The organism is Streptomyces sp. NPDC015125 (genome assembly GCF_043080045.1).
Classification (GTDB): domain Bacteria; phylum Actinomycetota; class Actinomycetes; order Streptomycetales; family Streptomycetaceae; genus Streptomyces.
In genome coordinates, this window is the sequence record NZ_JBIBVF010000011.1 from 56,625 (window position 1) to 171,967 (window position 115,343).

Here is a 115,343-nt window from a genome sequence, read left to right on the forward strand (position 1 = left end):
CCTCCCGAATGACTGCCAGGCAGCCGCGGCGCAGCTCATCGGCAGGCCGGCGGACGGCGGCCTCAGCGTGCGACGCCCCGCACCCGCCGTGGGCGAGAACCACTTCATCGACCTGACCGGAGCGGCGCCGGACGGCTGGGCGAACCACTTCGCCTCCGTCATCCTGCGCGACGGCGACGACACCCTCACCTACGAGGCGGCCGCCGACCGCACCAGTGCACTGCAGCACGGCAAGTCCCTCGGCTACTTCGCGCTGTACGGCCGGGCCGGTACCGACCAGTCCTTCGACAACGCCATCCGTGCCCAGAACCTGGCCTACGCGGAGCGGTCGGCTTCCGCCACGTGACCTAACGGGCAGCGCGCTCTGCCCCCGACGGCGCCCGTTCGTCTCTACAGCCGGGCCCGCCCATCGGCCAGGGTCGAGAGAGTAGGGCGCAGAAATGGCATCAGTGGTGAGGGGGGAGGTACGTCATGCGGGCAGAGGACCGGCAGCCCGGCTCGGGAAGCGGCCGAGCGGGGACGCCGCGCGCCGCGCGCACCTCGCCCTCCCCCGCTTTTGACGCGGCCCGCCTGGCAGCGGCCGGCAAGGCGGGGCGCCTCGCTCCGGAGGCGGCCGCAGCCCTCCAACGGGCCGTGGGCAACGCGGTATTCTCGGCCGCCCTGGCCTCCCAGGAGCAGCACCGGCACGGCCCCGCCTGCGGCCACACCGCGCCCCCGCCCGTACAGCGCTCCACTGTCCAGGGCGTACTGCGCACCCCCGGACGCCCCCTCGACGATCCGGTCCGTACGGACATGGAATCCCGCCTCGGCGCCGACTTCTCCGACGTGCGCGTCCACACGGACACCGCCGCGCACGAGTCGGCCGAGGCGGTCAACGCCCATGCCTATACGTCGGGTTCGCACCTCGTCTTCCAGCGCGGCCGCTATGACGCCTCGTCCGCCGCGGGCCGTCACATGCTGGCCCATGAGCTCACCCACGTCATCCAGCAGCGGAGCGGCCCGGTCGCGGGGACGGACCGGGGCGACGGGACGAAGGTGAGCGACCCCTCCGACCGGTTCGAGCGGGAGGCGGAGGCGAAGGCGCACAGGGCGCTGGCAGACCCGGGTCCCGTGCAGCGCACGACCGGCACCGCGCCCACCCCGGGCCACGGAAACCCGGACGGGCGGCCCGTGCAGCGCACGTTCCATCTGGGGAACAAAGCCGTCAAGGTCGCTGACGATGTCCTCCCCCTCGCGGAACTCATCAAAAGGGGAAAGCGACGCCACGACCAGTGGGACGAGAAATTCAAGGAAAGGGTCCGGGAAGAAATCGTCAGCATGGCAGAAGCCGATCAGGACTTCGGCCGCAAGACGTACGAGCAACTCCTGGATACCGCCCAAATACGGATCCAAAAGGCATCGGCGGCCCACCTTCCTCCCGTGGTTCCCACGGCCATCAAGACCGGGTCCGGGTCGCCGGATCCGCACGACATGGAAGTGGAACTCCCCGAAGCCACCCAGCGCCGTCGCCTCGCCGAGGTGCGCAGACGACTGTCCCTGCGCGGCACGGAACAGAACCTTGATGCGTTCCGCAACCGTCAGAAGATGGTGAATCCGTTCAGGCACAAGCCGACCGGGAACTCCTACTCCATCAGCCATACCGGTAACTTCGTCCTGGGCGGCCCCCAGGAAGGAGAGTACGAGGCACTTTTCGAACGGGCCAGGAATGCCAGCGGCCTGTCGGACAAGGAACTCGCCAAGCACTTCATCCGGGCCCTCACCGAGTCGGGATACAACTTCGACGGGATGAGCGAGGACGGCCGTAAGTACTGCGCGAAGGTCGTCGCGATCATCCAGGGCGCCGAATTCCGCCGTGCCGCAGCCAATCCGACCGTGGCAATCGCCGCCTTCAACCAGGTGGTCACCGGCGCCGCCGGAACGCTGCACGAGGCCCTCAACACGTACGCCGTCTTCGCCAAGGCCAAGGGGAATTCCGCTACCGGCGGGTCAAAGGAATCTCAATTTCATCGCGATACGGATGTGGACCAGGACGACGAGGACTTCAAGAGGCGAGCGGTCAACGAGTACCAAGCGCTCGCCCAATTGGTCTCCGCCAACGGCTTCAACCCGAACGATGAGGAAGAGTTCTACGCGGGGTGCGACAAGATCGCAGCCACCTCGATGGGTTCGTTCGCCTCCACCTTCGAGTACGCGATGCCCTGATTCCCCGCACCCCGCACCCCCGCACCCCGCACCCCCGCACGGCACGATCTTGCGTTGCCGAGCCACCCCCGACGAAAAGGCCAACAGGCCGAGTACCACATCCAGGGAGTAACAGAACATGCCCACCTACCTGTCCCCCGGCGTATACGTCGAGGAAGTCGCCAGCGGATCGCGGCCCATTGAAGGGGTCGGGACGTCGGTGGCGGCCTTTGTCGGCCTGGCGCCCACCGGCCCGCTCAACGAGCCGACGCTGGTGACGAACTGGTCCCAGTACGTGGCCGCCTTCGGTGAGTTCACGGACGGGTACTACCTCGCGCACTCCGTGTACGGGTTCTTCAACAACGGCGGAACCGCCGCGTATGTGGTGCGGGTCGGCGGGTCCGGCGACCGAGAGCCGCAGGCCGCCGTGGCAGCCGAGGCGCCCAGGGCGCTGACGGCCGGGGAGCCGAGCATGCTCGGGGCCTTCAAGGTCGCGGCGATCGCGGCTGGTTCCGCGGGCGCCGGGGCGCTCACCGTCGAGGTGCAGGACGTCGAGGGCGAGGGCAGCGCCGACCGGTTCAAGCTGGTCGTCAGGGACGGTGACAAGGTCGTCGAGTCTTTCGACGTCAGCGCGAAGAAGAGCTCGCGGAACTATGTCGTCACGCAGGTGAAGCAGCGGTCCAAGGCGATTGTCGTCGAAGAGGCCGCTCCGGCCGGGCAGTTGGCGAAGCCGGACGCACAGAGCGTCACACTGGCCCCGCCCGCCCCGGCGCCCGTCGTCCCCGCCGCACCCGGTGCGGGCGAGCGGCTCGCCTCCGGCCAGTTCATCGGCGACTCCGCCGACCGCACCGGCTTCGGCGGCCTGGAGGCGCTCGACGAGATCAACATGGTGGCGGTCCCCGACCTGATGGCCGCCTACCAGCAGGGGCTGATCGACCTGGAGCAGGTCAAGGCCGTCCAGCTGGGCCTGGTCGCGCACTGCGAGCTGATGGGCGACCGGATGGCGGTCCTGGACCCGCCGCCGGCGCTCAACGCGCGCGACATCCGTAAGTGGCGCCAGGAGGTCGCGGGCTACGACTCCCGCTACGCCGCGCTCTACTACCCGTGGATCAAGGCCTTCGACCCGGCGACGGGCCAGACCCGCACCATTCCGCCGTCCGGTCACATGGCCGGCGTGTGGGCCCGTAACGACTCCGAGCGCGGCGTCCACAAGGCCCCGGCCAACGAAATCGTCCGTGGGGCGGTCGACTTGGAGCTGCAGATCACCCGCGGTGAGCAGGACCTGCTCAACCCGGTCGGCGTGAACTGCATCCGGGCCTTCCCCGGACGCGGAATCCGGGTGTGGGGCGCGCGGACCCTGGCCTCCGACCCGGCCTGGCGCTACCTGAACGTACGGCGCTACTTCAACTACCTGGAGGAGTCGATTCTGATCGGCACCCAGTGGGTGGTGTTCGAGCCGAACGACGAGGCGCTGTGGGCCCGTATCCGGCGCAATATCTCGGCGTTCCTGGTGAACGAGTGGCGCTCGGGCGCCCTGTTCGGGCAGCGGCCCGAGGACGCGTTCTATGTGAAGTGTGACGCGGAGACCAACCCTGTCGAGTCCGTCGACCTGGGCCGGGTCGTGTGCGAGATCGGCATCGCGCCGGTCAAGCCCGCCGAGTTCGTGGTCTTCCGGCTCGCCCAGTTCTCGGGCGGCGGCGGGGAGTTGGAGGAGTAACAACAGCCCGGGCCCGCGGCCTCCAGCCCTCTCCCCCCTCCGTCTCCCCCTCCGTCTCCCCCTCTCTCGTCCTTCCCCCGCCCGTACAGAATGTTTCTTCCCACAGGAGTGAACCACCTTGTCCCTTCAGCCCGGTGATGCCCTCACCTCACACAATTTCGGCCTGCAGATCGACGGCGTGATGGTCGAATATCTGCAGGAGGTCAGCGGTCTGACCATGGAGCAGGACGTCATCGAATACCAGCAGGTCTCGGCGGACGGAAAGCCCGTCGTAAAGAAGATGCCCGGCACAAAGAAGGCCGGCGAATGCACGGTGACGCGCGGTATGACGCAGAGCGGCGCGTTCAGCGAATGGATCAACAAGTCCATTGCGGGCGATATGGGTTCGGCCCGTAAGAACGCCACCATCATGATGATGGACTACCAGAACAACCCCGTGAAGCGTTACAACATGCGCAACGCCTGGTGCAGCAAGGTGGAGACCAGCGGGGTCAAGGCGGGCGACGCCGCCGCGCTGACCGAGCAGGTCACCATCGTCTTCGAAGAGCTGGTCATCGAGTAATGCGGCGCGACGGCCCGGCGGGGGCACCACAGCAGCGCGAGACCTTGCGTACGGAATTCGAGTTCGAGTTGCCGCGCGGGTTCGTGGACGAGTCCGGAACCGTCCACCGCAACGGCGCGATGCGGCTCGCGACGGCACGGGACGAGCTGATCCCGCTGCGGGATGTGCGCGTACGCGAGAACCCGGCGTATCTGTCGGTCGTCCTGCTGGGCCGGGTCATCACCCGGCTCGGGACGCTCGCCTCCGTGCACGACGGGACGGTGGAGAACATGTTCGCTTCCGACCTGGCCTTTCTGCAGGACTTCTACCGGCAGATCAATGCGGAGGGGCATACCCGCGCCGCGGTGTCCTGCCCGCACTGCGAGGAGCCCTTCGAAGTGGAGCTGGCCGGGAGCCGCCTGGGGGAATCGTGACGTACGCGACCGGGCGTATCGAGGAGGAAGTCGCCTATCTCGCCTACCACTTCCACTGGGGCATCGACGACATCCTCGACCTCGAACACGCCGACCGGCGCGCGTACGTGTCACAGATCGCCGCCCTGGTGGAGCGGGCTGAAGGGAAGCAGTGACGGAGGATGGGGTTGTTCAGGTGGCGGCGGGGTCCGCGGGGCGCGCAGGGTACGCAGCATACGCAGGGGCCTGAGGTCGGGGCGGCTGCGGATGATGCTTCTGCCGGGAGCGCGGAAGGTGGTGGCGAGGGCGGCTGGTCCGCCGTGCCCCCCATCCAGCGGGTCCTGGGCGCGCCCGGCACCATCGCGGAGGCCGGCTTCGCCGCGTCGCTGAGCGCGCACCGCAACCCCTCCTTCGGCGGGGAGCTGGGGCATGACGTACGTGCCTCGGCGCCCGGTGGTGTGTTGCGCGATGCGTTGGTTCCCGTCGTGGGCCGCCCCGTCGACCTCGGACTGCCGATGCAGCGGCTTCCGGTCGCGGGTCGGGTGGATGAGGACGAGGACGGGAGCACGGCGGCGGCCTCCTGGTTCACTGCCGCGCCGGGGGCGGGCTCGAGGCGAGGTGCGGGCTTGGGTCGAGGCGCGGGCTTGGGTCGAGGCGCGGGCTTGGGGCAGGGTGCTGGCTCGGGGCAGGGCGCTGGGGCCGGGCAGGGCGCTGGGGCCGGGCAGGGCGCTGGGGCCGGGCAGGGCGCTGGGGCCGGGCAGGGCGCTGGGGCCGGGCAGGGCGCTGGGGTACGTTCCGAGCCTCAAGCCGGGCGGTCCGGGGGTGCGGTACGTCCAGGCGCCCGGGGTGGGGCACCTCGGGAGAACCGGGGTGGGGCACGTACGGAAACGCCGAGTGGGGCACGTACGGAAACGCCGGGTGGGGGACGTACGGAAACGCCGGGTGCGGTAGGTCCCGAGACCCGGGGTGCGGTACGTCCGGAAGTCCGGGCTGCGGTACGTCCGGAAGTCCGGGGTACGGCAGGTACGGAAACCCGTGGTGCGGTACGCGCTGAGAGCCGGGATGCGGCACATACGGAGACCGGGAGCGCGGCACGTACCGAGCCCCGTGGTGCCGGTGCCGTACAGCGGACGGCGTCCTCGGGTGGCGCGCCGCGTACCCCGACGACTGGCTCGCGCGCTCCTCGTCAGCCGTCTTCGGGAGGCGAGGTGTCGGCCGCGACCCCGCGGAACGACGCGCCGGGCGCAGCATCGGTCATCTCGCCGAGCACGCCTCCGGTCGCTTCGGCGGCCGGACCGTCGGCCGTCACACCGTCTGCCCTGCCACCTGCCCTGCCGTCCGTCACACCGTCCAGCACGCCGTCCAGCACGCCGCCGGGCCCCCTGCGGGGTGGGCGGCCCCGGTCGGCGAGGGCCGAGTCGGCATCCGGGGGTGCGGGCAAGGCAGGTGGCGGCGGCACCGTCGTACCCGGTGCCGAGGTCGCGACCGGTGCGACGACCGTGCCCGGTGGCAAGGCCGTGCCCGGTGGCGAGGCGGTCACCGGTGGCGAGGCGGTCACCGGTGGCGGAGGTGAGGCCGCTCGCTCCGCTTCGCGTGGGGTGAGGTCGGCGGCCCTCCCCTCAGCCATGCCCGTAGCCATGCCCGTACGGAGGGCTGCCGGAGTGCGGTCCCCGCTCACCTCGGCGGGCAAGGTCGCAATGCCGCCGCGCAGGCTGCGGACAGCCACCTCGTCACGTACGGGGAGCAGCGGCATCAGCCCGTCCCCCTCCCCCGCCTCTTCGCCGGCCGACGCCCCTGTGCAACGCACCGAAGCAGCAACGCCAGCGCCGGCACCAACACCGGCACCGGCACCGGCACCGGCACCCACCACGAGGGCCGAAGCGGCGCCCCCTGTTTCTCCTCCTTCCCCCCGCGCCCCTGCCGCCGAACCGGCGGGCGGGGGTACGGAACCGGCCACCGCAGCTGTACGACCCGACGTCCCCCAACCGGTCATACAGCGGCGAGCTGTTGGCCCAGCCCGGCCGGTTGCCCCGAACCAGAGCAGCGCACCGGAGGACGTCCTGAGCAGGGACGCGGCACCTGGCGTCGCCCCGGCACCCAGCAGTGACTCGGTCCCGCCGGCTCCAGCCACACCACCAAGCCCGGGCCCTGCCCTGAACCCACGACCGGCCTCGCATACCTCCTCGTCCGAGCGCACGCGCCCCCGCGCGGACGCCGACACCAGCGATCATCCGGCCCCTAGGCCGTCCCCGAGGCCGTCCGCGGGCCCGTCCACGAGCTCCGGCGACCGGACGCGCCAGCCGGTCCAGCGAGCGGTGGGACAACCTGCCCACCGGCCCGCGCGGCGGTCCACAGGAATGCGAGGTCAGCGCCTGGGACTGGGTGCTCCGCTGCTCCCGATTGCAGAGTCCGGCAGCCCGGTCGAGGCCGCGCCCAGCACGGCCGACGCGCAGCCGGTGCGGTCTCCGGCCGACGAGGGCCGTACGCCCGGCCCTGGGCAGCCCTCGCAACCCGCGATCCAGCGCAAGCCATTGATCGGCGCACCCGTCGAGTCCGCCGCGATCCGACGCCAGGATGCTGCCCCGACGCCTACGCCTACGCCTACGCCTACGCCTACGCCTACGCCTACAGGGACAACGACGCCGACGACGGCTCAAACACCGACGCCTGTCCCTGCCCCGACAGCGGCCCAAACAGTGACCTCGAAACCGAACCCGGCACCGAACCCGGCACCGACTTCAGCCTCGACCCCAGCCCCAGCCCCCACCTCAGCCGCAACCCCGGCCCGGGCCCGGGCCCAGGCCCAGGCCCAGGTACAGCGTTCCGCGGCGCCCTCCGAACCTCCCGTACCCGCACGGCCGTTGACGACGACACGTACATCGGAGAGGCGTACATCGGAGAGGCGTACATCGGAGAGGCGTACGTCGGAGAGCCGCACGCCCGAGAGCCGCACGCCGGAATCCAGTACGGCGGAATCCCACCCTGCGGAATCCCACCCCGGCGAATCCCGTACGCCGACGAGCCGAGTGCTGACGAACGGCGCCCCCGCTCCTCTCGCCGCTCGACCCGCCGTCCGGCGAGCGCCGCTCGCGTCGGCACGTGCGCTGGACCCAGCCGCCCGGCAACGGCCCACCGGGCAGACCGCGCCGGAGCCCGCCGGCCCCGCAGCAGTGCAGCGGTCAAGCGTGCAGCCCGCACCGGCCGTCCCCCTCCGCCCCGCGACGCGCACAGTCGACACGGCGGGCACAGTCGGCATGGCAGGCACAGTCGGCATGCCGGGCACAGGGGGCGCAGCAGGCGCAGCAGGCGCGGTACGCACACTCGCCGCGGCAGGCACAGCCCACGCAAGAGGAGCGGCGCCCCTACGGGCGAGTGTCCCAGCCGTCCCCCTGCAGAAGCCGGGATCAGCACCGGCCCCGGCACGGACACCCGGCCAGTCGCTCACTCCGCCTCGTGCGGTCCGGACCGCACCGGCCGCCCCCGGCATGCCCGTGGTGCAGCGTGCACCAACCGCTCCCGGGGCTCCGGCCCCGGCTCCGGCCGCGACTCGGGCTCCGGCTCCTCAGCCCCTCGCGCCGACCGCCGTTCCCCGACCCGCGCCGTCAGCCACACCCCCCGGCCGCGCGCCGGCGGTGACCTCCCGGCCGATCCAGCGGGCCCCCGGCTCCGCCACAGCCACCACCACGACAGCAGCACCCGCAGAAGCCACCCCCACTGCCCCGGCCGCCCCCACCGATCCCACCGACCCCGCCACCCTGGACGCCCTCGCCCGCCGGCTCGTAGCGCCTCTCTCTCGGCTGCTCCGTGCCGAGTTGCGCGGCGACCGCGAGCGCATCGGCCGACTACGCGATCACGGCCGCTGACCCGAGCCCCTCCCGGCCCGTCCCCGGCCCACACCCGCCCCCGGCGAGCCTCGCCCCACCACGCCACCCCACCTGAAAGACCACCCACCATGCCCCAGGCCCAGGACCCCGGCTCCACCGTCTTCTTCAAGCTGACCATCGACGGCCAGGACCTCGGGCTGTTCAACGGCTGCGACGGCCTGGCCTCCGAGGTGGAGGTGGAGCAGCGGCAGGAGGGCGGCAACAACGGTTTCGTCTGGCAGTTGCCCACCCGCGTGACGTTCTCCACGATCCGCCTCACCCGTCCCCTCACCGCCGACACCTCCCGTGTGGCCGCCTGGATTTCGTCGCTCGCCACCGGCATCAGCAGGCCCACCGCCCAGATCGCCGCGCTCCGCGCCGACGGCTCGATCGTCGCGCAGTGGGGCCTGGTGGAGGTGCTGCCGGTGCGCTGGCAGGGGCCGAGTCTGGACCCGGCCAGCCCGGGTGTGGCGACCGAGACGCTGGAGATCGCACACCACGGGTTCACCGACGCGGGAGGTGCCTGAGGTGGCCGCACCGACCGGCGGGAAGGCGGGCGCCAGCCTCGTACGGGCCGCGCTGTCGATCCACCAGCCCCCCACCGACCTCGGCGGCTCCATCGGCGGCCGCATCGGCGAGGTGGAGTTCCAGTTCAATCCGACCCAGTTGCAACTCGGGCGGGAGGCGGAGTGGCACACCCAGCCCGCGGTTGCCTATATGCGGGGTGCACCGCCCAAGTTCACCGGCACCCGGCCCGCCACGCTCCAGCTGGAAGTGTTCCTGGACGCCTCCGGCACCCCGAATTCCGGGAAGGTGCAGAAGCAGATCGAACTGCTGCTGTCCTGCTGCGAGGTGACGGCACAGAGCGTCAATTCCAAGCGTCCTTCGCCGCCTTGGGTGCGGTTCTCCTGGGGGTCGTTCAACACGGTCCAGTTCGTGGCGTACGTGACGAGCGTCAGCGCCACGTACACCCTCTTCAACCCCACCGGGGAGCCGATCCGCGCCACCTGCACCCTGTCCCTCACCGAGGTGGCCATGCCCACCAAGGGGCAGAACCCCACCTCCGGCGCGCTCTCCGCCCGCCGTATCCACCGCACGGTCGCGGGTGACTCGCTCGCCTCGCTGGCCTGGCGGGAGTACGGGGACGCGACCCGCTGGCGGCTGATCGCGGAGGCGAACGGGATCGACGATCCGATGCGGCTTCGGCCGGGTACGGAGCTGTTGCTGCCCGCCGCCGACGAAGCCCCTCCCGAAGGCACTCCCGAAGGCCCTCCTCAAGGCCCTCCCGAAGGCCGGTTCGAAGCCCGCCCCGAAGGCCGCCCCCGAAGCCGTCCCGCGCACAGTCCCACCGGCCACCCCACCGGCCACCCCACAACCCCCGAGGCCGCCCGATGACCTGCGAGAACATCCGATGAGTGAGAAGACGTACACCAGCGTCCTGCACGTCGAGATCGGCGGCACGCCGCTGCCCGACAAGCTCGCCGCCCTCCTCACCGCAGGCTGGGTGGACTCGAGCGTCAATGTGCCGTCCGCCTTCCAGCTCACCTTCAGTGACACGGGTTCGGACATCCTCAAGACCTTCCCGCAGATCAAGATCGGCGCGAAGACGGTGCTGTCGCCCTTCACGGACGGGCAGCGCGGCACACCCATGCTGACCGGCGAGGTCACCGCTCTCGAAGTGGACGCGGACGCGAGCGGCAAGTCGCTGGTCGTCCGGGGATATGACCCCGGGCACCGGCTGCTGCGCAATCACCGCGTCGCGGGCTACCCCAACATGACCGCGAGCGACATCGTGCGCCGCCTCGCCGGCCTCAACAAGCTCTCGCTCGGCAAGGTGGAGGCCACCCGCACCGTTTACGAGCTGGCCACCCAGCCCAATATCACCGACTGGGACTTCCTGGCCCGCCTCGCCCAGGAGAACGACGTCCATCTCTCCTTCGACCCCAAGGGCAAGCTGCAGTTCGGCAGGCTCGCCCCGGCCGCGTCCGCGCCCGCCGACACCACGCCGGCCGCGCAGAGCCCGTACGTCCTGGAGTTCGGCCACAACGCCCTGCACAGCCGGATTGCGGTCACCGCCGCCGGGCAGGTCAACAAGGCGGGCGCGCGTGGCTGGGACATGCGGTCCAAGCGCGCGCTGTCCGCACAGTCCCCGGCCACGGCGAGCAAGGACATCGTCGCCGATATTGCGCCCGCGGCGCTCAGCAAACCCTTCGGAACGGCCGAACTGACCGCCACGGAAACGCCGTTCACCACCCAGGCCCAGGTCACCCATGCCGCCCGCGCGCTTGCCGACGATGTGGCGGGCTCCTTCGCGGAACTGGAGGTGGCGGTCACCGGGAATCCGCAGCTGAAGCCGGGCCTGCCCGTCGCGCTCAAGGGCGCCGGCTTCCCGTTCGAGGGCAAGTACACCGCGACCGGCGTCCGCCATGTCTTCGAGTCCGGGCGGCAGTTCACCACCTGGCTGACCGTCTCGGGGCGGCAGTTCCGGTCGCTGTACGGGCTCGCGTCCGGCGGCGCGGAGACGGCGCCGCCCATGCCGGGCGTGGCCATGGCGCTGGTGAGCAACGCCAAGGACCCGCTCAAGCTGGGCCGGGTCAGGCTGCGCTTCCCCTGGCTGTCGGACAGCTACGAGAGCGACTGGTGCCGGGTCGCGCAGCTGGGCGGCGTGCGGGGCGGCGGACTGATCCTGCCGGAGGTCGGCGACGAGGTGCTGTGCGCCTTCGACCGGGGCTCGCTGGAGCACCCGTATGTCCTCGCCGGGCTCTACAACGGCATCGACAAGCCGACCCCCGACCCGGACGGGCTGCCCGCGGTGGATCCGACCAGCGGCCGGGTCAACTGGCGCTCCCTCGCCTCGCGCAGCGGCCACACCGTCGAGCTCGTCGACGCCAAGTCCCGGATGAAGAGCGGCATCAGGCTGCAGACCGGCAACGGCAAGCTCACCGTCCACCTGGACGAGACGCGCACCCAGGTCACCATCCGCAGCGACGGTTCCGTCTCCATCACCGGGACCCGGAATGTGAGCATCAAGGCGGGCGGCAACCTGTCGCTGACCGCGGGCGGCTCGCTGACGATGAGCGCCGGGGGGGCGGTCGACATCAAGGCGGGCGCGAAGTTCGGCGTCGCGGCGGGGGCCGTGGCGGACATCAACGCGACCGGCGCCATCAGCCTCAAGTCGGCCGGCGCGGTGGCCGTCAACTCGGTCGGGGCGGTCTCCGTCTCCGCGGTCGGCGCGGTGGCCGTCAACGCGGGCGCCGCGGCAGCCATCAACTCGCCGGCCACGGTCACGCTGAACGCACCGGCCGTCCTGCGCAACGGCATTCCTTTCTAGGGGCTTGAGGAAGTTGAGGGACATGCATCTCAAGGGGGGCACCGGACATGAGTGAACAGTTCGTCGGCGCGGGCTGGACCTTCCCGCTGCGTACCGACGCGGGCGGCGGTATCGCACTGGCCCGCCGGGAGCGCGAGATCGAGGAGTCGATCCGGCTCGTCCTCGCCACCGCGCCCGGCGAGCGCCCGATGCGGCCGGAGTTCGGCTGTGCCGTCCACGACATGGTCTTCGCCCCCGTCAACGAGGCGACCGCCGGGCGCATCCGCTACGAGGTGCGGTCCTCGCTCGACCGCTGGGAGCCGCGGATCGAGGTCCAGGACGTCGAGGTCAGCCCGGCGCCCGACGATCCCTCCGTGCTGTTCATCGACGTGCGCTACAGCGTGCGCGGTACCAACAACCCGCGCAGCCTCGTCTTCCCCTTCTATGTGATCCCGTCCTCGGAATCGCCCTCCACCGCGTCCACCGAAAGCGAAGCCTGATGGCCCTGCCAGCACCCCATCTCGACGACCGTCGCTTTCAGCAGTTCGTCGACGACGCCAAGCGCTATATCCAGCAGCGCTGCCCCGAGTGGACCGACCACAATGTCTCGGACCCTGGAGTGACCCTCATCGAGGCCGTCGCGCACATGGCCGACCAGATCGTCTACCGGCTCAACCGGGTGCCGGAGAAGAACCATCTGGCCTTCCTCGACCTGCTGGGAGTCACCCTCTTCCCGCCCTCGGCCGCCCGCGCCGACGTCACCTTCTGGCTCTCCGCCCCGCAGCCCGAGCCGGTCGTGCTGCCCGCCGGGACCGAGGTGGCCACCGGCCGGACCGAGACCGAGGAGGCGGTGGCCTTCGCCACCGAGGACGATCTGACCGTCGTGCCCTGCGAACTGGAGGCCGTACTGCGGCAGGAGGCGGGGACCACCCCCGAGGACTGCGGCCAGGATGTCTTCGGCGGCCGCGATGTGGCCGTCTTCGCGGCCGCCCCGCAGCCGGGCGACACCCTCCTGTTCGGGCTGTCGGCGGCGGTGCCGCGGTGCGCGGCGGTCTTGCGGCTGGACAGCCGGGTGGACGGGGTCGGCGTCGACCCGCGCCAGCCGCCGCTGCGCTGGGAGGCGTGGACCACCGACGGATGGACGGAGTGCGAGGTCGCGGAGGACTCCACCGGCGGCCTCAACCGGCCCGGTGAGGTCGTGCTGCACATCCCGGCCGGGCACACCGTCTCACGCGTCGGCAGGACGGATGCCGCCTGGCTGCGCTGCCGGGTCGTCGAGGCCGCGCCCGGCCAGCCGTTCTACAGCGCCTCACCGACCGTGCGGGCCGCCTCCGCGTTCACCATCGGGGGCACCACGAGGGTCGCGCACGCCGAGGTGGTACGGGACGAACCGCTCGGCGAGTCGACGGGCGTGCCCGGCCAGCGGCTCCGCCTGGCGAACGCGCCCGTCGTCGCCGACCGCCCGCCACTGCGGCTGGAGATCTCGGACGGGGACGGCTGGCAGGAGTGGCAGGTCGTCACCGACTTCGCGTCCTCCGGCCCGCACGACCGGCACATCACGCTGGAGGAGGCGACCGGCGAGATCGCGTTCGGCCCTTCGGTGCGCCAACCGGACGGCTCGGTACAGCAGTTCGGGGCCGTACCGGTCAAGGGCTCGGTGATCCGGGCCCCGCACTACCGCACCGGCGGCGGGCGGTCGGGGAATGTGGCACGCGGCGCGATCCAGGTGCTGCGCAGCTCGATCCCGTACGTGGCGCGGGTGGAGAACCGGGAGGCGGCGCGCGGCGGCGTCGATGGCGAGACGGTGCAGGAGGCGAAGGTGCGCGCGCCGATCGCGCTGCGCGCGCAGGAACGGGCCGTGACGGCCCGCGACTACGAGGAACTGGCGCGGCGCGCGGCCCCCGAGGCCGCCCGTATCGCCTGTCTCGCGGTCGATCCCGCCGCGCGCTCGACGGGCGCCGCGAGCACCACAAGCGCGTCCGGCGCCGATGCCGGCCCGACCGGCCAGAACGGTCACCCCGGCCAGAACGGTCACCCCGGGCAGAGCGGCGCGACCGGCCAGACCGGCGAGAACGCCGTCCGGGTCCTGGTCGTCCCGCAGGCCGTCCCCGACCGCGGCGGCCGGCTCCGCTTCGAACAGCTGGTGCCCGGTGAGGAACTGCTGGGCCGGGTCACGCAGTTCCTCGACGAGCGGCGCCCCCTGGGCACCCGTCTCGCGGTCGGCCCGCCCTTCTACCAAGGCGTCACGGTGGTCGCCACGCTGCACTCCTTCCGGGCGGCACGGGCCGACCGCGTACGGGCCGAGGCCCTGGACGCGCTCTACGCCTACCTCGATCCGCTGACCGGCGGCGCCCATGGCGAAGGCTGGCCCTTCGGCCGCCCGCTGCGCTCCGGTGAGATCTTCGCGGCCCTGCAGCGGGTACCCGGCGTGGAACTCGTCGACGAGGTCCTCCTGCACCCCGCCGACCCGCTCACCGGCCGCCGCGGCGACGCCACCGACCGCATCGAGCTGGCCCCGTCCGCCCTCCTGTTCCCCTTCGATCACCGCGTCCGCGTCATCGAGGCCCGATGAGGGGCACACCCGCGGGGATGGCCTCCCCGCACCCCCTGGGCGGACAACTCCCCGCCGTCTACGCCGACGACGACTTCGCCCAGCGCTTCGTCGAGGGCCTCGATGTCGTACTCGCCCCCCTCTTCAACGTCCTGGACTGCCTGGAGAGCTACTTCACGCCGGCCCTCGCGCCCGAGGACTTCGTCGACTGGCTGACCACGTGGGTCGGCACCGAACTCGACGGGACGGAACCGCTGGCCACCCGCCGCCGCGCCGTGGCCGAGGCCGTCTCACTGCACCGCGTACGCGGCACCCGGCGCGGCCTGTCGGACGCCGTCCAACTGGCTTTCGGGGTACGCCCGGAGATCACCGAGAGCGGCGGCGCGACCTGGTCCGCGCGTCCCCTCGGTCCCTTTCCCGGCTCGCCGCACCCGGGTCTGCGGGTGATCCTGCGGGTCCACGATCCGTCCGCCATCGACCCGCACCGTCTGCGCGCCGTCGTCGGGGCGGCCCGCCCCGCCCACCTCCCCTTCGCGGCCGAGGTGACCCACCTGCTCACTCCTCAAGGAACCTGACCCATGCCCACCGACCACACCACCTGCCCCGACTGCGGCGCCCCCGCCCCCCAGTCGGACCAGTCCTTCTGCGACTCCTGTGGAGCCTTCCTGCGCTGGGACCGGCCGGCGCAATCTTCGCCCACCGCGGACCGGGGGCGTACGGGCGCTGCGGCGCAGCCGACCCCCACAGCCCCCGCCGCGGACGTCCCGGAACCGGCCCCCGGCCAGGGCGCCCCGAACCGCCCTGCACGCTCCGACGCCACCCCACCGGGATCGGGCCCCACGGCTCCCACGGCCACTCCCACGGCCACTCCCGCTTCCGCTCCGGCTCCCGCCACCGGCGACGGGCGCCACCCGGCCGCCGTCCCGCAGCAGGGCACCGGCGCAGACTCCACCGTCCCGCTCCCGTCGGCCCCCGCGAACGAAGGGGACGCGGGCCGGTCCCGGCGCGGCCCGGGCGGCCCGGACAGCACGGACGGCCGGGACGGCCGGGACAGCCCGGCCACCCCCCGCCCGGCCCGCGAGGGGGGCGTCTCCGACACCGGCATCCGCGCCCTCCTGGTCCCCGTACCGGACGCCTCCCCCACCCCGCCTCCGGAGGCACCCGGCAGCGTGCTGCCGGGCCGGCCCGATGCGGCGCGGCCCCGGGTGCGCACCCCGCAGGCGGCCCTCGAGCCCGAGCACGGCACACCGTGCCGGAGCTGTGGAACGCTCAACGCGCCGGGCCGGCACTTCTGCCGGAGCTGCGCCACCCTGCTCGCCGAGACCGCGCCGGAGACCGCCGAAGGCCCGTACGCGGGGCAGCGGCCACGGCTGCGCCACGACCGCACCCGGTGGATCACCCGGGCGGTGGTGGCGGCGGTGATCGCGGCCGCCGTGGTCGGGGGCATCATCGGGGGGCCGCCGGTCGCGCGGGCCGTACAGGACCACTTCGCCGAGCGCGTCCCCGTCCCCCCGGCCGCCTCCACCTGGAAGGCCTCGCACTCCGGCCCCGGGCACAACGTGAAGCTCGCGTTCGACGGCTACTCCAACACCTGGTGGGGGACGGGCTATTCGGGCAACTCCGACGGCCAGTACCTGGAGGCCGGATTCGGTCAGCCCACCGACCTCCTCAACATAGTGATCACGCCCGGAGCTTCGGCGCGCACCCCGCAGGCCGCCGACCCGGCCCGTCCGCGCGAGTTTGACCTGATCGTGACCGACTCCGCGGGCAAGCAGCACCTCTCGCAACACCGGCTCAATGACGGCGGCGCACAGCGGATCGATGTGGCGGTACGGGATGCGATGACCGTACGGCTGGTACTGCACACCGCATACGGCGCCACCGACGCAAAGCAAGTGGCCATCGCCGAGCTGGAGTTCTTCGGCCGGTCGGCGGGATAGCCGACATCACCCGTTCGACGGCTACTTCACGGCCTTGGGTAAGTGAGCGCACATCGACAAGGGAACGTCCGCCGCCGGTATGCCGAAAGCGGACGTTCCCTTGTTCAGTGATTGGTTCAGGAATCACCTGTGCAGCGATGCAGGTCTGCGCGAACGCATGGGCTCAGTAGCGGTAATGATCCGGCTTGAAGGGCCCGTCCACGTCGACGCCGACGTATTCGGCCTGCACCTTGGTGAGCACCGTGAGCTTGGCGCCCAGAGCGGGGAGGTGGAAGCGCGCGACCTTCTCGTCAAGATGCTTGGGCAGCGTGTAGACCTTGGTCTCGTACTCTTCGCCCTTGGTGTGCAGTGCGACCTGCGCAAGCGTCTGGTTTGCGAACGAGCAGGACATCACGAAGCTCGGGTGTCCGGTCGCATTGCCCAGGTTGAGCAGCCTGCCCTCGCTCAGCACGATGATCGACTTACCCGTGGGGAATACCCACTCGTGCACCTGGGGCTTGATCTCGATCTTCTTGATGCCGGCGACCTTGGCAAGACCGGCCATATCGATCTCGTTGTCGAAGTGCCCGACGTTTCCGATGATCGCGTTGTGCTTCATCTTGGCCATGCTGTCGGCCATGATGATGTCGCGGTTACCCGTCGTGGTGATGAAGATGTCACCCGAGGAAATCACGTCGTCCAGTGTGACGACCTGCAGTCCGTCCATCGCGGCCTGCAGCGCGCAGATCGGGTCGGCCTCCGTGACGACCACGCGCGCGCCCTGGCCACGCAGCGAAGCGACGGCACCCTTGCCGACGTCGCCGTAGCCGCAGACCACCGTGAGCTTGCCGGCGATCATCACATCTGTGGCCCGGTTGATGCCGTCGACGAGGGAGTGCCGGATGCCGTACTTGTTGTCGAACTTGCTCTTGGTCACCGAGTCGTTGACGTTGATCCCGGTGAACAGCAGCTTGTGTTCCCGCGCCAGCTGGTACAGCCGGTTGACGCCGTTGGTGGTCTCCTCGGTGACACCGACGATGCTCTTGGCCATCTCCCGGTACTTCGTCGGGTTGTCGGCCAGCGAACGGCGCAGGGTGTCCAGCAGGAGCCGGTGGTCCTCCGGGTCGTTCTCGTCGGCGGAGGGCACCGCACCCGACGCCTCGTACTCGGCCCCGAGGTGCACCAGCAGGGTGGCGTCACCGCCGTCGTCGACGATGGAGTGCGGCCCCGAGCCGTCCGGCCAGGTCATCACCTGCTCCAGGCACCACCAGTACTCCTCCAGGGTCTCGCCCTTCCAGGCGAACACGGCGCTGCCCGCCGGCTTGTCCTCGGTGCCGTTCGGGCCGACCACCACCGCGGCGGCGGCCTGGTCCTGTGTGGAGAAGATGTTGCAGCTTGCCCAGCGGATATCGGCTCCGAGCGCGGCCAGCGTCTCGATGAGCACCGCTGTCTGGACGGTCATGTGCAGCGAGCCGGCGATCTTCTTGCCGGCCAGCGGCTGCTCATGGCCGAACTCCCGGCGCAGCGCCATCAGTCCGGGCATCTCATGCTCGGCGAGTTCGATCTCCTTGCGGCCGAGCGCCGCAAGGGAGAGATCGGCGACCTTGAAGTCGTTGACCGATCCGGCGCTGTCGGCGGTCAAGCTAGCCGTCACGTCATTCTCCTTGTCTCGTAACACAGGTGATGTCCCATCAATTCATCTGTCTGACAAGCACGTTGCACAGGCGAGCATGGCATAGGGCGCCGTCCGGCGACACTACGAGATCGGCAGTTAAAGATGGCCGAATTGAGCAAGGAGTTCGGCCAATGTGGCACCGTCGTTGATCTGATCTCGGATAGTGCTTTCCTTGGCGAGAAGCTGCTTTGTCGCCACTATCACGTCGTCGGTGAGCTGCGGCGGAACAACGCCCACGCCGTTCTCCTCGGCCACCAGGATGTCGCCGGGCTCGACGAGCTCGCCGCCGATGCGGACCGGCACATTGACCTGCACGGGCCCGTCGGCATCCGGCGGTGCCGCGGGAGGACAGCGACGCGGCATGGTGGCCCGGTACCAGATCGGGAAGTCGAGGTCCCGCAATTCGTCGACATCGCGGACGGCGCCGTCGACGACGGCACCGGCGATTCCGGCCATCTGCGAAAGGGTCGCCATCAGCCCGCCCCACATCGCCATCCGGGTGTTGCCGTGACAGGCGAGCACGATGATGTCGCCGGGCTTCGCCGTCGGCAGCACCGGCAGAATGTCGACCAAGCCGTCCTCCGGAAGGTCGATCGTCAGCGCGGGGCCGATGGCGCGGTGTTCCCGCTTGACCGACAGCAGTCCTCCGATCGCGCCGATCCGTGGCCCGGCATCGGCGACCAGACAGCTCGGGCTGTACTCGGGCAACAGCAGCGCCCGAAGCGCATCGATCTTCTCCTGGGGCGGTCGAACGAGCTCATGGTGAACGGTCTGCACCTGTACGTCCTCTCCGTTGTGCGTCCTCTCCGTTCGGTCCCGGATGTCCCGGATGTCCCGCTAGCGTGCGCACAGTGCCTCGCCCGCCGCCCGGTCGAGCACGCTCGCCAGTTTGCGCACTCCCTCGGTTATCTTCTCGTCGGGAACCCGGCTGTACGCCAACCTCAGCTGGTTCCGGCCACGGCCGTCCGGGTAGAACGCGGCGCCGGGGACATAGGTGACCTTCTCGGCGAGTGCCTGTTTCTGGAGCGCCACGGTGTCCAGGTGGGCGGGTGCCGTGATCCAGCTGAAGAAGCCGCCCATGGGGCGGGTGAAGGTCATGCTCTCGGGGAGATGCGTGCGCAAGGCGTCCACCATGATGTCGCGCCGTTCACGGTAGAACTTCCGCGAGAAGGCAATGCCCTGGTCGAACCTCCCCGAGCGTCCGTAGTCCTCCAGCAGCAACTGCCCCAACGCTCCGGTGCATTGGTCCGTGTTCTGTTTGGCGCGCAGCAGCTGGCCGACGAGCTCGGCCGGCGCGGCCACCCAGCCCATCCGGATGCCGGGAGCGAACGTCTTCGCGAAGGTGCCCACTTGGGCCACCACATCCGGCCCCAGGGCCCACAGACTGGGCCGCCGCTCCCCGTCGAATCCGAGTTCCCGGTAGGCGACGTCCTCGACGATCAGGATTCCGTGCCGCCGCGCCAGTGTGACCAGCGCATGCCGCCGCTCGACCGACATGCTCAGACCGCTCGGGTTCTGGAAGTCCGGAATGACATACACGATCTTCGGCACCGGACCGGACGACGCGGCCAGCAGCCGCTCCAACGCGGCGACGTCCAGACCGTCGTTGTCGACGGGCACGGCCTCCACCTGCGCCATGGTCCGCTGGAACCCGACGAGCGCACCGAAGAACGTCGGCCCTTCCACGACGACGCGGTCACCCGGGTCGAGCACACACCGGCTGATGAGCCCGATGCCCTCCATGCCGCCGCTGGTGATGCAGAGTTCGTTCTCCGCCGGGCGGACGCCCTCCTGCGCACCGAGCCGGCCGGAGAACCAGTCCCGCAGGCCGGGAAGTCCCGCGGTGGGGCTGTACTGCAGCGCGACGGACTGTTCCAGCACCCGCGGGAAACTCTCCGCGATGGCCTGGCCGGGAAATGTCTCCGGGTGCGGGAAGCCGCCGGACAGAGTGATCGCGTCCGTGCTGCCGGACTGATTGAGAATGGCGGTGATCTGGTCACCCGTGTCCCCCGCCACATGCCGGGCGAACAACTGGTCCCACGGGCGGACACCAAGGTCAACGGACATGAACGGGCCTTTCTGTCTGCTCCTCGGCGAGAAGGCCCCGCGCGCCGTGCAACGCCGGTATCTCGTCGTGATGAGGGGTGTCGAGCGTGTGCAGCTGCTTTCGGAAATGCACAAGGGGCGGCCCTGAACCGCACCAGAGCCCTTCGACCTCTCCGATGAACAGGGTGTGATCGCCCGCTCGGTGGGACTGCCGGACCGTGCAGGACAGGTGCACCAGTGCGCCGGCCAGCAGGGGAAGGCCGTCACGCCACACGAAGCGGACGAGTTCGGGCCGCTGGGTGCCGCCCGCGAAGTGGTGCGACAACGGGGCCTGTGCCTCACTCAGAATGGAAATCCCGTAGCGGCCGGTCCCGGCGATCCGCCGGTGCGTGGCGGTCCCGGCGGCGACCGAGATGAGCACGAGCGGGGGTTCCAGGGAGACCGAGGTGAAAGCGTTCGCGGTCATACCGTGTGCGTGCAGATCGCCCGGCTCGCCCGTCACGGTGGTGACCACGGTGACTCCGCTGGCGAATTGGCCGAGTGCCCGGCGTAAGCGCGCCGGGCTCGCGTCGTCGCAGGTGTCGGTGTCGGCGGCACCGTTGCTTGCCATCACGGGAACTCCTTGCTTGCCGGGGCCGGCACCGGCAGCGCGGTCGCGCGCCCGGGGCCGGCCGGGGGTCAGCGGCCGCGGACGAATGACAGCTCGTCCGGGTTGAACAGGTCCGGGCGCGTCCAGCCGTCGAGGTCGTACTCGTCCAGGCACTGGTCCACGAAGCCCTTCAGCACCTCGGCGTCCCCGGACTCCTGGTAGGCCCACAGGGTCTGGAACCGGACGGCTTCGTGATCTCCCCCGTAGTTGCGTTCGTAGAGCTCGTGGCGACCGCCGAACTCGGTGCCGACGGCGTCCCAGAGCAGCTTCAGCAGCTTGACCCGGTCGATCGCCTCGATCCCCTTCGAGCCCCGCAGGTACGTGTCCAGGTAGGGGCGCACCTCGGGGTTCTTCCAGTCGCTGGCATGCGAGTTGAGGTAGATGAGCCCGCTGCCGAGCGTCTGCTGCAGGATCTCCTTGATGCGTGGGTAGCCGATGCCCATGAAGGTCCGGTACGCCATGCCGTAGCGCACGTTCGGCTGCACGGCACCGCCCACCCAGGGGACCGGCGACTTGGCCATCGCGTCGGACAGGCCCCAGAACAGATCACGCCAGTTCAGGATCTCGCCGATCTGCGCCTGCACCCCGCGGAAGCCGGAGGTGCCGGTCATCTCCACCGCCTTCATGGCGCAGCCGGCGATGAAGTCGAGCTTCACCGCGAGGCGGGTGCACCCGTGGAACGTGAAGCGGTCGACGAAGCCCGAGCCGTTCGCGAAGGAGTTCGCCGCCTCCGCGTCGTACATGAACACGTTCTCCCAGGGGATGAGCACGCGGTCCATGACCATGATGGCGTCGTTCTCGTCCAGTCTGCTGGACAGCGGGAAGTCGAACGGGCTCCCCATGACCGTGGCCATCATTTCGTAGGAGGCCCGGCAGAACAGTTTCAGCCCCGGTGCGTCCATCGGCACCGTGAACACCACGCCGAACCGCTTGTCGCGCACCGGAAGACCGTAGTGGGCAACGAAGTTGTGGTTGGTCAGCGCGGAGCCGGTGGCGACCACCTTGGCGCCCGAGACGATGAGGCCGGCGTCGGTCTCCTCCTCGACGTGGACACAGACGTCCGCCGTCTCGTCGGCGGGCCTGTCCCGGTCGATCGGCGGGTGCACCAGCGCGTGGCTGAAGTACAGCACCCGTTCCTGGGCCTGCTTGTACCAGCGCAGCGCGTTGTCCTTGAAGGGCCCGTAGAAGTCCGAGTGGGCTCCCAAGGTGCCGAGGAAGGAGGCCTTGTAGTCCGGCGTACGGCCCATCCATCCGTAGACCATCCGCTGCCATGCGACGATCGCGTCACGGGAGGCGATCAAGTCGTCCGTGGAGCGGGCGGTCTTGAAGAAGGGGTGGGTGAACCCACCGTTCCCGGTCTCGGTCGGTACCCGGAGCACCCCTTCGGCCTCCGGCGCGTGCAGCGCGTCGTAGAGCCTGGCGATGGAGCGTGCGCTGTTGCGGAAACCGGGGTGGGTGGTGACGTCCTCGACGCGCTCGCCGTAGATATAGATCTCCCTGCCGTCGCGCAGCGAGTCCAGGTACTCGTCGCCCGTCATGGGACGGACATCGTTACGCGCGCCGGCCAGTTCCGGCAGCGGGACCGTTGAAGTCATGGCATTCCTCCGGGCGAGTGGTCAGGTGTTCTGCAGTACGTCGGCCCCGCACAGGGAGGAGGTTCTTCCCATGACGTCTGCGTGGATGGCGTCGGCGATGTCGTAGGCGCGGTCGACGATCGAGGGAAGACCGAAGGTGAAGAACAGGCTGCCCGAGGCGAGATCACCGAGTGCGTAGAGCCTGGGGTCGGCCGTGCCGTCCACCACGAACCGGCTGGTAGCCCGTTCCACCCTCACCCCGCCGCGCGGATGCCGCTGGGCGAGTTCGGCCGCGGTCAGGGAAGCGATCAGGTCCTCGGCCTTGAGCGGCAGGCTGCGGGAGGACGGGCTCACCGCGTTGACCAGGCGGTCGGCGCGGTATGCCGGCTGCTCGTCGTCGGTGCGCAGGGTGAAGCCTCCGCCGCCCGACCGCTCGATGTGCCGGATACCGGAAATGATCTCCAGCTGCCCGGCGTCGATCAGGTCCAGGACCATGGCCGCCGCTGTCGGCGGCATGGGGCAGCACAGACTCATGACCGAGCGGTAGTGCGTGCGCAACAGCTCGGCCTTCTCCTGCTCGGGCAGGAGCGGCCAGATGTCCGGTCCGGTGGCCGGCACGGCATGCTGGAGGATGCGCAATCCGCGGCGGGGGGAGTGCACTTCGGCCAGGTGCCGGCGCAGTCGCTGCACCGGGTCCTCTTCGGTGAGCGCGGCTATCTCCTTCGCCACCGAGTCGAAGTCCTCGCCGGCCGCACTGAACTCCCTGCGCATCGTGCCGACCAGCTCCTCGACCGTCAGGGTCTCGCCGCGTGCCGCCGCGCCACGGAACCTCTCGGCCGTGAAGTGTTGCAGGGTGTGCGGGAGCGGACTTTGACGTACCAGAGGAAGCACCCCGCTGCGCGAGAGCAGCAGAATGCGGCCGCGGTGGCCGCCGTTGGCGAGCGAGAGGACGACGTCGATGCCCGTCAGTCCGCTGCCGACCACACCGACGGTGTCATCGGGGTCGATGTCCGTGAGGGAGTGCGACAGCGGGTAGGGGTCGGCGATGAAGCCTTCCGTGCCGGTCAGGGCATACGGGTCGCCGGGCTGCCCCCGGCCCACGCACAACACGGTGTAGTCGACCACCGCCTGCTGTCCGCTCTGCGTCCGCAGGGCCACTTTCCCGCCGGCCCGCATCGCGGTCGACACCGTCTCCCGGACGATGTCGATGCGCCATCCGCGCTCGCGCAGCTGCGTCAACGCCGCCTGCGCCGCATCCTCCAGATACAGGCCGTACATGGCACGAGGTATAAAACGCATCTGGTTCAGCGGGTCCACGAAGTCCGTACCGGAGCCGGCGGTGGCATCCCGGTCGGCGAGCCACCGCGGGAAGTGGCCGCTGTCGCCGAAGCGTACGGACATACCGTCGGGTGCGATGTTCACCCGTACCGTCTCCAGGTCCGGCTGGTACGGTCGGCCGCGCCATAAATGTGGGGACGGCTCGAAAACCGTGATGCCGCCCGGTGGTGTGTGGGTCTGAGCAAGCGCGTCGAGCAGGCAGACTGCAGATGCCCCGCCCCCGACTACGCCTATCTCGACGCTACGGCTCATGGCACTCGAGCCCATGATTGACATGTCCCCCTAGAGCTTTAGAGCACAGTCCGACAGCCTGCGTGGACAGCGTGATCTGACCTGTAATAGGGAAGATGATTTTCTGCGCCGAGGCGGACGGCAAGGCAATCCACGACCGCTCCGGCCGAACAGATTCAAGGGATTATTGCACGCGGTGGAAGCATGCACGCGAAACCGGATTGCTGCAATCGAGCAGCCTCAAGCCCGGCCGATACCAGTGCTCATGAAGTTACCTGTGGGCAAGGGGGCAGTCAACAAAAATTTTGTGGGCAGGACTCGGTTTGAGCCAGCCCGATGACGGATTACAGAAGCGGAACTCTCACACCCAATTAGCGGAGGCCCCGCAGGGCACTAAGGGTAGTCGACCGGTTACCGAAGAGATCTTGACTCTCCCGGTTCTCCGCATGGAGGATGTAGCGGCACTTGCAAGAAGGCGTTTCTGAAATCCTTCATGAGGTTGCGGGGTGGGGGCATATCCGTCGACGCCGTGAGGAAATCCGGCTCGACCAGCAACCGTGACAAGCAACCGTGACAAGCAACGCACTCATCACCTACGGCCCGCCGCACTGCTTCCTATCTGCGCGGCGGTCGGAGCGTGATGTTTTCGCTGCGCCGAGGAGGCTGTCTCCAGTGTCATTAGGTGCCGGGGCGGGAGCGGTGGCAGAAAAGCGAGACATTCGCCACCTGATCGGCGGCCAGGCCGTCGAGTCCGCAGATGGAAAGACGTTCGAGACCAGAGATCCGCACGATAATTCGGTGATAGGCACTGTGGCCAGAGGGGCCGCAGTGGATGGTGAGCGTGCGGTTGCGGCGGCACGGAGGGCATTCGACGAGGGCCCGTGGCCCAGAATGACTCCCAAGGAACGCCGTAAAATTCTCCACGACGTGGCCGACGCCGTGGACGCGCATCGCGAGGAGCTGGCGATACTGGAAACCGTGGACAGCGGAAAGATCATCAGGCAGGCGCTGCACGGGGAGATGCCCCGGGTCGCCCAGAATTTACGGTTCTTCGCTGATTACGCGGCGATGGCGACCGATGAGGCATATCCGGACGGTCCGGTACTCGGCTACTCCCTCCGTCCACCGGCGGGCGTCGTCTCGGCGATCAGTCCGTGGAATGCCCCGCTCATGCTCGCCACGTGGAAGGCCGCGCCCGCCCTCGCCTTCGGCAACACGGTGGTGCTCAAGCCCGCCCCGCAGACCCCGCTGACAGCGGCCCGCTTCGGCCAACTGGCCACTGCCGCGGGGCTGCCGGAGGGCGTGCTCAATATCGTGCACGGCTTCGGTGCGGATGAGGTGGCCGGCCCGCTGACCAGCGATCCGCGCGTGGACCGCATCACCTTCACGGGATCCAGCGCCACCGGAGCCCGGATCATGGCCGCCGCGGCCCCCCACCTGACCCCGGTCTCCGCCGAACTGGGCGGCAAGTCGGCGAACATCGTCTTCGACGATGCCGATCTGGACGTGGCGGTACCCGAATCGATCAAGGCGATCTTCGGCGGCAACGGTCAGGTGTGCTTCTCCGGGTCACGCCTGTTCGTACAGCGCGGGATTCTTCCGGCCTTCCTGGAGCGCTTCACTGCCGAGGCGGCAAAAATCGTCGTCGGTGACCCCAAGCGTCACGAGACATTCATCGGCCCGCTGATCGAGCAACGGCATCTGGACAAGGTGCACGGCTATGTCGACCTGGCACAAAAAGAAGGCGGCACGGTCCTCATCGGCGGATCGCCCCTGACCACCGGAGAACTGGCCCGTGGCTTCTACTATGCGCCGACAGTCATCACCGGGCTGACCAACGACACCCGGACCGCCCGGGAAGAAATTTTCGGCCCGGTGGAGACGGTCATCCCGTTCGACACCGAACAAGAAGCGCTGCACCTGGCCAATGCCAGCCCGTACGGACTGGCCGGGATTCTGTTCACCACCCATCTCGACCGTGCTCACCGGATGGCAGCCCGCTGGAAAGCCGGCACGGTATGGGTGAACTGTTATTTCGAGCGCGATCTCCGTATGCCGTTCGGTGGCGAGGGTATCAGCGGGGTCGGCAGAGAAGGCGGGCCGCATTCGCGTGAATTCTTTACCGAGCCTCGCGCCGTGGTCCTGCGCATTCGCTGACGCCCGGGCACGACGATCGCCTCCTTGAAAGAGTCCCCATGACATCAGATGCCTTGCAGGACATCGCCGCGAATCTGTACCACGCCCACCGGACCGGGAAGCCGGTTCCCTCGGCCGTTCGCGACGGTTCCCTTTCCTCCCGGTCCGATGCGTACGAAATCCAGTGGACGCAGCTGCGGCAGCGGGTCTCGGACAACGACCCGCTGCGCGGATTCAAAGCCGGCCTGGTGTCCGTGACCGCGCAGCGGAACATGGACACCTCGGAACCGGTTCTGGGCCATCTCACCGACAGCATGTTCCCTCCCTCCCATATTCCCCTCGGCGGGAAATTCATCCGCCCCCTCATCGAGCCTGCGCTGGCCTTTGTGCTGGGTGAGCCGCTCCGCGGGCCCGGCGTCACCGTGGCGGACGCCGTCCGGGCGGTGGACTGTGTGCTGCCCGCCCTGGAGATCACCGACTCCGGGTTCGAGGACGGGCCGGCGTCCGTCCTCGACCTGGTCGCCGACAACGCCGGCTGCCGAGGCGTCGTTCTGGGCGGCACCCCGGCAGCCTTGTCGGATGTGGACCTGCGGTTGTCCGGCTGTGTGCTGTACCGCAATGGAGAGGTGGCCGCCACCGGCGCGGGCGGCATGGCGCTCGGCTCGCCCGTCAACGCCCTGGTGTGGGTGGCGAACGCCGTACGCCAGGAGGGCTTCGCCCTCACCGCCGGCAGCGTGGTGCTCGTCCCCTGCCTCACCCCGGCCGTCGCCCTGGAGCCCGGCGACACCGTGACCGCGAGCATCGCCGAAGTGGGCGCCGTGACCACCGTGCGCGCACGCTGAACCGCACGCTGAGCCGCACGCCCCCACCCACTGTTCGCCCTACCGTCCGTCTACCGTCCGTATCAAAGGAGGCGGCCTTTTCATGGCCGAGCCACTGGAAATCCGCTCCGGAGACGCCCGGCGCGCAGCCGAGGTCCTGCTCGACGCCGAGCGCTCGGTCACTGCTCGCGGGCCCATCACCGCGCACTGGCCGGATCTTGACGTGCCGGGCGCGTACACGGTGCAGCGCGAGGCGTTGCAGCAGCGGCTGCAGCGAGGCGAGACGCTGATCGGCGTCAAACTCGGCCTCACCTCGCGCGCCAAGCAGATCAGGATGGGGATCGACGCACCGTCCCTGGCATGGCTGACCGACGCCATGGTGCTGCCGGCCGGCGTCCCCCTGCCCCGGCAGCGGCTGATCCACCCCCGGGCCGAGCCGGAGATCGTCTTCGTGATGCGGGAGCGGCTGGCGGGTCCCGGCGTCACCGCGGCGGTCGCCCTGCGCGCCGTGGACCGCGTCTACGGCGGCGTCGAGATCATCGACAGCCGCTACCGCGACTTCAAGTTCACCTTGGCCGACGCGGTGGCGGACAACAGCTCCTCCGGGCTGTTCGTGCTCGGTCCCCTCGGACGCTCCCCCGAGGGCATGGATCTCTCGCACGAAGCATGCCTGCTGGAGGTCGACGGCCAGGTGGTCGACTCCGCCACCGGCGCGGCGGTGCAGGGTCACCCGGCAGAGGCGCTCGCACTCGCCGCGAACTCCCTTGGCGAGCGGGGACTGGCCATCGAAGCCGGCGCGATCGTCCTCACCGGCGGAATGACCGACGCGGTCCACGTCCAGCCGGGCGCGAGCGTCGCAGCGCACTTCTCCACTCTCGGAAGCATCACCGTCGCAGGAGGCTGAGTATGCCGTTCATCGACGTGACCCTGGGATCCGGACGGTCACCGGAGCAGGTCCGCGCGCTGATCCATGAACTGACAGAAGCGGCGCACCGCGCTGTGGGTGCCCCGCTGGCGAACATCCGGGTGGTCGTCCGGGAGGTCGACCCCGCGCACTGGGCAGCCGGCGACGTCACGACCGAGGAACGCAATGCCCGGAAGAGCGACGCCGGTTGAGCTTGCCGGCGCCGGCGGCCCAGTCGCTTGAGAAGTTCTGCTCCCGCTGTCCAAGAAAGGCACCGAAGCATGAGCGAAGACATGTACCGCCACGAGATCGCCCACTTGGCGCGGGTGGAATTACACACACCGGACCCGGACGGCACCCTCTGGTTCTTCAAGGACCTGCTGGGCATGTACGAGACCAGGCGCGAGGGGCAGTCGGTCTACCTGCGGGGCTACGAGGACCCGTACCAGTGGAGCCTGAAGATAACCGAGGGTCCGGAGCCCCGGATGGACCACGCCGCGCTGCGGACCTCGTCACCGGAGGCGCTGGAACGCCGCGTCCGGTCGATGCGCGACGGAAACCAGGACGGCAAGTGGACCGAGGACGAGTTCGGTTACGGTAAGACCTACCAGTTCCTCACGCCCGACGGCCACCACATGTGCCTGCTGTGGGAGGCCGAGAAGTACAAGTCTCCGCCGGAGCTGCGGAGCAAGATCCTCAGCCGGCCGTCGAAGAAGCCGCTGCAGGGCTTGCCGGTCAAGCGCATCGACCACCTCAATCTGCTGGCCAGCGAGGTCACACCGGTCAAGCAGTCCTTCGAGCGCCACCTCGGCCTGCGGACCAATGAGCGGGTGGTCGACGGCAGTGTCGAGACCGGCGTGTGGATGAGCAGCAGCCTTCTCAGTCATGACGTCGCCGTCATGCGGGACGCGCGGGGAGCCCGAGGCCGGCTGCACCACGTCGCCTTCTACTACGGAGTGCAGCAGCACACCATCGACGCGGCCGAGATGTTCCGGGACTACGACATCACCATCGAGGCGGGTCCGGACCGGCACGGCATCACCCAGAGCTCCTTCCTGTACGTCTTCGAGCCGGGCGGCAACCGGATCGAGCTGTTCGGCGACCCGGGGATCCTGATACTCGAACCGGACTTCGAGACCCGTACCTGGACGATGGACCAGATCGACACGGGGACGGCGATCGGCGGCACGAACCTGCCGCAGGAGACCTACTTCACCTACGGCACCCCGCCCGTCGGCCCGGATTCGGAGTCCCCTCTGCGGTAGCGCCCTGCCACGCGGCGCCGCCCCGGTGCCAGGCGCACGGTGTGCCTGGCCCGGGGCGGCGCCGCCGTGCGTTCAGGGGGATGCCACGGGAGCCGTCTCGCAGATGCCCGCAGGAGCTTGAGTGATTCGGACCGAGCACACACCGTGAGGGGACAGCCCAGATGACCACAGCCGAGATGACCACAGCGTCGGTGGAGCAGCGTGCCCACAGAGAGGTGAGGCGCACCCGACGGGCCTTTTACGGGCCCGCATTCGTCGCCGCGGTGGCGTATGTCGACCCCGGTAACTTCGCAACGAATTTCCAGGCGGGCGCCAAGTTCGGCTATCTGCTGGTGTGGGTCCTGGTGGTCGCGAATGCCGTCGCCATGTTCATCCAGTACCTCTCCTCGAAGATCGGCCTGGCGACCGGGACGGACCTGCCGACCCTGTGCCGCCGCAGCCTGCCGCGCCCGGTGTCGCGGTTACTGTGGGTGCAGGCCGAACTGGTCGTGATCGCCACGGATTTGGCGGAATTCGTCGGCGCCGCCATCGGCCTCAACCTCCTCTTCGGGGTGCGGCTCTTCCCCGCGGGCGTCGCCACTGCGGTGATCAGCTTTGCGGTGCTCGCCCTCCAGCGCCGCGGCTACCGTCCTTTCGAGATCGCCATCACCTTCCTGCTGTCGCTGATCGGTTTCGGCTTCCTCTACCAGCTGTTCGCGCTGGGCGGCCAGTCGTCCGCAGGCATTGCGGCGGGCATGGTGCCCCGCCTCGCGGGCACCGAATCCCTCACCCTGGCGGTCGGCATCATCGGCGCCACGGTCATGCCGCACGTGATCTATCTGCACTCCGCCATCACCGCACAGCGGCAGTCGCCGCGCACCCCACTCGCCAAGCGGGTCGCGCTGCGCAGCCTGCGCATCGACTGTGTCTCCGGCCTCGGGCTGGCGGGACTGATCAACCTGGCGATGTTCTGTGTCGCGGTTGCCCTGTTCCACCGGCGCGGAGGTGACTACAGCGGAAGCCTGCAGGCAGCTCACCACTCCCTCGGCCAGACCGTCAGCGGTATGGCCGCGCTGGCCTTCGCGGTGGCCCTGCTCGCCTCCGGGCTCTCCTCCTCCGGTGTGGGCACCTACGCCGGACAGGTCGTCATGCAGGGTTTTCTCCGCCGCCGGATTCCGTTGTTGCTGCGCCGCGGTGTCACCATGGCGCCGGCCCTGATCGCCCTGGCCGTCGGACTCTCACCGGACTCCGTGCTCGTCATGTCCCAGGTGGTGCTCTCCTTCGGCATCCCGTTCGCCCTCGTCCCCCTGGTGATGTTCACACGGAGCCGCAAGCTGATGGGAGATTACGTCAACAGGCCGCTCACCACCGGGCTCGGAGCGGTCCTGGCTTTCGTACTGTCCGGTCTCAACCTCTACCTGCTCGGCCGGCTCCTCGTCGGCTGACCCACCGGCGGAGGGGACGGCCTGCGGACCCGGCACCCGAAGTGCGGGAACGGGCCCGTCAGCCGTGTGCCGTCGGGAGGAGGTGCAGGAGCAGCACATAGGCCGCGGTGCCCGCGAAGATGCTCAGCAGCACATTGCGCCTCCACAGATACAGCCCGGCCGTCACGGCGATGCCCGTTGCTTCGGTCAGTCCGTAGGGGCTGGTGGTGACATCGACACCGCGCAGCAGGTAGATGACCAGGATCACCATGATTCCGGCCGGCATGTGCTGGGACAGGAAGGCGGTCACGTGCGACTGGCGCAGCCGCCCGAGGAACGCGAAGGGGACGGCCCGCAGGGCGAAGGTGATGGCCACGACGGTCACCAGCGCCGAGACGATGTATCCGGTGCTAGGCATTGGTGTGCTCCTGGGGCCGGGTGAAGCGGTAGCGCACGAGCAGCGCGAGAACGTAGAGAGTCATCGCCACCACGAGCATCTGGCCGGGCGCTACCAGCTGGGCGAAGAGGCCGCATCCCGCGGCCAGCAGCGGGGCGGGCAGGTCCCGTCCCGACCGGCATGCCTCGATCGCCAGCACGGTGAACAACGAGGTCAAGGTGAAGTCCAGGCCGTCGATCGTGGGCAGCGCCCGACCGGTCAGCGCCCCGACCAGCCCGCCCCCGACCCAGTAGGACTGCAGCGACACCTGTGTCGCGATGATCCGCAGGCTGCTGAAGGACTCGGCAGGCCGGGTCGCCGTGAGCGCGTAGGCCTCGTCGATCAGGGCGAACACCGCGTAGGTCTTGGCGACTTTGCCCCGGACGCGGTGCAGCGGGAACGACAGGCTGTAGAAGACATGCCGGAAATTGACCAGCAGCGTGGTCAAGGCGATCGAGACCAGCGGACTCGCGGCCATCAGCATGCCGACCAGCAGGAACTCCAGCGAGCCGGCGTAGATTAACCCGCTGAACAAGGGCGTCCACCACCAGGCGAGCCCCGACTGCACGACCAGCAGCCCAAAGGTGATCCCCAAGGAGAACATTCCCACGCCGACCGGCAGGGTCTCCGCCAGCGCCTGACGGACATCGGACGCTCTCTTCCCGCCCTGCGGCGGAGCAGGTTCGCCGCGTGCCGTACGCATGTGTGATGACATGGACGCAACTTTAGTAGGTCCATGTCCCCTTCCTGCGCCGGTCGTTGACCCGATCCGGGGCGACCGGGAGGTGCCTGAAGTTGTGCGTTCGCTGTAACCCGCCCCGCTGACAGAGCCAGTGGTCTTTTCGCGGGGCGTGGCCAAGGCCCGTCCGGCAGGACGCCGGGACGCCAGGACGCCGGGACGCCGGGACGCGGCTGAGCTTCACCGACTCGCCGACGGACTGCCGGGCGGCCCCGCTTCGGTGCGTCGGACCCACACTCCACGTCGAGCAGCCGGGTCGCCCCGCTCTCCCCTTTGCACGTCACGGTTGTGTAATACAGCGATCCGGGCATCAACGCGCAGGTCGCCGACGGCATCTCCCCTCGCGACAACGACATGAGGAGTTCACGATGGTTCGTAAGCGCTTACACCTGATCGCCGTGCCGGTCGCGGCCGTCATCCTGCCCCTGACTGTTGCCGGTTATCAGGCCAGTGCGGCCGCCGCGCCGGCCCAGGGAGGCGCGGCACGGGCCGGCAAGGCCGCCACGGCGACGGCCCCGTGCCTGGCCGATGCCACCACGCTGGTCGGCGACCTCGACGGCGACGGCCACCCGGACAAGATCAGCAACCCCGGCCTCACCGGCACCAGGATGACGATCCAGTGGGGGACCGCGAACGGTTCGTTCGGCAAGCCGTACCCCGTCAGCGCCCTTCTCGGCGCGAAGAAGGGCGAGGTGGCGTCCGCCGCGGTCGCCGACTTCCAGCGCGACGGCACCCTGGACATGGTCGTCAACCTCGTCACGCCGGCCGATGGGGACGACCCCTCGACGGCGCGCGTCGCGGAGTACCGCCCCGGCCCCCTCAAGCGGTCGAACCTGACCTCTGCCAAGTCCCGGCATTCCGATATCGGCGACCACGGCGAGGCCCGGCAGCTTCGCATCGCCAACTACGGCGGCGACGCGTACCCGGACCTCGCGATCCTCAACAACTCCGGTGACGGACAGCTGGACCGGCACGTGCGCCTGACGAAGCCCGGCAGCGGCCCGGGGAGCTACGACTACGAACTGCAGCAGAAATACGGCGCGTTCGGGACCACATCGGAGCCGCCGGCCATGCCCGGCGACGGCTGGAAGCACTTCTACAAGCCCTGCTCCTGATCACCACCGGGCGCCTGCGGTCCTCCCGACACCGGCGGCGCCCGGCGTCGGTGCCGGGAGGGCCTGAACATACGGGTGAAGGTGCCGCCCCGGACCCAGACCCAGACCCGGGCCCCGGTCCCGGCCCCGATCCCGGTCCGCCCCAAGACGTCCACGAAGATTCGAAAGAGACGACCTCCACACGACGCGGCCGTCCGAGGTGACTTCAGACAGGCGCACGGAACCCGAGGACATGGCACGTCCCGCACCGTGATCGACTCGTCCGCCCGTACGGCCGCCCTATCGGAAGGCATGAAGACACCGTGCTGCAGGCGAGTCCCGCAACCTCCAACTGCCAGACCATATTCGGACGGCGCGAGCATGTACTGCTCGGCGTGAGCCCGTTCAACAGCCGCTTCGACGATGCCTACATCGCCCGCTTGGTCGCCTGGGCGCACGCATCGGTACAGGACTTCGACGTCCTGCTCCCCGGGGCCGAGCACTCCTCCTGGATTCTGGAAGCGGTCGGCGAGTCCAGACCCCAGGCCAAGGCGCGCAAGGAAGTGGCACGCAGGAAGCGCGCGGTGCAGGAGGCACTGGAGACGTGCGCACCGGAACGCCGGGTGGCCGTGCACGACTTCGGCGGCTTCGCCGACAACCCGCACTACCTCGGCCTCCGCGACGAGGTGGACAGGGCGTTCGCGGCCGACGAGGGCTTCCGGCACGCCTGCCTGGCCATGAGCCGTCAGGCCGTCGGCAGCCGGTTGCGCACGGTCCGGGGCCCCGATGCCCGCGTCGACGACCACCAGGCTGCTGCGGCGGTGCGTTACGTGCTCGACGAACTCCCCTACGTCCTGGACGGCGCCACCATCCTCGACCGCGAGGAGACACTCATGGTCTACCACCGGCCCTGGCCGCTGTGGGATCGCATCGCCCAGGGCGATTTCCCGCTCAAGGTGAGCCCCCGCCAGGGGTTCCTCGTCCTCCACGACTGCTAGTGCGGCAACCGTGCCCGTCGTGACGGTTGGTCAGGTCGGTCGCCGCCGAAGCCCGTCCCCGGCACCGTGAGGAGCGTCGGCACCGGATTGCCGCCCGTCACGGTGTCGGCCGGCCCGCCCAGCGGGGTATCTCACCACCCGTACGACCCATGCCCGACAAGAGGAGCTGTTCCAGATGGTGCGTCGAGTTCGTGTGCTGCTGCTGACCGTCTTACTGCTGGTGACGGGCTCGTTGATGTCGCCCACGCCGGCCTCCGCCGTCATCGGCGGGTCGAAGAGCACCTACGGTCCGTGGGCGGTGCGCATGCTCGTCGACGGACAACCGGTCTGCACCGGGACGGCGGTCACTGACGAGTGGATCATCAGCGCCTCGCACTGCTTCTTCGAGCAGGCACAGCCCATCGCCGACAAGCGGATCTCCTTCCGGGTCGGCAGCCTCGACATGCGCAAGGGCACCACCGTCCTTCCGCTGCCCGGCCGACGCGTGGGAAGCGCGCACGCCGACATGATGCTCATCAAAGTCCCGCCGATGAAGATCCGCACGGCGCCCCTGGCCACGACCGGTGTCCACCCCGGCCAGGCCGTGCGCCAGTACGGGTGGGGTGCCACCTGCACCGGTGACGAAAACACCTGCCAGTCCCCCGTCCTCAAGCAGTCGGACCTGCGCGTCGTACGGCCGGACGACCCCCGGTGCGAGGGCTACACCGCACCGGGCGGCTCGGACTTCTGTATGGAAAAGGTCTCCGGGATTCCCGCCGGCGGCGACTCCGGAGGCCCGGTGATGAGCATCGCCCCGCCCGGCACCGAAACCCTCCTCGGCGTCTTTGACGGCTCCGACCGGGAGAACATCGCCCAGGCCGGCGAGATCTCCCAGCAACTCGCCTGGATCCACTCGGTCACCCGGCAGTAGCACAGAGCACGGCAGGAGGGAGCGGACGCCACCGACGCCCACGGACGGCAGCCACGCACGCCCCCTCGCCCCACAACGCCTTGCCGCACGACGCCCCCTCCACCCGGTCATCGCCTTCACCGGATGAGGATCCTCCCGGAAGGCACCCCCTCGACGGCAGTGAGCGCTGCCGTCAGGTCATGACCGCCGTCGGCGTGCACCCGCTCAGCGGATTCCCAGCTCAGTGGATTCCCAGCTCCGCGAGTACCCGGTGCTGAGTTGGGGCCGGCTCAGCCGGGAAGTAGAGGTAACAGACCCCTCCCGAACCGCTCTTGACCTGGCTGTTTGCGTCGTGGCGCTTGGTCCGCAGCCAGATGTTCTCGAACTGGGAGGCGGGCAGGTAACAGACGCCGGAGACGATGACAAACATGCAGGTCAACGGCTCGGGCTCGTTCGCCTCGAACGAACCCGAGCCGGACCGTGCTGAGTTCGTGCTGACTCCCGCTGCCGCCCCTCGGTCCGTTCGGGGGCGTTGTGCTGGATCGGTGCTGGCTTCTGGCGCTGAAGGCCGAACCCTGGACAGCACCGAGACGGACGAGATGCGCCTTCTTCACTGTGCGTCACCCCGACGCCCACACCCGTCTCACGCTCGGACTCCCGCCACGACGGGCCCATGAAGGTCAAAATGGCGCTGTACGGGCCGTCTGGTGCGGCCGTGGTCCATCCTTATCCTGTCGCACTCCCGACCTACGGAGGTGAGCAGCGATGGATCAAAGGATGTGGACCGTGCCGGCTCTGGCGAACTTTCTCGGAAAGCCCGCCTCCTGGGTTTACGACAATCACGAGAAGCAAGCCATCCCCAGCTTTCGCGTGGGCCAACAACTGCGGTTCTGGCCCAGCGAGATCATGACCTGGCTGGAAGAGAATTGCCGCGAACAGGGGGTCGCATGAACGTCAAGTACAAGGAGACGGCCCGCGGCGGGCTCGCGGTGAACATCAGAGTGCTAGGAAAATAGGCCCTGACCAGCGCGTTCGTGACTTTCAGCGCTGTCAGGGCCTTCCCTGCTTACCCGGCGGAAAGTCCCCGGAATGTCCCTGGGACAGGGTTGAAAGTCCCCGGGATGTCCCCGGCCGGCGGGTGCCTCAGGGGAAGCCATCCACCCTCTCAGCTGACCAGCCGAGGACGGGAGGAATTGCGTCTGGGCGTCGGCGAGAGCCTCCAGGCGCTTGCGCAAGGCGGTCGGCGCGTCCTGCGAGCGGGTTCCGAGGAGTGTGGACAGTTCGCGCAAGAGGCGGCGCTCGGTGTCGAGGTGCGTGAGAGTGCTGTGGCCTGTGAGGGCTTCGACGCGGCGGAGGTTGGAGCCGATCGACCATTCGGTCAGCGGGCGGAAGGCGCCGACCTGAGAGCAGCGGGCGACGTGGGTGCCGCCGCAAAGTTCTCGGGAGAAGTCGCCGATGTCGACGATGCGGACCCGCTCGCCGTACTTCTCTGCGAACAGGGCTATGGCTCCGGCGGCTTCGGCGCGGTCGGCGTCGTGGGTGAGCCTGCCCCTGCCCCTGCGCGAAGCCCCCACCGTGCGCGCGAGACCGTCTCGGGGTGGAGCAATCGGCGGCGGACCGCACGGCGCACTCTCGTCCTGTTCGGCCTCAGCATCGCCGACGGCGCCTTTTACGAGCCCGTTACTGCGGTAGGCGGAACAACTCCCAGGCAACATTTCCATCAGCCCGGCTGTTGAGTCCTACCGTCCGCGGGCGGCCAAGCTGATTCGGGCATCGCACCCCGCCCTGGCGCCGGCTCAAACCCGGCAAGATCCGTCATGACGGATCGAGAGAGTCCAATATTGACCTTGGGACACCGACATCACCTGTGCCAGCGGCACGACGTCGGAACGGTGCCCCAGGCCGCAATGGCTCTGTGGACCACTGCGCCCCGCTGGAGCGCAACCCAACCGAAGGGCGTTATATCCGAATCGCCGAAAGTAAGTAAACCAACTCACCATCTTCCTGAAACCGCAGCTCACGGCCTTGGCCCCCGCGCATGCGGGGTTGGTCCCTCCCGCACCACCTCCGGCCGGTTCGTGATCAGGTGGAGGGTGAGCCCAATCCTGCTCGGTGAGCCAGGCTCGCATCGCCCGGCTCCAGTGGGCGGACAGGCCGTCCCAGACCAGGATCACTGGCTCGCCACGGTAGAACTGTTTGACCTGTTCAAGGACCTCGATGAGAGCGATGGTGTCGTAGCTGCCGGGCTTGAGGTGGCAACACAGGCGAGGACCGCGGTCGAAGTCGGTGGAGTGGTAGCCCAGAGCCGTGGCCATCGAGGCACGCTTCCAGTTCAGCCGGTGTCGCAGAAGCGGCGTGCGGCCGCGAGGTGCGTAAGTACGGCGGATCTGGGGCAGCAACGAGACGCCTGATTCGTCGAGGAACACGATCCAGGCACGTGTGTTCACCGCCCCCTTTCGATGCGCGGCCACTCGTGCGTGATCCAGCGGGCGATCTCGGACTCGTCCCGCTCCACCGCCCGCCGCTCAGGCCGCTGCAGACTCCACCCCAACCGGCCGGTCAGCAGACGCCACACCGACGCCCGTGACAGGGACACTCCTGTCACCCGCTCGACGACCACGCCGACTCGTTCCAAGGTCCACAGATCAGCCTCGAATCCATGAGCCCGGGCACCTCGCTCCAAGGCGGCCCGCACCGTCTCGACCTGGGCGTCATTCAGCTTGGGCGGGCGACCGGTGGCCGGACGCCGACGTAAGGCTGGAGCACCCCCTTCCTCCCACACACGCCGCCACCGCCGCACGCTCTCGGCACACACTCCCACCGCCCGCGCGATCTCCGGATTCGACCCGCCGGCCGTGACAACGGAGGTACGGAAGAACCAGACGCAGAGGACAAAGGTCGATAAGCCATCCCGACAGCCTCCCAACCACAAAGCCACCACACCCACCGAACTTACGAAAAGTTCAAGTAAGAGGCACCTGGGCAGAGTTGGACCAATGCGCAGAACGGCCCGCCCTGAAACGGACTGGGCGGGCCGTCACTCAATGCCGATGCTGCTCGGGCCAACCTGACCAAGGCCTGATTGCACCTTCCGTTCCACTAAGGAACGGAAGGTTCACCGTATCGGCTTGTCACTTCTGCCGACATAAATGCAGACGTCCGTTGGCCGCCCCACCGTCGCCGTTTCGTCCGAAAGTGATTCCGCCACATCCCTCAAGATGGCAATAGCCATCCGGTAGTCTTCCGGACTCTCGTCGGCAAACGTTGTTGCATCGGTCCACAGAATAGCCACGCGGCCATGATTTTTCGAGTGGATTCCCTCCCAGAGGGAATCAGAGAGAGCATCCCAGCTACTGGAGCCGACCACCGGAGGATCCAGTGGAAGCGCACCCCGAACTGCATCAAAGAGCGCCTCGCTCCCCGCCTGATCATCCGTGGAGAACTGATAGAGGGGACGCCCCTCGGCAGCTGCCGCCTTTATGACCTCATCAACGCCATCCGGCCGAATAACGGTCAGCCCGGGCTCAAGATTCACTGCTGCATCACCGGATCCTTACGAAGGCTGGCGGACCAGAGTCGCCATAGTGAGTCCAAGTGTAGTAGACATCACCCGTCTGAGTATTTTTCACGACGCGTAGCGGACCGGCGCCACCAACACCCGGCGGAGGGGTGACTCTGTATTCACGATAGGGCGAATTCTGACCCTGATCGCCGGGTAGGTCACCATCCCGGTTTCTGAACTGAATTCCCCACCTCCTCGCGGTCGGCCCGGAAGGTACGGTGCCGGCATCAATATGTCCCAGCGCGTTATTCAGCGCCCGTTCCTCGGCTGGCGGAAGCGATCCAGGGGTGATCCACGGAACGCACGGGCTAGAGGTGTTGGCCGCGGCCGGTGTCGCGCCAACGAGCACCGCCCGGAGGGTACTGGCCTGGTTAACGCCAGCGCCCGAGTCGGCTCTGATCGCCCGGTCGGCGAAATGAACATCTTCGATCGGCCTGATCCGGCGATCGACCGTCGGAACGTAGGCGCGTCGGATCAAGCCCTTCGGGCACGCCTTTTTCGCCCTCTTCAACGCTTTCAACTTGAGTGCGCTCAGCGCGAGATCCGGGAGGCACGAGAGCGACTTCTTTTGGAGACATTGTTCGATCTCGTCCGCACCTACATACCAGGCGATCAGGCGATCAAGCAAGGTGCTGGTAATGCAGCCCATCCCACCGGCTCCGTCACCCCCGCAGACAAGGATCGTCTCTCCGGGCTTCAGATCACCGTTCGCCAGGACATCCGTTCGGTACTTAACCAGCCGCTTCTCAAGTGATTTGCGAAGCTCTTTATCCGACACCGGCTTGCTGCTCTCACGGAGCTCCTTTTCCACTTGAGCTTTCAATTCCGCTATCAACTTGCTGGCTGCAATCTTCAGCGCCTCGGTAGATGCCTTTGCGGCCTCGATGGCATCCTTGTTCGCCGCCCGGGCAGAGATTCCTGCCTGATACGCATCGGTGCTGGCCCGGGAAGAATAGTTCCAGGCCACATTCGCGGAATGTTGCGCTCGTTCCGCCGAACGGTTCGCCGCCTGCGAGTCCTTTCGAGCGGCTGCGGCGGCACCTTGGGCCTTCTTGGCCGACTCGGCGGCCCGATTGGCCGACTCGGCCGCCTGGTTAGCGGACTGGTTGGCCTGCTCGGCGTACTTGGATGCCTGCTCGGCCGACTTATGTGCCGCTTTAGACCATTTCGCGGCTTCAATGGCATCCGCGCGAGCTTCCGCAGCCAGCTGTTGGGCCTGGGCTGCATCCTTGTGAGCGAGGGCCGCCGACTTGTCTGCGGCCGCCAGGAGGGTGTCGATCTCTGCGATGTGGGCAGCGGCATTGGCATCGCGCTGCTGCGCCTTGTACAGACCAACTTGCAGGAATGTACGCACGCCGGAGGCCGGCCCGGACAACGCTCCCTGCGCTGCAGCCTTCACCTCGGGGCCGCCGCCGGCCATGGCCTGGGAGGCTGAGACGCGGTCGTCGACTTCCCGGGCCTTGTACTGCCCGGTCTCCAAGAACTGGTGCAAGTCGGCCGCAGTACCGTCAAGGGCCTTGTTGGCCGCGGCCTTCACTCCCGGCCCGCCCGCAGCCATGATCTGCGAGATCGCGATGCGGTCGTCGTGTTCCTTACCCGGATAGCTGCGGGTGCGCAGGAAATTCCGCACTTGATCGATCGGGTGATCTAGCACCGCCAGGGCGGCCTGCTGCTGCGCCGGTTTGTCGCTCGTGGTGGCGAGGTGTGCCACGCTGGCGCGGTCGTCCTGTTCCAAGGCCACCGTCAGCCTGGTGTGCACGAACTCGGAGACGTCCGCATCGGTCCCGACAACGGCGATCTCGGCGGCAGTACGGACCCAGGTCCCTCCAGTGGAGAGCAGGTTGACTGCGACCTGCCTACCCTTGGTCGCAGTTACTTCGGGGTCGGACGCCGCTTCGGCCTCCTGTCGCATTTTCTGTGTCTCGGCGTTGAGCTGCTGGATCCGTCCGGCTTCCCACTCAGCGGCCGAGGTGCGGGACTCCTGGGCCCTCTTGGCTTCCTCGGCCGCGAAGACGTTCTCGTTCTCCTGCTCGGCGAGACGCTCGGTGTCGGCTTTGCGGGCGAGCTCGGCCACGGTCTTGGCCTGGTTGGCCGTCGTCTGTGCGTCGTTGGCGGCCTTGGTGGCCGCGTCCGCCGCTTCTCTGGTCTGCTTGGCGGCGTCCGCTGCGTGGCCCGCTTCGTCCGCGGCTTTCTCTGCGGCCTTGGCTGCGGCCTCGGCGTGTTCCGCGGCGTCATTGGCTGCGTTGCGCGACTGCCGTGAGGCTGCTGCGGCCTGATTGGCGTTGGCCTGTGCGGCATTGGCCGCGCGCGTGGCCTGATCGGCCAGCCGCTTGGCCCTAGCCGCTGCCGCCTGCGCCTCTGCGGCCTTGCCACCGGCTTGGCCTGCCCAACGTCCGGCCTCGGCCGCCGCCGTGGCGGCCGCAGCGGCATTGGCTCCAGCACTTGCTGCAGCTCCCGCAGCCGAGGCGGCCTTCTCGGAGGCGATTCCCGCCTGCTCGGCAGCGTCCGCTGCCTTGTGCGCGCCCGCGGCGGCATTACGCGCGTTCACCGCTGCGGCACGGGCTTCCTTCGCCCGAGTGGCATCACCGGCGGCCGCCGCGGCGGCGGATCTGGCCGACGACGCCGCACTGCCGGCCCGGCTGGCAGCGTAGGCCGCCTGCGCTGCGGCGCCAGCGGCCACCCGCGCCGCCCGGTTGGCCCCCGCGGCCGCGGACACAGCGGTACGGGCCGACTCGGCGGCCCGGTCGGCCGCTGCCGCTGCCCGCAATGCGGCCGCCGCCGCCTGACCGGCCGAAGATTGGGCCTCCTTGGCCTCCCTTGCAGCAAGCTGTGCCGCTTGCTTCGCCCGCAGCGTGGCCTTTTCCGCCTTGGCTGCTTCCTCCTTGGCCTCCTCAGTCAACCGCTCAGCCTGCTTCTGGGCGCGGCCGGCGAGTTCGGCCAATTGGGAGACCGTGAGCGTCTCCTGGTCCCTTGCTGCGGCTACCTGCCAACCGTTGTCCAGGAATTCCTGAACATCTTCGGCCGATCCGTCCAGAGCCTGCTGCGCGACCTTCTTCACATTCGGGCCACCGGCCGTCATGAGCTGCGAGACCTGAACCCGGTTGTCGTCCTCACGCGGCTTGAACTGACCCTGGTCGATGAACTTTCGCCAGTCATCGGCCGAACCGTCCAGGGCTTTGCCCGCAGCTTCCTTCACGCCCGGACCGCCTGCGGTCATGATCTGCGAAACCCGCACGCGCAGATCATTGTCGTAAGGCCGGACGATTCCGCCGTCCAGGAACTCCTGCAGTTCCTTGACGCCACCATCGAGTGCGGTGTTGGCCGCTTCGCGTACGCCGGGGCCACCCATGGCCATGATCTGCGCGACCTGAACGCGGAGATCCTGTTCCTCGATGGTCGGCAGGTCTTTGGTCATGAAGGTCTGGAGGTCTTCATCCGGACCCAGCAAGGCGGCCTCAGCGGCCCGCCGTACTCCTGGTCCCCCGGTGTTCCACGCTTCCAGGACATCTGATCTGTCGTACGTCGGCGGTTCGTCGGCCGCCGCGGGGTGTAAGTCCACACCCACGACCAGCGCCAGGGCCAGCAGCGTCGCCACGACGCCACGCCGGCCCAGGGAACCAGGTAACCCTCTTACCACAACGTTTTCTCCTTGTTAGTGAGTGAACCGTTGCTCACTGACAGTCAGGTGGTTGGCTCTCCGGAGCGCACTGGGGGCTTGCTGCCCGGGGCGCTCCGGGCCCACGGTCACCGTTCGACGCAGTGCGTATTCCGCCAGCGAACGAAGGGTTCGGAGCGGTTGGTGATGATGCCGTCGACGCCCCATGCCGTCGCGGTCTGCCACTGGGCTTCGGTGTCGACCGTCCAGACGAACACCTCGACGCCGGCGGCCCGGAGCTTGTCCACGGTCGCGGGACGAGCCGAGAGGCCACTGAACTTGACCGCATACGCGTTGAGGGAGAGCTGCCGTGCGGTGGCCACGGGGTCGGCGTCCAGTGCCGACCGGAGCAGCGCCACCTTCGTCCGGTGCGGGGAGGCGGACGCGTCCCGCACCACCTCTTCGTCGAAGGACTGGAGCAGCGTGTGGTCGGTCATCCCCGCCTCGGAGACGAGCCCGAGGGCCCGGTCGACCGCAGCGGACGACTGCGGTCCCTTGATCTCCAGGAGGAGCCGGGCCGGCCTGTCCTGGAGCGAGGCCAGCACCTGTTCCAGCGTCGGAACCCGGCCTCCGCCCTTGACCGTCAGCCGGGATATTTCCTCGGCGGTGAGTTCGTCCACCCGTCCGGTGCCGTCCGTCGTCCGGTCCACGGTCGCGTCGTGCATGATGACCGGCCGGCCGTCCTTGGTGAACTGCACATCGGTCTCGACCCAGTCCGCACCGCGATCGGCTGCGGCTTCCAAGGAGGCCAGCGTGTTCTCCGGGGCGGCCTCCGGAGCGCCGCGGTGCCCGATGGCCTTTGTGCGCGAGCAGCCGACCAGGACGGTCTGGTCCCAGATGCGGATGTTGTCGATGGTCCCGGCGAAGTGTTCCTGGAAGGTGCCCTGGTAGTGGAGGCGACCGATCTGCAGTCCACCGTTGGCCCGCCAGGGGGTGGTGAAGTCGGCTGCGGTCTGGGGCTTGCCGTTGACGAAGAGCTGAATCTTCTTCGTAGCGCTGTCGTAAACGCCGGTGAGGTGGGTCCAGACACCGGTCTGGGCGGTGTCAGTACTGATCGAGCGGACGATCGTCGTGTCGTCGCTGTCCGTGGCGTGCCGGTTGAAGACCCACTTGTCGTAAGCCTTCGAGTAGTAGAGCTGGAACCCGCTGGCACGATTGCCGGCCTGCGACAGGAACGTCTGGTTCCTGTCCTTGGCGTCGAGCTTCACCCATGCCGATACGGAGAAAGACTTGGTGGTGTCGGTGACGGGTCCGGCGGTGGCCGCATACGCGGTCGTGCCGTTCAGCTTCAGGGCCGTGCCGACCTTGCCGGGTGCGCCGAGCTGGGCGCCGCCTCCGGCGAGGGTGGCGACCAAACCGGCACCCATGCCGCCGCTGACCTGCGTCGCCCCTGCACCTTCGTCCAGCGGGAAGGAAGCCAATTCCTGCAAGTGCGCGGGGAACTGGCCGCTGGAGAGCGCCGTGGCGTCAGCCTGCGTCACAGCCGACTGCACCGTGCGAACCTCATCGATCGCACCGGCCGCATTCTCCTTCCAGGCGCCGTGCGAGCGCAGCCGGCCGATCTGAAGACCGCCGGTGGCCCGCCACACGGGGGCGGCCTGCACCGACTGTTGGAGCCGACCGTTCACGAACAACGACAGCGAGCGCTTGTCCGCGTCATAGGAACCGATCAGATGGGTCCACTCATCAGGCTGTGCGGCATCCTTGCTCACGGCGCGCACGAGGTCCGGGCCGTCCGTGTCGGCGGTGTGCTGATTGAAGACCCACTTGTCGTAGTTCTTGGAGTAGTAGAGCTGGAAGCCGCTAGCGCGGTTGCCGGCCTGGGAAAGGAACGTCTGGTTCCTGTCTTTGGCGTCGAGCTTCACCCATGCCGATACGGAGAATGACTTGGTGGTGTCGATGACGGGTCCGGCGGTGGCCGCATAGGCGGTGGTGCCGTTGAGCTTCAGGGCCGTGCCCGCCTTGCCGACCGCCCCCGGCTCGGCGCCGCCGCCCAGCTCCGCGGTGAACTCCCGCGCCGTACCGCCCAGCACCCGCCGCGAACCCGCGCCCTCATCCAGGGAAAAGGCCGCCGTTTCGGCCACGCCGGCAGGCCGGACGGAGGGGGCGCGCCCAGCCGGTGAAGCCGCGAGCGGATCGCTCGACACCAACGCCGGGGTACCGGTGGCCAGTACAGCTGCCGCTGTCAAGGGCAGCATTAATCGGCTGTAGAGTTTCATTCTGATCCTTGTTCATCAAAGCGAAGGAGCATACGGAGAGCGCTTCTCCGTGCCTGCGGAACCGGGGCCCGGCCCGGTGCGAATATCCGGACGAGGCCCCGGTGGGGAATGACGTCGGAATCCGCTAATTCTTGGTCTGGATCCCGTCGTTGAAGATCTCGTCCACGCCGATGGCCCGATCCCAGATGCGGATGTTGTCGATGGTCCCGGCGAAGTGTTCCTGGAAGGTGCCCTGGTAGTGGAGGCGACCGATCTGCAGTCCACCATTGGCCCGCCAGGGGGTGGTGAAGTCGGCTGCGGTCTGGGGCTTGCCGTTGACGAAGAGCTGAATCTTCTTCGTAGAGCTGTCGTAAACGCCGGTGAGGTGGGTCCAGACCCCGGTCTGGGCGGTGTCGGTACTGATCGAGCGGGCGATGGTGGTGTCGTCGGCGTCGGCGGTGTGCCGGTTGAAGACCCACTTGTCGTAGGCCTTCGAGTAGTAGAGCTGGAACCCGCTGGCACGATTGCCGGCCTGCGACAGGAACGTGCGGTTCCTGTCCTTGGCCTCGAGCTTCACCCATGCCGATACGGAGAAAGACTTGGTGGTGTCGGTGACGGGTCCGGCGGTGGCCGCATAGGCGGTCGTGCCGTTCAGCTTCAGGGCCGTGCCGACCTTGCCGGGTGCGCCGAGCTGGGCGCCGCCTCCGGCGAGGGTGGCGACCAAACCGGCACCCATGCCGCCGCTGACCTGCGTCGCCCCTGCACCTTCGTCCAGCGGGAAGGAAGCCAATTCCTGCAAGTGCGCGGGGAACTGGCCGCTGGAGAGCGCCGTGGCGTCAGCCTGCGTCACAGCCGACTGCACCGTGCGAACCTCATCGATCGCACCGGCCGCATTCTCCTGCCAGGCGTTCTGCCACCGCAGACGTCCGATCTGCAGCCCACCGTTGGCCCGCCAGGGGGTGGTGAAGTCGGCTGCGGTCTGGGGCTTGCCGTTGACGAAGAGCTGAATCTTCTTCGTAGAGCTGTCGTAAACGCCGGTGAGGTGGGTCCAGACCCCGGTCTGGGCGGTGTCGGTACTGATCGAGCGGGCGATGGTGGTGTCGTCGGCGTCGGCGGTGTGCCGGTTGAAGACCCACTTGTCGTAGTTCTTGGAGTAGTAGAGCTGGAAGCCGCTAGCGCGGTTGCCGGCCTGCGACAGGAACGTCTGGTTCCTGTCCTTGGCGTCGAGCTTCACCCATGCCGATACGGAGAAAGACTTGGTGGTGTCGATGACGGGTCCGGCGGTGGCCGCATAGGCGGTCGTGCCGTTCAGCTTCAGGGCGGTGCCCGCCTTGCCGACCGCCCCCGGCTCGGCGCCGCCGCCCAGCTCCGCGGTGAACTCCCGCGCCGTACCGCCCAGCACCCGCCGCGAACCCGCGCCCTCATCCAGCGGGAAAGCGGCCTTGCCGTTGAAGGCACTGCCCGTGAGCCACGAGACGATGTTGTCGGTACGCGCAGCGGTGGAGCCGTCGCCGTCTCCGGACTGGCCCAGGCAGCCGGCGTGGGCCGCGAGACTCTGGACCGCCGTGATGCGCCCGTTCCCGTCGAGCACCGGCCCTCCGGCATCACCCTTGCAGATTTTGCCGCCCGTCAGCGCCATGGTGGTGTCCGTGGCACTGCTCCGGGTCACGTTGCCGTTGTGCGGACCGTCGGGCACCCACGCCGTGCCGGTGCGCCCATATCCGGCCGCGACCAGCGTCGCCCCGTCGCCGGGGGTGCTTCCCGAGATCTGGGCAGGGGCGATGTCGGTCAGCGGAGAGGTCAACCGGGCCAGCAGCACGTCACGATCGTCGCGCGGCACCACGTAGTTGATCCTCACCGGCGCCTTGCCCGCGAAAGTGGCCGTCGCTTCACGCGGCGGCGCGCCCGCCGACACCGGCTTGGCCGGGTCGTCGGAGAAGCAGCTCGCCGCCGTGAGGACCCAGGTCCGGTCGACGAGGGCACCGCTGCAACCTCTGCCCCCCTGCTGCCCGGGCCGGTCCACGGTCACTCGGGCCAGCCACGGGCGAGCGGAGTCTCCGGTCACCACGGGCGTCTTGCCCTCACCCACGCTGAGTTCTAGCACGGTGGATTTCAGGGCGGGGTCCAGCCCCTCACCCAGCGACTTCCAGACGCCGGGCTCGAGGCCGACTTCTTCGACCTTGCTTTCGTTGGTGCTTGGATTCTCCGTCCGCACCGTCGCCATGACGCCCTCCCGGCTAACGGACTTCGCCAGGTAGGAGCGCTGAATCTCCAGAGCCAGATACCCCACCGGACCGGAGACGGCGAAACACGCGTCACCCTTGGTGCTGTTGATCTGCACCAGATCACTTCCCCTGGAGGCGCAGTCAACGACGGTGATGTGACCGTCACCGGAGATGAGCTTCAGGCCCTTCTCCGCGAGCAACTTGTCCCGGTCGGGGTACGCGAAATCCTCCACCAGGGAATCCGATCCATCGCCGGGCGCCCCCAACGACACTCCGGCCATGGGGCCTGTGCCCCAGGCGGTCACCGCGGTCAGCGCGGCCAGTGTCACTGACACCGGCCGCCTCAGCACACCACGCCACCCCATACGAACTCCCCCCATACATGAATGTCAAAGACCAGCCATGCGGGACGCCGATGCGATCAGAGATGTCGGTCGGCTCGGCGCGCGTCGCGGCAGATCGCGGCGCGCGGTTCCGTGGTCGTGCCCTGCGGAGGTGGTCCCGGCATGGTCGGATGGATCTATCTTCACCCCATGGTCACAATCTTCACAGACATCTCACAGCCAATATCTGTCACAGCTGACCGAAACCGGCACATCGGGCCCGAAGGGGGCGGTGTGCGGGCTGCGGGCGGCAACCGTGGGGAGGTAGGGGTGCCGTAGCTGACTCGTGCGCCCGCCCGGCATGACGGGATAGCCCTGAGGAGTCCTTGCACTGTGCCCACCCGGATCGCTCATAGTGCAAGGACTTAACGGCACTGCAAACGCGAGAACGTCTGCCTCGATCCGGACGCGGGCAAGGCGTCCGTGCGATGTTATGCCGCTGACCGCTGACCGGCCCGCACTGAAGACCATGGCGGCTCCGCTGCAGCACCTGAAAGAGGGCGAGTGGCGCGCTGGACGGGCCACTGCTCCATCAAGATCACGGTGGACCGGTACGGTCACCTCACCCTCGACGGCAGTGAGCGTTGCCGTCAGGTCATCGAGGCGACTTCGGGGTGCACCTGCTCAGCGGATTCCCAGCTCCGCGAGTACCCGGTGCTGAGTTGGTGCCGGCTCAGCCGGGAAGTAGAGGTAACAGACCCCTCCCGAACCGCTCTTGACCTGGCCGTTGGCATCGTGGCGCTTGGTGCGCAGCCAGATGTTTTCGAACTGGGATGCGGGTTCTTATCAGACACTGGACACCATGACAAATGTACAGGTCAACAGCTCGGGCTCGTTTGCCTCGAACGAGCCCGAGCCGGGCCGTGCTGAGTTCGTGCTGGCTTCCGCTGCCGCCCCTTCCGGTCCGTTCGGGGGCGTTGCGCTGGATCGGTGCTGGCTTCTGGCGCTGAAGGCCGCCCCCTGAACAGCACCGAGACGGACGAAATGCGCCTTCTTCACTGTGCGTCACCCCGACGCCCACACCCGTATCACGCGCGGACGCCCGCCACGACGGGCCCATGAAGGTCATGTGGCGCTGTACGGCCCGTCTGGTGCGGCCGTGATCCATCCTTATCCTGTCGCACTCCCGACCTATGGAGGTGAGCAGCGATGGATCAAAAAATGTGGACCGTGCCGGCTCTGGCGAACTTTCTCGGAAAGCCCACCTCCTGGGTTTACGACAATCACGAGAAGCAAGCCATCCCCAGCTTCCGTGTGGGCCAACAGCTGCGGTTCTGGCCCAACGAGATCATGACCTGGCTGGAAGAAAATTGCCGCGAACAGGGGGTCGCATGAACGTCAAGTACAAGGAGACGGCCCGCGGCGGGCTCGCGGTGAACATCATCGAGTGCTAGGAAAATAGGCCCTGACCAGCGCGTTCGTGACTTTCAGCGCTGTCAGGGCCTTCCCTGCTTACCCGGCGGAAAGTCCCCGGAATGTCCCTGGGACAGGGTTGATAGTCCCCGGGATGTCCCCGGCCGGCGAGGGCCTCAAGGGAAGCCATCCACTTATTGCGGTAGGCGGAAAAGCTCCCAGGCAACACCTCCATCAGCCCGGCTGCAGAGGGCCCACCGTCGGCGGGCGGCCAAGCCGAATCGGGCATCGCGCCCCCCATGGCGCCAGCTCATTCCCGGCAAGAGCCGTCGTGACGGATCGAGAGAGAGCCCAGTATTAGCCTGGGGACACCGACATCACATGTACCAGCGGTACGACGGCGGAGCGGTACCCCAGGCCACAATGGCTCCGCGGACCACTGCCGCCCCGCCGGACCCGCAACCCACTCGAAGGCCATTATGTCCGAATCGCTGAAACTAAGTAAAAACAACTCATCGCCTTCCTGAAACCGCAGCTCACGACCTGTGGTCCCCGCGCATGCGGGGTTGGTCCCCGCTGCCACACAACTGCGCGCTTCCCATACGGGTGGTCCCCGCGCATGCGGGGTTGGTCCCTCGGCGGCGGCCTCGATGGCGACGGCCAGGTGGTGGTCCCCGCGCATGCGGGGTTGGTCCCTGAATTCTCCTTTTCGTGAGGTTGGGATTTACGTGGTCCCCGCGCATGCGGGGTTGGTCCCCTGGTGTCCTAGACACCTAGGAACTGTCGAATGTGGTCCCCGCGCAAGCGGGGTTGGTCCCGCCCGCGCCTCCTCCAGCGGGGTCATGTCCGCGTGGTCCCCGCGCATGCGGGGTTGATCCCTACTACCGGCAAGCCGGTCGCCAACAGCTCGACGTGGTCCCCGCGCATGCGGGGTTGGTCCCACCACGACCGGAGAGGACCGTACGCGGACATGGTGGTCCCCGCGCATGCGGGGTTGGTCCCCGGAAGCTAGTGGGCTAGGAATGCGTCGAGTGGTGGTCCCCGCGCATGCGGGGTTGGTCCCCAGTCGGGTGCCGCGCGGAGGAAGGCGGTGGCGTGGTCCCCGCGCATGCGGGGTTGGTCCCTGAGCGCGGGTCTCCAGCTCACTCTCCCGACCGTGGTCCCCGCGCACGCGGGGATGGTCCCCCCGAGCAGGTGGCCGCCGACCGGCTCGCCCACTGCTCCCCGCGCCCGCAGGGATGGTCCCGCAGCGGTGAGACGTCCCGCGCGGATGAGGCCCTGCTCCCCGCGCCCGCGGGGATGGACCCGCCCCCTTCGGGTCCTGGTCCCTGGGCGACGACCTGCTCCCCGCACCCGCGGGGATGGACCTTTCTCGGACCGGCACGATGTGTTCGAAGCCCTGCCCCTCGCGCCGCGGGATGGCCCCGCCGACGGACGGCGCCGAGGTCAAGGACGGCTCCTGCTCCTCGCACCCGCAGGGATGGTTCCGGCTCAACGTAGCGATCATGGTCGGGCAGTAGCTGCACCTGGCTCTCGTCCCGGCCGCGGTTGCCGTCCTGCTCGAACCAGTGAACTGCGCGCAAATTGGGTGCGTAAGGCGATGATTGACGCTACAAGCACGGGTGGGTATCGACCACCTCGGAACCAGAGGCGCGACCTCTATCGAAGGTGAATCCATGCCCCGAATGTCCGAGTTGGTGAAAGTGGTTCAAATCCGGGTGGTGTGCATGGAACGATGCAGGTCACGAAGTCTGCTCCCCGCAGCCGCAGGGGAATTGGGGCGCGCGGCCGCCCCTGGCATGGAAAAGGGAACGATCGGATTTGGTCACGGTCCGCGATTGACCGGTGTGGGCGCTGGTGGTGCGTCACGATGGCCGAGGTTGTTGTCTCGAGGAGGAATGTCCGTGGGTGACCACCGTAAGCCCGATCCGGAGCCAAGTCAGGGCAAGCCGCCGCCGGGGAACTCTGATGGGAAGGTGCCTGACCCGCCGCCCCCGTCGGGGAAGCGGCCGAAGTAGGCGTCCTCCATGTCTGAACTCTGCGAGCTCCAAGAGCGCCTGGAAAGCGCCATGGAGGCCGAATGCCTCTGGCCGGCGGACTCGCCCTGGGTCCGCCGTGCCGCGCAGGATGCTCCACGGCACGCCTTCGCCCCAGATCGGGTGTGGGATTGGGACGGCGACATCTACGCCCCGGTCGACCACGCCAGCGATTGCGCTCGGTGGGCGAGCCTCGTTTACGGCGGCGTCTACGACTCCACCATCACCCAGGTCACCGACGGCCTGCCGACGTCCAGCCTGTCCTGCGAGGCAGTGGTCGCCGACATGCTGGACTCGCTGATCTTGGAGCCGGGGCACACCACGCTGGAACTGGGCACCGCAACAGGCCGGAACGCCGCTCTGCTTACGGCCCGGGCCGGGCCGGGCCGGTTGCCAGCGTCGAATTCGACCCAGATCTGGCGGCTGCCGCCCACACCAATCTCGCCGCGGCAGACGCTCACGTGGAAGTCGTCGTCGGCGACGGCGAGCTCGGCGCGCCGGGTGCCGGTCCCTTCGACAGGGTGATGGCCACGTATGCCGTCGAGCTGGTGCCCTGGGCCTGGGTGGAACAGACCTGGCCGGGAGGCCGCATCGTGACTCCGTGGGGTCGGCTGGGCCATGTGGCATTGACCGTTGCCCCGGATGGCCGTTCGGCGCCTGGCTGGATGCAGGGGCTGGCCACGTTCATGCCCGCCCGCGGCATCGGCCAAGGGAGGTCCTGGGAGCAGGTGCGCGGCGATGAAGCACCTGAGGCTGAAGGCTTGTTCGGCCGGGATCTGGAGCCGCTGCACCGCGATGCCAACGTGCTCTTCGCGCTCCGGGTGATCCTGCCTGACGTCCGAATCCGCACGGAAGCCAGCCAGGGGATCACCGCCTGGGTTCATGACGGCAACTCCTCCTGGGCCACGCTCGTCGCTTCCGAAGCCGGCCGAACCACGGCCTACCAAGGTGGCCCGCGCCGCCTGGCCACCGAGCTGGAGGACGCCTGGCAGGCATGGGAGACAAACGGCGCTCCCGGTCTGTACGACTACGGCATGACACGCACTCCAGAGGAGCAGTACATCTGGAGCAACGACCCCAACACCGGCCCACGATGGCCAACAGCCGCACCTCGGCTCAGCACTGCCAAGCAATAACCCGCGCCGGCCTGGGTGACACTGTCCGACTCCCGCCACTCCTGTGAGCTCGGATGCGGCTCCACCAGGACTCCACCAAGTGCTCCCCGTGCCCGAAGGGGTGGTCCCGCGGCGCGCAACGCGGCCCGTGTGTCGAGGGCCTGCTCCCCACACGCGTGGGCATGGTCCCCCTGACCTGCATGGTCTGCCTCTGCTCTCCGCGGAGGCGGAGGTGAGCCGAAGCTCCTGATCGGCCGCGCCGGGAACAAGAGGTGCTCTCCGCGCAGGCGGAGGTGAGCCGTGGTCCCACTCGGCCCCGCCCCGCACACCCCTGTCCTCTCCGCGCAGGCGGAGGTGAGCCGGGGTCGCCGGGGTAGCGGAGGCTTGCGCCGTCGTGCTCTCCGCGCAGGCGGAGGTGAGCCGTACCGCACCGAGCACCGCGTCCGCGAGGTGCTGCGCTCTCCGCGTGGGCGGAGGTGAACCGGCTTGCCCGCAGCCCTGGTCGGGGGGCATGCCGTGCGCTCCGCGCGAGCGGGGATGGCCCCCCGAGGAGCTGAGCGAGCTCAGAGGCAGGCATGCTGCTCCCCGCGCCCGCGGGGATGATCCCCACGCCGGGCTGATCGAGAATGACGACGTTCTCTGTTCCCCGCGCCAGCAGGGCGGCCCCCTCCACTGCGGGGATGGTCCCGCCTCCAGGGCCTCTTCCATGAGGGGCGCGACCTCCATCGAAGGTGAATCCATGCCCTGAATGTCTGAGTTGGTGAAAGTGGTTCAAAACCGGGTGCCGCGCATGGAACGATGCAGGTCACGAAGGCTGCTCCCCGCACCCGCGGGGATGGTCCCCCGAACTGCCCTTTTCCACTTAGGGGTTTGGGCTGCTCCGCGCACCCGCGGGGATGGTCCCCGCATCAGCTCGGGCCCGCGTTCTCCGACCCACTGCTCCCCGCACCCGCGGGGATGGTCCCACCCGGCGCAGTTCGGGGGTGTGGGTCCAGCCCTGCTCCCCGCGCCCGCGGGGATGGTCCCGCCACGCCCAACACGAACGCGAACACGGCGTTCTGCTCCCCGAGCCCGCGGGGATGGTCCCCAGGCGGTGACGGAGGCGCCGGCCAGGATGCCCTGCTCCCCGAGCCCGCAGGGATGGTCCCAGGTCGGCGACAGCGGGGGTTTCGGTGCCGCCCTGCTCCCCGCGCCCGCGGGGATGGTCCCGAGTCGATTCACCGTCGCGGCGCCACATTCACCTGCTCCCCGCACCCGCGGGGTTGGTCCACATCAAGGGCGGTATTGAACGGTGACTGAGATAGTGGTCCCCGCGCATGCGGGGTTGGTCCCAGGTACTGGCTGTTCGGGCATCCGGTGGCTCCGTGGTCCCCGCGCATGCGGGGTTGGTCCCGAGCGGGTGATCACCGCAGGAACGTGGATCATGTGGTCCCCGGGCATGCGGGGTTGGTCCCCCATCGGACAAGCTGTCGATTCCGTCGAGGCTGTGGTCCCCGCGCATGCGGGGTTGGTCCCCCCCACCGGCATGACCCGGCAGCACACCCGTGCGTGGTCCCCGCGCATGCGGGGTTGGTCCCGTGACGATCATCGGCGTGTTCCAGGACCTCCGGTGGTCCCCGCGCATGCGGGGTTGGTCCCGATCGAACGCAACTGCCTGGAACCCCTGCAAGCTGCTCCCCGCACCCGCGGGGTTGGTCCCGCCCTCGTGGCCCTCTGGCACCCGGAATGCGAGTGGTCCCCGCGCGTTCGGGGTTGGTCCCTTCGCGCAGATGGCCGCGCAAGGCCGCAGCGCCTGCTCCCCGCACTCGCGGGGTTGGTCCCGTCACGAAGAAGGACGGGAAGCGGGTAGAGATGTGGTTCCCGCGTATGCGGGGTTGGTCCCTGGGGCGCGCACTTGTCCTTCGTGTCGTCGGTGTGGTCCCCGCCCACGCGGGGTTGGTCCCTGCTGCGGCCGGCCTCGCCGCCCGCTGCTCCTCTGCTCCCCGCACCCGCGGGGTTGCTCCCCGGTAGTTGTCACCGGCGCCGATAGTGGCTTCCTGTTCCCCGTACCGCGGGTTGGTCCCGCACCATCGTCAGCGCCAAGAAGACTGCTGGAGTGGTCCCCGCGCATGCGGGGTTTGTCTCTGGACGGCGTCCTGCGGGACGCCCCGTCCCCACCGCGCCCCGTCTCCTGTTCCAGGCCGACCCGGAAGCGTTCCGGCACGCCCCGGTCCGGCTACTAGCCGTCCGCAGCCCGTGGCTTCGCGAGAGCCTCGACAACCTCATCCAGCACATGCGCGCCGGCCTCTTCTAGCCAGTCGGCAGACCGCACCGACGTCTAGCCTCCGGCCGATCCGGGGAGCGTGCTGCCACGAGCGAACCGTGCCGGACAGTGGTGCCTCCCGAGCAGCCCTGAACAATCCTCGCGGGCTCCGGCTTTCCGGTCGGGTACAGACTGGCAGTCCGAACATAAGAGCGGCATCCGGCATCCCATGTCCCTTAAACTGACGGTAAGTGGGTGATGCGAGACGACGAGGAGCACTGTGCGAACAGGTCGAGTCGACGCCTCAGGGGCGAACCCAGTGCCGCACCACTGCAAAGCTACCGACCGTGAGCCCGTACCTCAGGGGCTCACCAGGTCCGCGCTCATCGCGGCGTTGCACGACTCCTACGACCACACGCTCCGCGCCCCTGCAATAGCCGCGCCCGTGGCGCACCCGAACGGCTTCGTCAAGCTGCCCTTGGCACTGGTAGCTGAGGACTCAAGACGGCTCTTCCTGCACGTCTGGCTTGCAGGAGAAGAGGACTCACAAGCCCATGATCACCGTTGGGACTTCTCGTCCACCGTGTTGCGCGGAACTGTGAATAACAGCTTGTTGGACATCACCGAAGCCGACGACCCCCTCTGCGACGGCGACCCCCTCCTCGGCGCGGAATCGTCCCGGTCTCCGGGCTACCGGGTCGTCCGCTACGAGCCCCGCGAAGGGGGGTACCGATTCGACGCAAGCTGCGGGGAGCGAGTGATCGTGACAGGGCACCGAACAGCCACGGTGTGCGCAGGCGACGCATACGGTATGTCGGCTTTCACATTCCACCGGGCGAGAGCGCTGCCCGGCACGATGACCCTGGTTGCGAGGGGGGCTCCGGTTAGCCGGTACGCCCGAGTCCTGGTGCGGGGTGAGGTTTCCGAGGGGCCGAGGCGGTGGCGGCAGGTGGGGCCTTCGGAGCGGCGTGGCTACCTTCGCGAGGCGTTGGACTGCGTCGCATGAGCCGTACCGGCAATCGTCACGGACGCACGTCGGGACGGGATGACCCTCGGGCGCTCATCCGTAGGGATACCGTCCTGATCATCGCTGTCCACATCGATGACGGCCCGGGGGTGCCTTTCCGTGCAGGCCCTCTGGAACGGCGCTGGCGCGTTGGCCGGCCCGACGAAGTGGTGTCCAGCGCATCCCGCCGTGCCGCATACACTCAGCGTCACCTCGAACCGCTCCTGTGGGGGCAGCACGTCCGGTGGCATCGGGAGGTGCCCCAGGCAGAGGCGTCGCCTTCCCGTTTCCAGCTTTCAGCCATCGAGTTGGTGCGCCTGAACGACACTGCGCTCGGCGCGCTGAAGGACATGGGCTCACCGGTTCACGCGAACGGAGTGGCTCTTCTGCACGGCGTTCTGCCGCCGGATCCGCCGGCGCAGCTGCCGAAAACCCTCCAGGAGTGCGCTGACGTCGACCCGCACCACGGGCAGGGCGCTCAACGGGCCTGGGTCGCACGGCAGTTGCCGTCGGGATGTCGGATCGCTGACACCGAGCGGGAGGCGGTGCACTGCACTCTCGTCACCGCCCAGAGTGGTCTGGTGCGGCTGCATCCGGGGCGTGCGCAGCGGAATTGGGATTCCCTCGATCAGTGGCTGTGGCATCTGCATCATGCGACGTTGTATCCGCCTGGCCCGGAGGCCGCGGAGCAACTCCACGCCATGCGCCTGCCGCTGCCCACCAAGGTCCGGGGCGTGCTGGGTGTTCGTGGTCTCACCCTGGTGGGCACCGAGCAGGATCCGGGTGTCGGAGTTCCACGTAACTACTACGACGGCACCAGCTATCACCTGGCGACGCTGTACGCCGATGCCTTGGCTCTGGCCCGGTTGCAGCAGACTGTGCTGGACGCTTTCGGCAGCGAAGTGGCACGGATCGGCGAGCACGAACCCCGCCGGCGGAAAGTGGCGCAGATGGAAAGGGATCTGCTCGTCTTCCGTCGCAGCTACTGGGCGGCCGGCTTCGGCCGGCAAGGAACCGTCGATGCCATGGTGCGGGCATGGCAGCAGAGTGCCGGTCTGCCGCAGTCGCTGCAGAGCCTCGTCAGTGACCTCGGCGAACTGTCCCGCCAGGTGCAGTCCGCCGAGACGGAGACGACCAACGCGATACTCGGCCTGCTCGCTGCGGTCGGCCTACCGTTGACCACGGGGCTCGCTATCTGGCAGGGGCTTCCTCAGGCCGGGTCCTCGTCGCTGTTTCGGATCCTCGGGGCGACCGGTGTGGTCACCGTGGGCCTCGTCACGCTGTTCCCTGGACTGCGCAGGCTGTTCGTGGATCTCTTCCGGCGCAAGTGGCGGGGTGGCAGGCGGTGACGCCGCCACCGGCCTTCTCCTGGCCGCCCCGGCATGCTCCCGGATACCCGTTGGGATGTGCGGACACGGGGGACGTGCTCGCCCGCTTCGCCCGCGAGCCACATCAAGAGGCGAGCGTGGTTGTCGTCACGAGCGCGTTGCGCGCCAGCGTGGAGGACAGCGGGGATCACATGGCGGGGCTCTCACGAGTCCGGCAGAGCCTAGCGGCGATCGGGCACCGCCTCGGCACCGCATGGAGCCCTTCGTACTACGGCAAGGACCTGGTCCTGGTCCGCGCCGGGAAACACGCCGTCCCCGCGTGCCTGTCCATGAAGCCACCGGCTGGAGGCAGCGACAGCGACGTCCGACACGGCTGGGCCTTCGACCTCGTTTCCCTCAGCGGAAGTGACGACGAGCGACGGGAGAGGCTGCTGCATGCCTGCTACGCCATATCGATGGCCGCCCGGCTACGACGAGACCGGCCGGACCTTCGGCCGTGCCGCGCCCATGACGTCCTGCTACGGGTGCCAGGACTCCTGTCACCTGAGCTGGCGGCCTCGCTGCTCGCCGGTGTCCTTGTCCGGCCGCTGGGCGGTACCGACGAGGGCTCGGGTGCCCGACCGGGAGAAGATCCGCGATTTCCGGGCGTGCCGTCGGCCGACGCCTGGGACGTGTTCGCGCAGAGGCCACCGCAGCGAGGTCTCTACGCGGTCAGCGACGTTCACGACATCGAATGGGGCACCCTCGATCGGGAAAGCCGTCAGCGTCTTACGGAGGGCAGTGCGCACGAACTGCTCCCCCTGACCGCGGCCTGGCTCGACGGATCCCTGCCGTTGACGGACGTGCTGGACCGGGCATACCGACTTCGGGTGCGGCGTGAATCGCTGCTCTCACGCCATCTGCGAACCCTGAACGATGCGGTCACGGCCGGTGGCCGGCTTTTCGCAACGCTGGGGGACGGCCTCTCCGGCATCGTCTCCGACGCCGCGCTGATGCGTTCGGCGGTGCTCACGGCGAACGGTGAGAGTGCAGGCCGCATGCACAGTGGGGCCGGTGTGGCGCCCATGGACAGGCTGGGACTCACCGCGGCCCGCCGCCGCGCGCATTTCAGCCTTCACGTGACCAAGACCCTCAAGGGCACGGGGCACCAGGAGCGGTTCTTTCACGGTTTCGGCACCCCCCTCGGCTCCCGAACGGCCGATTCCGTGGTCGGCTTCCTGTCCGCTTTGCGGAGGGCAGGTCCCGACTCCCCGGGTTTCCACCATCTCGCGCACGCACTGCGATGGCGCGACTGGTGGCATCTGCACCTGCCGCCCACCGCACGGGTCCACCTCGACCAACTCTTCGCATCGATACAGGAATCGATACCGGGCACGGCGGCGGAAACGTGACCCGTGACCTCATGCGGTTGCCCACTGCCATGTGCTGGGCAACCACACCTGTGGCGCCGTCGGCGGTGCCGATGCGGTAGAGGGACCGTACGGAGCAACTCTCGTCTCCAGTACCGGATTCCAGAACTCTGCGAGCCGGTCCGCTGCTTCGGGCAGGCGGCCGAACTCCAAGCCGTCCCGGAAGGTTGCCGTGTCCCAGAAATCCAGCCACTCCCGCGGTGGTTGAGGCAGGTGGTCCGGCCACGTGCGCCCCATGGCGGCGAATTCAATCGCCACGTCACGCCGCACCTCATCCAGGAGCAGTGCGGGTGCCAAGGGGCTCGCAGCGGCCAGCAGGAAGTCCGTGAGATCGGTCCAACGCGTATTGATCTTGCCGCCATCGCGCCGTCGGGTGTAGCGCAGCAGCTTCTGCGCCAGGCACCGGCTGAGTGTCGCCGCCGGTACGGTGACCGGGGCGTGCCGGCCGGGAAAGTCAAGGGGTGCGGTGCGGTAGTCGCCCGCCACGTCGCCATCCGGCACCAGCAGGATGTTGAGCAGGACCTTCCCGATGGACTCCCCCGCCCGTACCCGGACCAATGCCCGGTGTACGGTCGCCCGGCCGGGCGAGCTGAACACCACGGGTTCCGAACGAAGCAGCCAGAGGCTCTCCCCCTGCAGGCCGGGAGGCAGTTCGGTAGCGGACAGCAGCAGTCGGCCCGCGCTCGCGGAAAGGGCCATATCGACATCGTTCGGCAGTCGGGCTGAAGGGCCCATCCACCCGAGAAGCGCCGTCGAACCCTTGAGATGCCAGGCGTGGGGTGGCAGGAGCCGGTCGATACTCGACAGCACCGCCGCTATGGATTGGACCAGGTGTTGGTCAGCTGTGGGAAGCGTGGTCTGGTCGGCCTGCTCCCATGGCCCGCGCCGCTGTTCCATCCATGCTCCTCGATCGCGTGTCCCGCCCGGTTCACAGGGATGACGGTGTCATAGGAGAGTGGCCACGGAGGGCGGATTCCGTCGGATGTCCGCGCCTTGAGCGATCCAGCGCAGCAGGCGCGGAGGTGGTTCGGGTACCAGCCGCCGACGCCCGCTGCCCAGGGCGACTCGTGCTGCCAGGGCCCGCAGCCCGGAGATCCCGCAGCCGGCGGCCAGGTCCAGCATCCTGTCGGAGACGTCCGACGCAAGTTCCTGGTGCCGGCCGGCCAGGGCAAGTATCCGTGCGGCCGCGAACAGATTCGTGTGGGCAGCCTCCAGTAGTTCTCGAGCCGCTTCTTGGCCCTCTGGGGTATTCACGGCGCGGTCGAGGTACTGGACCGCACGCGGCAGCAGCACCGGCCACGTTCGTACGGTGCCGACGAGGGCCCGGGACACCTCCTCGTCGGGCTCGACACGGGCCAGGGCGTACCTGAGGGCACGTACATCGGCGTCCTGTATCCCCCTGCGCCATACCTCGGGTGGGTGGCCCGCAACGTCGTGTGCCGGTCCCGCGAACAGGTCGTTCACCGGCTCGGTGGTGCTCTTTTCTTCGGACAACCACAGTCCGAGTGCTTCCAGCCCGCCTTCCACAACGCCGCGGACCTGTTCCGCTTCCGCGCTGTTGCGGACGAAGACATGCCAGTCGTCACCCCAGCGAAGCCACCGGCCCGGCGTCGTCACGGTCAGGAGCGCGTCGATCGGGGCTAGCGCTGCGGTACCGAGCCGGTTGGCCCAGCGGTGACCGGGCAGGAGGCACCGGCCGGTGGCACGGTGCAGTTCGGTCAGATATCCCGCCAACTCGCCGGTCATCCAGGGAGCCTCGAGCAGTACGTGCAGGGGAAGCGACTGGCCGAAGCGGTGAATGTCGAGCCTCAGGACGAGTGGCAGATCACCTCGGCGTGCCATTTCGCGCATACGGGTCTGTCGTGCCCGGTAGGCGGAGCGGTAGTCCCAGACCGGGGACCGGTAGCTGAACACCTCCGGGCGCGGCTTCTGGTGGAGCAGCGAGCGCTCCACCAGAAGGTGCGCATGGGCGCGTACGGCTGGTGGCACGACGGGCACACGCTCCGTCCGCCGGGCCAAGGGCACCTGAAGCCATCCGACATCGAGCCGCTCCGGCACCACGACAGTTCCACCGGCCAGGTCCCGGATGACATCGGTGGCGCCGAGGGCGTCGGGGATCCACTCGGTCAGCAGGTCATGGCCGAAACTCGTGCTGAGCGCGCTGTTCAGCCCGGTGTCATCGTCTCTCACGACGGCATGATGTCACCCGGGTGGGGGGCACTCGCATCGCCTAATCTGACCGGTGGACGGGGCGAAGAGGGGGAGCATGGCCGGCATTCCGGGCCCGGACGACAGCCTGGACCTTTACGCGGCACTGGGCGCCTTGGTGGGGAAGACACCCAGCCATGGCGGCGGGACGATGAATCTGCTGCTGTCGCACATGCTCGACGCGGCAGCCGTCGCCGACGTCATGTGGGAGCGCTATCTGGCGCCGTCCACCCGGCGGTTGCTGGATGAGACAGCCGGTGGCCAGGGCCGGGGCCGGGGGTTGTTCATCTGGCTCTGCGGGATGCACGACTACGGAAAGGCCACGCCGGTCTTCCAACGCCGTTGGCCACGAGGGGCGGAGGCCGTACAAGCGGCCGGGCTGCGGTGGCACGAGCCGACCGCCGGACGGTTCGCATGGCATCACGGACGAGCCGGAGGTTATCTGCTGCAGCGACTGCTGTCGGCGGCCGGGTGGCCCGAGGAGCACATCGACTGGGTGTGGCCCCTTGTTGCAGGGCATCACGGGTTCTTCTCCGTTGAGAGCGCGCTGAAGCCGGACCGTAAGGCACGCGGCCAGTTGGAGGGTGACGAACGCTGGGCCGAGGTACGACTCGCCCTCGTCCAGCGTCTTTCCGGGGAACTGGGGCTGAGTGCTTTCCCCGCGCTCGCACCCGCAGTGGTGCCGACTCGTGCCGTCCAACTCCAGCTGAGCGGGCTCATCGTGATGACGGACTGGATCGCCAGCGGGCCCGGCTTCCGGGGGATCGACAAGCTGGCCGACGTGAGCTTCAAGGGTGCACGGCAACGGGCAGCTGCGGCCTGGGAGAAGCTCGGCCTGCAGGGCGGATGGGGAGAGCTGCCCGCGCCGCCGCCGGACGCCTTCGCGAAGCGGTTCGGGTGCGAGCCGCGTCCCTCACAGGAGCTGGCGATGGAGACGGCGCGGCAAATGGCGGCTCCCGGCCTGTTGGTCATCGAGGCGCCGATGGGCGAGGGGAAGACCAGGGCCGCCCTGATGGCGGCGGAGATCCTGGCTGCGAAGTTCGGCGCGGATGGCGTGTTCGTCGGCATGCCGGAGTGGTCCACCGAGGACCCCATGTTCGGGAGGGTCAGAGAGTGGGTGAGCCGGATCGACGGGAAGCTGGCCGATCGGGTCGCGCTGCTCCACGGCAAGCGGACCTTCAACAAGGAGTGGAGCGCCCTGCTGAGCGAGCCGCGGGGGGTCAGGCTCGCCGCCGTCGGCGAATGCGACGAGGACGAGCGGCACGGCGAGCAGGCGAGCGACGGTCCGCACGGTTCCGGGGGCGGCGGGCCGGTGGCGCGCGTACCGGCCGAATGGTTCTTCGGGTACGCGCGCGGGCTGCTGTGCCCCTTCGTGGTGGGCCCGGTCGATCAGCTGCTGTACGCGACGACCCGCACCAAGTTTGTGATGCTCCGGATGGCGGGGCTGGTAGGGAAGGTCGTCGTACTTGATGAGGTGCACGCCACCGATGTCTACACCTCGCAGTTTCTCCTCGAGGGCCTGCGCTGGTTCGGCGAGGCGGGCGTACCGGTGGTGCTGCTGTCGGCGACGCTGCCAACACCGCAGCGCCAGGCGCTTGTCGACGCCTATCTGGCCGGGGCCTTGGGACGTGAGGAATTCACGGCGGACGACCTCCGCCATCCCCAGGGGTATCCCTCCGCCACCGTCGTGTGGAACGCACCGGACGGCAGCGGTCACCGTTCCGCCGTGTCGGTCTGTGACAGCTGGCGCACGGATCGGCCCGTCGACGTTGTCCTCCTGCCGGAGGCCGTTCCCGAGGGGGATGCGGGTCCCGAGGAGCACCGGGCAGCCGATACGGCCGCCGACGCCGCAGTCGCCGACCGGCTCGAAGAAGAACTGAGGCACGGCGGATGCGCTCTGGTCATCCGCAACACCGTGGAACGGGCCCAGACGCTGTGCACCGTATTGCGTGAGCGCTTCGGCGACCAGGTGGTGCTGCTGCACGAGCAGCTTCCGCTCGGGACGCGTGCCGATCGCACGGCGGACTGTCTGCACCGGCTCGCCCCGCGGCCGGCCGGCACCGCGGCGGTCCGGACTCAGATGATCGTGGTGGCCACCCAGGTCGCCGAGCAGGCATTCGATGTCGATGTGGACGTTCTGGTCACCGACCTGGCCCCGATCGATGCGCTGCTTCAGCGGATGGGCCGGCTGCACCGCGGCGACCGGATGTGCCGCCCCCGCCGATTGGCCCGGCCTCGGGTGATCGTCACGGGTTGGACCCCCGGGTGCGCCACACCTGGGCAGGACGGCACCGACGCGGCTCCGCTCGGCCGTGGCGCTCCGAGGTTTCCCGCCCGCTCACAGGCCCTCTACGGCCGCCATCTGCTCCTGCGCACGGCGGCCCTGGTCTTCACGGCCGCCGGGCAGTCGGGCGGCTGGAGCCTCCCGGGGGATATTCCTGCGCTGGTGGCGGCCGGTTACGGCGGCGACGACGAGGTTCCGGAGGCGTGGCGGGACGACACCGACGCGGCCCGGCGGCAGGAGGAGGCCGAGCGACGGGAACGCATCGGGAACGCCTCCCACCACCTACTGACACGGCGCGGCGACAGAGAGGCAACGACGCTGGCCGATCTCCATTACGTCGCCGTGCCTGCCGCCAAGGGCGAGGCCGGGATGACCGCCCTGGTCCGTGACGGGGATCCCGGGGCGGAGGCCGTCCTCGTCATCCACGACGGTGCGAGGTACCTGACGCTGTCGGGGAGCGCTCTGGCAGAGGACGGTGCCGTCCCCGACGACGACCTCATTGACGAGGTCCTCGCCGACACGGTGAAACTGCCCGCGACCTGCTCTTCGGAAGCGTCTATGGAGCTGTCCGTCCTACCCGGATGGGGTGGGCACGAACGGTTGAAATACCGCAGGGCCCTTGTCCTCGGCGCGGACCGCACCGCTTCAGTTTCGGGGCGGCGGCTGCGCTACGACCCGATGCTCGGAATCATTGACGAGGGCCCGGTCACTGCAGAGTCGTCCGGCTCCGCAGTGGGGCGAGGGTGAGCAGGCCGCAGCCGTATGCCTTCGAAGGGCCGATTCCCTCCAGCAAGCGCGTGACGAAGGCGGCGGGGTCGGTTACCTGAAGGCGCCCTTCGAAAGTGGCGCTCTGGAAGGTGACGCGGGGCCCCTTCCCGTTCTTGACGAAGGAATGCCGACGGCTTGCGGTGATACGGATGTCGCGTGCCGGGCCGGCGTCCTCCGTCCCTACCTCGGTGTTGCGCGCGTCGTCAGCGGTCCGGCTGTCGGCGAGGCCGGGGGCCGGGGCGTCGGTACGGGCTGTGGGAACGTCGAAGCCCCACCGGGCGGTACGGGTCAGGAACCAGTTCAGCTGCGCGCTCGCGGTGCTATGGCCCAGCCTGAAGCCGCGTACCCGTTTGCTGTCGCTGTCAGCGGCAGCGGCGAGGCGGGCCGCCTGCGTGGGCGTGGGGCTCATCGGCGCCGCGGTGTTCTGTACGGGGCTGGCGGTCAAGCGGAACGCGAACTCCCGGCCGACGGCGATCTGGTCGAGGAGCGGGGCGTAGTCGCGGACGGCGGCATGTTCTCCGTCGGCGTCCGGCCAGCCGGCCTTTTCGACGATATGGGTCCAGTCGGGCTTGGCGGAAGTGAGCACGAACAGGTGTGGGCGACGGGGGTTGTCGGCATCCAGCCGCCACAGCACGCGGTCGCCCTGGGGGGCGTCGGGGATGCCCCCCATGACGGCACCGCGCATCGCACGCGGGTTGGCCAGCAGACGACGGCTTTCGGCGCGAAGGGGGTTGATGCGGATGCGGGAGAGGTAGGTCATGGCGGTCACCAGCCCAGCAGGGCGAAGGGGTCGTGTCCGGCGGCTTCGTCCGCGCCGTCGTTGGTGGTGTCGGGCCGGGGGAACCCGGTGGGGATACTCAGCCAGCCGTGCCGTACCCGTCGGCTGGTGAAGCTGCGGGCGTACGGATCGAACGAGACCGGGGCGTCGTGGAGGACGTCGTCACCTTCGGGGTCCTCAAGGGTTACCGAACGGTCGATGCGCGCCGGATACAGCGGCCGGTCCAGCTCCTGCTCCCGTCCGCACTGGGCGGCGTACTGCTCACGGGCGCGCCGGGAGGCCTGCCAGGGCTCCTCCCGCAGAACGTGTTCCAGGCTTCCTTCCCGCAGGCCGAGGGCGAGCGGCTGGGTGGGAGGGCAGGAGCGGCGGCCGAGGGCAAGGGGGAAGGAGGGGGCCCGGACGGCCTGGTCCAGGGTGCACAACAGGTCACGGGGGCCGGCGACAGCCGCGACGAAGACCGCGTCCTGAAGGTAGTAGCGAGTGGTCACATGGGTGTACTTGGCCGGGGAGGTGGGCTTCTGAAGGCCCTTGGCCGACACTCCGGCCTGGAGCAGTGGCCGGCCCCGGAAGTCGCTGACGGTGTGGTAGTCACGCAGCAGCGTTCCGGGCTGGTCGACGCGCACGCCCAGGCTCAGCGGCGTCAGCTCGTCGAGCGGGTCCTCACGAGCCATTCCGGCAGCCGCCGCGAGCAGGCCGATCACACCGGATTTAGTGGGCTCCGGGTTGGTTTCGCGTCGGTTGAAGGCGCTGCGAGAGCCCCATGACTGCAGGGGGCCGGCCAGGCGGAGCAGGAGTACGGCCTCGGTGGTCAACCCTTGAAGGGCGGGCGTTGCCGGCGGAGGGGTGGTCATCGGGTGGCTCGCTTGACCGTGTCGGTGAGGTGGGCGCGCAGGCCGGCCAGCAGCTTCGGGAACGCCACGGGCTCGGCGAAGGTGTCCTTGAGCTGCTCCGCGATCTTCCCGGAGGAGTCGAAGGTGTGGCACAGGGCGGTGAACGCGGGTGTGTCGCCCCAGACGCTGGTGGCGGTGGCGTACTCGCGCGCCAGGCGCCGGGCGGACTCCGCGGCGATTCCGGAGTGGGCCCCGACCGGCTCCTCGAAGGCGGAGACGAGGTTGACCGGCTGGTCTGTGCGTACGACGACAGCGACCAAGCTGGGCAAGGTGCGGTGGCCGAAGGAGTTGCCGTAACCGGTGGGCATGGAGCGGGCGAAGGAGGTGACGAACTCCTCAACGGCGGTGACCGCTGCCTCCTCGTCGGTGAGGTTGTGCAGGAGCTTGTGGAGGCTGACAGAGGCGTAGCGGTAGAGGGTGGCGGAGTTGAAGCCGATGGTGCCGATCATGCCGGCGCCGGTTTCCTGCTCCTTCATGGTCTCGTCGTCGACAGCCGTGAAGTAGTCGAATTCCAGCTCGACGGCATGAGTGGACAAGGCGTGGGCGACCTGGGTGGCGGCGTCGACCTTCAGTGCGGGAATGTCGGCCACCATGCGCCCGAAGAGGGCGACGTCCATCGGATGTCCGGTGCTGAACTTCTCCTGCACCGGCAGCCGGTCGATCTCGGCTGCCAGCTCCGCGTCGTCCAGGGAGGCCAGTTCGGCCGCACGGTCACGGACGAGACCGGCCACGGCACTGAGTTGCCGGCGGCCATAGAAGAACAGATAGGCGGTGTCCCCCTCCTTCTTGCCGGCGCTGATCTTCAAGGGCGCCAGCAAGGCGCCTGCCAGCCGGGACGAAGCCTCCGCAGGCAGATCGGTGTCTGCGCCGATCAGGCCGGCGAGCGCACTGCTGATGCGCCTGGTGCGGGTCGCCAGGTCCTGCTCGGGCATGCGCTCGGTGAAGTGGAGACGGGTGGCCCGCTTCCACGCCTGGGACGAGACGCGGGACCGTCGCACACCGCCGTAGTACGCCTCCTTGGGGTTGCCCTGATCATCACGATTGAGGTTGGCCGGCGGCACGGTCTGAAGAATGTGGACATCGATGTAGGCGCAGGGCGCGGTGAGCACCATGAAGTTCTCCGGTGATTCGGTCTGCGGACGGGCGTGGCGGCTCTGTCGTGAGAGCGCTAGGAGACGTGGTCAGGGGACGGCTCGACCGGGCGGGCGTTCCAGGAGTGGTACGCCAGTCCCCAGGTGCGGCGGACCCGTCGACGTGACTCGGGGTAGTGCCAGTTCTTGATGTCCTGAAGCAACTGGTCGTAATCCAAGGGCACCTTGACCGAACGGAGTTGGGTGATCAGGCCCCGCAGCCGATATACCAGGGTCGGCACAGAGGTGGTGTTCACTGCGGCTGCGACCCTGCGGTCCACTGCTTCCGTGCTGAACCGGTCGTCGTGACGTAGGTCGCGCAGGGCCGCCCCCATCCCGACCCCCCGCTTGTGCATGGGGTGGGACTGGCTCTGCTGGTGCAGGCCGTAGAGCGCCAGGGCCGCGTGTTCGGCTTCCAGCTCCGGCGTCACCTGTCCGTCCGTGTGGCTGGTGTAGAAGGGCCAGAGCGCGGGGACCGTGCCGGCCGGCTGGCCCAGGCCGGACCGCAGGGCGGCGAGGTCTTCGCCGGGGGCCTTGGCGAGCGCCCCGTTCTTGGGATCGATGCGCCAGGTGCCGTCGTTCCGTATGCACTGGCTCCAGTAACGGCGCACGGGCGTGGAAGCGGTGGGTTCGGTGGTGCTGCTGGGGCCGGTCTCGGGTGTGGCAGACACGGCGGTCCCCCTTAACTTTCGTCGGACGGCCGATCGGTCGTGTGTGGTGCGGTGGTGGGACGCATGGAAGAGCGGGACCTGCACTGCCGCTCAGGCAGCCTTCCGCAGAGCCGCGCGGCGGGTGAGGATCTCATCCATGCGGTCCAGGAAGTGACGTTCGGCGCGACTGAGCTGATAGACGCGTTCCTTGCCGTCCTTCGTCACGGTCCTGCCGCTGAAGAGGGTCGGGGCGGCTGTGGAGAGCACCTGTTCGGCCACCTTCCATGTCTCTCGCCCGGCCTTTTGCTCCCACGCCGTCAGTCCACGCTCGGACTGTTCGAAGTCCTCACCGATCGTGCGCAGGCCGGCCAGCAGCCGCCGTACCAGCGGATCAAGGGCGTGCAGCAAGGTGTCCCCGGGGCGTTGCCCCTTGTCCCAGGGGATCGGTTCGGTGCCGGCCGCCCGCCGCAGATCAGCGGAGAGATTGTTGACCGCGCCGGCGAGACTTTCCGCCTGGCTCAGGGCCTCCAGAAGCGAGCCGCAGACGATGCCGTCCGGGTTCAGTGCAGTCAATGGCAGGGGAATCTCGTCGAAGAAGACATCCTCGACGACGGAGGACTGAGTGCCGTAGGCGATTCCTGTCAGCTCTACCTGGAGCGGGTACTCCTGGGGCAGCCGCTCCCTGACCGCACCGATGCGGCTCAGCAGAACGCTGGTGTGGAAGCCTGCACGAACGTCCGTCGCATCGATCTGCTCCCCCGCACGATCAACCGCCAGCAATGCGTTCAGACCTCGCCAAGCAGCACGCCCCAGCTGATGTCGTCGAGGACGAACAGGAGAGACGACCTTCCCCTTGCCGCTCTTCTTGCCACGGGTAGCGGCACTGTCGACGATCCAGGCGGTATGGGGTTCGTGATCGGGCGTGCTGTCCAGTCGGTCCCCCGCGGCCACAACGACCTGCGTGACCCGCACCCCGCTCGGGGTCTCCTCCGGAACCAGCCGGATACGACGCGACTGCCAGGTCCATACGTCCAACAGTCCACGAGACGCGCGGGCCTGCCAAGCCGGTGTGGCACAGGACAGCGTCTCCTCAACCCTGCTATCCGGCTCGCGACGTCTCCACTGGGGAAGGTCATCGGACAGCAGCGGCTGTCCGAAGGGAATGTTGAGCAGAAGAGTTTCGTAGACGGTACGCCCCTTGGGCATAACGACGCCCAGTTGCCCCAGCGGACCGACCGGATTCCCCGTCGTCTTTCCCGCCTTCACCCGCGGATCGCCCACTGCACCTGTCTTGATGGCGGCGGTGTCCCAACAGTGGGTGTGCAGCAGCCATCGTGCAGCCTGCGCCGGGGTCAGCTCCAGCGAGTCGCCCTCCGAACGGGACGAGAACAGCGGCACGTTGTTGCCGGTGGCAGCCGTCGCCACCAGAAGCGCAGACCCCTTGGTCTCGTCTCTGGCGGTGCGCAGCCCCGCTACCTGTGCGAAGGGCGCGTCCTTGCCGAAGAGGTCGAACAGGTGACGGTGACCGTCAAGGTAAGCATTGAGCCTGTCGCACTGCTCAGGAGAGAAGGCTCCGGCCTTGAACATCGCAACCCACTCAGCGGCATCCCGCGGCCGTCCCAGAGCATCCACGATGATGGGCAGCAACAACTGGCGGAAAATTGCAGGCTTCTGGGTCGGCAGCTCAACAGTGATGTCCTGGAACCGCTCGGCCTCCAAAAGGAGCCGTCGCACGCCAACTTCTTCGAAGGCGCCAAGCCCCCGATACCCCTCCCCCGCAACACTGTTCATGGAGCGTGCGGACAACCACACGTCGTCCAGCAAATTACACAACTAGGCTTCCCCCCATACATCCACGCCATGAGACGCGAGAAACATCGTTACACAGCAGCCCCCAGCCCCGTCTCCAAATGCCAAAACGTTCCCCGCACCCGCGGGGTTGGTCCCCTCGCCCGCCTTGTACAGAGCCTGCTCCGTGCGTGGTCCCCGCGCATGCGGGGTTGGTCCCACGGCGCCGAGCTTGCACGCCAGGCACCCGCACTGTTCCCGCACCCGCGGGGTTGGTCCCCAGCTCAAGACGTTCGTCCTCGTGGGCGTGCTCTGCTCCCCGCACCCGCCGGGTTGGTCCCGCCTTGCGCAGGTCGTCAAGCATGATGGTGGTCTGCTCCCCGCACCCGCGGGGTTGGTCCCGTCATCTGGACCCGCCACGGCACCTGCTGGGCCTGCTCCCCGCACCCGCGGGGTTGGTCGCTACCTCATGGACGCCCGCCGCAGCGCCGCCCGCTGCTCCCCGCACCCGCGGGGTTGGTCCCGCGGTGCGCTGCTTCCAGGCCTCCGGCACGTCCTGCTCTCCGCACCCGCGGGGTTGGTCCCGCCTGCGGAGCGATCGGCCGCGTCATCGCCGCCTGCTCCCCGCACCCGCGGGGATGGTCCCGTCCGCTCATCCTCGTGCACGTAGACCACAAACTGCTCCCCGACCCGCGGGGTTGGTCCCCTCGACAACGCCATCGCCGAGCCGTCCCACGCTGCTCCCCGCACCCGCGGGGTTGGTCCCCGGCAGAGCGGCTCCGCACCGGACTGTGCGGACTGCTCCCCGTGCCCGCGGGGTTGGTCCCTGGCCGCAGAGTGGACCCAGCCGTACCGGCAGCTGCCCACGCCTGCCGCGAGCATCGTCGCCGCCTCCACTGAGGACATCATGGCCACAAACGCCACCGAGATCCCGCCCCCTGGCCGGACTCCAAACCGCAGGCATCTCCCTCTGGCCAGCCCGACGATCCAGACGAAACTGCCGGCTTCTCCCACGCGTCCACGCGCTGTCCGCTCTCCCCGTGACGGGCTCCCCCGTCTCTCTGTCCCACTGCCCGGAATCGGGCTCACGGAGCACGTTTCGACGGTCGTGTCGACCGACCGATCGGGACATGTGCTGGCTGGCCGCTGAATCTGAAGTCGGCCGCCATGCACTGCCTCGGCCGGGTGCATGACGGTGCTCGACGAGCCAGCCGGACGACGGCAGGCGCAGAAGTGCGCCATCATGCATGAAGGTTTCGGAGTAACGGCCAGCGTATGGCCGCCACTGGCCGAGGGTTCATCGACCATGGCGAGTGCGGCAGGCGACTTGAAGCGACGGACGAGGAAATGGCGCGGGATTACGACAGTCAGCTGCTGGAGTCAGTGGCGGTACGCCGCCGCAGGATGCGGGATGCCCTGTTGTTCGGTGCGCAGCGGGGACGTCGCACGGCGGATGAGCGGCTGGGGAAGGTGTTTGCGGGGATCGCGATCACGGCTGTCCTGTGTGCGGGGTGTGTGGGGTGGTCGTTCCTTCAGCACACGCTGGCCACGCAGAAGGCTGAGCAGGAGAAGCAGCAGCGTGAGATGCAGCAGTACGGGCAGCCGACAAGGTCGGCTGCCCGCTAGAAGCCCACGGATCGGATTCGGACAGAGTTTGCGACATTCCCGGGGAATGCGCGAAGAGCTGACCGTGCAGAAGAGGTTTGCCTGACGCAGAGCCAGGGTGGAAGCATGTCCCGTTTGGCCAAAGAGTTCGTCAACCCTGCGATGGTAGGTTCCGGTAAGTGGTGAGCAGAGCAGCGAGTTCCCGGACGCAACTGAGCCGAGTGACATTGGTCGGTGAGCGACGCCGGGCCGATGTCGTCCTGCTCTCCGATACGCCGATAGGGCAACTGATCCCGGATGTCCTGCCGTTGCTGGACGATCGGCCCGCATCGCGGCCGGTAGCACGGCAGTTGATTACGTCCGACGGTTCTGTCCTGCCGTACGACAGCACGCTGGCCTCGGCCGGGGTAGCCGACGGCGCCGTGCTCCGGCTGGTGACGACGCATTCCGCGCCGCCGGCTCCCGTTGTGCACGACGTTACCGATCAGGTGGCTGACGACCTCGATCTGCGCTCTTGGCGCTGGCGTCCTGCTGCGCGCCGGGCCAGTGCGGGTGTGGCAACCGTCGTCTTCGCCGTGATCGCCGCGCTGCTCGCCCGCCGTGAGTTCCCGCTTGGCGCCCTGGTCGGTGCTCTCTCAGCTGTATCGCTTGTGCTCTTGGCGGCCGGTGGGCTCGTCGCGAAGATCGGGCGGGGGAACCGGGGACTGGCGACCGCGCTCCTGCTCGCCGCTGGCGGGCTTGGTGTTCTCACGGCGTGGACGGCTGCCGATGCGTTCGGCTGGCCGGGCACCGCGCGGCTCGCTGCCGTGGCGGGTGCGCTGGTCGTGACGCTTGTGTTCCTTGGTTACTTCTCTCCGCTGGGCAAGGGTGGGCTCGTTGGTGCGGTGACCACTGCCGCGATAGCCATTGTGTGGGAGGCGGCGGCCGCTGTTCAGGGTGATCCGGCCCGGCTCGGTGCCGTGATGGCTGTCTTCTCTTTGGTGGTGCTCGGTGTGCTGCCGCGGCTTGCGTTGATGGCATCGGGGCTCACCGCGCTCGATGACCGACGCTCGGGCGGTGTCTCTGTCAGCCGTCATCAGGTAGGTACCGCGCTTGCGGCGACGCACCGCGGCCTTGCCCTCTCGACGATCGTCACTGCGATTTCGGCAGCCTCCGCCGGATGGCTGCTCACGCTGGCCGAGAAGCCGACCGTATGGACCGTGGTGCTGGCAACGCTCGTTGTCGTAGTGCTGGTGTCGAGGGCGCGGGCGTTCCCGCTGGTCGTTGAAGTTGTTGCGCTCTTCGCTGCCGCGTCGTGCCTGGTGGTACGCCTGGTGACGTGGTGGATGGAGCATGCGGGGGGTGTCGGGCCGCTGGCTGTGCTGTGTGCGGCTGCGGTGCTGCCGTTGGTCGTGTTGGCGGTGCAGGTGCCCGAGCATGTGCAGGTGCGGCTGCGGCGCATGGGCGATCTGGTCGAGTCCATTGGCATGGTGGGGCTCTTCCCGCTCGCCTTTGGGGTGTTCGGTATGTACGGGCAGCTGCTCAACCAGTTCTGACAGTTCTGGGTGGATGTGCTGGCGCTGTGGGCGGGGCAGCAGAGTGGGGGTAACAGGTATGCCGAGCGGAGACGGCTGGCAGGGTGATGTGCTGCGCGACCTGAGGGGCGGCGCCGAGCAGGGTGCACAAGGCCCCGGCGGACAGGCCTACCGCGCTTCTGCGCCGGGCCGCGCACTGCCAGCGCAGGGCACCCAAGCGCCGGACGCCACCCCCGGCGGTGGTGCGCCGCGGCAGGCCGGCTACCCGTACGAGGAGCAGCACGCAGGTCGTCCCGGCGACTGGCCGCAGCAGGCGGGGTACCAGGAACAGCGGCAGGAGCAGCAGGCCCCAGCCGCGTACGCCCCGGCTCCCCAGCCTCAGAGGGGTCCCGGCTCGCGGCCCGTGGTGGACGAGGGTCTGGCCGACGCGCTACGCAGCAAGCCGCGGTACGGCGAGTCCTTCTCGGCGCGTGCCGTACGTGCCCTGCGTCGCACCCTCTCCTCGTCAGCCGCGCGCGAGGTCGCCGAGATCGCCCGCACCGCAGAGGTGCTCCAGCGGCCGGTGACCACCGGTCGGCAGATCGCCGTCACCTCCATCCGGGGCGGATCCGGCAAGTCCACCGTCGCCGCGCTCCTGGGCACCACGTATGCGCACTACCGGCAGGACCCGGTCCTCTTCCTGGAGGCCGACCCGGCACTCGGCTCGCTGCCGCTGCGGCTCGGCGCCGAGACGGTGCGCTGGACCACCAGCGATGTCGCGGACATCGTCACGCCGAACATGTCGCTGCTCGACGTCACCGGCTACCTCGTCCAACTCCCCGACAACGCCTGGCTGCTGCCCGCCAGCCAGGGGCAGATCGGTGTGATGCTGGACAGCCGGGCGTACGAGAGGGCCGTGGTCGCGCTGCGCCGCTACTTCGGTGTGATGGTCGTCGACTGCGAGACGCTGCCCGCCGAAGTTGCCCGGGTCGCACTCGCCGCCGCCCACGGCCGTGTTCTGACCGCACCCGCCACACCGGACGGCTTCACCAGTACGTACTCGGTGCTCCAGTGGATGCAGGGGCTGCCCCCGCATGTGATCGCCGGAACGGTCGTGGTGTTCACCGAATTGGTGCCCCACTCAGGACTAGAACTCGATGCGGCCACCCGGACGATCAAGTCCACCGGGGCGGGAGTCCAGGTCCTGCCGTACGACCGGCACTTGGCAGCCGGTGGCCCGGTCCGGACCGAACTGCTCGCTCACCCGACCAGGGAAGCTGCCGCCCGCCTTGCCGCGAACGTCTTCCACCTCTCCCAGAAGCGTCACTGACCCTGATGCCGAGCCCGACCGTGACTGCCCAGATGCCGAGCCCGACCGTGAGCGACGGACGACGATGAGTACCCGACTGATCCACCGCCCGGCCCGGACCACCCGGCCCCCGGCCGCCTCCGAGGCGCGCGTCATCGAAGCCCCGCCCAACCTCCCCGAGGGGAAGGCGGGCAACATCGCGATGTCGCTGCTGCCCGTCGCCGGTGTCATGTCGTCCGTGGTGATGATGACGGTCGTGCGCAACAGCCAGTTCGCCGGGCTCGGGGCGATCATCCTCGTCGTCACCGTCATCGGCTCCGTCGCGCTCGTCTTCTCGCAGCGCGGCAAGGCCCAGCGCACCCGGCGCACCCAGCGGGAGGCGTATCTGGCCTACCTGGAGGATTTGCGCGAGGAGTTGGCTGCCGAGGAGCGCGCGCGGCGCGAACGGTCCGACATCCTCAACCCGCCCCAGGCCGCCCTCTATGACATCGTGCGCGATCCGGCTCGCCTGTGGGAGCGCCGTCGCGTCGACGGCGACTTTCTGCGCGTGCGGGTCGGCACCGGCGAGATGCCCGTGCGCGACTTGCACATCGCTCAGCAGGGTTCCTCGGTCCTCACCCCGCCCGACCGTTTCATGCTCAATGAGGCGTCGGCGCTGATGGCCCGCTTCCGCACCGGCACCGAACTCCCGCTCACCGTCCCGCTCGACCGTGTCGGCAATGTCAGCGTCATCGGCCCCCGCGAGGACTGCCTCCGCGTCGCGCGCGCCCTGCTCGTCCAGACCGCCGCCCTGCACGCCCCCGACGACGTGGCGATGGCGCTCACCGCGCCCGGCGACCGCCTCGCCGACTGGGAGTGGGCCAAGTGGTTGCCGCATCTGCTCGACACCGAGCAGTTCGACGGGCCCGTCGCCGCTCGCCGCATCGCCCCCTCAGCGCCCCAGCTCGCCCGGCTGCTCGGCCCCGAACTGCGCCGACGGGCCTCCTACGCGGCCGAGGTGCGGCGCGGCCTGTCCGACAAGGAAGCGCTGTCCATGACGTCCCGGCTGCTGGTCGTCGCCGACGGGCATGGTGAGGACGCCGTGGACCTGCCGCCGGCGGGCTGGACAACTCCACGAGCGGCGCTCGCCACACCAACGAAACAAGCAGCACGGGCAACGGTGGCCACGGCGTCAGCGACGGCCCGTCCATCCCGCACCAGGGCGACGGCCCCTCCGCCCACCACGAGCCTTCCGCCGGCCGGCGCGGCGGCGGCCCCGGTGCCGGCGGGCACGATGGTCCGTCGACCGGCGGGCACGGCGATGGCTCCTCCAGCGGTCACGGCGACGGGCACAGCACAGGCGGACACCACGGCCCATCAACCGACAACCCTGGGAGCGAACCTGACGCGCCTACACACGACGGAGCAAGCGGTGGTGACCACGACGGCCGGGGTACCGAAGGTAGCTCTGGGGACGGGCCGGACGGCGGCAGCCACGCCCCCTCCGACTGGTCCGACCGAGTCGGCGAGCCCGGCGAGCCCGGCGAGCCCGGCGAGCCCGGCGAGCCCGGCGAGCGTGCGAACGAGCCGATTCCGGCGTTGACGACGGAGGAAAGAGCGGCGCACTGGGGCCACCTCGATGAAGTCGAAAATCGGGCTCCAGAGGAATTCGATCACCTGAAGCATGATCCTGATCACAAGAATCAGATCGACGACAAATCGATGGATGAGGCTCGAGTCGGCCTCGATCTACGGGAGAGTGGCCTCCTCCCGGCGGATATCCGTCGCCGGAGCTGGCCGACAAGGGTGAATTCTATTCCGAATCCACCGGCGAGTACTATGACATCAAGGGCGTCCACTCCGACTATCCCCCCTTCAACAACGTGCGTGACAAGTCTCAGCCGTTCAAGGGTGCGTACGACCCGGCCAATAACGAGGCTTGGGTCAACAAACAGCTGGCTAAGCAGATCGAAAAACGTGGACGTATAGTTATTATCGACGTTCGGAACACAAATCAAGCGGCAATCGACAGCATCAAGGATGTCGTCGAAAGCCGTGGTTGGGGAGATCGTGTCATCTGGTACCCGTAAGAACTGGAAGCCGACTGCGCTCCCGGCCGATCCGGAAGCCACGCGGCAACTACAGGAATGGCTCGCCTCGGAGGAATATAACCTCAATGGCATGGAGCGCGACTTCCGGGGCGCCGACCTCTCGGGTGGGGACTTCTCGAACGCGTGGTTCACCGATGCGGTTCTCGTGGGCGTGCGACTTGTCGGCGCGTCCTTCTACCGGGCCGACCTTCAGTCGGCGGATCTGACCGGGGCGGATCTGACCGGAGCGGATCTCGTCAAGGCGAACCTGGACGAGGCCGTGCTCCGAACGGCGCGGCTCAACGGGACGGACATGGTCGGGGCTTCGCTGTACGGTGCCGATGCGTCGGGAGCGAGCTTCCGCACAACGAGGTTCCTCGGTGCTTCGCTGATCGACACCGACATGAGGGGGGCGGACCTGACGGATGCCGTCCTTGACGAGAACATCTTCGAGATCAAGGCCGACGACTCCACGGTGATGCGTGGCTTGACAGGCACCGTATTCGGGCCGGTCACCGTCTTCAGTGGCGAATCGTCCCGAGAAGTGGCCGGCACCGAACTCGAGGCATGGATCGCTGAGCGGGGTGGGCAGGTACGGGTACTTCCTCCGTACCGCACACCGCAGTAGGGCCACGCCCCGGAGTTCACGACAGGGCAATGCAGGAGATCCACGGAGCGCTCGCCACAGTCCTCCGCACTCGGCACTACACCCAGGGCAAGTTCGGTGAGCCCCATTTCGGGGGGGCTCACCGGGCTGAAACAGGAAGTTCGATGGCCATGCTGATGCGCTCAAGCCAGGAGGCAAGGCAGAGACCACCACGGTGCGCGAGAGCCCGACGAACTCATCCAGTGGGGACCACGCGCCCGGCGGCGTCGGCGACGCCGGCGGTCCTGGTGAAACAATGCCTGTCGGGCCGCAAGGCAATCGGGCCGACGGATCATGGGCGGGCGAGAACGGCCTACATCTAGACCAGGAAGCGAACGCCGCCGCGGACGACTTCATGCGCAGGTCCGCTGAGGCGGAGCCGCGCATCACTGAGGCGATGCAGGACATCGCTGGCAAGGCCGACGACGGGAAGTTGATCGGCCTGGAGTACCGCCTCAAGGGGGAGGACTCCCTCAAGCGCAAGCTCGCCACTGACATGCTTGAAGACATCGGCATGGACCACGGCCGAGCGCTCGGCGATATCAAGGACTCCATCCGCTACACGATGGAGGTCCCGAGCAACCGTTACACCCACGGAGTGCAGCAGGCGATCAACGACCTGCAGGCCAGGGGGTTCGAGAACGTCACGTTCAAGAACACCTGGGACTCCGTCGGCTACAAGGGAATTAACTCAACCTGGCGCGACCCGGTCAGTGGCCAGGTCTTCGAGCTGCAATTCCACACAGCCGATAGCTTTGTGGCCAAGATGGACGGCCACGTCCTGTACGAGAAGGAGCGCCTGCCCGGAGTCTCCCGCGACGAGATTGCCGCGATCAAGGTCGAGCAGGCCGAACTGTTCGGCAAGGTGCCGGTACCGCATGATGCGGGTGCCATCAGGATCGGTGCACACGGCGCGGACGATGTGGCAGCCGCACTCGGCAAAGACCTCGACTCGACGGCTCACGACCTCGGGGCGGTGGGCGACGATGTCGGGGGCTTGGGCAAAGACGCGGCAGACATCAGTGGACTGCGTGACGATGCGCTGGACTCTGCGGGCAATGCGGAGAATCCGTACGCCCACGGACCCAACGGCGGCTGGGGAGGAGCCGGTTGGGTCGAAAAGCCCTCGGATTATGCGGCTGGTGTGTACGAATCGCTCCGGGCCACACCCAATCACGTTGACGTCCCCGTGATGGCCCGTAACACCGGTATCGATGAGGCCGTCATCCGGCAGGTGAAGACCCATATGATCAAGGAACAACACGACGTGGTCACCCGGCCCGGGGAGTCTAAGCGTGGTCTCTTCACGCCTCGCGATGACCTGGCTGAACTGTGGGACGGTGCCCGCAAGGGAACCCTGGACGCGGACCAGATCGTGGAATTCAGGCACCTGATGACACACGAGTACGTGGAGAGCCGGCTGATGAAGGGGGGTCTGCCCTACGTGTACGACGAGACGGGCCTGTGGAGGTGGGGCGACGAGGGTGAATTCGAAGGCAGGAGGTCGCCGAAGAGCCTGTCTGCAGCAGGTGCACACGACCTGGCGCCCAACCCTGCACGGGGTGGTTTCGGGAGGCAGTGGCAGAAGCTTGGCCTCAGGCACCCCAAGACGGATCTGGCCGCTGATTTGTCCAATATCGATGACTTCGTGAAGGATATTGTTAAGGAACTGCGAGCCAAGGGGGTGGACCTGAAGTGACCGAGAATTCTTCACGCAGGGTGTTGGAGCGACTGCGTGCCATTGACTGGGCCGACGATTTCGCGGCATCCGATCACGCCAATTCGCGTGCTTTGCTCATGCGCGAATACCTCCGACGAGCCGCTCTGTGGGCGCGTGCTTGTGGGGCAGAGCAGTCCTGGCCTTTCTTGGACGTCGCGGAGCACGTCGATGCGGAGTTCCAGACACCCCCCGATGTCGCCGCCGAAGTGGAAGAAGTCCTGGCCGGGCTCGCCCCGACTTCGCTGAAGCGGACCTGCCGAGCCGCTATCCGGTGGGCGGCGCTGCGTGACGTCCGAGACGATCTGCCTGCCGATCTGCCGGACCCCTATGAACCGCTCCTCCTCATGTACGAACGGGGCGGTGGGTACTTCCTGGAGGAGTATCTCGACCTCAACGGCGTGATGATCCGGCTCGGCAACGTGGAGAGCAACGCTTCCGCCACGTCTTTCGTCACGCTCGCCCCAGCGACACTCGACGCGCTCGATGCCGAAGGCCAGATCACCTACTACGCGAAGGTCAGCGAGGGCTACCCCCGGCACAAACCGCGCGGAATCGTCCGGCGTCGAATCGACGAAGGCCAGACGTATGACGAAGCCTTCACCCGGCGCCTCCGCTGGGAGCCGACCGAGTACCTCAATCTGTACGATCTCGGCCACAACGAAGTGGACCATGTCAAGATCACAGAGATCGAGGCTGCGGCGTTCATCGAATCGGTGACGGCGAAGATCCTTGGCTCCCCTTCGGCCACACCGTGACCGTCACGCTCTTGCCTGCTCGCCATTGCCTGCCTCGCCTATGACGGGAGGAGCCCGATCGAGGACGAGTCGGAGTACCTGCCCAAGCACCTCCCGCAGCACGGTTGGCTCGGCGAGTTCCCCACGTGAGGCACCTGGCACCGTGGTCGAGTCCGACTACCTGCCCAGCGAGCTCCTCAACCGCGCCTGACGGGGCGATTTCCCGACCTGAGGTACAGATGATCACAAGCGTTCCCCGCCATCCCTTTCCCACAGGGAACGCGGAAGACGGCCTCGCTGTGCTCCAGGAGAACGCGCAGGAACTGATCGACGGTCTGGAAGCGGGCACCGCCAATCTGGGCGATGCCCTGGGCACCACGGTCACCCTGGCCGAGGCACACTGCCTGATGGACCCGCGGGCCGCGATCTTCCCCACGTGGGACGCCTGGGTGAACGCAATGCAGGTAGGCTCCGCCCTGTTCGCCGCCGCAACCACGACCGAAGAGCACGTGCAGTGCCGCATCGCGCACAAGGACCGCACGCTCCGGGCCACCGGCGCGCAGTGGGACGTACACCCGGGAACCTGGCCCAGTGCCTTCTACCTGGCTGTGGTGTGCAGGGAGAAGGACAGGATCACAGCCCTGTGCCGTGTACCCCTGTCCCTGCTACGGGAGAACGGCTCACGCTTCGGGGAGTACGACTACGCCTGGACCGATACCCTCCAGACCTATTGGCTCGGCGGCCAGGACCTCGTCCCGAAGCTGGTGACCGCGGTCGACGCCACCGACCCGGAAGCCGTCGACGGCCCTGAGACGGTGGGCAAGCTGCTGTACCCCCCGATGGAGATGTTCCACCGCTTCATCCGCAAGGACCGGGACGGCTTCAACCGGGCGCTGGCCAACGCCCTCCAGTGGCACAAGGAGTACTGGAGCGAGGAGGAGCAGCCTTCCAGATCTCGGGCCTCGTCGCCCTCGCCCCCCTCGCCATGGCCTGCATCGCCCACGACGCGGGCATCCCCATCGAGGTCGAGTCCGAGTACCTGCCCGCCGTCCTCATCAAATGCAACTGGTGCGGCGAGTTCCCCACGTGAGACACCTGGAACAGATGGCAGCGGTGGTTCCCGTCATGGAGGGGTCGCTGTCCTATTCGTTGGAGGAGATCGAGACCTCGCACAACTCCAGGTCGGAAGCGGTCATGGAGTCGCTGAACGTCGCCCTCGTCCGCTGTGTCGGGGACCCCACTGCCGGCATGTTGGAGACCTGGGAGTCCTGGCTGCTGGCCATGCAGGTGCATTCGGCCGTCTTCGCCGCCGCCGATCCCGACCAGGAGGCGGTCACCTGCAAGATCCGCCAGGAGGAGCGCCACCTCGCCACCACCGGGCCGCAGCTACCTCAACGCGGACACCTGGCTCGACGCCTTCTACCTCGCGGTCATCTGCCGTGAAGCAGCCCGCCTCGACATGCTGGCCCGGATCCCGGTGTCCCTTCTGCGCAATTTCGGCGGCGCCCTGGACGAGTACACCTACGCCTGGGTGGAGACCCTCCAGAGCTTCTGGCTCCACCGAGACGACCTGCGCACACACCTGGTGCGCGCCGTGGACCTGAGTGCTCCCGAGCACGCCCGCGCCGTCGACGCGGAGACAATGATCAAGCTCAAGTACCCGCCGATCATGATGCTCTACCGCTACCTGCGCAACGACGCCGCTGGCTTCAACGACGCCCTGGCCGACGCCATCCGCTGGCACAAGGAGTACTGGACCGCCGACGAGGACCGCACCGAAAACATCCTCGGGATCGGGGCCCTCGCTCCGCTGGCCATCGCCAGCCTCGCGAAGGCCAACGGCATCGCCGTCGAGGTCGAGTCCGACTACCTCCCCGAAGCCCTCCTCGACTTCGCCTGGCGCGGCGAGTTCGACGCGTAACACCGCACCCCAGTAAGGCGCACACATGACCATCGTCATCTCACGCCACGCATTCCGTATGGACAACGTGGCTGTGATCATGACGCCGGTCGTCGCGGCCGCACAGGAAGCCGTCGAGGGGATGGAGACCTCCGAGGACGACCGCTACGATGCGCTGCCGTTCGCGCACTCGGCGAGGCGGGTGGGACTCGAACCTGTCCCGGTGACGCGTCTCACCTGCGGCTTCGCCGAACAAGCCGACATTTCCATCCCATTCAATCCTGCTGCGCCGCACTCGATCCTGCTGGATCCGGTGCAGTTAGGTGATCGCCACACCACTTCCCCTGCCAGACGGCGCCCCGGGCGAGGCGTGCCTCCAGCCCATGGCCCACCGAGCCAGGCGTGAAAATGGATGACCACGCGGTCTGAACGGTCGCCCCGGAGCGGGTCACGTTCTGTGGTCATTGGAACGGAGAGCCTTGGCCCAGCTGCGGTCCGAGAAAAGCACCAGTCTGGCCTGCGCTTTGAACTTCCGCGCAGGCTGCGCATGAGTTTGAGTGCCGTGGCGAGCGCCTTCACCACCGTGCGAGACCGTCTAGAGGGGTGGGTCGATCGGCGGCGCGATCGTACGACGCATTCTCGCCCTGTTCGCCCTCGGGCACCGCCGACGGCGCCTTCTATGGGCCCGTTACTGCGCTAGGCGGAACAGCTCCCAGACGACACCTCACCTCCGTCAACCCGGCTACAGAGGGCCTACTGTCGGCGGGCGGCCAAGCCGGATCGGGCATCGCGCCCCGCCATGGCGCCGGCTCAAACCCGGCAAGATCCGTCGTGACGGATCGAGAGAGCGTCCAGTATTAGCCTGGGGATGCCGACATCACATGTGCCAGGAGTGCGACGCTGGAGCGGTGCCTCAAGGCCGCAAAGGCTCTGTGGACCACTACCGCCCCGCTGGACCTGCAAACCAACCAAAGGGCATTATGTCCGAATCGCTGAAAGTAAGTAAAAACAGCTCACCGTCTTCCTGAAACCGCAGCTCACGGCCTGTGGTCCCCGCGCATGCGGGGTTGGTCCCGCATTCCAGGGCTCATACGCGGTCTGCAACGTGTGGTCCCCGCGCATGCGGGGTTGGTCCCTTCGCCATCCACTTGGCGGCCTCGTTGTCGGCGTGGTCCCCGCGCATGCGGGGTTGGTCCCGCGCGGATGGTCTCGGCGGGCGGGGTGGTGTCGTGGTCCCCGCGCATGCGGGGTTGGTCCCTAAAGATCCGCTGCGCCGAACTTGGCTTGGACGTGGTCCCCGCGCATGCGGGTTGGTCCCGTCATCCGCTCACGCGCCGGCGGCGGCCCGGCGTGGTCCCCGCGCATGCGGGGTTGGTCCCATCACCATCACCCACGTCAGCTCAGGACGAGCGTGGTCCCCGCGCATGCGGGGTTGGTCCCCTGTCGTCGCTGCTGTCACTGGTGTCGGCGGGGTGGTCCCCGCGCATGCGGGGTTGGTCCCAGCTTGTAGGCGGCGAGGCGGCGTTCGTCCTCGTGGTCCCCGCGCATGCGGGGTTGGTCCCCTGGCGTCGCCCACCAAGCAGATGTCCGAGGGGTGGTCCCCGCGCATGCGGGGTTGGTCCCTGCTCGCCGCGCGGAAGCTGGTCACCGGCGCGGTGGTCCCCGCGCATGCGGGGTTGGTCCCAAGGCGGTGCCGTTCGCCTGGACGGACCGCAGGTGGTCCCCGCGCATGCGGGGTTGGTCCCCGCCGCGAAGCGCTACCGGATCGGTGACCGCGGTGGTCCCCGCGCATGCGGGGTTGGTCCCTGACCCCGAACGGCCGGGCGGCGGATGGCACCGTGGTCCCCGCGCATGCGGGGTTGGTCCCGCCCTTCCGGACACCGACGACGCGTACTGCGCGTGGTCCCCGCGCATGCGGGGTTGGTCCGCGACCTTCCGGGCGATGATGGCGAAACCCCCGGTGGTCCCCGCGCATGCGGGGTTGGTCCCAGCGGACGGCTTGGAGAGCTTGGCAGCGTAACGTGGTCCCCGCGCATGCGGGGTTGGTCCCGGGCCTGAACGCCCCTTGCTGCCTCATCACGTGGTGGTCCCCGCGCATGCGGGGTTGGTCCCGGCCACGACACCCGCCCCGGGGGGTACGGCCTGTGGTCCCCGCGCATGCGGGGTTGGTCCCAGCTCAGGGAGCTGGTGCAGGTGAGGCTTCATGTGGTCCCCGCGCATGCGGGGTTGGTCCCTGGCGCTACGCCGCAGCCGGACTCCTCGTCTCGTGGTCCCCGCGCATGCGGGGTTGGTCCCCCCACGACGAAACGCTGGAACACCTCCCCCAGGTGGTCCCCGCGCATGCGGGGTTGGTCCCTGGAGTGCGGGGTTCTCCGGGTCCAGCGCGGTGTGGTCCCCCCGCATGCGGGGTTGGTCCCTGGTACTCCTTGCCACGCCACCTGGAGCGGTTGTGGTCCCCGCGCATGCGGGATTGGTCCCGACGAGATGCCAGGATCGCGTCCGAGGGCGCAGTGGTCCCCGCGCATGCGGGGTTGGTCCCGGTGACCGCCGGGAGGGTGATGGGGGCGTCGTGTGGTCCCCGCGCATGCGGGGTTGGTCCCAGGGCATCTCCACCCACAGCCAGCGCGGCATCGTGGTCCCCGCGCATGCGGGGTTGGTCCCAGGGCATCTCCACCCACAGCCAGCGCGGCATCGTGGTCCCCGCGCATGCGGGGTTGGTCCCGGGGGAGGTCGTGCAGGTCGTCATCTGTGGCGGTGGTCCCCGCGCATGCGGGGTTGGCCCCTTCGCGCCGTGGTCCAGGACGGGCGGTGGTCCCCTCGCATGCGGGGTTGGTCCCCGCACGGCTTCCGACCTCATCCGGCGGACCAATGAAGGGTCTGTCCGTCGTCAGCAAGGTGGGCAGCGCCGTCGACCCGATGACCTACGTCATAAAGGGCGCAGGCGCGGGCCTGTCAAAGGTCGGCGACGTGTTGACCCACCTCAAGGGCCTCGACCACGTCGAGACCCCGAAGATCTCCGAGGGCGCCTACAGCCTGCCCGAAGGCGCCGCCAAGATGCCGGACGGCACGATCCAGCTGCCCAAGGGTGCCGCCATCCCAGAAGGGGCGACCAAACTCCCGGACGGCAGCATCAAGCTCCCCAAGGGCACGGTCACCCTCCCACCGCACACGGTGAAGGACCCCTTCACGGGGAACTACACGGACGCCGCCGGCCACCTCTACAGCAAGGACGACGGCAGCCTCCTCCAGGACGCCAAGGACGCTCCCAAGGGCAAGCCCGCCCAACCCACCACGGGCGCGGACAACCCACGGACCGAGACCCCGACCCACCAGGAACAGCGGGTCCCGGCCGGCGTCGGCGGACGGGGCTACGACTCCACCCGCGTCGGCTCGGAAGTCACCGACCCGGCCCGCGCCGCGGACGACCTCCCGGCCGGCCGTCCCGACACAACTCCGGGCGGCACCGAGGGCCACGTCCCCGGCGGCCACGCGGGCAACCACACGCCTACGAACAACCTGGACAACGAGGCAGGCGGAGCAAGCCGCAGTGGCGACACCACCCCCACGACCGGCGGTGGCCACACAGGCACCCCGTCCACGGGCGGTGGCGACACCACGCCGATCGGAGGCCACGGCTCCGAGGGCCCGACGGTCCCGCACCAGGGTGAGCACGGGGCCGGTTTGAGGCCTGCCGGGCACGACCCGCAGATACCTGAGGGATCGGGCAGGACACCCGACCACAACACCTCTGGCGCCGTTTCCAGCCCGGAAGAAGCTCTCTCTCCCACCACGCACGTGGGCGAGGACGGAACTGTTCCACCTCCAGGGCACGGTCAGAAGCTCTTGGAGCAGATCGACGTCGACGCGCCTCGTGTGACCAAGACGGACGGCGTCATCACCCACGTCGACAGGCGGCCGGTCGCCGAATACCTAGATGAGCTGGCCCAGAAACGCGGAGCCGAGTACCGAGATGCCCGGGATTCAGGTGCCTTCCCCAGGAAGCAGACCGGGGCTTGTGTGGGATCCGTGATGGACCTCCAGACGGGCACAATCATCGAAGGCATCAACGGCAAGGCGGATGTCGTTATCAAGCTGGACGACCTGCATCCCACCCTGTGGGAGAGGCTGGAAACGATTGGGGCCCTCGCCGCACAAGGACGACCCACTGGGCCATGCCGAGGTTAAGGCGGCCAACGAGCTGCTCTGGATGCGTACGCGGCAGGGGCTGCCGGACGACGCCTCTGTTCTCGCCGAGATGCGTGCTTCGGTCGACTTCCCATACCTCAACAACACCTCGACGGGTCTTCCTGGCAGGCGAGCTCCATTCTGCGCGAACTGCAACCATATGCCGCAAGGACTGCCCACCAGCCACGGGAGGTTCACCGGCTTCCCCCCGAATGACGCGAACTGGATCCCCTGATGACTTCTGTACTGCGAATCGACGTTGGTGATCCGGACGTCGAAATGGATCATGTTCAGCGTTTGCTCTATCGGGGCGAGCCTTTCAGCGGAGAAGTAGCCGAGTACCAGAGCGGACACCTGATCAGCCTGGACGAGTACACCGACGGAATCCTGAACGGACAGTCCCATGAGTGGTACCAGGACGGGACGCTCCGTTCCGAGGGGATTGTCCGGGACGGCCGTGCTGTGGGCGAATTCAAGGAGTGGCACCCCAACGGGTCCTTGAAGTCCCGAAAGTTCTTCGACAGCGCCATCGCATCACTCCGCGAGGAGGAGACGTGGGACGAGCACGGCGTCCCGCTGTCCTCGTGGCGCCGCGACGACGGCTGAACGGAACACACTGGGGCGTCGACCGGAGCCCTACATCGATCGCGGCTCTCTTCAAAGAGCCGCGATCGAAGGGAATCGAGCTGAAGTGACCAACCGGACGTCATCCCCCATGCTGAATCGTCTTCGCCGCGGCGGAATGGCTGGGGGACTGGGACTACGCGTTCGGCCGTGTCAAGTCATGTCATGTCACGCTGCATTCTGCTGCGTGACATGTGCGCCGAGCGGCCGTACAGGCCCCTGGGACTGCATCCTTCAAGCTGGGACGGGTAGGGCCTGTAGGCGCTCGTGGAAACTCCAGAACCACCGGTTACCGATCTGTGCGGACCAGGCGGATCGGCGAACTCCTTGAGACAATGAAGGTGCCTGCCCGCGGGCAGGTCGTCGCCCTGGCGACTGCATTGCAGGAGTCGGGGCTGCGGAACTTGAACTACGGCGACCGGGATTCTCTCGGTCTGTTCCAGCAGCGTCCCAGCAAGGGCTGGGGCACCGCGGCACAGGTCCGGGATCCGGTTCACGCCTCGACGAAGTTCTATGACCGGTTGCGGAATCTCGGGCTGGCAGTCGATGACCATCGCCCAGGCGGTCCAGGCGAGCGAGCTCCCGGACGCCTACGCCAAGTGGGAACCGCTAGCCACCACCCTTCTGGGGACTGGTCACGTACGACAGCTGCCAGGGTCACCCCTACGCCGGCCTTGACCTGGCGCCCGCCGAACGCAAGATGGGGGTCCTCCCACGCGACTCGGCCGAGTGCGCCCAAATCTCTCCAGGTGCCCGCCTGTGACACCACGTGATCATTACGCTCCTTTCTTGCAATCCCCGTCCGCCACATCACTACCGCCCAACCCTGCGGCCGCATCGACGCTGCAGAGCGCTTCGATAGCACGCATCGGCGCGCCATCATCAACGACGCAACTCAGAGCCCTCCCCCAAGTTGCCGCGTATCCGATCATCAACCTGAGCCCACATTTGGCGCGGCCGGAATTCCGAGCTACAAGAGCACGCTCTGGCGGGAAGGCCCTCGATGACGCTCGGACGGATTGGCGCGGGATTTGGCGGCAGTAGAGACAAAGGCATTGGGGCTCCCGGTAAGCGATGGCTCGTACGGTACCGGGAGCCCGGTGGGCGTAGCGCTCGGCAGCATGAGAATCGTTCGACCGCAAAAAGACGCGGTAGATTTCGCCACCAAGATGGAGAGCGACGAGCGGGAGGTCAGCTACGTCGATCCTTCTGCCAGCAAGGTGTCGGTGCAGCGCTAGCGGCCGACTGGCTCGCTCTGAAGCCCATGGTGGCGGGCACGGAGGGGCCCTACGAGCGCATCATGCGTCTTCACGTCCTCCCGCAGCTGGGGATGAATACCATCTCCCAGGTCACTGCGGCCGACGTGGCGGAGCTGTACGCGCTCTGGCGGCGGCAGGGCGCGATGCCCAACACGATAGATTCCCGCCGCATTGCTCTGGCAGGGATGTTCTCTCACGCGGTTCACCACAAGAGGAGAGGATGCTTCCCAGCTTCGGCGACGAAAGGCTGCGCATTCAGAATTCAGGCCGGAGGCATGATCTACCCCGACCTTTTCCGTAAGTCCTGGGACCGGGCACGGAAACGCGTCCGGCTTCCCGACTACAGCCCGCACGACCTCCGGCGCACGTGGGCCACCGTGAGCCTGAGCAACGGTGTACCCATCCATGGGGTGTCGCGATGGATGGGCCACAGCTCTATCAAGATCACGGGGGACCGGTACGGCCACCTCACGCTCGACGGCAGTGACCGCTGCCGTCAGGTCATCGAGGCCACCTTCGGGGTGCACCTGCTCAGCGGATTCCCAGCTCCGCGAGTACCCGGTGCTGAGTTGGTGCCGGCTCAGTCGGGAAGTAGAGGTAACAGACCCCTCCCGAACCGCTCTTGACCTGGCCGTTTGCGTCGTGGCGCTTGGTGCGCAGCCAGATGTTTTCGAACTGTCGGCGCTGGTAGATGTGCCGGACCGCGGCGTCGTCCGGCGAGGCCGGGTCGTTGGCGATGACGTCGCCGTCCTTGGTGAAGCCGACGATGGTCATCAGGTGGCCGGCGGTGCCGTAGCCCGCGCCGTCGAGTTCGGTCTTCAGGAAGGACTGGGACGTGATGACCGGGATGCCTGCGTGAATGAGGCGTTCGGCGTCCGTGAGGGAGGAGAGGCGGGTGACGAGGCCCTGCAGGTCCCGGTAGGTGGCGGCGTAGGCGGCGTTGAAGGGCCAGTTGCCGCAGCCTTCGTACTGGTAGTCGAAGGCGTAGCGGGCTGCGTGGCAGACCTGGGGGTCGGCGTAGTCGGGGTTGACCCAGGACAGCTGCTGCCGGGTGGGCTTGCGGCCCCAGTATTCGACGATCATCTGGGAGGAGGTGGGACTGCACCAGGCCTCGCCCCCGTTGTCGTACTCCGGGTACTGGCCCTTGTGGATCTCCTGCGAGTAGCGCGGGACGATCAGCTCGCGGCCGACGAGGCCGGGCCTGGACGCCGGCACCTCGAAGCGGTCGGGAAGGTCCGAGCCCATGGCGCCCAGCCGCCAGACGGTGGGGGTGACGCTGCCACCGGGCGTGCGGTAGAGGGTGACGCGGAGCTCGTAGGAGGTCAGGCGGAGGCCGCTCGCCGGGGTGTCGATGGCGAAGGTGTCGGTCGAGATGCTGCTCTTGCCGTCCTTCTGATCGTCGACGGAGGTGCGCCGGATGTCGGCGTCGCTGTCGCCGGAGGTCCAGCGGCCCATGACGTACCACGGGGTGCGGCCGCCGTCGGTGTAGGTGCCGCGCAGCTCGACGGCGATCCATGTGCCGGGCGGGGTGTGCGCGTTCCAGGAGGCGACGACCTCGGTGGCCGGGACCCCGAGACGGTGGACCGGCGACGTCCAGGTGGCGTACTCCCAGGTGGCGGACCTGCCGGTGTGGGGATCCCGGTAGTCGAAGGTGCCGGCCGGGTGCGCCAGGCGGATGCCGGGCCGGGCGCCGTGCGCGACGGCGGTGCCCTTGCCGCGGCCCTTGGTCCAGTCGGCTGAGGTGGTCCAGGCGTGATAGTCCACGGGGCTCTTCGGTCGGCGGGCGGCGGCGTCCGGGGCCAGGGCCGGGGCGGGCGCCGGGGCGGCGGCACCCGCTGCGGGTCTGCGCGAGGCGTCGGCGGCCTGCGCCGAGGGGGTGGCGACACCGGCCGCGGCGGCGAGCGCGGCGGCCAGGACGGTGCGCCGGGGCGCGGAGCTGGTCATGGTGGAGGTCCCCCAGTCGGATGCGTACGAGTGGGTGCGGGAGGTCGGGCCGGGCCGCGGGCGGGCACGGGCGGATCAGCAGTGGCTCAACTATTCCCGTTCCCGGCCCGCTCCGGAAGGCGCTGCGACGCGCGTCGCCCGATGAATATTGGTGTGGACCACTGGCGTGCGGAGGGGCCGGAGCCCGCGCGTACGCTGGCGCAATGGACCGTGATCTGGCTTCGCTCGCCGCTCGGCTGCGCGCCGTGCCGCCATCCTGCGGGCCGGTGCGGCTGATCGCGGTGGACGGGCACGCGGGGTCGGGCAAGAGTACGTTCGCCGGACGGCTGGCCGATGCGCTGGGTGGTGCGCCGGTGGTGCACACCGACGATCTCGCCACCCACGAAGAGCTGTTCGCCTGGGGTGAGCGGTTCGGTGCCCAGATCCTGGGGCCGCTGTCCCGGGGCGAGACGGCGCGCTACGGCGTCTACGACTGGGTGCGCGGGGAGTTCGCCGAGGAGTGTGAGCTGGCACCCGCGCCCCTGGTGCTGGTCGAAGGCGTGGGCGCGGGCCGGCGGGCGCTGCGCCCGTATCTGGCGTCCCTGGTGTGGATGGAACTGGCGCGCGAGCACTCCTGGGAAAGGGGGCGGCTCCGGGACGGACCCGGGCTCTCCGCGTTCTGGAGTGGCTGGATTCCGGCGGAGCGCGCGCACTTCGCAGCGGACCCTTCGCGTCCGTATGCCGACTTCCTGGTGCACCAGAAGCAGATGGGGTACGAGGTGCTCATGGGGCCGCCCACGACGCCCTGACCGGCCCCATATCTCACGCTCTGTAGTGGACGGCGGTCAACGGGCCGAGCGACGCCGACAGGGTCCCGCCGACTGCCCCAACTCGGCTTGACCTGGGGGGCGTACAGGACTTACGTTCTCAATGTGCGGTTCTACGGACCGCCCGCAGGTGCGAAGCCCCCGGTTGTTCCCCCGTGATCGGGGGCTTCGTTCTGTGCGAAACCACCTCTTATCGCCGCTCGGCGCTGCCTCTCCCTCACCCTGGGTCACCGCACTCTTCGCGCCGCCGCGCCGCGCACCATCGTCCGCTCTTACCCCGTACCGCCCTCTACGACCTGCACCGATCCCGCAGGTACCATGCGAGTCTGTGCCACCGCAGGCCAGGACCGATGTGCGCGGGCGAAGGTCAACTCCCGCTCTCCGTACGCCGGTTCGTCCGGCTGCGGCCGGGCACGCGCCCGGCGGTACTGGGGGACGTTTTGTGTGGGGGGACGGGATGAATGTCGGCACTCAGGGTTCGCCCGCCCCGGCCGAGCTCGCCTGGCTGCGCGCGGTCGACGCGTACACCGTGGGCGCCTATCCGCAGGCGGAGGAGGAGTTCCGGGCAGCGGTACGACTCGATCCGTCGATGGCCGACGCCTGGCTGGGCCTGCACGCCCTGCGCGCCGACACCTCCATCGCGCTGCTGCGGATGCACCGGCACCGTGATCGCTTCGGTGAGATGCGCGCCCGCCACCGACGCACCCTCAACTCCTGGTACTGGCTGGGGTGGTGGGTGCAGCCGGTGCTGGAGACCGGCCGCGACCTGCTGCTCGCCCACGCCTCCCACTGGCTCGACGGCCGGCATGTCGCCGAGCTGGACCAGGCACTGGCCGGCTGCCCGCCGGTCGACACCGACCCCCAGGTGCGCTTTCTGCACGCCTGCCGCGCCTATCTCGTCAAGGACTGGGACCAGCTCGTACGGCACACCGAGCCGCTGGTCGGCGATCCGGTGCTGGGCATCGAGGCGGGGCTGTTCGGCGGGATGGCGCGGGTGCGGCTGGAGATGTACGGACAGGCCGAGCCACTGCTGTCGGCCGCGTTGATGCGCTGCCGCAGCGAGCAGCCGCAGCGCAAGGAGCTGCGCTACTGGCTCGCCCGCGCCCATGAGGGCACCGGCCGCAGCGCCGCGGCGCTGCCCCTCTACCGCGCGGTGCACCGCGTCGACCCGGCGTTCATGGACACCGCGGCGCGGCTCGCCGCCATTGCGGAGGGGGACGGCCTGGACGAGGGCGCCGACCTCGCGGCGGTCTCCGCGGCCGGCCTCGGCCAGGAGGTCGGCGGCGATCCGGCCCCGCTCGATCCGGTCGACGGCCGTGAGCTGCTGATGACCGGCGAGGCGGACGGGGCGGACGGGGAGGTGGGCGGCGTACCGGCCGGGAGCGATGCCGCGGCCCGGGTCAAGGCGGCGGCGCCGGTGCCGCGCGGCGCCGAGCGGCTGCCCGCGGGGCCGGCCGATCCGGTGCTGCTGGAGAAGGCCCTGGCGGAGCTGGAGCGGATGGTCGGCATGGAGCCGGTCAAGCGGCAGGTGCGCGCACTGTCGGCCCAGCTGCGTATGGCCCGGCTGCGTGCGAGCCAGGGGCTGCCGGTGCAGCCGCCGAAACGACACTTCGTCTTCTCCGGCCCCTCCGGCACCGGCAAGACGACCGTGGCGCGGATACTCGGGCGGGTCTTCTACGCCCTGGGACTGCTGGGCGGCGACCATCTCGTGGAGGCCCAACGGTCCGATCTCGTGGGCGAGTTCCTCGGCCAGACCGCCGTCAAGGCCAATGAGCTGATCGACTCGGCGCTGGGCGGGGTGCTGTTCGTCGACGAGGCGTACAGCCTGTCCAACTCCGGCTACAGCAAGGGCGATGCCTACGGCGACGAGGCGCTGCAGGTGCTGCTCAAGCGCGCCGAGGACAACCGTGACCGGCTCGTGGTCATCCTGGCCGGCTACCCGGAGGGCATGGACCGGCTGCTGGCCGCCAACCCCGGCCTGTCCTCCCGGTTCACCAGCCGCGTGGACTTCCCCAGTTACCGGCCGCTGGAGCTGACCGCGATCGGCGAGGTGCTGGCCGCCGAGAACGGCGACCGCTGGGACGAGGAGTCCCGCGACGAACTGTGCAGCATCAGCGGCCATGTCGTCGACCAGGGCTGGATCGACGAACTGGGCAACGGCCGTTTTCTGCGCACCCTCTACGAGAAGAGCTGCGCCTACCGCGACCTGCGGCTCTCCACCTGGCGCGGCACCCCCACCCGCGACGACCTCGCCACCCTCCGGCTCCCCGACCTGATGCAGGCCTACGGCGAAGTCCTCTCCGGCCGCGGCCCGGACATCCAGGGGCCGCCGCCGAAGGGGCTGGATCTCTAGGGGGGTGTCCCTCTGGAGACAGGGGGTGTCCCCTGGGGGACGTCCTGGGACTCGGCCGGGCAATCAGGTGACCGCCCGAGGTGCAGAGGACCAGCCCCCGGGGCCTCCATACCGGCCTCCATGCGGGCTTCCATGTCCTCCGGGGAAGCGGCTTCCCCGAGGATCCGCGGTGCGGGCCCCGGGACCAAGCCCGGACTTCCGCCCCGGCCCCCGGCCACGGCCCGTCCCGCGCAGAGGGGGAAGGCACCGCTCGGGGCCCTCCCCCGCCCGGCTCAGCGCGCCATGGCCCGGCCCTCGGCCGCCGGCAGCGGTGCCTCCTCACGAGGCTCGCTGACCCGGTCGCCCGCGGCCCGGTCGCCCGCGGCACGGTGGGCACGGGCGGCGGGGGCCCGGTGGTGGGCCGGGTCGCGGACCTCGCCGACCAGCATCTCCAGGACGTCCTCCAGCGCGACCAGGCCGAGCACCCGGCCGGTCGCATCGGCGACCGCCGCCAGGTGGGAGGCGGCCCGGCGCATCGCCGTGAGGGCGTCGTCCAGGGGCAGCTCGGCGCGTAGCGTGGTCATCGGATGCCAGATGCGCTGGGGCACCGCGCGGTCGCGTTCCTCCAGGTCCAGGACGTCCTTGACGTGCAGGTAGCCCATGTACGCGCCGCCGGGCGCACACACCGGGAAGCGGGAGTAGCCGGTGCGTACGGTCAGCTCCTCCACCTGGCGGGGCGTCACGGTCGGTTCGACGGTGACCAGTGCCGCCCGGTCGAGGAGGACGTCCGTGACGGGCCGGCTGCCCAGTTCCAGCACGTCGGAGAGCTGTTCCTGCTCGGCCGGGTCGAGCAGGCCCGCCTGGCCCGAGTCCTCGACGAGATGGGTCAGCTGCTCACTGGTGAAGACCGCCTCCACCTCGTCCTTCGGCTCCACGCGGAAGAGCCGCAGCACCCCGTGGGCGCAGGCACCGAGCAGCGCGGTGACCGGGCGGCACAGCCGCGCAAAGGCGACCAGGCCCGGGCTGAACCACAGGGCGGTCTTCTCGGGTGCCGCCATCGCCAGGTTCTTGGGGACCATCTCGCCGATGACGAGGTGGAGGAAGACCACCAGGGCCAGGGCGATGACATAGCCCAGCGGGTGGACCAGCGCCGCGGGGAGACGGACGGCCGCGAAGACCGGCTCCAGGAGGTGGGCGACGGTGGGCTCGGCGACCGCGCCGAGCGTCAGGGAGCAGACGGTGATGCCGAACTGGGCGGCGGCCATCATCTGCGGGAGGTTCTCCAGGCCGTGCAGCACCTGCCGGGCCCGGGAGGAGCCTTCGGTCGCCAGCGGTTCGATCTGGCTGCGGCGTACCGATACCAGGGCGAACTCGGCGCCGACGAAGAAGCCGTTGGCGAGGACGAGCAGGACCGCGAAGAGCAGCTGGACCAGTGTCATCGGGCCACCTCCGCGACCGCCACGACGGGCTCACGAGGTGCCTCGGGTGCGGCCGGCAGCGTGACCGTGGCGGTCCGTACGATCCTTATCCGCTCGGCGCGGTGGTGCGACACCAGCCGTACCCGCAGCCGCCAGCCGTCGAGTTCCGCGATGTCGCCGGGGGCCGGGATCCGGCCGAGTATGTGTGCCACCAGTCCTGCCACCGTCTCGTACGGCCCTTCCGGGGCCTCCAGGCCGATCCGCCGCAGGGTGTCCACCCGGCAGCCGCCGTCGGCGTCCCAGGCGGGGCGGCCCTCTTCCGGCGGGGCCTGGCCCAGTTCGGGCAGATCCACGCCGTCGTGCTCGTCGCGGACCTCGCCGACGAGCTCCTCGATGATGTCCTCCAGGGTGACCACACCGGCCGTACCGCCGTACTCGTCGACCACCACCGCTATCGGCGCTTCGCTGCGCAGCCGCTCCAGCAGCGGCTGCACCGGCAGGGTCTCGGGCACCAGCAGCGGCGGGACCGCGATCCGGCTCGCCGGGATGCGCAGCCGTTCGTGCGCCGGGACGGCCAGCGCGTCCTTGAGGTGCACCATGCCGACGACCTCGTCGATACGGGTGTGGTAGACGGGGAAACGGGAGAGTCCGGTGGCACGGGTCAGGTTCACCACGTCCTCAGCTGTCGCGGACGCCTGCAGGGCGCTCACCCGTACCCGCGGCGTCATGACGTTCTCCGCGGTCAGCTCGCCCAGCGAGAGGGTGCGGACGAACAGGTCCGCGGTGTCCTGCTCCAGGGCGCCCGCGCGGGCGGAGTGGCGGGCGAGCGAGACCAGTTCGCCGGGCGTACGGGCGGAGGCCAGCTCATCGGTCGGCTCCACGCCCAGGGCGCGCACCAGGCGGTTGGCGACGGTGTTCAGCAGAGTGATCACCGGGCGGAAGAAGCGGGAGAAGGCGCGCTGGGGACCGGCGACCACACGGGCGACGGGCAGCGGCTTGGAGACCGCCCAGTTCTTCGGCACCAGCTCGCCGACGACCATCTGGACCGCGGAGGCCAGCAGCATGCCGATGACGACGGCCGTGCCGGACACCGCGCCCGCGGGCAGGCCGGTGGCGGCCAGCGGGCCGGACAGCAGCTCGGCCAGCGCGGGCTCGGCGAGCATACCGACCACCAAGGAAGTGATCGTGATGCCCAGTTGGGTACCGGACAGTTGGAAGGAGAGTTCCCGCAGGGCGGAGACGACGGTGTGGGCGCGGCGGTCGCCGTCGGCCACGGCCCGTTCGGCGTCCGCCTTCTCGACGGTGACGAGTCCGAACTCGGCAGCGACGAAGAAACCGTTGGCCAGGATCAGGACGAGAGCCGCGGCGAGCAGCAGCAAAGGGTCGGTCATGCCGCCGCCTCCGTGGTATGCGGGGGTCGGGGAGGGGCGGCGCAGGTACTACAGGACGATCCGTCCATTGCCGGAGGGAGTCACTCCTCGGATCGGGGTTGGCCCCCTGAGGGGCAGGGCGCGGGGTGCGCCCCGGAGAACAGAGTAAACAGCGGGACCCTGATTAGGGCAGGCTCAACCGGCCGTGTGGTCGATGGCACCGTGCTTCTCGGTGAGGTCGCGCAGCGCGCGGGCATCCCGGATGGCCTGGTCCCTGGCGATACCGGGCTGGATGCCCATGGCGGGCAGGCTGGTGCCGTCGGCGAGGTCGAGGTGGACCCAGGGGTCGCCTTCGCGGAGGTTGACGCGCAGGACCTGGGCCCAGGCCAGTTCGCGCTTGGTGGTGAGGTTCACCACCGTGACGCCCTCCTGCCGCGCCACCACCTTGGGGCGGCTGAGCAGCAGGAGGACGGCGAGCACCAGCAGCCCGGTGACGACGAAGCTGAGCCGCTCGCCGCCGGTCAGCTTCGGCAGCAGCAGCGCGATCACGGTGAGGGCGGCGAGCTGGGCGATGCCGACGGAGTACAGGACGACCCGGGTACGGGTCGGCCGGAACGTCACCGGGAGGCTGGGCAGGGGCGCGGACACGTCGTCGGGTCTTCCGTCGTGGATGCAGCGGTGCGTACGGGGGGCAGGAGGCGCGGGGGCCGGAGCCGGAGCCGGGCTCGGGTCAGAGCCGGCAGGCGTGGATACCGGTGGTCAGGATCGCGCGGGCGCCGAGGTCGTAGAGCTCGTCCATGATGCGCTGGGCGTCCTGGGACGGGACCATCGAGCGGACCGCGACCCAGCCCTCGTGGTGCAGCGGGGAGACGGTCGGCGACTCCAGGCCCGGGGTGAGGCCGACGGCCTTCTCGACGTGCTCGACCCGGATGTCGTAGTCCATCATCACGTACCGGCGGGCCACCAGCACGCCCTGCATCCGGCGCAGGAACTGGCGCACCTTCGGGTCGTCGTCCGGCGCGCCGGTGCCGCGGATGACCACGGCCTCGGACTTCAGGATCGGCTCGCCGATGATCTCCAGCCCGGCGTTGCGCAGGGTGGTGCCGGTCTCCACGACGTCCGCGATGATCTCGGCGACGCCGAGCTGGATGGCGGTTTCCACGGCGCCGTCGAGGTGGACGACGGAGGCGTCCACGCCGTTGTCGGCGAGGTGCTGCCGGACCAGGCCGGAGAACGAGGTGGCGATCGTCATACCGCCGAACTCGGTGACGTCCTTGGCGGTACCCGGACGGGTGGCGTAGCGGAACGTCGAGCCGGCGAAGCCGAGCTGGAGGATCTCCTCGGCCGGCGAGCCGGAGTCCAGCAGCAGGTCACGGCCGGTGATGCCGATGTCGAGCTTGCCGGAGCCGACGTAGACCGCGATGTCCCGCGGCCGCAGGAAGAAGAACTCGACCTCGTTCTCGACGTCGACCAGGACCAGTTCCCTGCGGTCCTTGCGCTGGCGGTATCCGGCCTCATGGAGCATCGCCGACGCAGGCTCGGACAGTGAACCCTTGTTGGGGACAGCGATGCGCAGCATGAGAGCGAATTCCTTTGCACTGAGGGGTGTTGCGGTGGGTGCGGGGGGGGGGTGGATCAGAGGTGGGCGTAGACGTCGTCGAGGGAGATGCCCTTGGCGACCATCATGACCTGGAGGTGGTAGAGGAGCTGGGAGATCTCCTCGGCGGCGGCCTCGTCGGTCTCGTACTCGGCGGCCATCCACACCTCGGCGGCCTCCTCGACGACCTTCTTGCCGATCGTATGGACACCGGCCTGTACCAGCTCGGCGGTACGGGAGGTGGCGGGGTCGCCCGTGGCGGCCTTCTGCTGGAGCTCGGAGAAGAGCTCCTCGAACGTCTTCTTGGACATGATGGTGACCACCCTACGCGGTGATGTCACTCCGGCGCGCAGCGCCTCGGCTGAAGGATGGCGGTGGGCGACGGGCGGGCGATCAGCGCCAGGGCTCGGACACGGTCCGCAGCGTCGCGGCGGTCGCGACCGCGGCGGTGACCGCTTCGTGGCCCTTGTCCTCGGTGGATCCTTCAAGGCCGGCGCGGTCGAGCGCCTGCTGCTCGGTGTCGCAGGTCAGCACGCCGAAGCCGACCGGTACACCGGTGTCCACCGACACCTGGGTCAGGCCCTGGGTGACGCCCTGGCAGACGTAGTCGAAGTGCGGGGTGCCGCCCTTGATGACCACGCCGAGGGCGACCACCGCGTCATAGCCGCGGCCGGCCAGCACCTTGGCGACGACCGGCAGCTCGAAGGCGCCGGGCACCCGCAGCAGGGTGGGCTCGTCGATGCCGAGTTCGGTCAGGGCGCGCAGCGCGCCGTCCACGAGGCCGTTCATGACCTGTTCGTGCCATTGCGCCGCGATGACGGCCACCCGCAGGTCGCCACAGTTCTTCACGGTCAGTTCGGGTGCGCCCTTGCCGCTCACGGTTCTCCTCTTACGGGTGATGGTGCCGGTGTTGGTCTTACGGGTGGTGGTGCTGGTCTCACGGGTGGTGGCGTGGTGCCGGGTGGCGGCGTGATGCCGGGTGGTGGCGTGGTGCCGGGTGGTGGCGTGGTGCCGGGTGGTGGCGTGGTGCCGGGTGGTGGCGTGGTGCCGGGTGGCGGCGTGATGCCGGGTGGTGGCGTGGTGCCGGGTGGCTACTGGTTGTCGCAGGTGGTGGCGGCGGGGGGTGCGGCGTCGGCCGCTCCGGCCGTCCCCGTGGTGGCTCCGGGGTCCAGCCAGGGCAGGTCGTGCCCCATCCGGTCCCGCTTGGTCCGCAGATACCGCAGGTTGTGCTCACCGGCCTTGACGGGCATCGGCTCCCGGCCGGTGACCTGCAGGCCGTAGCGCACGAGGGCGGCGGTCTTCTCGGGGTTGTTGGTCATCAGGCGCAGCGAGCGCACCCCGAGGTCCTGGAGCATCTGCGCGCCCGCGGCGTAGTCGCGGGAATCGGCGGGCAGGCCCAGTTCGAGGTTGGCGTCGAGGGTGTCGCGGCCGCGCTCCTGGAGTTCGTAGGCGCGCAGCTTGGACAGCAGTCCGATACCGCGCCCCTCGTGGCCGCGGAGGTAGATCACCACGCCCCGGCCGGCTTCGCTGATCCGCTGCAGCGAGGCCGCCAGCTGGGGGCCGCAGTCGCAGCGCAGCGAGTGGAAGATGTCCCCGGTCAGGCACTCGGAGTGCACCCTGACCAGGACGTCCTCGCCCTCGCCGAGCTCGCCCGCGACCAGCGCGATGTGCTCGACGCCGTCGACGGTGGAGCGGTAGCCGTAGGCCGTGAACTCGCCGTGGGCGGTGGGCAGCCGGGTCTCGGCCTCGCGGCGGACGGTGGGCTCGGACGACTGCCGGTAGGCGATCAGGTCCTCGATGGAGATGATCGACAGGCCGTGCTTCCGGGCGAACGGCACCAGTTCCGGCAGCCGGAGCATCGTGCCGTCCTCGCCCGCGATCTCCACGATGGCGGCGGCCGGGCGCAGTCCGGCCAGCCGGGCGAGGTCGACACCGGCCTCGGTGTGGCCGTTGCGGACCAGCACCCCGCCGGGCCGGGCGCGCAGCGGGAAGATATGGCCGGGCCGGACGAAGTCGCCGGCGACCGATTCGCCGGAGGCGAGCAGCCGCAGGGTGGCGGCGCGGTCGGCGGCGGAGATGCCGGTGGTCACGCCGTGCGCGGCGGTGGCGTCGACGGAGACGGTGAAGGCCGTCCGCATCGACTCGGTGTTGTGCTCGACCATCTGCGGGAGTTCCAGCCGGTCCAGCTCCGGGCCCTCCATGGGGGCGCAGATCAGTCCGCGGCACTCGCTCATCATGAAGGCGACGATCTCGGGGGTGGCCTTCTCCGCGGCGAGCACGAGGTCGCCCTCGTTCTCGCGGTCCTCGTCGTCCACGACGACCACGGGGCGGCCGGCGGCGATATCGGCGATGGCCTGCTCGACGGGGTCGAGCGCCAGGGAAGCCTCTTCGCCGGCGTTCTCGGTGTCATACCAGCTCTTGAGGGCGGTCATGCCGCTGCTCCTTCCAGGACGGTGCGGCCGGCGGCGCGCGAGCGCAGCCACCAGTCGCGCATGCCCCACCCGACGAGGGCGAGATAGACGACGTAGACGAGGCCGGAGAAGGCGAGGCCGCTGCTGAAGGCGAGCGGGACGCCGACGATGTCGACCAGCAGCCAGGCGCACCAGAACTCGACCAGTCCGCGGGCCTGGGCGACCATCGCGGCGAGCGTGCCGACGAAGATGTAGGCATCCGGCCAGGGGTTCCAGGACAGCTGCGGGACCAGGGTGAACAGGGTGCCGACGGCCGCCGTGCCCACGGCGGTGCCGCCCAGCAGCAGGCCGCGCTCACGCCAGCCGGCGAAGCGGACCGCGATGGAGCCGTCCTGCGCCTGCTGCCGGCCGCGCTGCCACTGCCGCCAGCCCCACAACGCCACGCCGATGACCAGGAGTTGCTTGCCGATGCCGCCGCTGAGGTGGGCGGAGGCATAGGCGGCGACGAGGATCACGCCGGACAGGAACTGGGCGGGCCAGGTCCAGATGGAGCGCCGCCAGCCGAGCACCAGGGCGGCCAGCCCGATGGTGTTGCCGATCATGTCCGACCAGATGACGTGCTGTCCGAAGGCGGTGAAGGCCACGCCGTTCAGCGAGTCGAGGGCGCTCACCGGTCCATCTCCTTGAGCTCGTCGAGATCCTTGAGGTCGCCGGTGCCCCGGCCGAGCAGCCGCTCGACGTACTTGGCAAGGACGTCGACCTCGAGGTTGACCGGATCGCCGGCCTTCTTGATGCCCAGGGTGGTCAGGGCGAGGGTGGTGGGGATGAGGCTGATGGTGAAGAAGTCGTCCCCGACCTCGACCACCGTCAGGCTGACGCCGTCGACGGTGATGGAGCCCTTCTCGACGACATAGCGGGACAGCGCGGCCGGCAGCGCGATCTTGACGATCTCCCAGTGCTCACCGGGGATGCGCTCGACGAGGGTGCCGGTGCCGTCGACATGCCCCTGGACGAGGTGGCCGCCCAGCCGCCCGCCGAGCGCCATCGGGCGCTCCAGGTTGACCCGCGAGCCGGCGCTCAGCGCGCCGAGGCTGGAGCGGTTCAGGGTCTCGGCCATCACATCGGCGGTGAACTCACCGTCGGCGGTGTCCACGACGGTCAGACAGACGCCGTTGACGGCGATCGAGTCGCCGTGCTTGGCATCTTCGGTGACGACGGGGCCGCGCAGCCGGAAGCGGGAGGAGTCACCGAGGTCTTCCACGGCGGCGACCTCACCCAGTTCTTCGACGATTCCGGTGAACACTTCAGTTCTCCTCGGGGAGGGCGTGGCGGATGGGGGTGGCGGTGATACGCAGGTCGGGTCCGAGCCGTTCGGTGTCGGTCACGTCGAGCCGCAACGCCTGGGCGATCGTGGTGATTCCGGCGTCGCCGACGGCGGCCGGTCCGGCGCCGAGCAGTACCGGCGCGAGATAGCCGACGACCTTGTCGACGGCCCGGGCGGCAAGGAAGGCCCCGGCGAGCGTGGGGCCGCCTTCGAGCAGGACGGAGCGCACCCCGCGCTCGTACAGGGCCTGGAGCAGTGCGGGGAGGGACAGCCCGCGTCCCCCTGCGGCGCGCGGCAGCCGGAGGAGCGGGGCGAGGCCTTCGAGGTGGCCGGCGTCGGCGTCCTCGGCGACCGCGATGAGGGTGGGGGCCGTGCCGTCCAGGACGCGGGCGCCGGCCTTGACAGCAGTGGCGCCGGAGTCGACGACGACCCGCAGCGGCTGGCTGATCTCGTCGCCGGCGAGCCCGCTGATCCGGGCGCCGAGCTGCGGGTCGTCGGCGCGGGCGGTACCGGAGCCGACGATGACGGCGTCCGCGGCGGCCCGCAGCCGGTGCACATCGGCGCGCGACTCGGGCGAGGAGATCCAGCGGCTGGTGCCGTCGGCGGCGGCGATCCGGCCGTCGAGGGTGGCGGCGTACTTCCACAGGACGAACGGGCGGCGGCGCAGGACCGAGGTCAGCCAGGCCTCGTTGCCGGCGGCGGCCTCGTCGGCGAGCAGCCCGCCCTCGACGTCGATCCCGGCGCCGGCCAGGGTGCAGGCGCCGCCGGTGGCCGTCGGGTCGGGGTCGGAGACGGCGTAGACGACGCGGGCGATCCCGGCGTCGATCAGGGCCTGGGCGCAGGGACCGGTGCGGCCGGTGTGGTTGCAGGGTTCGAGGGTGACCAGTGCGGTGCCGCCCCGGGCCCGCTCGCCCGCATCGCGCAGGGCATGGATCTCGGCGTGCGGCCCGCCGGCCCGCTGGTGCCAGCCCTCGCCCACCGTGCGGCCCGCGGCGTCCAGGACGACACAGCCGACCACGGGGTTGGGGCTGGTGTGCCCGAGACCGCGCGCGGCGAGCTCGATGGCTCGGCGCATCGCCGCGGTCTCGACGGGGGCTGCGGTGGCCACCGGGTCCTCCTGCCTCTCAGGGCACGGACTCCGGGGCTGTCTGGACGACAGAAAGCGGAACAACTCCACGGGAACACCACAGCCGGAAAGGAGAACCCGTCCGGGAAAAAGATCCGGACGCGCCGCCGACGGCGGTGTACCGAAGCTGGCCCGCCGCGCACTGCCTCCCATCCGGACTTTCACCGTCGGTGCAGGAATTTCACCTGCTCAACCGGCCGCTGGCTGCGGACGGGTCGCGGACTGTTACCGCCGGTTCGGAATTACACCGACCCCGGAGTGCGCTGCTGCTTCTTATGTCAGTACAGCTTCAGTCTGCCACGCCCGGTAGTCGCCCATGCGGGCGAAGCGCTGTGGGCTGCCTCACAGCACCCGGCGCGTCGCCTGTCACGGACGGCGCAGGTGATTCGTCATAACGGAGAAGTACGCCTCCCTCAAGGACTGATCCGTGATGGCGACAATTCTGGTGACCGGCGGCACGGGCACACTCGGGCGCCCCCTGGTCGGCCGACTGCTCGACGACGGCCATGACGTCCGGTCGCTGAGCCGTCGGCCGCACACCGGCACGGCACGCCCGCGCCCGCGTTCGTACGCGGTCGACCTGCGGGACGGCACGGGCCTGCCCGAGGCCGTGACGGACGTGCACGCGATCGTGCACTGCGCCTCGACACCGGCCGGCGGGGACACGGAGGCGGCCGGGCGGCTCGTCGAGGCGGCGAAGGCGGCGGGCGTGGCGCACCTGGTGTTCATCTCGATCGTCGGCGTGGACCGGGTCCCGATCGGCTACTACCGCACCAAGCTCGCCGTGGAACGCCTGATCGAGGACTCCGGTATCGGCTGGACGGTGCTGCGGACGACGCAGTTCCACAACCTCGTGCTCGACGTGGTCAAGGCGGGCGCCCGGTCGCCGGTGCTCCCGGTGCCTACGGGCGTACGGGTGCAGCCGGTCGAGGTACAGGAAGTCGCCGCCCGGCTGGCCGAGTTGGTGGTCGGCGAGCCGGCCGGGCGGGTCACCGACATGGGTGGTCCCGAGGTGCTGGACGTCCGGGAGCTCGTACGGGTCACGCTGGAAGCGGGTGGGCGGCGCCGGCTGCTGATGCCGCTGTGGCTGCCGGGCGCGTCCGCCGCGGCACTGCGCCGCGGCGGCAACCTCACCCCGGAGCACGCCGATGGGTTGCGGACCTACGCCGAATTCCTCGCGGAGCGTGCGGGGGCCGGAGCCCGTCGATGACGTGCCGCCACATCGGTTGGCGCGGGGAGGCAGTCGCCCCCGCCGGCTCACCCCGCGGACGTGAACAGCTCGTTCTGCGCGGCATCGCGCGCGGCGAGGACGGCGCCGCGCAGCACCGCCCGCCCCTCGACCGTCCCCGCGCGGACGTCGGTGCGCAGCGGGGAGAGCCGGGCCAGCTGCCCGGCGACCCGCCCGGCGAGCACCTCGCCGCCGCCACGGCCGACCTCCCCGCCGAGCACGACACACCCGGGGTCGAGCACGGCGCACACCGCCGCCACGCCGAGGGCGATCCGCGCGGCCAGTGCGTCCAGGAAGGCCGCACCGGCGTCGCCGGCGGACACGGCGGCCCGTACGACGGCTTCGGCGGGCGGGGCGTCGGTGTCGCCATCGGTGTCGGTGTCGGTGCCGGTGTCGGTGTCGGACGACGGCGTATGCGCCGTGTTGGGCCTGATGCCGGTCGCCGCGGAGAGGCCGTGTTCCGCGGCGAGGGCGCAGATCGCGGCGGAGCCCGCCAGGGAGTGGAAGCCGCCGTCGCAGCCGCTCGCCGAGGGCAGCGCGGCGGTGCCGGGCACCGGCAGATAGCCGATCTCGCCGGTGCCGCCCGAGGCGCCGCGTCGCAGCGTGCCGTCCAGGACGACCGCGGCGCCGGTGCCATGGCCGAGCCAGAGCAGGACGAAGGTGTCGTGGTCGCGGGCCGCACCGTCATGCTGCTCGGCGAGGGCGGCGAGGTTGACCTCGTTCTCCAGCAGGACGGATACGGCACGCCGCGCGCGCAGGGCACCGACCAGGGCGACCTGCCAGGACGGGATCCGGCCGGTGCCGCCGAGCCGCCCGGTGGCGGGGTCGACCAGGCCGGGGGCGCCGATGGCAATGGTGTGGGGGTGGGGTGCGCCCGCCGCGGCAAGCGCCTTGTCCACGGCGGCGAGGGCGGTGGCGACGGCCCCCTCGGGCGTGTCGTCGGCACCGATGGGCACGGTGCGCTCGTCGCGTACCTCGCCGAGGAGGTCCGCGACCGCGACGGTGACGCCGTGCGCCCGTAGATCGAGGCCGACGAGATGCGCCCGGTCGGCGACGATTCCGTAGAGCCGGGCATTGGGGCCGCGCCGCTGTGCGCCGCTTTCGCCGACCACGGCGATCAGCCCGGCCTCCTGGAGGCGTTCGACGAGATCCGCCACGGTCGGCCGGGAGAGGCCGGTCAGCGCGGTGAGCTGACCTGCCGTCAGCGCCCCTTCGCACTGCAGGAGTTGCAGAACCAGCCGGTCGTTGATCAGCCGTGCGGTGGCCGGGGAGGCGGTGCGTCCGGCCGCTGCCGCGCGCGGTGCTTGCATGGCGTGAAGCTTCCCTCCGGTCGGGCCAACACCGTTATTATCAGGCAGGGTTCCTGATAATTTACGCGCCATGGCTGGCAACGGTGTCCCTCACGACGTCACCCCGCTCCCCCCTGACGAGCTGCGCCGCGCACGCCGCTCCGTCGCCCTGGTGTTCCTCGTTCATGGCTCGGTCACCGGTAACTTCGCGACCCGTATCCCCTGGATCCAGGACCACACCGGCATGTCGCCGGGCCAGCTCGGCCTGGCGCTCGCCTTCCCCGCGATCGGCGCGTCCCTGGCGATGCCGCTGGCCGGCCGGATCAGCCACCGCTTCGGCGCCCGCACCGCGCTGCGCGGTCTGCTCGCCCTGTGGACCCTGTCGCTGCTCCTGCCCGCCCTCTCCCCCGGCCTGTACACCCTGTGCCCGGCGCTGCTGCTCTACGGCGCGGCCTCCGGGACGTCGGACGTCGCGATGAATGCGCTGGGTGTGGAGACCGAGAACCGGCTCGGCAAACCGATCATGTCGGGGCTGCACGGCATGTGGAGTGCGGGCGCCTTGCTCGGCTCGGCGGCCGGCACCGTGGCCGCACACGCCGGGTGGGACGCCCGGCTCCATCTGACCGGTGCGGCACTCGTCCTGACCCTGCTCGGTGCGCTCGCCTGCCAGGGCGTACTGGATCTGCGCAGCGCCCCCGAGGAGCATCCACCGCCGCGCTTCGCGCTGCCGCCGAAGTCGGCACTGCTCATCGGGGCCATCGGCTTCTGCGCGGTCTTCGCGGAGGGCGCCGGCCTGGACTGGTCGGCGGTCTACCTCCGCGACGAACTGGGCACCGATGCGGGCCTGGCGGCCGCGTCGACCACTGCCTTCGCCTGCACCATGGCCGCCGCCCGGCTGGCCGGGGACAAGGTGGTGGCCCGCTTCGGCCCGGTGCACACGGTGCGGGCCGGCGGGGTGCTGGCGGCGGCCGGTGGCCTGCTGATCGTCGCGGCCCGGCATCCGGCCATGGCCATGGCCGGATTCGGCCTGATGGGCCTCGGGATCGCGGTCGTGGTCCCGCTGGCCTTCGCGGCCGCCGGGCGCAGCGGTCCCGCGCCCAGCCAGGCGATCGCGGGTGTCGCCACGATCACCTACACCTCCGGGCTGATCGCCCCGTCCGCGATCGGCGGTATCGCCCAGGCGACCTCACTGACCCTGTCGTTCATGCTGGTGACGGCGCTGGCGTGCGGGCTGGTGATGGGCGCGCGGGTCCTGCGGGTACCGAGCCGTACGGCGTCCGGCAGCGCCCCCGCGATGACCGGCGACCTGGAACGGTCGTGACCCCGGCCGCTCCACATCACCGACGGCGGCGGTCGTGGCCCCGGCCGCTCCGCATCGCCGACGGGTCAGGCCGCGTCCGCCTCGGTGCCCGCGTCCGGCTCCTCCGGCCGGAGCAGCTGCGCCGCGACGTTCCGGGCGCGGTCGGACCAGGGGGTGGGGCGCAGCGTCTGCGCATCGACGCGGACCAGCACCCGGTGGCCCTGGGCGTAGGTCTCGCTGCCGTCGGCCGAACAGAGCCGGAAGCCGTAGGTGAGGCCGGTGCGGCCGAGGCGGGCGACCCAGAGGTGTGCCGCATAGCGGCCGGGACGGGTGACCGGACGCTCATAGGAGACGCGCATCTCCTTGATGACGTTGCACATATCGCCCGCTGCGGCCCAGTCGCCGTCGAAGCCGAAGCCATGGCCGTGCCAGTACTCGGCCCAGGCGCGCTCGGCCAGCAGCGGGTAGCGGGAGTTGTGGAGCATGCCGAGCGCGTCGAGGTCGTCGAAGTGGACGGTGACGGGGACCAGTTCGCCGTACGGAACGGTGGTGGTCTGCAGGGTTTCGACGCTCACGGGTGGTGCTCCTGGGGTCTGGGCGCGCCGGCCGGCGCTGTTGATGCGGATGGTTCTGGCGGTACGGGTGGCATTCATGTGATGAGCCGCAGCCATCGTAAGCGGCTGCTTAGAATGCTCGGTCCGCCGGGATACCGGGCGTGGTGACCACGGGCCGGACCGTGGAGCCGTGGCCCTGAGCGAGTGCCGGAGGACAGGGCGACCACGAACCGGGCGACCACGAACCGGGACGACTGTCCCCCCGGCATCGCGCAGCGGTCTTCAGCCTGATCCCCGGGCACGGTGCCGCTCCCAGCCCCTCCAGTAGCCGGCGTCACCACGCGAGGGACGCCCCGGTGGCCGGAGTCGGGTCCGGGGCGGCGGTGCGGATCCGTGGCCGGGATGCAGGGGCGCCGGGTGACGACGAGGGCAACGGCGGGGTGCTTCGGGTCCGTGGCCCCCCGGAACACCGTGTGTTCCCTGGCGAGTTCCGACGGCACACCGCAGGCCGGGATGGGCCCGGACCCGCTGTGGAGCTACTGCCGCCGGCCTTCTCCGGGCCGCGGCGCAACATCACAATGGGCCCCATGAGCTCAAACGATGTGCCCCGCGCAGAGGGCGACCCCCTCCCCGCGAAGCCCGTCCTTCCCGATCTGGCCGCGGCTCACGAACGCGGGCCGGCCGCTGCGGTCGAGGTGAGGTGGCAGCAGCTGATCCTGAGGTGGCAGTGGGTGCATGAGCGCCACGAGACCTGCTATCCGGCTCGGCCGTACCCGGGAGTCGTCCCGCTCCTCAAGGCGGCTCTCGCGGAGCCGAGACTGCGGCAGCTCTTTCCCTTCACCAGCCACCACACCTTGTGCTTCAGCAGCTGCACACGGCACCCGTACGTCCTGCAAGTGCCGTCCGTCGACCCATTGTTCGACGGACGGTTCCGCGTCCGCCGGCCTCGCAGCTCTTACGTGATCGGCTACCGCGAAACGGCCGAGGAGGCCATCGCCCTGGTCACCGCTCATCTCCCGGCCACGCTCGAACCCGCCGTCGCCCAAGCCGACGGCGTCGGGCGATGAACGCCGGCACGTCATGGCACCTGCTGGCCGGGGTCACGACTGCGGGCAAGCCGCAGCCACGGGCAGGGGGCGGCGGCGCTTCAGCCTCTTGACCGAAGGCTGCCACGGCAGCAACGACAGCCACGGCTGCCGCCTCGTACAAAGGGCAGCGGACCGGGCGCCGGCGTCATTGTTACGGTCGCGGGATGGAGAGCTGGGGCGAGGGCACCGTACGCGCTCGGATACGGGAGATGGCAGCACGGGACGGGGAGCGGGCGCGCTTCGGGGCGGATACGCACCGGTACGCGCTGACGCCCGCGCTGCCGGAGGCGGAGATCAGGGCGTTCGAGAAGGCCCACGGGGTCGATCTGCCGACGGAGTACCGGTCTTTCGTCGCGGTGGTGGGCAACGGTCCCGCCGGTCCCGGCCACGGGTTGATGCCGTTGACCACGCCCCGGCCGGAGGCCGGCGAGGAGTGGGCCGTGGACGACGAGTGGGAAGAGGACCGGCTGCCGGGCCGACTCTCCGCTCCGTTCCCCCTCGCCGAACCCCTGCCCGGCCGGATCGGCGCATCGACCGCTGAACTGACCCGGGGCACGCTGATGCTGGCCGAAGAGGGCTGCGGCCGCTACATCCGGCTGATCCTGACCGGCCCGCGCGCGGGCGAGATCTGGCGGATCGACCCGGACTGGGGCGGCTTCGTCCCGGTGAGCCCTGGCTTTCGCACCTGGTACACCGAGTGGCTGCAGCGTCCGTGAACACGCCTCACGCGTGGGCACGGGGTGTGCCGTTGTCGGCGGGCCGGGTAATCGATCAGCAGAGGTGTGGGAGCCGGCCCGGCCGTGCCTGACGTGTTGCAGGCATCAGCCCTCCCCGTCCGTGGGCTCCGTGTACTCGCTGGTCCCGGCGTCGAGGAGAGGCGTGCGTGGCCGGCCTGCCGCCCTGGAGAGCCAGCGCAGGGAATGGTAGCCGGTGAGCACGGTGAGCGTCCCCAATGCGATGCCGCTCAGTTCGAAGTGCTCGGTGAACTTCAACGAGACACCTCCAATGGCAATGATGATCCCGGTCGCTGCCGGAATGAGGTTCAGGGGAACCGAGAAATCCACCTTGTTCCGCACCCAGATCTGGGCTCCCAGCAGGCCGATCATGCCGTACAGGATGACGGTGATGCCGCCCAGCACCCCGCCGGGAATCGCCGCCACCACCGCGCCGAACTTCGGGCACAGGCCGAAGAGCAAGGCGAAGCCGGCCGCCGCCCAGTAAGCCGCGGTGGAGTAGACCCTGGTGGCCGCCATCACGCCGATGTTCTCGGCGTAGGTCGTGGTGGCGGGGCCACCCACCGCAGTCGACAGGACCGTTGCCGTGCCATCGGCGATGATGGCCACGCCCATCTTGTCCTCCAAGGCATCACCGGTCATGGCACCGACCGCCTTGATGTGTCCGGCATTCTCCGCGATCAGCGCGACGAGGACCGGCAGCGCGACGAGGACCGCGGAGGCGGAGAAGTTCGGTGCGTGGAACGTGGGAAGGCCGATCCAGTCAGCCTTTTCCACTCCGGAAAAGTCGATGCGCCAGTGATCCGTGAGCTTGCCCGCGCCATTGACCGAATGAATCTTTCCTGCGGTGCGGTCAAGAATCCAGGACAGCGCATAGCCGAAGACCAGGCCCAAGAAGATGGCGATCCGCGACCAGAAGCCTCGAAGCGCGACGAGAGCGAGTCCGGTGAACAGCATCGTCGCCAGAGCCGTCCACTGGTCCTGCGGCCAGTACGTGGACGCCGTAACGGGGGCGAGGTTGAAGCCGATCAGCATCACGACCGCGCCGGTCACCACCGGCGGCAGCACGGCGTGGATCACCCGCGCCCCGACGGCATGGATGACGAAGCCGCAGCCGGCCAAACAGGCACCCACCACGAGCATCGCACCCGTCAGCGTGCCGGCGTCGCCCCCCTGACCCGCGATCACGGCAGACACGCCCACGAAAGAAAGCGAGGAGCCCAGGTAACTGGGGATGCGTCCGCGGGTCATCACCAAGAACAGCGCGGTGGCCACACCCGACGCCATCAGGGCAAGACTGGGGTCCAGCCCCATGAGCACGGGGGCAACGAAACACGCCCCGATCATCGATACGACATGCTGGGCGCCGAGCGCGATCGTGCGCCCCCAGGTCAGGCGCTCCCCGGGCCTGACCACCTCGCCGGGCTTCAGATGTCGCCCGTCTCCATGCACTGTCCACCCGAAGCCGGCCATGATCACTCTCCACTCCGCAACGCCCTGCACGTCACAGAGCCGAGGTGATTCATAGTCGAACGACTGCGTCTGGACAAACTGACGCCGCCGTGCCGCCATGCCGCCGTGCCACAACGAGGCGCACCGTTCGTTACCTCGTTCCGGTCAACGAGCGGGAGCAAACCTCCCTATCCGTAATCGGAGTGTCACGCTGAGTGGATGACGACGACTCAGCGCTATGACATCCGTGGCAGGCCGGACCCGACCGCAGGGGCCACCGCCCGGCCGCCCGCCGCCCCGGGATCCACGTCCGCGACCGACCTGGCGGAAGTACTGGCCCGGATGCGGGCGCTGGCCGCGGCGCTGCCCGCCGAGGACGGGGTGGCCGTCTTCAACGGGGTCTATCTGGCGGTCACCGAAGCCGTGGCACGGCACATCGGGGACGGTGCGTTCCAGGACCCGGCGGCCGCGGGCGAGCTGGACGTCCGTTTCGCGCGGCGGTACTTCGACGCGGTGGATGCCACGGCCGCCGGGCTGCGGCCACCGGCCTGCTGGCGTCCGCTCTTCCAGCTCCGCCGCCACCCGGGAGTGCATCCGCTGCAGTTCGCGATGGCCGGGATCAATGCCCACATCGGCCACGATCTGGCGCTGGCGGTGCTGGACACCTGCCGGGCGCTGGAGTGCGAACCGGCCGCGCTGGAAAGCGACTTCGACCGGGTCGGCGGGGTGCTGACGGGCCTGGAGGAGCAGATCCGTGAGCGGCTGATGCCCGGCCCCGATGTGCTGGACGTGGCCGATCCGCTGACGCATCTGATCGGGTCGTGGAGCCTGGACAAGGCCAGGGACGGCGCCTGGGTGGCGGCCAGGGCACTGTGGAGCGTACGCCGGCTGCCGGAGGTGGCCGAGGAGCTCACCGAGGGGCTGGACGCCGGGGTGGGCCTGGTCGGGCGGATGCTGCTGACTCCGCTGCCCGGCTGATCCGCCCCTGGGCTGCCTTGGCCGCCCTTAGCCGTCCTCCCGGCCGGGAAGCGGCGCCCCCTGGAGAAACGCCCGGTAAGCGTCAGCGGCGTCCTCCTCCACGGTCGGCCCTTCGGGTCCGTACCGAGTGTCGCTCCGGTCGCGCTTGGGTCCGGAGATCCAGAAATCCTCATCGGTTTCGACGTCGTAGAAATTTGCGTCGCGCAAGCCGAGACCCGTAGCACGCCGCAGGGTCCGGCCTTGGAAGTAGGCCGTTTTCCAGGTTTGGGAGAAGTCCACCCACCCGATCCACGAGGGTCCGCGGTCGATGTCATGGCCCGTTTTGAGCTGCACGAACATGATTCTGCGAGGCATGGCCCCAGCTTGGCCGATCGCGCTGCTCCGGCACACCGATTTTGTGGACCGATCCGATGATCCACGAGAAACGGCCCGGCGGACCGGCGGACCGGCGGACGGGAGAGTGCGGACGGGAGGACGGGAGGACGGGAGGACGGGAGGACGGGAGGACGGGAGGACGGCGGTTCGTGGAAGGCCCGTCGCTCTACGGTTCCCCGGCAAGGGCCGCGCCGGGTCCGCCGGGTCCGCCGGGCGCGCCGGGTCCCGTCCCCCGCCCGTACCTAGTCCTCGGGCAGTTCGACCGGAGCGATCTCGTCGTACACGTCGCCCGGGCCCGGGTTCGTGGCATCGGTCGCTCCGCCGAAGTGGTGCATCACGCCCCACACCGCGTTCAGCGCGGTCTGCACGGCGCCCTCGGCCCAGCCCGCGGTCCAGGAGATGTCGTCGCCCGCGAGGAACAGGCCCCGCTTGTCCTCGGGGAGCCGGTCCTGCATGAAGTGGGTGAACAGGCGGCGCTGGTAGCGATAGTGGCCGGGCAGGTTCGCCTTGAAAGCGCCCATGAAGTAGGGCTCGTTCTCCCAGGAGACAGTGACCGGGTTGCCGATGATGTGCTTGCGGATGTCGACCTTCGGATAGATCTCCGACAGCGACTTCAGCATGACCTCCATCCGCTCGTTCGCCCCCAGCGGCAGCCACTTGAGGCTGTCGTCACACCAGGTGTAGGAGAGGCAGATGACGGCGGGCTCGTCCGGTCCGTTGTCGAGCAGATAGGTACCGCGGGTCATCCGGTCCGTCAGCGTCATCGACATGACGTCACGTCCCGTGTCCTCGTCCTTGTCGAGCCAGAACGGCCGGTCGACGGGCACGAAGAGCTTGCTGGACTCCATGTAGTGGGTACGCTCCATCGCCGTCCAGTGGTCGATGGGGAACAGCGAATCGTCGCACGCGATCTTGCTCAGCAGCATCCAGGACTGCGCGGTGAAGACGGCTGCCTCGTACGTGCGGATGTCGCCGTCGGCGTCGGTCACCGTGATGTGGTTGCCGGCGGTGCGGTTCAGGCGGGTCACCGCGGGCCGCGGCGTCCCGTCGTGCAGCGACGACAGCGAGGTACCCGGCGCCCAGTGCACGATCTTCGCCGGCTCCCGCTCCCACAGACGCAGCGGCAGCTGCTGGCTGCCGCCGACGATGCCGCGGTGGTGGTCGTCGGCCTCGGTGTAGACGACCCGCAGGATCTCCAGGATGGAGTTGGGGAAGTCGGTGTCCCAGCCGCCGGTGCCGAAGCCGACCTGGCCGAAGATCTCGCGGTGGCGGAAGGACTTGAAGGCCGTCGAGTCGCAGAGGTAGCCGTAGAAGGTCTGGTTGTCGAGCTTCTCGACGAGCCGGGACCAGATCTCGCGGATGCGCGGGACGTCGCGCTCACGGATCGCCTGGTTCATGTCGGAGAAGTCCGCGCCCTCTTCCAGGCAGGCGTTCCAGGCGTCCATGACCTGGTGGTAGACCTCGGGGAGGTCGTCGACCGTACGCGCGTAGTGGGACTCGCCCTTGAGGTCGACGACGGTCGAGGGGGTGTCCGGCGCCAGCGGGTTGGGGAACGGCTTGGTCGCGAGGCCCACCAGGTCGATGTAGTGCTGGAGCGCCGTCGAGGACGGCGGGAAGCGCATCGCGCCCATCTCGGCGGTCAGGCCCGCGGCGTCGGGCGGGGTGCCCTCGAAGCCGATGGTGCGCAGCCGGCCGCCTATCTGATCCGCCTCGTAGAGGACGGGCTTGAGGCCCATCTTCATCAGCTCGTAGGCGGTGATGATGCCGGAGAGGCCACCGCCGATGACCGCGACCTCCTTGCCGTGCTCGATCGCGGGGACCTGGCCGAGGCCCGCCGGGTGAGCGAGGAAGTCGTCGTAGGCGTACGGGAAGTCCGGGCCGAACATGGTGATCGGCGGCTGGGCATCCGCGTGGTGGGCGGCGGTGGGCACCGTGGACGTCATGGGGGCGGACTCCTTGCAGACAGGGCACAGCAGGCAGGGCAGCGCGGGCCGGGTGGTTTGGCCTGCGGCGGTTCAGGGGGGGTCGGCCTGCGGCGGAACAGAGGGGGGCGGGCGGGGTCGGATCAGGGGGTCGGGCGAGGGCGGTTCAGATCAGCGGGCCGTACAGCTCCGGCCGGCGGTCGTGCAGATAGGGGTTGTCCGCCCGGGATTCCTTCAGGAAGGCGGGGTCGACCTCGGCCCGTACCAGCTGCTCGGTGCGGCCGGCGCGGGTACGGACGACACCGTCCGGGCCGGCCAGGCAGCTGAGGCCGACGAACTCGAACTCGCCCTCCGCACCGACCCGGTTGACGTACGCGAGGTACATCTGGTTCTCGAAGGCGCGGACCGGGATGACGGACTCGGCGACGAACTGGAAGGGGTGCATCTGCGCGGTGGGTACCAGCAGCAGATCGGTGCCGGCCAGCGCATGGGCCCGGACGTTCTCCGGGAACTCCACGTCGTAGCAGATCAGCAGGCCGATCCGGAGGCCGGCCAGCTCGGCCTGGACGACCGCCCGCTCCCCCGGGGTGAACCATTCGTGCTCGAAGCAGCCGAAGAGATGCGTCTTGCGGTAGTTCGCGAGGCGCTCGCCGTCCGGCCCGATGAGCTGCGCCGAGTTGTACACCGCGGCACTGTCGGGCTCGTCCTGCGCGGCGCGCTCGGGGTAGCCGTAGAGCACCGCGATGCCGTGCTCGGCGGCGATCTTCCCGATGGCCTGGGCGCTGTCGCCGTCGGCGGTCTCGGCGAGGCGGTGGACCTCGGCGCCGATGGCATAGCCGGTGAGGAACAGTTCGGGGCAGGCGAGCAGTCCGGCGCCGGTCGCCGCTGCCGCGCGGGCCGCGTCGTCGAGGACCCGCAGATTGTGCGCGACATCGCCCGGCCGGCCCGAACTCTGGAGCAGGGCGGTGTGCAGCGACGTCATGGGACCCCTCGGCGAGGACGTTACGGGTGGACGCATTGACGGTACGGGCCGCCGACGATCGGGGACAAGGAGTCACCGTTGCGCGCCGAGGGACGATTCATTGCGCGTTCAAGGGACTGTGCGGTGATTCATTGCGCGTCACGCCGCAGGGGCAGCGGACCCGTGCACACCCCGGCTCCCGGTGCACGCCGGGCCGCGACCCCCGGTACACGCCGGCCCACGGCTCCCGGTACACGCCAGGCGACGACTCCCGGTGCACACGGCGCCCCGGCTCCCCGTGCACGCCGGGCCCCTCAGCGTGCGGACGAGCGGCCCCCCCGGGGCCCGCCCGGGGCCCGCCCGGGACCCGCCCGGGACCCGCCCGGGACCCGCCCGGGACCCGCCCGGGGCCCGCCCGGGCTGACCGGCAGCACCGCGGCAGCCATCGCGTTCAGCCCTCAGCGGGCGGCAGGTCCCGCAGGAGCTCCCGTACCGTCTTCCGCACCATCCCGCGCAGCCAGCGGTGCCCCGCGTCGGCTTCGTGGCGCGGGTGCCACGCCATCTCCATGGTGATCTGCGGCAGTGCGAACGGGATCGGCAGGGTGCGCAGCCCCAGCCCGCGGACCGTCCAGCCGCCGGTCCGGGCATTGACCAGGCCGACCGCATCGGTGTCCCGGACCATCATCAGCGAGGCGGCGAAGGTCGGGACGGTGGCGATCACCGTGCGCCGCAGCCCGCGTTCGGCGAGCGCCGTATCGAGGGGGCCGGTCAGCCGCCCGCGCCGGGAGAAGTTCAGATGCGGGGCGTCGGCGAACCTCCGCGCGGTGAGTTTCCCGGTGGTCAGCGGGTGCCCCTCGCGCACCACCGCAACCATGTGGTCGACGAACAGCTCCGTCCTGCGGATCTCCGGCTCGTGGCTGTCGATCACCCCGAGCTCCAGGTCCGCCGCACCGTCCCGCAGCAGCGGCACATCGATATGGCTCTCGCCGAGGAAACGCAGCACGACCTGCGGGGCTTCCTCGGCGATGCGGGCGACCAGCCGCGGGCCGAGCGCGGTGACCACGAGGTCATTGGCGTAGAGGGTGAACACCCGGGCCAGTTCGGCCGGGTCGGCCGGCGAGGACGGGGCCAGCACGCCGTGCGCCGCCTCCACCAGCCGGCGCACCTCGGCCCTGATCTCCAGGGCGCGCGGGGTGGGCACCATCTGGCGGCCGGCGCGGACCAGGACGGGGTCGCCGATGGTGCGGCGGATGCGGCCGAGTGCGCGGCTCATGGCCGGTCCGGAGAGTCCGAGCCGGTCGGCGGCCGCGGTCACGCTCTGTTCTTCGAGCAGGGCGTCCAGCGACGTCAGCAGGTTGAGGTCGATGTTTGCGCCTCGTGCAATCATTCAGTGCACACCTTGCATTTGAGGTTAACTCAGCAGGACTCTAGCGTCCCGGCCATGACCTCGACCGTGTCCCCTCCGGACTCCTCTGCGGGCTCCCCTCCGGACTCCTCTCCGAACTCCCCTCCCACGCCTGTCGGCACCCCCGCCCGGCGGCGTTCGGTGACGGCCGCGATGTGTGCCTGTGTGCTGGTCGCGCAGTCGCTGGTGGCCGCGATAAATCTCGCGATACCCAAGATCGCCGCAAGCGGGCTGCACCCCTCCCCCGCCCAGCTGCTGTGGATCGTCGACACCTATGTGCTGGTCTTCGCGGGGCTGCTGATCCCGGCCGGTGCGCTCGGCGACCGGGTGGGCCGCAAGGGCGTGCTGCTCACGGGTCTCGGGGTGTTCGCCGCGGGTGCGCTGCTGAGCGCGTCGGCGGCCGGTCTGCCGGTGCTGCTGGCGGGCCGGGCCCTGTCGGGCGCGGGGGCCGCGCTCCTGGTGCCGGCGACCATGTCCGTACTGCTGCACTCCTCCCCGCCCGACCGCAAGGCCGGGGCGGTGGCCGCCTGGAGCACGGCGGTCGGCATCGGCGGGATGGCGGGCAACGCGGGCGGCGCGCTGATCCTGCAATACCTGCCCTGGCAGGGGCTGTTCTGGGGGTATGTGCCCCTCGCCCTGGCCCTGCTGAGCTGGGTCGCGGCGGCCGCGCCCCGGATTCCCCGGCAGACCGCGGCACTCGATCTGCCCGGCTCGGCGCTGCTGGTCCTGGGAGCGGCGGCGCTGCTCTTCGGCATCATCGAAGGCCCGGGCCTGGGCTGGACCTCCGTCCCGGTGACCGGCGCCTTCGTCATGGCGGTGGTGGTGTGCGCGGTGTTCGTACGGCACGGTCTGCGGGCCGCGCACCCGGTGCTGGATCCGCGGCTGTTCCGGCTGCCGCGGCTGCGCGCCGGCAGCATCGGCATCGCCGTCACCTTCTTCGGGATGTTCGCGCTCTTCTACGTCAATGCGCAGTTCCTGCAGTACGTGAAGGGGTACTCACCCCTGCAGACGGGCTGCGCGATCGTGCCGCTGGCCGTCGGGATGATGGCGGTGACGAAGTACGGCATGCGCGGGGCGCAGCGGGCCGGGGAGGCCAGGACGGTGGGCGTCGGACTGGCGCTGATCGCGGCCGGTCTGCTGCTGCTCTCCACGGCGGACGCCCACACTCCGTACGCCTGCTACCTGGTGTTTCTCCTGGTGATGTCGGCCGGGGCGGGGCTGGCGATGCCGACGCTGTCGCATGCGATCGTGGCGTCCGTACCGGCCCGGAGTTCCGGGATGGGGTCCGGACTGCAGGGCGCCGCACGGGAGTTGGGTGCGGCGCTGGGGATCGCCGTGGTGGGCACCGTACTGTCCGTGCGCTTCGCCTCGGGTACCGGGGACGGCGCTGCTGCGGCCACCGCGTTCACCGCTGCCATGGCGCTGGGATACCGGATCGCGGCGGGCGTGGTGCTGGTGGTGGGCCTCGCCGTGGTGCGCGGCCTGCGCACCGGTGCACGAGCCGAGCCGGGCCGGATCCCGGCCTGAAAGGCAGGTGGCCCTCACCCGGGTAACGGGACAGTCCTACGGACGGGCGCAGGAAGGGAATGCGGCGCCCGTCCAGCGGGCGCACGCACCAGGCACCGCGAGGCCCGCCCTACGGGCGAACGACGGGACTGTGCCGACGCCCCCTAGCCCGGCGCCCCCGAGCTGTAGCGTCGCAGCAGCGGCGAGAGCACCAGGACGGATTTCGTCCGCTCCACGAACGGTTCACCCGCGATGCGCTCCAGCACCCGCTCGAAGTGCCGCATGTCGGAGGCGAAGACCTGGACGACGGCGTCCGCCTCACCGGTGACGGTGGAGGCGGACGCCACTTCCGGGTAGCGCGACAGGCCGCGGTGGATCGACTCGGGCGAGGTGTTGCGGCGGCAGTAGATCTCGATGAACCCCTCGGTCTCCCAGCCGAGCGCGGCCGGATCGACCCGTACGGTGAAGCCGGTGATCGCGCCGTCGGCCCGCAGCCGGTCCACCCGGCGCTTGACGGCCGGCGCGGACAGCCCGACCTCCTGGCCGATATCGGCGTAGCTGCGGCGGGCGTCCTCGGCGAGGGCGTGGACGATGCGTTCGTCGAGATCGTTCAGTCGCACTGCGGGTGGATCACTTCTCTGCGGTGGCCAATCGGGAGCGGCGCAAGCCGTAACCGAAGTAGACCACAAGGCCCACGGCCATCCAGACACCGAAGACCACCCAGGTCACGGCGCCGAGGCTGGCCATCATGCCGAGGCACAGCAGAAAGCCGATCGTGGGGAAGAGCGGCGAGAGCGGGGTCCGGAAGCTGCGCGGCATCTCGGGGCGGGTGCGGCGCAGCACGATCACCGCGACATTGACCAGCGCGAAGGCGAACAGCGTGCCGATGCTGGTGGCGTCGGCCAGCTGGCCCAGCGGCACCGCGGCGGCGAGGATCCCGCAGAACAGCGAGACGATCACGGTGTTGGCACGGGGCGC

94 protein-coding genes, 6 pseudogenes, 3 CRISPR repeat arrays and 1 riboswitch (2 of these 104 cut by a window edge) are annotated in these 115,343 nt (G+C 69.2%); of the genes and pseudogenes, 55 read left to right on the top strand and 45 right to left on the bottom strand.

The genetic code is table 11. The annotated features are described in order from the left end of the window. From ACF088_RS23000 to ACF088_RS23025, 6 genes are all read left to right on the top strand, one after another. Nucleotides 1-346, top strand: partial view of a hypothetical protein gene (locus ACF088_RS23000; protein WP_392377649.1) — the 3' end only. Its footprint begins 905 nt before the window's first position; 346 of the gene's 1,251 nt are visible here — the last part of the coding sequence; its start codon lies off the left edge, out of view; the stop codon is at nucleotides 344-346. Nucleotides 347-471: 125 nt separating this feature from the next. Next, complete coding sequence (locus tag ACF088_RS23005; RefSeq protein WP_392377650.1) at nucleotides 472-2,202, top strand: DUF4157 domain-containing protein; 1,731 nt, start codon at nucleotides 472-474, stop codon at nucleotides 2,200-2,202. Between the two features lie 118 nt (nucleotides 2,203-2,320). After that, on the top strand, nucleotides 2,321-3,898 hold the full coding sequence (locus ACF088_RS23010; RefSeq protein WP_392377651.1) for a phage tail sheath family protein: 1,578 nt from the start codon (nucleotides 2,321-2,323) through the stop codon (nucleotides 3,896-3,898). A gap of 118 nt (nucleotides 3,899-4,016) precedes the next feature. Next, entirely contained in the window at nucleotides 4,017-4,460 is a 444-nt protein-coding gene (locus tag ACF088_RS23015; RefSeq protein ID WP_018087540.1) for a phage tail protein, read from the top strand. After that, a complete protein-coding gene (locus ACF088_RS23020) occupies nucleotides 4,460-4,873 on the top strand; it encodes a hypothetical protein (RefSeq protein ID WP_088796663.1) in 414 nt (137 codons plus the stop codon). Before ACF088_RS23015 ends, ACF088_RS23020 begins: the two co-directional genes overlap by 1 nt. Continuing rightward, on the top strand, nucleotides 4,870-5,028 hold the full coding sequence (locus ACF088_RS23025) for a DUF6760 family protein (RefSeq protein WP_085927347.1): 159 nt from the start codon (nucleotides 4,870-4,872) through the stop codon (nucleotides 5,026-5,028). Before ACF088_RS23020 ends, ACF088_RS23025 begins: the two co-directional genes overlap by 4 nt. Before the next feature lie 1,010 nt (nucleotides 5,029-6,038). Here ACF088_RS23025 and ACF088_RS23030 read toward each other — a convergent pair. Further along, nucleotides 6,039-6,605: a hypothetical protein gene (locus ACF088_RS23030; RefSeq protein ID WP_392377652.1), complete on the bottom strand. Its 567-nt coding sequence runs from the start codon at nucleotides 6,603-6,605 to the stop codon at nucleotides 6,039-6,041. 1,879 nt (nucleotides 6,606-8,484) lie between these two features. Here ACF088_RS23030 and ACF088_RS23035 point away from each other — a divergent pair. The 8 genes and pseudogenes from ACF088_RS23035 to ACF088_RS23070 all read left to right on the top strand — a co-directional run bounded on the left by ACF088_RS23035 (nucleotide 8,485) and on the right by ACF088_RS23070 (nucleotide 16,516). Further along, on the top strand, nucleotides 8,485-8,715 hold the full coding sequence (locus ACF088_RS23035; RefSeq protein ID WP_392377653.1) for a hypothetical protein: 231 nt from the start codon (nucleotides 8,485-8,487) through the stop codon (nucleotides 8,713-8,715). Nucleotides 8,716-8,804: 89 nt separating this feature from the next. Continuing rightward, nucleotides 8,805-9,242 (top strand): phage tail protein, encoded by a 438-nt coding sequence (locus tag ACF088_RS23040; RefSeq protein ID WP_327227577.1) that lies wholly within the window; start codon nucleotides 8,805-8,807, stop codon nucleotides 9,240-9,242. Then, a pseudogene (locus ACF088_RS23045) lies at nucleotides 9,235-9,957 on the top strand (LysM peptidoglycan-binding domain-containing protein); the annotation flags it as partial. The gene ACF088_RS23040 and the pseudogene ACF088_RS23045, both read left to right, overlap by 8 nt. A 169-nt stretch (nucleotides 9,958-10,126) precedes the next feature. Beyond that, nucleotides 10,127-12,046: a VgrG-related protein gene (locus ACF088_RS23050; protein ID WP_392377654.1), complete on the top strand. Its 1,920-nt coding sequence runs from the start codon at nucleotides 10,127-10,129 to the stop codon at nucleotides 12,044-12,046. A 47-nt stretch (nucleotides 12,047-12,093) separates the two neighbouring features. Beyond that, on the top strand, nucleotides 12,094-12,525 hold the full coding sequence (locus ACF088_RS23055; RefSeq protein ID WP_392377655.1) for a GPW/gp25 family protein: 432 nt from the start codon (nucleotides 12,094-12,096) through the stop codon (nucleotides 12,523-12,525). Beyond that, nucleotides 12,525-14,597, top strand: a complete 2,073-nt coding sequence (locus tag ACF088_RS23060; protein WP_392377656.1) for a putative baseplate assembly protein — start codon at nucleotides 12,525-12,527, stop codon at nucleotides 14,595-14,597. The genes ACF088_RS23055 and ACF088_RS23060 overlap by 1 nt, the downstream gene beginning before the upstream one ends. Beyond that, nucleotides 14,594-15,151: a phage tail protein gene (locus tag ACF088_RS23065; RefSeq protein ID WP_392377657.1), complete on the top strand. Its 558-nt coding sequence runs from the start codon at nucleotides 14,594-14,596 to the stop codon at nucleotides 15,149-15,151. The genes ACF088_RS23060 and ACF088_RS23065 overlap by 4 nt, the downstream gene beginning before the upstream one ends. 3 nt (nucleotides 15,152-15,154) lie before the next feature. Next, entirely contained in the window at nucleotides 15,155-16,516 is a 1,362-nt protein-coding gene (locus tag ACF088_RS23070; protein ID WP_392377658.1) for an NADase-type glycan-binding domain-containing protein, read from the top strand. A 163-nt stretch (nucleotides 16,517-16,679) separates the two neighbouring features. Here ACF088_RS23070 and ahcY read toward each other — a convergent pair whose 3' ends face one another. The 6 genes from ahcY to ACF088_RS23100 form a co-directional block, all read right to left on the bottom strand. Next, on the bottom strand, nucleotides 16,680-18,149 hold the full coding sequence (gene ahcY, locus ACF088_RS23075; protein ID WP_392377659.1) for an adenosylhomocysteinase: 1,470 nt from the start codon (nucleotides 18,147-18,149) through the stop codon (nucleotides 16,680-16,682). Nucleotides 18,150-18,266: 117 nt separating this feature from the next. Next, nucleotides 18,267-18,947, bottom strand: a complete 681-nt coding sequence (locus tag ACF088_RS23080; RefSeq protein WP_392377660.1) for an RraA family protein — start codon at nucleotides 18,945-18,947, stop codon at nucleotides 18,267-18,269. A 60-nt stretch (nucleotides 18,948-19,007) separates the two neighbouring features. After that, nucleotides 19,008-20,237 carry a PLP-dependent aminotransferase family protein gene (locus ACF088_RS23085; protein ID WP_392377661.1) on the bottom strand — a complete coding sequence of 410 codons (1,230 nt, stop codon included), beginning with the start codon at nucleotides 20,235-20,237 and terminating at the stop codon, nucleotides 19,008-19,010. After that, nucleotides 20,227-20,826 (bottom strand): flavin reductase family protein, encoded by a 600-nt coding sequence (locus tag ACF088_RS23090; protein ID WP_392377662.1) that lies wholly within the window; start codon nucleotides 20,824-20,826, stop codon nucleotides 20,227-20,229. Before ACF088_RS23090 ends, ACF088_RS23085 begins: the two co-directional genes overlap by 11 nt. A gap of 68 nt (nucleotides 20,827-20,894) precedes the next feature. After that, nucleotides 20,895-22,460 carry a 4-hydroxyphenylacetate 3-hydroxylase family protein gene (locus ACF088_RS23095; RefSeq protein ID WP_392377663.1) on the bottom strand — a complete coding sequence of 522 codons (1,566 nt, stop codon included), beginning with the start codon at nucleotides 22,458-22,460 and terminating at the stop codon, nucleotides 20,895-20,897. A gap of 21 nt (nucleotides 22,461-22,481) precedes the next feature. Beyond that, the gene (locus tag ACF088_RS23100) at nucleotides 22,482-24,053 is read right to left on the bottom strand and encodes an FAD/NAD(P)-binding protein (RefSeq protein ID WP_392377664.1); all 1,572 of its coding nucleotides are present in this window, start codon (nucleotides 24,051-24,053) and stop codon (nucleotides 22,482-22,484) included. 654 nt (nucleotides 24,054-24,707) lie between these two features. Here ACF088_RS23100 and ACF088_RS23105 point away from each other — a divergent pair. From ACF088_RS23105 to ACF088_RS23130, 6 genes are all read left to right on the top strand, one after another. Next, on the top strand, nucleotides 24,708-26,165 hold the full coding sequence (locus tag ACF088_RS23105) for an aldehyde dehydrogenase (RefSeq protein WP_392377665.1): 1,458 nt from the start codon (nucleotides 24,708-24,710) through the stop codon (nucleotides 26,163-26,165). Between the two features lie 38 nt (nucleotides 26,166-26,203). Continuing rightward, nucleotides 26,204-26,986 carry a 2-keto-4-pentenoate hydratase gene (locus ACF088_RS23110; protein WP_392377666.1) on the top strand — a complete coding sequence of 261 codons (783 nt, stop codon included), beginning with the start codon at nucleotides 26,204-26,206 and terminating at the stop codon, nucleotides 26,984-26,986. 82 nt (nucleotides 26,987-27,068) lie between these two features. Continuing rightward, nucleotides 27,069-27,869 carry a 2-keto-4-pentenoate hydratase gene (locus ACF088_RS23115; RefSeq protein WP_392377667.1) on the top strand — a complete coding sequence of 267 codons (801 nt, stop codon included), beginning with the start codon at nucleotides 27,069-27,071 and terminating at the stop codon, nucleotides 27,867-27,869. Nucleotides 27,870-27,871: 2 nt separating this feature from the next. Next, the gene (locus tag ACF088_RS23120) at nucleotides 27,872-28,081 is read left to right on the top strand and encodes a 4-oxalocrotonate tautomerase family protein (RefSeq protein WP_392377668.1); all 210 of its coding nucleotides are present in this window, start codon (nucleotides 27,872-27,874) and stop codon (nucleotides 28,079-28,081) included. 69 nt (nucleotides 28,082-28,150) lie between these two features. After that, nucleotides 28,151-29,134 (top strand): VOC family protein, encoded by a 984-nt coding sequence (locus tag ACF088_RS23125; RefSeq protein ID WP_392377669.1) that lies wholly within the window; start codon nucleotides 28,151-28,153, stop codon nucleotides 29,132-29,134. Between the two features lie 161 nt (nucleotides 29,135-29,295). After that, entirely contained in the window at nucleotides 29,296-30,558 is a 1,263-nt protein-coding gene (locus tag ACF088_RS23130; protein ID WP_392377670.1) for an Nramp family divalent metal transporter, read from the top strand. Between the two features lie 58 nt (nucleotides 30,559-30,616). On the opposite strand, the gene ACF088_RS23135 is transcribed toward ACF088_RS23130, so the two are convergent. Both ACF088_RS23135 and ACF088_RS23140 read right to left on the bottom strand, forming a co-directional pair. Then, entirely contained in the window at nucleotides 30,617-30,955 is a 339-nt protein-coding gene (locus ACF088_RS23135) for a branched-chain amino acid transporter permease (protein WP_392377671.1), read from the bottom strand. Beyond that, entirely contained in the window at nucleotides 30,948-31,688 is a 741-nt protein-coding gene (locus ACF088_RS23140; protein ID WP_392377672.1) for an AzlC family ABC transporter permease, read from the bottom strand. The genes ACF088_RS23135 and ACF088_RS23140 overlap by 8 nt, the downstream gene beginning before the upstream one ends. A gap of 392 nt (nucleotides 31,689-32,080) precedes the next feature. Here ACF088_RS23140 and ACF088_RS23145 point away from each other — a divergent pair, with 392 nt between their 5' ends. The 3 genes from ACF088_RS23145 (at nucleotide 32,081) to ACF088_RS23155 (ending at nucleotide 34,714) form a co-directional block, all read left to right on the top strand. Then, nucleotides 32,081-32,827 carry an FG-GAP repeat domain-containing protein gene (locus ACF088_RS23145; RefSeq protein WP_392377673.1) on the top strand — a complete coding sequence of 249 codons (747 nt, stop codon included), beginning with the start codon at nucleotides 32,081-32,083 and terminating at the stop codon, nucleotides 32,825-32,827. Nucleotides 32,828-33,129: 302 nt separating this feature from the next. Continuing rightward, complete coding sequence (locus ACF088_RS23150) at nucleotides 33,130-33,804, top strand: tRNA-dependent cyclodipeptide synthase (RefSeq protein ID WP_392377674.1); 675 nt, start codon at nucleotides 33,130-33,132, stop codon at nucleotides 33,802-33,804. A gap of 175 nt (nucleotides 33,805-33,979) precedes the next feature. Beyond that, nucleotides 33,980-34,714: a S1 family peptidase gene (locus tag ACF088_RS23155; RefSeq protein WP_392377675.1), complete on the top strand. Its 735-nt coding sequence runs from the start codon at nucleotides 33,980-33,982 to the stop codon at nucleotides 34,712-34,714. A gap of 220 nt (nucleotides 34,715-34,934) precedes the next feature. Here the strand turns inward: ACF088_RS23155 and ACF088_RS23160 are convergent. Then, nucleotides 34,935-35,081 (bottom strand): annotated as a pseudogene (locus ACF088_RS23160) (peptidase C39 family protein); the annotation flags it as partial. Between the two features lie 377 nt (nucleotides 35,082-35,458). On the opposite strand from ACF088_RS23160, the gene ACF088_RS23165 reads away from it, so the two are divergent. Beyond that, nucleotides 35,459-35,644, top strand: coding sequence for a helix-turn-helix domain-containing protein (locus ACF088_RS23165; RefSeq protein ID WP_392377676.1), 186 nt, complete (start codon nucleotides 35,459-35,461; stop codon nucleotides 35,642-35,644). Between the two features lie 53 nt (nucleotides 35,645-35,697). On the opposite strand, the gene ACF088_RS23170 is transcribed toward ACF088_RS23165, so the two are convergent. The 8 genes and pseudogenes from ACF088_RS23170 to ACF088_RS23205 form a co-directional block, all read right to left on the bottom strand. After that, nucleotides 35,698-36,414, bottom strand: coding sequence for a hypothetical protein (locus tag ACF088_RS23170; RefSeq protein WP_392377677.1), 717 nt, complete (start codon nucleotides 36,412-36,414; stop codon nucleotides 35,698-35,700). A 75-nt stretch (nucleotides 36,415-36,489) separates the two neighbouring features. Then, nucleotides 36,490-37,140 (bottom strand): transposase, encoded by a 651-nt coding sequence (locus ACF088_RS23175; RefSeq protein ID WP_392377678.1) that lies wholly within the window; start codon nucleotides 37,138-37,140, stop codon nucleotides 36,490-36,492. Next, complete coding sequence (locus ACF088_RS23180) at nucleotides 37,137-37,640, bottom strand: winged helix-turn-helix domain-containing protein (RefSeq protein ID WP_392377679.1); 504 nt, start codon at nucleotides 37,638-37,640, stop codon at nucleotides 37,137-37,139. Before ACF088_RS23180 ends, ACF088_RS23175 begins: the two co-directional genes overlap by 4 nt. A 168-nt stretch (nucleotides 37,641-37,808) precedes the next feature. Then, on the bottom strand, nucleotides 37,809-38,228 hold the full coding sequence (locus ACF088_RS23185; RefSeq protein WP_392377680.1) for a barstar family protein: 420 nt from the start codon (nucleotides 38,226-38,228) through the stop codon (nucleotides 37,809-37,811). A 7-nt stretch (nucleotides 38,229-38,235) separates the two neighbouring features. Further along, entirely contained in the window at nucleotides 38,236-41,850 is a 3,615-nt protein-coding gene (locus ACF088_RS23190) for a chemotaxis protein (protein WP_392377681.1), read from the bottom strand. Nucleotides 41,851-41,999: 149 nt separating this feature from the next. Beyond that, complete coding sequence (locus ACF088_RS23195) at nucleotides 42,000-44,129, bottom strand: LamG-like jellyroll fold domain-containing protein (RefSeq protein ID WP_392377682.1); 2,130 nt, start codon at nucleotides 44,127-44,129, stop codon at nucleotides 42,000-42,002. A gap of 124 nt (nucleotides 44,130-44,253) precedes the next feature. Then, on the bottom strand, nucleotides 44,254-46,668 hold the full coding sequence (locus tag ACF088_RS23200; protein ID WP_392377683.1) for a LamG-like jellyroll fold domain-containing protein: 2,415 nt from the start codon (nucleotides 46,666-46,668) through the stop codon (nucleotides 44,254-44,256). 672 nt (nucleotides 46,669-47,340) lie between these two features. Then, a pseudogene (locus ACF088_RS23205) lies at nucleotides 47,341-47,487 on the bottom strand (peptidase C39 family protein); the annotation flags it as partial. On the opposite strand from ACF088_RS23205, the gene ACF088_RS23210 reads away from it, so the two are divergent. From ACF088_RS23210 to ACF088_RS23235, 6 genes are all read left to right on the top strand, one after another. Beyond that, nucleotides 47,462-47,680, top strand: a complete 219-nt coding sequence (locus ACF088_RS23210) for a hypothetical protein (RefSeq protein WP_392377684.1) — start codon at nucleotides 47,462-47,464, stop codon at nucleotides 47,678-47,680. The pseudogene ACF088_RS23205 and the gene ACF088_RS23210 sit on opposite strands and share 26 nt — an antisense overlap. Nucleotides 47,681-47,865: 185 nt before the next feature. After that, on the top strand, nucleotides 47,866-48,051 hold the full coding sequence (locus ACF088_RS23215) for a helix-turn-helix domain-containing protein (protein ID WP_159479412.1): 186 nt from the start codon (nucleotides 47,866-47,868) through the stop codon (nucleotides 48,049-48,051). Between the two features lie 563 nt (nucleotides 48,052-48,614). Beyond that, nucleotides 48,615-49,438: direct repeats of the CRISPR family, unit length 29 nt; unit sequence GTGGTCCCCGCGCATGCGGGGTTGGTCCC. 658 nt (nucleotides 49,439-50,096) lie between these two features. Further along, the gene (locus ACF088_RS23220) at nucleotides 50,097-50,630 is read left to right on the top strand and encodes a hypothetical protein (RefSeq protein ID WP_392377793.1); all 534 of its coding nucleotides are present in this window, start codon (nucleotides 50,097-50,099) and stop codon (nucleotides 50,628-50,630) included. Continuing rightward, nucleotides 50,522-51,241 (top strand): hypothetical protein, encoded by a 720-nt coding sequence (locus ACF088_RS23225; RefSeq protein WP_392377785.1) that lies wholly within the window; start codon nucleotides 50,522-50,524, stop codon nucleotides 51,239-51,241. Before ACF088_RS23220 ends, ACF088_RS23225 begins: the two co-directional genes overlap by 109 nt. A gap of 190 nt (nucleotides 51,242-51,431) precedes the next feature. Beyond that, nucleotides 51,432-51,704: direct repeats of the CRISPR family, unit length 29 nt; unit sequence GTGCTCTCCGCGCAGGCGGAGGTGAGCCG. Between the two features lie 3,021 nt (nucleotides 51,705-54,725). Beyond that, entirely contained in the window at nucleotides 54,726-55,817 is a 1,092-nt protein-coding gene (locus ACF088_RS23230) for a hypothetical protein (RefSeq protein ID WP_392377685.1), read from the top strand. Nucleotides 55,818-55,933: 116 nt separating this feature from the next. After that, nucleotides 55,934-57,187 (top strand): hypothetical protein, encoded by a 1,254-nt coding sequence (locus ACF088_RS23235; RefSeq protein WP_392377686.1) that lies wholly within the window; start codon nucleotides 55,934-55,936, stop codon nucleotides 57,185-57,187. Between the two features lie 9 nt (nucleotides 57,188-57,196). Here the strand turns inward: ACF088_RS23235 and ACF088_RS23240 are convergent, their stop codons facing one another. Both ACF088_RS23240 and ACF088_RS23245 read right to left on the bottom strand, forming a co-directional pair. Continuing rightward, nucleotides 57,197-58,102 (bottom strand): nucleotidyl transferase AbiEii/AbiGii toxin family protein, encoded by a 906-nt coding sequence (locus ACF088_RS23240; RefSeq protein WP_392377687.1) that lies wholly within the window; start codon nucleotides 58,100-58,102, stop codon nucleotides 57,197-57,199. A 48-nt stretch (nucleotides 58,103-58,150) separates the two neighbouring features. Then, complete coding sequence (locus tag ACF088_RS23245) at nucleotides 58,151-59,395, bottom strand: hypothetical protein (protein WP_392377688.1); 1,245 nt, start codon at nucleotides 59,393-59,395, stop codon at nucleotides 58,151-58,153. A gap of 76 nt (nucleotides 59,396-59,471) precedes the next feature. Between ACF088_RS23245 and cas3 the strand changes: the two genes are divergently transcribed. Next, entirely contained in the window at nucleotides 59,472-62,444 is a 2,973-nt protein-coding gene (gene cas3 / locus ACF088_RS23250; protein WP_392377689.1) for a CRISPR-associated helicase Cas3', read from the top strand. Here cas3 and cas6e read toward each other — a convergent pair. The 5 genes from cas6e to casA all read right to left on the bottom strand — a co-directional run bounded on the left by cas6e (nucleotide 62,404) and on the right by casA (nucleotide 67,746). Continuing rightward, nucleotides 62,404-63,225: a type I-E CRISPR-associated protein Cas6/Cse3/CasE gene (cas6e, locus tag ACF088_RS23255; RefSeq protein ID WP_392377690.1), complete on the bottom strand. Its 822-nt coding sequence runs from the start codon at nucleotides 63,223-63,225 to the stop codon at nucleotides 62,404-62,406. The two genes, cas3 and cas6e, sit on opposite strands and share 41 nt — an antisense overlap. A 5-nt stretch (nucleotides 63,226-63,230) precedes the next feature. Next, nucleotides 63,231-64,094 carry a type I-E CRISPR-associated protein Cas5/CasD gene (gene cas5e / locus ACF088_RS23260; RefSeq protein WP_392377691.1) on the bottom strand — a complete coding sequence of 288 codons (864 nt, stop codon included), beginning with the start codon at nucleotides 64,092-64,094 and terminating at the stop codon, nucleotides 63,231-63,233. Further along, nucleotides 64,091-65,245, bottom strand: a complete 1,155-nt coding sequence (cas7e, locus tag ACF088_RS23265) for a type I-E CRISPR-associated protein Cas7/Cse4/CasC (protein ID WP_392377692.1) — start codon at nucleotides 65,243-65,245, stop codon at nucleotides 64,091-64,093. The genes cas5e and cas7e overlap by 4 nt, the downstream gene beginning before the upstream one ends. Nucleotides 65,246-65,301: 56 nt before the next feature. After that, a complete protein-coding gene (gene casB / locus ACF088_RS23270) occupies nucleotides 65,302-65,934 on the bottom strand; it encodes a type I-E CRISPR-associated protein Cse2/CasB (RefSeq protein ID WP_392377693.1) in 633 nt (210 codons plus the stop codon). 90 nt (nucleotides 65,935-66,024) lie between these two features. Next, on the bottom strand, nucleotides 66,025-67,746 hold the full coding sequence (gene casA, locus ACF088_RS23275) for a type I-E CRISPR-associated protein Cse1/CasA (RefSeq protein WP_392377694.1): 1,722 nt from the start codon (nucleotides 67,744-67,746) through the stop codon (nucleotides 66,025-66,027). A gap of 1,302 nt (nucleotides 67,747-69,048) precedes the next feature. Here casA and ACF088_RS23280 point away from each other — a divergent pair. The 16 genes and pseudogenes from ACF088_RS23280 (at nucleotide 69,049) to ACF088_RS23355 (ending at nucleotide 85,871) form a co-directional block, all read left to right on the top strand. After that, nucleotides 69,049-69,327 (top strand): hypothetical protein, encoded by a 279-nt coding sequence (locus tag ACF088_RS23280; RefSeq protein ID WP_392377786.1) that lies wholly within the window; start codon nucleotides 69,049-69,051, stop codon nucleotides 69,325-69,327. Nucleotides 69,328-69,485: 158 nt separating this feature from the next. Continuing rightward, nucleotides 69,486-70,841: a type VII secretion integral membrane protein EccD gene (gene eccD, locus ACF088_RS23285; RefSeq protein ID WP_392377695.1), complete on the top strand. Its 1,356-nt coding sequence runs from the start codon at nucleotides 69,486-69,488 to the stop codon at nucleotides 70,839-70,841. A 58-nt stretch (nucleotides 70,842-70,899) separates the two neighbouring features. Further along, complete coding sequence (locus ACF088_RS23290) at nucleotides 70,900-72,129, top strand: MinD/ParA family protein (protein ID WP_392377696.1); 1,230 nt, start codon at nucleotides 70,900-70,902, stop codon at nucleotides 72,127-72,129. A 64-nt stretch (nucleotides 72,130-72,193) separates the two neighbouring features. Beyond that, nucleotides 72,194-73,201, top strand: a pseudogene (locus ACF088_RS23295) (type VII secretion protein EccC); the annotation flags it as partial. 926 nt (nucleotides 73,202-74,127) lie between these two features. Beyond that, nucleotides 74,128-74,805 carry a pentapeptide repeat-containing protein gene (locus tag ACF088_RS23300; RefSeq protein WP_392377697.1) on the top strand — a complete coding sequence of 226 codons (678 nt, stop codon included), beginning with the start codon at nucleotides 74,128-74,130 and terminating at the stop codon, nucleotides 74,803-74,805. A 193-nt stretch (nucleotides 74,806-74,998) separates the two neighbouring features. Further along, nucleotides 74,999-76,522: a hypothetical protein gene (locus ACF088_RS23305; RefSeq protein WP_392377698.1), complete on the top strand. Its 1,524-nt coding sequence runs from the start codon at nucleotides 74,999-75,001 to the stop codon at nucleotides 76,520-76,522. Then, nucleotides 76,519-77,298, top strand: a complete 780-nt coding sequence (locus ACF088_RS23310; RefSeq protein WP_392377699.1) for a hypothetical protein — start codon at nucleotides 76,519-76,521, stop codon at nucleotides 77,296-77,298. The genes ACF088_RS23305 and ACF088_RS23310 overlap by 4 nt, the downstream gene beginning before the upstream one ends. A gap of 437 nt (nucleotides 77,299-77,735) precedes the next feature. After that, nucleotides 77,736-78,161 (top strand): annotated as a pseudogene (locus ACF088_RS23315) (immunity 49 family protein); the annotation flags it as partial. A gap of 26 nt (nucleotides 78,162-78,187) precedes the next feature. Further along, complete coding sequence (locus ACF088_RS23320; protein WP_392377700.1) at nucleotides 78,188-78,367, top strand: Imm49 family immunity protein; 180 nt, start codon at nucleotides 78,188-78,190, stop codon at nucleotides 78,365-78,367. Nucleotides 78,368-78,502: 135 nt separating this feature from the next. Then, nucleotides 78,503-79,198, top strand: a complete 696-nt coding sequence (locus ACF088_RS23325; protein WP_392377701.1) for an immunity 49 family protein — start codon at nucleotides 78,503-78,505, stop codon at nucleotides 79,196-79,198. A 25-nt stretch (nucleotides 79,199-79,223) separates the two neighbouring features. Continuing rightward, on the top strand, nucleotides 79,224-79,583 hold the full coding sequence (locus ACF088_RS23330; protein ID WP_392377702.1) for a hypothetical protein: 360 nt from the start codon (nucleotides 79,224-79,226) through the stop codon (nucleotides 79,581-79,583). Between the two features lie 640 nt (nucleotides 79,584-80,223). Next, nucleotides 80,224-82,014: a CRISPR direct-repeat array (repeat unit 29 nt; unit sequence GTGGTCCCCGCGCATGCGGGGTTGGTCCC). A 31-nt stretch (nucleotides 82,015-82,045) separates the two neighbouring features. After that, nucleotides 82,046-83,362 carry a hypothetical protein gene (locus ACF088_RS23335; RefSeq protein WP_392377703.1) on the top strand — a complete coding sequence of 439 codons (1,317 nt, stop codon included), beginning with the start codon at nucleotides 82,046-82,048 and terminating at the stop codon, nucleotides 83,360-83,362. A gap of 234 nt (nucleotides 83,363-83,596) precedes the next feature. Beyond that, nucleotides 83,597-83,968 carry a toxin-antitoxin system YwqK family antitoxin gene (locus ACF088_RS23340; RefSeq protein ID WP_392377704.1) on the top strand — a complete coding sequence of 124 codons (372 nt, stop codon included), beginning with the start codon at nucleotides 83,597-83,599 and terminating at the stop codon, nucleotides 83,966-83,968. 353 nt (nucleotides 83,969-84,321) lie between these two features. Next, a pseudogene (locus ACF088_RS23345) lies at nucleotides 84,322-84,610 on the top strand (hypothetical protein); the annotation flags it as partial. Between the two features lie 476 nt (nucleotides 84,611-85,086). Beyond that, a complete protein-coding gene (locus tag ACF088_RS23350) occupies nucleotides 85,087-85,224 on the top strand; it encodes a hypothetical protein (RefSeq protein ID WP_392377705.1) in 138 nt (45 codons plus the stop codon). Between the two features lie 296 nt (nucleotides 85,225-85,520). Beyond that, complete coding sequence (locus ACF088_RS23355) at nucleotides 85,521-85,871, top strand: tyrosine-type recombinase/integrase (protein ID WP_392377787.1); 351 nt, start codon at nucleotides 85,521-85,523, stop codon at nucleotides 85,869-85,871. Here the strand turns inward: ACF088_RS23355 and ACF088_RS23360 are convergent. Further along, the gene (locus ACF088_RS23360; RefSeq protein WP_392377706.1) at nucleotides 85,777-87,189 is read right to left on the bottom strand and encodes a peptidase C39 family protein; all 1,413 of its coding nucleotides are present in this window, start codon (nucleotides 87,187-87,189) and stop codon (nucleotides 85,777-85,779) included. The genes ACF088_RS23355 and ACF088_RS23360 overlap by 95 nt on opposite strands. A gap of 203 nt (nucleotides 87,190-87,392) precedes the next feature. Here ACF088_RS23360 and ACF088_RS23365 point away from each other — a divergent pair, with 203 nt between their 5' ends. Continuing rightward, the gene (locus ACF088_RS23365; RefSeq protein ID WP_392377707.1) at nucleotides 87,393-87,977 is read left to right on the top strand and encodes a uridine kinase; all 585 of its coding nucleotides are present in this window, start codon (nucleotides 87,393-87,395) and stop codon (nucleotides 87,975-87,977) included. A 475-nt stretch (nucleotides 87,978-88,452) separates the two neighbouring features. Continuing rightward, entirely contained in the window at nucleotides 88,453-90,348 is a 1,896-nt protein-coding gene (locus ACF088_RS23370; RefSeq protein ID WP_392377708.1) for an AAA family ATPase, read from the top strand. 272 nt (nucleotides 90,349-90,620) lie between these two features. Here ACF088_RS23370 and ACF088_RS23375 read toward each other — a convergent pair whose 3' ends face one another. From ACF088_RS23375 to ribD, 10 genes are all read right to left on the bottom strand, one after another. Continuing rightward, entirely contained in the window at nucleotides 90,621-91,766 is a 1,146-nt protein-coding gene (locus ACF088_RS23375; protein ID WP_392377709.1) for a hemolysin family protein, read from the bottom strand. Beyond that, the gene (locus ACF088_RS23380; protein WP_392377710.1) at nucleotides 91,763-93,136 is read right to left on the bottom strand and encodes a hemolysin family protein; all 1,374 of its coding nucleotides are present in this window, start codon (nucleotides 93,134-93,136) and stop codon (nucleotides 91,763-91,765) included. The genes ACF088_RS23375 and ACF088_RS23380 overlap by 4 nt, the downstream gene beginning before the upstream one ends. 174 nt (nucleotides 93,137-93,310) lie before the next feature. After that, nucleotides 93,311-93,763 carry a PH domain-containing protein gene (locus ACF088_RS23385; RefSeq protein WP_392377711.1) on the bottom strand — a complete coding sequence of 151 codons (453 nt, stop codon included), beginning with the start codon at nucleotides 93,761-93,763 and terminating at the stop codon, nucleotides 93,311-93,313. Nucleotides 93,764-93,845: 82 nt separating this feature from the next. Then, entirely contained in the window at nucleotides 93,846-94,694 is an 849-nt protein-coding gene (hisG, locus tag ACF088_RS23390) for an ATP phosphoribosyltransferase (protein WP_392377712.1), read from the bottom strand. 56 nt (nucleotides 94,695-94,750) lie between these two features. Then, a complete protein-coding gene (locus ACF088_RS23395; RefSeq protein ID WP_392377713.1) occupies nucleotides 94,751-95,023 on the bottom strand; it encodes a phosphoribosyl-ATP diphosphatase in 273 nt (90 codons plus the stop codon). An 82-nt stretch (nucleotides 95,024-95,105) separates the two neighbouring features. Next, a complete protein-coding gene (gene ribH / locus ACF088_RS23400) occupies nucleotides 95,106-95,591 on the bottom strand; it encodes a 6,7-dimethyl-8-ribityllumazine synthase (protein WP_086720683.1) in 486 nt (161 codons plus the stop codon). A 212-nt stretch (nucleotides 95,592-95,803) separates the two neighbouring features. Next, on the bottom strand, nucleotides 95,804-97,144 hold the full coding sequence (locus ACF088_RS23405) for a bifunctional 3,4-dihydroxy-2-butanone-4-phosphate synthase/GTP cyclohydrolase II (RefSeq protein WP_392377714.1): 1,341 nt from the start codon (nucleotides 97,142-97,144) through the stop codon (nucleotides 95,804-95,806). Then, nucleotides 97,141-97,794 carry a nicotinamide riboside transporter PnuC gene (locus ACF088_RS23410; RefSeq protein ID WP_392377715.1) on the bottom strand — a complete coding sequence of 218 codons (654 nt, stop codon included), beginning with the start codon at nucleotides 97,792-97,794 and terminating at the stop codon, nucleotides 97,141-97,143. Before ACF088_RS23410 ends, ACF088_RS23405 begins: the two co-directional genes overlap by 4 nt. Continuing rightward, nucleotides 97,791-98,426, bottom strand: a complete 636-nt coding sequence (locus ACF088_RS23415) for a riboflavin synthase (protein ID WP_392377716.1) — start codon at nucleotides 98,424-98,426, stop codon at nucleotides 97,791-97,793. The genes ACF088_RS23410 and ACF088_RS23415 overlap by 4 nt, the downstream gene beginning before the upstream one ends. Before the next feature lies 1 nt (nucleotide 98,427). Further along, nucleotides 98,428-99,555: a bifunctional diaminohydroxyphosphoribosylaminopyrimidine deaminase/5-amino-6-(5-phosphoribosylamino)uracil reductase RibD gene (gene ribD, locus ACF088_RS23420; RefSeq protein WP_392377717.1), complete on the bottom strand. Its 1,128-nt coding sequence runs from the start codon at nucleotides 99,553-99,555 to the stop codon at nucleotides 98,428-98,430. A gap of 153 nt (nucleotides 99,556-99,708) precedes the next feature. After that, nucleotides 99,709-99,839: riboswitch (FMN riboswitch) on the bottom strand. Between the two features lie 164 nt (nucleotides 99,840-100,003). Here ribD and ACF088_RS23425 point away from each other — a divergent pair. Further along, nucleotides 100,004-100,783 carry an SDR family oxidoreductase gene (locus ACF088_RS23425; RefSeq protein ID WP_392377718.1) on the top strand — a complete coding sequence of 260 codons (780 nt, stop codon included), beginning with the start codon at nucleotides 100,004-100,006 and terminating at the stop codon, nucleotides 100,781-100,783. Between the two features lie 47 nt (nucleotides 100,784-100,830). Here ACF088_RS23425 and ACF088_RS23430 read toward each other — a convergent pair whose 3' ends face one another. After that, nucleotides 100,831-102,111 carry an ROK family transcriptional regulator gene (locus ACF088_RS23430; RefSeq protein ID WP_392377719.1) on the bottom strand — a complete coding sequence of 427 codons (1,281 nt, stop codon included), beginning with the start codon at nucleotides 102,109-102,111 and terminating at the stop codon, nucleotides 100,831-100,833. Between the two features lie 70 nt (nucleotides 102,112-102,181). Here ACF088_RS23430 and ACF088_RS23435 point away from each other — a divergent pair, with 70 nt between their 5' ends. Next, entirely contained in the window at nucleotides 102,182-103,411 is a 1,230-nt protein-coding gene (locus ACF088_RS23435) for an MFS transporter (RefSeq protein WP_392377720.1), read from the top strand. Nucleotides 103,412-103,476: 65 nt separating this feature from the next. Here ACF088_RS23435 and ACF088_RS23440 read toward each other — a convergent pair whose 3' ends face one another. After that, entirely contained in the window at nucleotides 103,477-103,965 is a 489-nt protein-coding gene (locus ACF088_RS23440; RefSeq protein WP_392377721.1) for an acyl-CoA thioesterase, read from the bottom strand. A 566-nt stretch (nucleotides 103,966-104,531) separates the two neighbouring features. Between ACF088_RS23440 and ACF088_RS23445 the strand changes: the two genes are divergently transcribed. Next, nucleotides 104,532-105,011, top strand: a complete 480-nt coding sequence (locus ACF088_RS23445; RefSeq protein WP_392377722.1) for a DUF6193 family natural product biosynthesis protein — start codon at nucleotides 104,532-104,534, stop codon at nucleotides 105,009-105,011. 185 nt (nucleotides 105,012-105,196) lie between these two features. Then, nucleotides 105,197-105,748 carry an SMI1/KNR4 family protein gene (locus ACF088_RS23450; protein WP_392377723.1) on the top strand — a complete coding sequence of 184 codons (552 nt, stop codon included), beginning with the start codon at nucleotides 105,197-105,199 and terminating at the stop codon, nucleotides 105,746-105,748. 105 nt (nucleotides 105,749-105,853) lie between these two features. On the opposite strand, the gene ACF088_RS23455 is transcribed toward ACF088_RS23450, so the two are convergent. Continuing rightward, nucleotides 105,854-107,239, bottom strand: a complete 1,386-nt coding sequence (locus tag ACF088_RS23455) for a uracil-xanthine permease family protein (RefSeq protein ID WP_392377724.1) — start codon at nucleotides 107,237-107,239, stop codon at nucleotides 105,854-105,856. Nucleotides 107,240-107,539: 300 nt separating this feature from the next. Between ACF088_RS23455 and ACF088_RS23460 the strand changes: the two genes are divergently transcribed. Then, nucleotides 107,540-108,196: a DUF5995 family protein gene (locus ACF088_RS23460; RefSeq protein ID WP_392377788.1), complete on the top strand. Its 657-nt coding sequence runs from the start codon at nucleotides 107,540-107,542 to the stop codon at nucleotides 108,194-108,196. A gap of 27 nt (nucleotides 108,197-108,223) precedes the next feature. Here the strand turns inward: ACF088_RS23460 and ACF088_RS23465 are convergent, their stop codons facing one another. From ACF088_RS23465 to ACF088_RS23480, 4 genes are all read right to left on the bottom strand, one after another. Beyond that, complete coding sequence (locus ACF088_RS23465) at nucleotides 108,224-108,550, bottom strand: hypothetical protein (protein WP_392377725.1); 327 nt, start codon at nucleotides 108,548-108,550, stop codon at nucleotides 108,224-108,226. Between the two features lie 263 nt (nucleotides 108,551-108,813). After that, nucleotides 108,814-110,514, bottom strand: coding sequence for a flavin monoamine oxidase family protein (locus ACF088_RS23470; protein ID WP_392377726.1), 1,701 nt, complete (start codon nucleotides 110,512-110,514; stop codon nucleotides 108,814-108,816). Between the two features lie 145 nt (nucleotides 110,515-110,659). Continuing rightward, nucleotides 110,660-111,475 (bottom strand): carbon-nitrogen hydrolase family protein, encoded by an 816-nt coding sequence (locus ACF088_RS23475; protein WP_392377727.1) that lies wholly within the window; start codon nucleotides 111,473-111,475, stop codon nucleotides 110,660-110,662. Between the two features lie 430 nt (nucleotides 111,476-111,905). Beyond that, entirely contained in the window at nucleotides 111,906-112,841 is a 936-nt protein-coding gene (locus ACF088_RS23480; RefSeq protein ID WP_392377728.1) for a LysR family transcriptional regulator, read from the bottom strand. Nucleotides 112,842-112,895: 54 nt separating this feature from the next. Between ACF088_RS23480 and ACF088_RS23485 the strand changes: the two genes are divergently transcribed. Then, nucleotides 112,896-114,386, top strand: coding sequence for an MFS transporter (locus ACF088_RS23485; protein ID WP_392377729.1), 1,491 nt, complete (start codon nucleotides 112,896-112,898; stop codon nucleotides 114,384-114,386). 143 nt (nucleotides 114,387-114,529) lie between these two features. Here ACF088_RS23485 and ACF088_RS23490 read toward each other — a convergent pair whose 3' ends face one another. Together ACF088_RS23490 and ACF088_RS23495 are read right to left on the bottom strand one after the other, a co-directional pair. Further along, a complete protein-coding gene (locus tag ACF088_RS23490; RefSeq protein ID WP_159747959.1) occupies nucleotides 114,530-114,985 on the bottom strand; it encodes an Lrp/AsnC family transcriptional regulator in 456 nt (151 codons plus the stop codon). Between the two features lie 10 nt (nucleotides 114,986-114,995). Further along, nucleotides 114,996-115,343: the 3' portion of an amino acid permease gene (locus ACF088_RS23495; protein ID WP_392377730.1), read on the bottom strand. 1,116 nt of this gene lie beyond the right edge of the window; only the last 348 of its 1,464 coding nucleotides appear in the window; its start codon lies beyond the right edge, outside the window; its stop codon occupies nucleotides 114,996-114,998.

Coding starts and splice junctions, on each gene's coding strand:
- ACF088_RS23005 (WP_392377650.1), top strand. CDS start 472: ATGCGGGCAGAGGACCGGCAGCCCGGCTCGGGAAGCGGCCGAGCGGGG.
- ACF088_RS23010 (WP_392377651.1), top strand. CDS start 2,321: ATGCCCACCTACCTGTCCCCCGGCGTATACGTCGAGGAAGTCGCCAGC.
- ACF088_RS23020 (WP_088796663.1), top strand. CDS start 4,460: ATGCGGCGCGACGGCCCGGCGGGGGCACCACAGCAGCGCGAGACCTTG.
- ACF088_RS23030 (WP_392377652.1), bottom strand. CDS start 6,605: ATGCCGCTGCTCCCCGTACGTGACGAGGTGGCTGTCCGCAGCCTGCGC.
- ACF088_RS23040 (WP_327227577.1), top strand. CDS start 8,805: ATGCCCCAGGCCCAGGACCCCGGCTCCACCGTCTTCTTCAAGCTGACC.
- ACF088_RS23050 (WP_392377654.1), top strand. CDS start 10,127: ATGAGTGAGAAGACGTACACCAGCGTCCTGCACGTCGAGATCGGCGGC.
- ACF088_RS23055 (WP_392377655.1), top strand. CDS start 12,094: ATGAGTGAACAGTTCGTCGGCGCGGGCTGGACCTTCCCGCTGCGTACC.
- ACF088_RS23060 (WP_392377656.1), top strand. CDS start 12,525: ATGGCCCTGCCAGCACCCCATCTCGACGACCGTCGCTTTCAGCAGTTC.
- ACF088_RS23065 (WP_392377657.1), top strand. CDS start 14,594: ATGAGGGGCACACCCGCGGGGATGGCCTCCCCGCACCCCCTGGGCGGA.
- ACF088_RS23070 (WP_392377658.1), top strand. CDS start 15,155: ATGCCCACCGACCACACCACCTGCCCCGACTGCGGCGCCCCCGCCCCC.
- ACF088_RS23085 (WP_392377661.1), bottom strand. CDS start 20,237: ATGTCCGTTGACCTTGGTGTCCGCCCGTGGGACCAGTTGTTCGCCCGG.
- ACF088_RS23090 (WP_392377662.1), bottom strand. CDS start 20,826: ATGGCAAGCAACGGTGCCGCCGACACCGACACCTGCGACGACGCGAGC.
- ACF088_RS23095 (WP_392377663.1), bottom strand. CDS start 22,460: ATGACTTCAACGGTCCCGCTGCCGGAACTGGCCGGCGCGCGTAACGAT.
- ACF088_RS23100 (WP_392377664.1), bottom strand. CDS start 24,053: ATGTCAATCATGGGCTCGAGTGCCATGAGCCGTAGCGTCGAGATAGGC.
- ACF088_RS23110 (WP_392377666.1), top strand. CDS start 26,204: ATGACATCAGATGCCTTGCAGGACATCGCCGCGAATCTGTACCACGCC.
- ACF088_RS23115 (WP_392377667.1), top strand. CDS start 27,069: ATGGCCGAGCCACTGGAAATCCGCTCCGGAGACGCCCGGCGCGCAGCC.
- ACF088_RS23120 (WP_392377668.1), top strand. CDS start 27,872: ATGCCGTTCATCGACGTGACCCTGGGATCCGGACGGTCACCGGAGCAG.
- ACF088_RS23125 (WP_392377669.1), top strand. CDS start 28,151: ATGAGCGAAGACATGTACCGCCACGAGATCGCCCACTTGGCGCGGGTG.
- ACF088_RS23130 (WP_392377670.1), top strand. CDS start 29,296: ATGACCACAGCCGAGATGACCACAGCGTCGGTGGAGCAGCGTGCCCAC.
- ACF088_RS23135 (WP_392377671.1), bottom strand. CDS start 30,955: ATGCCTAGCACCGGATACATCGTCTCGGCGCTGGTGACCGTCGTGGCC.
- ACF088_RS23140 (WP_392377672.1), bottom strand. CDS start 31,688: ATGTCATCACACATGCGTACGGCACGCGGCGAACCTGCTCCGCCGCAG.
- ACF088_RS23145 (WP_392377673.1), top strand. CDS start 32,081: ATGGTTCGTAAGCGCTTACACCTGATCGCCGTGCCGGTCGCGGCCGTC.
- ACF088_RS23155 (WP_392377675.1), top strand. CDS start 33,980: ATGGTGCGTCGAGTTCGTGTGCTGCTGCTGACCGTCTTACTGCTGGTG.
- ACF088_RS23165 (WP_392377676.1), top strand. CDS start 35,459: ATGGATCAAAGGATGTGGACCGTGCCGGCTCTGGCGAACTTTCTCGGA.
- ACF088_RS23170 (WP_392377677.1), bottom strand. CDS start 36,414: ATGGAAATGTTGCCTGGGAGTTGTTCCGCCTACCGCAGTAACGGGCTC.
- ACF088_RS23195 (WP_392377682.1), bottom strand. CDS start 44,129: ATGAAACTCTACAGCCGATTAATGCTGCCCTTGACAGCGGCAGCTGTA.
- ACF088_RS23215 (WP_159479412.1), top strand. CDS start 47,866: ATGGATCAAAAAATGTGGACCGTGCCGGCTCTGGCGAACTTTCTCGGA.
- ACF088_RS23220 (WP_392377793.1), top strand. CDS start 50,097: ATGTCTGAACTCTGCGAGCTCCAAGAGCGCCTGGAAAGCGCCATGGAG.
- ACF088_RS23240 (WP_392377687.1), bottom strand. CDS start 58,102: ATGGAACAGCGGCGCGGGCCATGGGAGCAGGCCGACCAGACCACGCTT.
- cas3 (WP_392377689.1), top strand. CDS start 59,472: ATGGCCGGCATTCCGGGCCCGGACGACAGCCTGGACCTTTACGCGGCA.
- cas6e (WP_392377690.1), bottom strand. CDS start 63,225: ATGACCTACCTCTCCCGCATCCGCATCAACCCCCTTCGCGCCGAAAGC.
- cas5e (WP_392377691.1), bottom strand. CDS start 64,094: ATGACCACCCCTCCGCCGGCAACGCCCGCCCTTCAAGGGTTGACCACC.
- cas7e (WP_392377692.1), bottom strand. CDS start 65,245: ATGGTGCTCACCGCGCCCTGCGCCTACATCGATGTCCACATTCTTCAG.
- ACF088_RS23280 (WP_392377786.1), top strand. CDS start 69,049: ATGGCGCGGGATTACGACAGTCAGCTGCTGGAGTCAGTGGCGGTACGC.
- ACF088_RS23290 (WP_392377696.1), top strand. CDS start 70,900: ATGCCGAGCGGAGACGGCTGGCAGGGTGATGTGCTGCGCGACCTGAGG.
- ACF088_RS23300 (WP_392377697.1), top strand. CDS start 74,128: ATGTCGTCGAAAGCCGTGGTTGGGGAGATCGTGTCATCTGGTACCCGT.
- ACF088_RS23330 (WP_392377702.1), top strand. CDS start 79,224: ATGACCATCGTCATCTCACGCCACGCATTCCGTATGGACAACGTGGCT.
- ACF088_RS23335 (WP_392377703.1), top strand. CDS start 82,046: ATGAAGGGTCTGTCCGTCGTCAGCAAGGTGGGCAGCGCCGTCGACCCG.
- ACF088_RS23340 (WP_392377704.1), top strand. CDS start 83,597: ATGACTTCTGTACTGCGAATCGACGTTGGTGATCCGGACGTCGAAATG.
- ACF088_RS23355 (WP_392377787.1), top strand. CDS start 85,521: ATGATCTACCCCGACCTTTTCCGTAAGTCCTGGGACCGGGCACGGAAA.
- ACF088_RS23360 (WP_392377706.1), bottom strand. CDS start 87,189: ATGACCAGCTCCGCGCCCCGGCGCACCGTCCTGGCCGCCGCGCTCGCC.
- ACF088_RS23365 (WP_392377707.1), top strand. CDS start 87,393: ATGGACCGTGATCTGGCTTCGCTCGCCGCTCGGCTGCGCGCCGTGCCG.
- ACF088_RS23370 (WP_392377708.1), top strand. CDS start 88,453: ATGAATGTCGGCACTCAGGGTTCGCCCGCCCCGGCCGAGCTCGCCTGG.
- ACF088_RS23375 (WP_392377709.1), bottom strand. CDS start 91,766: ATGACACTGGTCCAGCTGCTCTTCGCGGTCCTGCTCGTCCTCGCCAAC.
- ACF088_RS23380 (WP_392377710.1), bottom strand. CDS start 93,136: ATGACCGACCCTTTGCTGCTGCTCGCCGCGGCTCTCGTCCTGATCCTG.
- hisG (WP_392377712.1), bottom strand. CDS start 94,694: ATGCTGCGCATCGCTGTCCCCAACAAGGGTTCACTGTCCGAGCCTGCG.
- ACF088_RS23395 (WP_392377713.1), bottom strand. CDS start 95,023: ATGTCCAAGAAGACGTTCGAGGAGCTCTTCTCCGAGCTCCAGCAGAAG.
- ACF088_RS23405 (WP_392377714.1), bottom strand. CDS start 97,144: ATGACCGCCCTCAAGAGCTGGTATGACACCGAGAACGCCGGCGAAGAG.
- ACF088_RS23425 (WP_392377718.1), top strand. CDS start 100,004: ATGGCGACAATTCTGGTGACCGGCGGCACGGGCACACTCGGGCGCCCC.
- ACF088_RS23430 (WP_392377719.1), bottom strand. CDS start 102,111: ATGCAAGCACCGCGCGCGGCAGCGGCCGGACGCACCGCCTCCCCGGCC.
- ACF088_RS23435 (WP_392377720.1), top strand. CDS start 102,182: ATGGCTGGCAACGGTGTCCCTCACGACGTCACCCCGCTCCCCCCTGAC.
- ACF088_RS23445 (WP_392377722.1), top strand. CDS start 104,532: ATGAGCTCAAACGATGTGCCCCGCGCAGAGGGCGACCCCCTCCCCGCG.
- ACF088_RS23450 (WP_392377723.1), top strand. CDS start 105,197: ATGGAGAGCTGGGGCGAGGGCACCGTACGCGCTCGGATACGGGAGATG.
- ACF088_RS23455 (WP_392377724.1), bottom strand. CDS start 107,239: ATGGCCGGCTTCGGGTGGACAGTGCATGGAGACGGGCGACATCTGAAG.
- ACF088_RS23465 (WP_392377725.1), bottom strand. CDS start 108,550: ATGCCTCGCAGAATCATGTTCGTGCAGCTCAAAACGGGCCATGACATC.
- ACF088_RS23470 (WP_392377726.1), bottom strand. CDS start 110,514: ATGACGTCCACGGTGCCCACCGCCGCCCACCACGCGGATGCCCAGCCG.
- ACF088_RS23475 (WP_392377727.1), bottom strand. CDS start 111,475: ATGACGTCGCTGCACACCGCCCTGCTCCAGAGTTCGGGCCGGCCGGGC.
- ACF088_RS23480 (WP_392377728.1), bottom strand. CDS start 112,841: ATGATTGCACGAGGCGCAAACATCGACCTCAACCTGCTGACGTCGCTG.
- ACF088_RS23485 (WP_392377729.1), top strand. CDS start 112,896: ATGACCTCGACCGTGTCCCCTCCGGACTCCTCTGCGGGCTCCCCTCCG.